Raw genomic sequence first — 113,247 nt, 5'->3', positions numbered from 1 at the left:
GGAGAACCCGGCGGAGCCCGACGCGGTGCTGCCTTTCCCCCTGCAGAACGCGCTGACCCGGCCGCTGCGCACCGCCGCCGGCAAGGCCGGGCGGGCGGAGTTCCTGTCGCTATGGGCAGGCCAGGGGCTGCGGCTTGCGCAACGCCGGAGGGCGGGGGAGCTGGTGGCGGAGCTGCTGCACGGGACCGAGGCGGTGCGGCGTCGGCTGGGCGGCTGAGTCCGGGGGGAACGCAGGGGCAGGCGGTCGGTTCAGGCGGTTGGTTCAGGCGGTTGGTTCAGGCGGTTTCTGCCATCACCCGGTTGCGTCCGCCGCGCTTGGCGGCATAGAGCGCCTGATCGGCGCGCCGGACCAGCGCCATCGCCGGCTCACCGGCGCGGAACTCGGCGACGCCGACCGACAGGGCGACGGTGCCGTAATTGGCGTTGCGCGCCTTGTTCACGATCTGCCGGGCGCCGACGAAGCTGCGCACCTGCTCCGCCAGCTTGGTGGCGTTCGCCAGGCTGGTGCGCGGCAGGATGATCGCGAACTCCTCCCCGCCATAGCGGACGGCGGTGTCACGGCCCTTGATGCATTCGGTCAGCATGCGGGCGACCAGCTTCAGCACATGATCGCCGACCAGATGGCCGTGGGTGTCGTTGAAGGCCTTGAAGTGATCGATGTCGACCATCAGCAGAGACAGCGGCTGCTCGTCGCGCACCGATGCGTCCATCGCCTCCTGCAGAATCAGGTCGAAGGCCTTGCGGTTGCCGATGCCGGTCAGCCCGTCGGTCAGCGCCTCGCGCCGCGCGCTGTCCAGGCTGACCCGCATTTCCGCCAGTTGCTGGCTCGATTCCTGAAGCTGGGACTGAAGGGCGGACTGACGGTCGGCAATCTCCTTGGTCTCCGCCGCGATGGCGGCGACCATCGCACGCAGCTCAAGCAGGCTGAGCGGCTGGTCCAGCTCGTCCCGGAAGCCGGTCAGGGCGTTGCCGTAGCGCTCCGTCTCCGACCCGACATTGCCCAGCTGCTCCAGGATGCGGCCCAGCGCATAGCGCGCCTTGTCGGAGGTTTCGCGGATGGCCTGCGCTTCGGCATCGAGTGTGAAAAATCGCTTGTACAGCTCGTCGCACAGAGTCTGCGAGGCGGTCAGACCGTCGCGGAGCGCCAGATCGATGGTGCGGGTCAGGTCCGGGTTGCGGCCGCTGAAATAGACGTACCAGAGCGTGAAGTTTTCCGGGGTGGGCGGCAGGCGGTCGGACTGCATCCGTTCCATGGCCTTTGCGGCCAGGCCGCTGGAACGCTCGAAATCCTCCGTGATCGCCACGACCGTCGTCCGTCAAAAATCATTCGGTTTCGAACGGTACGCGGCCCAAGCCCTTACGGCAAGAAGGTTCTAGGCGATGCGGCGAGTTGGGCCAATCGCTTTAGTTGCATTGACCGATCGAGCTTTCCGCACAGATGTGTGTGCCGTCGGTCCAACGGGCGCCCGACAGGTCGGCATTGCTGAGGTCGGTGCCGGACAGCCTGGCTCCGGTCAGATCGGCCCGCACCAGCGCCGCCCCGACCATCTTGGCATTGCGCAGGTCGGCGTTGCGGAAACTGGCACCGGTCAGGTTGGCCCTGGTGAAATCAGCCTCGATCAGCCGAGCCCCGTCGAAGTTCGCCCCCGGAGCCGTGCCGCTGACGAACCTGGCGCGATAGGCGTCGGCATCGGTCAGCCTGGCCTGCCCCAGATTGGCCCGCTGAAAGGTCGCATCGCGCAGCATCGCGCCGCTGAGATCGACCCCGGTCAGCGTCTGCCCCTCCATGGAACAGCGCCGCCAATTGACTTTCGGCTGCGCCGCCTCGGTGCAGGCGGCCAGTGCCGGCCCGGCGGAAAGGAAGGTGACGACCACAGCCGTGGCGAGAAGTGGGGCGGAGCGGAGCCGATCGACGAATGCAGTCTTCATTCTTCGATAGATGGGGAGATCGCCCGTGAACTCAACCTCGGCTCATTGACGGTCTGACAGGGTTCAGCCGCGCAACCGCCCGTCCCGCCTGAAGCGGCCAGGGGCCGTCCGCATGGGCTGCCGCCTGTTCGGCGAGAGCCGCCGCGACCTCCGGTGGAAAGGGAGAGGTCTTGCGGGTGGCGAGATCGACGTGAAGCAGCATGAACTCCGCAGTGGCCGCGAGCCACCCGTCCTCTGCATGCCGCATCTCGTGGAACAGGTGCAGCCGCTTGGCGTCGGCGCCGAGCAGCAACGAGTCGAACCGCAGCGGCGCCCCCTCCGTCACCTCACGGGCATAGGTCAGGTGTGCGTCGACCACGAAGACCGACCGGTTCTCCGCCGCCACATACGCCTTGCCGATCCCGAACCGGTCCAGCACGGCGTCCGTCGCATGGTCGAAGGCCAGCAGGTAATAGGCGACGTTCATGTGCCCGTTGTAGTCGATCCACTCCGGACGGACGGTCTCGCGGTGGAGGGTCAGGGGGGTGGGAGTATCGGCTGTCATGGCATTCCAAGGAAGCGGACGATGTCGGTTCGCAGCGTCTCGATCTCCGCGAGCCAGCCGGCGACCTCGGAAACCGGCAAGTCCGGTAGAGGGTCGTCGAAGATGCCGGCTCCCGGATAACGCGGCGCTCTGATGAATGTGGTGAGATGAGCCAGAGCGGCGATGCGCAGGGCCATCGGATGCCCGGTTGGAAGCCGGACGACCAGACTGTCGATGTCGTGGGACTTCGGCGGCATCGTGCCAGCCGCCACAAGCAGGGTCTTGGCGAGCTTCTCGACCGCCTGCTGGCAGTGATAGGCCGCCATATGGGGCTCCGGATCGGGACCATAGAGGTTGTTGCGGATCGCCTTCACGTCGCGCTCCACAACAACCAGCCATGCACAGACTTCCCTACGCTCCATAAACCCTGAGCCCCCGGCGCTTGACCTCGTAGCTCAAGGTGCCCACGACGTCCTTGGACGCTTCGTAATTGGCGCGCGTACAAGGAATGATGTCGGCGGGAATGCCGGTGCCGATCTTGGACGCATAGGCATGGCGGATCGACCGCCTCTCCTTCGGCGCATCGTCCGGGACAATCACCAGCAGGTCGTAATCGCTGTCCTCGTCGAAGTCGCCGCGCGCCCGGCTGCCGAACAGGTAGACGGCTTCCGGCTCCAGGGCCGGGACGATCCGGTCCAGCAGGATTTGCAGCTTCTCGTCGTTCCGCGTGTCGACCACAGCCATCGGAGTCCTCCGCCGCCCATCCTAACACGGAACGGGCGGCGGAGGATCATCGCTCGAACAGTGGACATCAGACCGAGAAGTATTTGGCCCGCGGGTGGTGCAGGACGATGGCGGAGGTGCTCTGCTCCGGATGGAGCTGGTCCTCGTCCGACATCTCGATGCCGATGCGGCCGGCGTCCAGCAGCTTCAGCAGCTGTTCCTGGTCCTTCAGGTTCGGGCAGGCCGGATAGCCGAAGCTGTAGCGGCTGCCGCGGTAGGACTGCTGCAACAGCTTCTCCTTGTCGCGGCTGTCCTCGGACCCATAGCCCAGCTCCGCACGGATGCGGGCATGGACATATTCCGCCATCGCCTCGGTCATCTCAACCGACAGGCCGTGCAGGTAGAGATAATCCTGGTAACGGTTCTCCGCGAACCACTCCCGCGCCACTTCGGCGCAATGCTGGCCCATGGTGACGACCTGGAGGCCGAGCACGTCACGCTCGGGATCGGTCACGTCGCGCAGGAAGTCGGCGATGCACTCGCCATCCTCCTTGGCCTGACGCGGCAGCGAGAAGCGGGCGGCCTCGGTGGTGCCGTCCTCTTCGAACAGGATGACGTCGTTGCCGTCGGCCGCCGCCTTCCAATAGCCATAGACGGCGGTCGGGCGCAGGATTTCCTCCTTCGCCGCGATCTGGAGGATGCGGTCGAGCACCGGCCGCAGCTCCTTCTTCGCCCACTCCTTGAACTCCTCGAAGGATTTGCCGTCCTTCCGGTAGCCCCATTGCAGCTGATAGAGCATCCGCTCGTTCAGGTAGGTGACCAGCGTCTTCAGCGGCACAAGGTCGATCAGCTTCGGCCCCCAGAAGGGCGGGGTCGGCACCGGAACGCCCTCGGCCAGCCGGTGGCGGCGGGCGCGCACGGCGTCCTTGTCGACCGGGCCGATGGCGGCGCTGGTCGCCTGCCCCAGCACGCGGCGGCGGTTGGTCGCCTTGCCGGCGCGCTTGGCCTGCTGGATGGCGAGCTGCTGGTCGAAGCTGCCCTCCACCACCTTGTCCATCAGGGTCAGCCCGTCGAAGGCGTCGCCGGCATAGGCGACGCGGCCGGAGCCGTAGGACGCCACGCAGTCACCCTCGACATAGGCGCGGGTCAGCGCGGCGCCGCCGAGCAGCACCGGCACCTCCAACCCCTCGCGGGTCATCTCCTCCAGGTTCTCGCGCATCACCACGGTGGATTTCACCAGCAGGCCGGACATGCCGACGGCGTCGGCCTTGTGCTCCTTCGCGGCCTGGATGATGGCGGTCACCGGCTGCTTGATGCCGAGATTGACGACCTTGTAGCCGTTGTTGGTCAGGATGATGTCGACAAGGTTCTTGCCGATGTCGTGGACGTCACCCTTCACGGTGGCGAGAACGAGCGTGCCCTTCTGCTGGCCCTCCACCTTCTCCATGTGCGGCTCCAGCCACGCCACGGCGGCCTTCATCGTCTCCGCCGACTGCAGCACGAAGGGAAGCTGCATCTTGCCGGCGCCGAACAGCTCGCCCACCACCTTCATGCCGTCGAGCAGATAGGTGTTGATGATCTCCAACGGCGGATGGGTCTTCATCGCCTCGGCCAGATCGTCCTCCAGCCCGGTGCGGTCGCCGTCGACGATGCGCTCCTTCAGCCGGTCCTCGACATTTTCCGCCCGCGCCTTCTTCTTGGCGTCGGCAGCCTTGCGGCCTTCGAACAGGGCGATGAAGGCCTGGAGCGGGTCGTACCCTTCCGCGCGGCGGTCGAAGATCAGATCCTCGGCGGTCTTGACCTCCTTTTCGGGGATCTGGTGCAGCGGCAGGATCTTGGAGACATGGACGATGGCGCCCGTCATCCCCTTCTTCACCGCATGGTCGAGGAAGACCGAGTTCAGCACATGGCGCGCCGCGGCGTTCAGACCGAAGGAGACGTTGGACAGGCCCAGGATGATCTGGCAGCCGGGCATCTCGCGGGCGATGGCCTCGATGCCTTCCAGCGTCCAGATGGCGAGCTTGCGGTCGTCCTCGTTGCCGGTGGCGATGGTGAAGGTCAGCGGGTCGAACAGCAGGTCGGACGGGGCGAGGCCGTATTCGTTGACCGCCAGATCGTAGAGCCGCTTGGCGATCTCCAGCTTGCGGTCGGGCGTCTTCGCCATGCCCTCTTCGTCGATGGTCAGGGCGATGACGGCGGCGCCGAACTTCTTGGCCAATTCCAGACGCTTGCGCGCCGGCTCCTCGCCGTCCTCGAAGTTGATGGAGTTGAGGATCGCCTTGCCGCCATAGAGCGCCAGCGCCTGTTCCAGCACCTTGTACTCGGTCGAATCGATCACCAGCGGGGCGGTGACGGAGCCGGCGAAGCGGGAGATCACCGCATTCATCTCCGCCACCTCGTCACGGCCGACGAAGGCGGTGCAGACGTCCAGCGAGTGGCTGCCTTCCTTCACCTGCTCGCGCGCCATCTCGACGCAGCCGTCCCAATCGTTCTTCTCCTGCAGCTCGCGCCACTTCTTGGAGCCGTTGGCGTTGCAGCGCTCGCCGATGGCGAAGAAGGCGTTCTCCTGACGCAGCGTGACCTGGGAGTAGAGCGAGGCCACCGCCGGCACCCAATGGACGGTGCGTCCCTTCGGCGCCGGGCGGTGCGAGCCGGCCGGGGCCAGCTTGCGCAGCATCTGGTTGGCCGCCGCGATGTGGGGCACGTTGGTGCCGCAGCAGCCGCCGACGAGATTCACCCCGTCCTCCGACACGAAACGCTCCAGCCAATGGGCGAAGTCGTTCGCCAGCAACGGATAGTGCGTCTTGCCGTCCACCAGTTCCGGCAGGCCCGCATTTGGCTGCACCGAGATCATGCCCGGCCAGTTCTGCGACAGCCAGCGCACATGCTCGCTCATCTCCAGCGGACCGGTGGCGCAGTTCAGGCCCATCAGCGGCACGTCCAGCGCCTGGATGACGGTGGCGGCGGCGGCGATGTCGGTGCCGACCAGCAGCGTGCCGGTGGTCTCCACCGTCACCTGGACGAAGACGGGGGTGTCGGACTTCGCCTCGGCCCGCGCGCGCTTGATGCCGTTGACGGCGGCCTTGATCTGCAAGGGATCCTGGCAGGTTTCCACCAGGATGGCGTCGGCCCCGCCGGCGATCAGGCCGGCGGCCTGGACATAGAAGCTATCCTCCGCCGGCTGATAGGCGATGTGGCCCAGGCTGGGCAGCTTGGTGCCCGGCCCGATGGAGCCGATGACGAAGCGCGGCTGGCCGTCCCTGAAGCCTTCCGCCGCCTCGCGCGCCAGCTCGACCGCGCGCTGGTTGATCTCGAAGGCCTTCTCGGAGATGCCGAACTCGCCCAGCGTCACCGGCGAGGCGCCGAATGTGTCGGTCTCCACCATGTCGGCGCCGGCTTCGAAGTAGCCGCGATGGATGTCGCGGACGATGTCGGGGCGCGACAGGGGGAGGATATCGGTGCAGTTCTCGTGCCCCCAGTAATCCTTCTCGACGTCGAGGTCGAGCGCCTGGATGCGGCTGCCGAACCCGCCGTCGCAAAGCAGAACACGGTCACGCAGGGTGTCGAGGATGTGGGCCATGGGAATGCGTCTTGTCCGTTATTTGGCGGGTTCGGGGCAGAAAAGGCAGGGTCAGGTCAGGCCGTGGCGGCTGGTGGGCCACCAGTCCTCATCGAGACGCTGTTCCAGCGAATCAGGGCAGCTGGATGGGATGTTTCCGCAGATGTGCGACGATTCTAACATGAAACCGCACCGGATGCGCCCTACCCCGCCACCGCCGCCGCGGCGGGCGCGGCCTTCGCCTTCACCCCCAGCATGCGGCAGATGGCGATGGTCAGGTCCGAGCGGTTCAGCGTGTAGAAGTGGAAGTCGTGCACCCCCCGCGCCTGCAGCTCCTGGCACTGCTCCGCCGCCACCGTCGCGGCGACGAGCTGGCGGGTCTCCGGATCGTCGTCCAGCCCCTCGAAGGTCTCGGCCAGCTTCGCCGGCATCGACGCGCCGCACCTGCCGGCGAACTCCACCGCACGGGCGAAGTTGGTGATCGGCAGGATGCCGGGCACGATCGGCACATGGATGCCGGCTGCGGCACAGCGGTCGAGGAAGCGGTAATAGACGTCGTTGTCGAAGAAGAACTGGGTGATGGCGCGGGTGGCGCCGGCATCGATCTTGCGCTTCAGGTTGTCCAGGTCGAACTGGGCGCTCGGCGCTTCCGGATGGGCTTCCGGATAGGCCGCGACCGAGATCTCGAAGTCGGCGATGCGCTTCATCCCCGCCACCAGATCGGCGGCATAGGCATAGCCGCCGGGGAACGGCTCGTACTTGCCGCCCACGCCGCCGGCGGTCTCGGGCGGGTCGCCGCGGAGCGCCACCAGATGGCGGATGCCGGCATCCCAATAGGTGCGGGCGATGGCATCGATCTCGTCGCGGGTGGCGCCGACACAGGTGAAGTGTGCAGCGGCCGGGATGCCGGTCTCCGCCTGGATGCGGCAGACGGTGGCGTGGGTGCGCTCGCGGGTCGATCCGCCGGCACCGTAGGTCACCGACACGAAGTCGGGCGACAGCGGAGCCAGCCGCCGGATCGACTGCCACAGGCTCTGCTCCATCTTCTCCGACTTGGGAGGGAAGAACTCGAAGCTGATGGAGGGCAGCGCAGAGGTGGGCGCGGTCATGACGGAACTCCGCTGAGCGAGTGGGCGGGCTTCGGGGATTGGGTTTGAATGCCGGCCGCGACGCGGGTGGCCGGCCAGATGGATACGGTGAGCGGATCGCCCGGCAGATGCACCACCGGACCGCAATCCAGGCCGGACTGGCGGCACCAGCCGGCAACCTCGGCGTCGGCAAAGCCCAGGCGGCGGTGCGCATGCTCCTCGCGCAGGGCTTCCAGATGATGGGGAGCGAAATCGACGACCAGCAGCAGACCGCCGGGGCGCAGCACCCGCGCCGCTTCGGCCAGGACGCCGGCCGGCGATTCGGTATAATGAAGCACCTGGTGGATCACCGCGACGTCGAAGGAGCCGGAGGGGAACGGCAGCTGGTACATGTCGGCCTGACGGACATGGCAGTGGCGCAAGCCCGCCTCCTCCAGCCGGTTGCGGGCGACGGCCAGCATTTCGCGCGACTGGTCTACCCCGATCGCGCGATGGACGCGCCCGGCAAGCACCTCCAGCATCCGTCCGGTGCCGGTGCCGATATCCAGCAGTTCCTCCACCCCGTCTTCCGGAACCAGGCGCAGCAGAGCGGCCTCGACCTCGCCTTCCGCAACGTGAAGGGAGCGGATCTCGTGCCAACGTGCAGCGTTCTCACGGAAATAGGCGGCTGCGGTCTCCGACCGCGAGCGCTTGATCGCCTCCAGCCGTTCCAGATCGAGCGTCAGGGTCGGATCCTCGTCGGGGATGGCGTCGACCAGCACACGCGCCAGCTCGGCAGATTTCCCCTTCTCCGCAAGGCGGTAGAAGGCGAAGGTCCCTTCGCGGAAGCGGTCGAGCAGCCCGGCGTCGCACAGAAGCTTAAGGTGGCGCGAGACGCGCGGCTGGCTCTGGCCCAGGATCTGGGTCAGTTCGGTCACCGTCAGCTCGCCATGCGCGCAGAGCGCCAGCAACCTCAACCGTGTGGTCTCGGCAGCCGCCTTCAGCGTTGCCAGCAGATCATCCATCGCCTCACGTCCGATTCGGGCCAGAGAGGGGTGCGGCCGGCCGGCGCACCATGCCCGGACGACCCGAATACAGATATAAAGATATCTTTATGCGTCGTAAACCGCTTTTCGCTGGCCGTCTCGCCGCGACGGACAAGGAGTGCAAGGCGCCCCCTTTCCACCCGCCCGGCCCAAGGTCGAATGCGATGGCGCGCAAGCTCTCGGACGGCACTGCGGCAAAGCCGTCACAATCGCCAAGCCGTGGGGCAACCCGACACCGCCCATGCTGGTCAAACCGCAAAGCCTGTGTTAGGTCATGAAACGGTGGAAATTCTGCGATATCTCGCCCAATCTTCCTCCAGACCGCGTTGCCACCTTGCCAGGGTTGAGGACATCCGCCATCGGAGTCTTCGGTTGTGGACAGGACATGCGGCGACCCGCACCGAGTCGAGCCAACAGATAAAGAGCCGTCGCACATGAAGCTGGCCAGCCTTTCCCGCTCCCTCCTCCGTACGGCCACCGTCGTGGCATTCGCCCTGACGGCAACGGCCTGCGCGACCAACCCAGGCGACTCGGGCGCAACGGATGCCGCCTATCAGGTCAACGATCCGCTGGAAATCCCCAACCGCTTCGTCTTCGCCGCAAACGAGGCGGCAGACGTCCTGGTGATCCGTCCGGCGGCAGAGGTTTACGTCGGCGTCGTGCCCGATCCGGTGCGCGATGCGATCCACAACTTCATCGACAACCTGATGTCGCCGCTCTACATCGCCAACAACCTGCTGCAGGGCAATGTGGAGGGGGCGTCCAACGCCACCGGGCGCTTCCTGACCAACACCATCCTGGGCGCGGGCGGTATCGCCGACGTCGCCACCCAGGCCGGCATCCCGCGTGCGCCGGAGGATTTCGGCCAGACGCTGGCGGTGTGGGGCGTGGGTGACGGCCCGTACATCGTGCTGCCGCTGCTGGGCCCGTCGAATCTGCGCGACACCGCCGGCTATGCCGTCGACACCGTCGGCGATCCGGTCCGCATCTGGGCCTACGGCACCGACCACAAGGGCATGCTGGTGGGCCGCGCCGTCGTCGGCGCCGTCGACCGCCGGTCGGAGATCCTGAAGGAGGTCGACGACCTGCGCCGCAACTCGCTGGACTTCTACGCCACCGCGCGCAGCCTGTACCAGCAGCAGCGCCGTGCGGCGATCGCCAACAACAAGGCGGCGGCGTCGCCGGAATTCCCGGACTATTCCACCCCGCCGAAGCCCTGACACGGAGCCGTCCGGCCGGTTCACCGGCCGGACGGCTATGGATTTCGTATCCCCGAGATCAGAGGACCCCCAAAGGCCACATGACCGTTGACAATGCCGCGGCAACAGCCACTTTTCGCCCTACCATGCTGACACGCCGCAAGTTCGTCGCGTGCGCTGCCCTGCTCGCGGTGAGCGGTTGGGCTGGGCACACACTCATCTCCCCCGCCGCCGCACAAGGCACGGACCAGGGAGCCAGCGCGTTCATCCAGAAGCTGGGGAACGACGCCATCGCAACCTTCTCGGACAAGAGCCTTTCGCGCGATCAGGCGATCCAGCGCTTCCGCACGCTGCTGTACGCCGGCTTCGACGTGCCCTACATCGGCCGCTGGGTGCTGGGCCGCTATTGGAACAGCGCGAACGAAGCCCAGCGGGCCGAATATCAGAAGCTGTTCGAGCAGCTGATCGTCAACACCTATGCCGAGCGTTTCGTCGAGTATTCGGGCGAGACCTTCAAGATCACCGGCACTTCCCCGGCCGGTGAGGCGGATAGCATGGTGACGACCCAGATCGTCCGCCCCAACGGCCCGCCGGTGAATGTCAGCTGGCGTGTCCGCAAGTCGGGTGCCGACTTCAAGATCATCGACGTGGTGGTGGAGAATGTCAGCATGGGCGTGACCCAGCGGCAGGAATTCGCCTCCGTCGTCGAGCAGAATGGCGGCCGTATCGACGGCCTGATCCAGGCCCTGCGCCAGAAGGTCGGCCGCGCCGGCTGAACCGCCCGGCGTCGAATCGACATCCCCACGAAGGCCGCCTTATCCCTGTGGAAGGCGGCCTTTTCCATGTCCAGCCTTTGGTTCCGGAACCGTAACGAAGACGCACCGTCGAGAAACCGTGACGCGACTGTCCGGACGGGCTATCGTTGCCCCGACGCTCCTGTCTTTCGTCATACGGTGGATCCGGGAACCGACGCCATGGCCGAACGCGATCCCAAAGAGATCGACGAGCTCCGGACGATCATCCAGGCGCATCAGGCATGGCTGAAGCGGCGGTCCAGCGGCCGCCGCGCCGACCTGAGCTTCCGCGACCTGTCCCGGTTGAACCTGGAGCGCGTGTCCTTGGCCGGAGCCAAGCTGGCCGGAGCGAATCTCAGCAACACCCGCATGGTGAAGGCCGACCTGTCGCAGGCCGACCTGTTCGGTGCCGACATGGAGGCGGTGAACCTGTCGGCCGCCATCCTGACCGGCGCCGATCTGCGCGGGGCGAACCTGCACCGTGCCCTGTTGACCGACGCCAACCTGCGGGGCGCCGATTTCCGCGCCGGTGAACTGGTCGACGGCAGCGGCCCGAATGGCAGCCAGACGGCGCGAGGCACCGGCACCACCCGGCTGACCGAAGCGAAGATGGAACGCTCGATCCTGGCCGGCGCCAATTTCAGCGGCTGCGACCTGACCGGCGCCGACCTGAACGATGCGGACCTGACGGGGGCGGAGTTGACCTCCGCCGTGCTGATGGGCACCGATTTCTGCGGCGCCAACCTGGACGGGGCGGTGTTCGGCAATACGGTGATGGACAATGCCACCCTCACCCGCACCTTCATCCCCTTCGCCCTGCCGCCCGACGCCATCGTTCAGCCCAACTACACGGCAATGCCGGTCGCCGAGTTTCTGGATCTGGTGGAGCGCCACGAACGATGGGTCGACAGCGGCGGCGCCGATGGGGCGCGACTCGACCTTGACCTCGTGTCGGTGGCCGGGGCGGACCTGCATGGGCGCACGCTGGCGGCAGCCCGGCTGCGCCGCTGCCGGCTGCCCGGCGCCCGCCTGACCAAGGCGAGCCTGGAAATGGCGGAGCTGTCCTACATCGATCTGGACGAGGCCGACCTGCGCGACGCCGTGCTGCGGGGGACCACACTGCGCCGTGCCTATCTGGCGCACACGCTGATGAATGGAGTGGATGCCCGGCCGGTGCCGCTGGCCGGCGGCCGCGACTGGCCGGCCAATTTCGAAGGCGCCGACTTCTCCGACGCCGACCTGCGCGACTCCACCATGGGGCCGGCGGTCGTCCGCGGGGCGAATTTCCACAATGCGCTCACAGACCGGTCGGGCATCGACATGCCCAGCGCCTCCAGCCCCTTTCCCCCGCCCCCGCCTGAAGAGCGGCGGCGCCAGAAGCGCTTCGTACGTCCGGGCATGGTGGTCCACACCGAACATGGCAGTTTCCCCGCCCGAAACTGGTCGGTGGGGGGCCTGTGCCTGCTGGCGGTCGACCAGCCCTACCAGCGCGGCCAGACCTTCCAGGCCCGCGTGGTGCTGGCCGACCGGCAGGAGGTGGCGGCCGTCGCCAACCTCGTGGTGCTGCACCGCGACGAGGAGCGCGGCCAGCTGTCCGTCCGCTTCCACCAGTATGGCGACGACCTGAAGGCGCTGCTGAAGACCGCCTTCCTGGAGCATCAGCGGATGGCCAGCTGAACCGGCGCTTTGACACATCTGCGCTTGATCGTTTGATTTGAAAGGGTCGTTGATTCCTCGGAACGATCATGGGGGCCTTCTGTTTGAATGGAGCACGCCGGATGGGAGCGCAACCCGCCGGTCCATCCCCGCAAGGAGGCTCCCATGGCAGACGAACAGAAGCCCAGGAAAGTTGGTGTGTATGACACCGTGACCGGAGCAGGAAGCGCCGGGATGAACTGGATGTGGATCATTCTCGGCCTGATCGTGGTCGCGATCGTCCTCTATCTCCTGTTCCGCTGACGCGCGGCGCCAGCCGCCATGACGTCCGCGCAAGAACCGTCCGAGAAAGAACCGCCCCCCGGCGGCGGCGATGCGGTCATTCGCCTGCATGACGAGTCGGTGACAATCGACAAGCAACTGGTCGAGCGAAGCCGTATCCGGGTGACCACCCGTGTGTCCGAACGCGAGGAACTGGTCCGCGAAGCGCTGGAACAGGAAGAGGCCACCGTCACCCGCATCCCGATCGACCGCGAGATCAATGCCCATCCCGGCATCCGCCAGGAGGGCGACGTCACCGTGATCCCGCTGGTCGAGGAGGTTCTGGTGGTGGAACGGCGGCTGGTGCTGCGCGAAGAGCTGCACATCCGCAAGACCCGGCGGACCGTCGAAGTCGAGCAGCCCGTCACGCTGCGGTCTGAAGAGGCGGTGGTGGAGCGTGTGCCAGCCCCGCCCTCCTCCGCCGATGCACCCTACCGGAAATCGTCCCCCAACCCGAGCTCGTCCCCCACGAATTCGTCCGAGGAGTAAAGCCGATGACCAAAACCATCGTCGCCCTTTACGACCACCGATCCGACGCCGAGACCGCCTCCCGCGACCTGCAGGCCGCCGGATTTGAAACCGGCGCCGTCGAAATCCTGTCCCACGCCGATCTGGCAAACGGCCGATGGAGCGGCAGCGACACCGCCGGGCTTGGCACCACCGCGGGCGATTCGTCGATGGGCGCCGCCGGCGGCATGGCCCGCACCGACCTGTCCACCGACTATGTCGCATCGCCCAATACCATGCCCGGCAGCAGCATGGGCACCGGATTGGAGGCCGGGGCCGGTGCCGGAATGGGCGCTGGAATGGGAGCAACCACCGGCACGACGACCGGCGGCATCCTCACCCGCCTGTCGGGTTGGGGCGTCCCCAATCAGGACGCACAGGTCTATGCCGAAGGCGTGCGCCGGGGCGGCTCGCTGTTGAAGCTGCAGTTGGACGAGGATGATGTCGACCGCGCCATGGAAGTTCTGGAACGCGGCAACGTGGTGGATGTCGAGGAACGCGGGACCGTCTATCGCAACTCCGGCTGGACCGGCTTCGACGAGAGCGCCGACTTCTACGACGACAGTTCGGCCGATGAGGAGCGCCTGCGCTATTCGCCCGGCCGGATCGACACGACGGGTGCAGGCACGGGCACCAGCGCCGGCCTGACCGGAGCCGCCGCCGCCATGCGCGACGTCAACGCCGACAGCACCCGCAGCGGCAGCTCCGAACGGGAAGAGCAGATCCCAATCGTCGAAGAGCAGGTCAAGGTTGGCAAGCGCAGCGTCGAGCGCGGCGGCGTCCGCGTCCGCAGCTATGTCGTCGAGACCCCGGTCGAGGAGCAGGTACGGCTGCGCGACGAGACCGTCACCGTCGAGCGCCGCCCCGGCGGCCTGGTCGAGGGCGGCACCGAGGTGCCTGCCGACGCCTTCCGCGAGCGCACCGTCGAGGTGACGGAGACCGATGAGGAAGCGGTGGTCAGCAAGACCGCCCATGTCCGCGAGACGGTCGTGGTCCGCAAGGATGTCGAGGAGCGCGCCGAGAGCGTGCGCGACACCGTCCGCCGCACCGAGGTGGAGATCGAGGACACGCGGGACAAGAGCACCCGCAACCCGCTGTCCGACCGGCCGCCCTCCGACCGGACGGATGACGACATCACCCGCTGACCGAAACAAGCGTTCGCGGGCACGAAAAAGGCCGCTCCCCCCAGTTGGAAGGAGCGGCCTTTCTCATTCAGGCAACAGGATCAGCCGCGCACCAGCGGCTTGTACTTGATGCGGTGCGGCTGGTCGGCGTCGGCGCCCAGGCGGCGCTTCTTGTCGGCCTCGTAATCCTGGAAGTTGCCTTCGAACCATTCGACGTGGCTGTCGCCCTCGAAGGCCAGGATGTGGGTGGCGATGCGGTCGAGGAACCAGCGGTCGTGGCTGATGACCACGGCGCAGCCGGCGAAGCTCTGCAGCGCGTCTTCCAGCGCCCGCAGCGTATCGACGTCCAGATCGTTGGTCGGTTCGTCGAGCAGCAGGACGTTGGCGCCGGATTTCAGCATCTTGGCGAGGTGGACGCGGTTGCGCTCACCGCCCGACAGCTGGCCGACCTTCTTCTGCTGGTCGGGACCGCGGAAGTTGAAGCTGGAGACATAGGCGCGGCTGGGCATGGTCTTCTTGCCCAGCTCGACCAGATCCAGCCCGTCGGAGATCTCCTCCCACACCGTCTTCTTGGCGTCGAGGCTGTCGCGGCTCTGGTCGACATAGCCGAGCTTCACCGTGTCGCCGACGCGGAAGGTGCCGGCATCCGGCCCGTCCTGCCCGGTGATCATGCGGAACAGCGTGGTCTTGCCGGCGCCGTTCGGGCCGATGACGCCGACGATGCCGCCCGGCGGCAGGCGGAAGGACAGGCCGTCGATCAGCAGCCGGTCGCCGAAGCCCTTGGCGATGTTCTCCGCCTCGATGACGACGTTGCCGAGCCGCGGCGGCACCGGAATGACGATCCGCGTCTCGCCGCCCTGCTCCTTGGCGCTTTCAGCCAGCAGCGTCTCGTATGCGGTGATGCGGGCCTTGCTCTTGGCCTGACGGGCGCGCGGGGATTGGCGAATCCATTCCAGTTCGGTCGCCAGCTGCTTCTGGCGGGCTTCCTCCTGGCGGCCTTCCTGTTCCAGGCGCTTCTGCTTCTGCTCCAGCCAGGACGAGTAGTTGCCTTCCCACGGAATGCCCGACCCACGGTCGAGTTCGAGGATCCAGCCGGTGACGCTGTCCAGGAAATAGCGGTCGTGGGTGACCAGCACGACGGTGCCCTTGTAGTCCTCCAGGTGCTTCTGCAGCCAGGCGACCGATTCGGCGTCGAGGTGGTTGGTCGGCTCGTCGAGCAGCAGCAGGTCGGGCTTTTCCAGCAGCAGCTTGCAGAGAGCGACGCGGCGACGCTCACCGCCCGACAGCTTGGTCACGTCGGCGTCGCCCGGCGGGCAGCGCAGGGCGTCCATGGCGATCTCGACCGTGCGGTCGATGTCCCAGGCGTCGGCCGCGTCGATCTTCTCCTGCAGCTCGCCCTGTTCGGCCAGCAGCGCGTCGAAATCGGCATCGGGATCGGCCATCAGGTTCGACACTTCGTTGAAGCGGTCGAGCAGCGCCTTCGTCTCCTTCAGCGCCTCCATGACGTTTTCCTGGACGGTCTTGGTCGGGTCCAGCTGCGGCTCCTGCGAGAGGTAGCCGACCTTGGCACCCTCGGCCGCCCAGGCCTCGCCGGAGTAGTCCTTGTCCAGACCGGCCATGATCTTCATCAGGGTCGACTTACCGGCGCCGTTGACGCCGAGCACGCCGATCTTCACACCCGGCAGGAATGAGAGCCAGACGTTGTCGAGAACCTTCTTGCCGCCAGGATAGACCTTGGTCAGGCCCTTCATGACATAGACATACTGGTAGGACGCCATGCGCCGCTCCGACCTTCCGAAAAGATGTGGGAAATGGCGCCGCCCCAGCCTTGCGGTTCTACGGCACCCTGTCGCTAGGGTCCGGTTTTAGCGCATAAGGGCCCTGCATGAAACCTTGTTGAACCGACCCACGGAGATCGGGCGGTATCGGCGGGAAATGGCAGGAGAAAAAGGATTGGTCAGCCCCAAGGTCGAAATCTACGTCGATGCCGACGCCTGTCCGGTCAAGGCCGAGGTCTACAAGGTCGCCGGTCGCACCGGCTGCAAGGTGTGGCTGGTCGCCAACGCGCCGCTCCGCCTGCCGACGGAGTGCATGGCCGAACTGGTGGTGGTCAGCGACGGCTTCGACGCCGCCGACAACTGGATCGCCGAACAGGCCGGCCCGACCGACATCGTGGTGACCGCCGACATCCAGCTGGCCGACCGCTGCGTGAAGCGGAACGCGGTGGTGATCGGCCCGACCGGACGCCCCTTCACGCCCGACAGCGTCGGCTCGGCGCTCGCCACCCGCGCGCTGATGCAGGATTTGCGCGACATGGGCGTGGTCAGCGGCGGCAACGCGCCGATGAGCCAGCGCGACAAGTCGCAGTTCCTGCAGACACTCGATCAGGCGGTGCAAGCACTGAAGGCGGGACGGCGGCCGAAATTCCGGTGAAGGCCGGGCACTGAAAAGGAAAGGCCCGGCTCCAAACGGAACCGGGCCTTTCCTGCAGGATCGGTGACTGCCAGTGGCCGGCGATCACTCCCAGCCGGCAACCTTCTCGCAAGCCTTGCGGGCTTCGGGATTGGCCTTCTCCCACTGCGTGATGGTCCGGGTCTCGTTGTTGTCCATCTTGTCGTTCATGCAGACGCAGTACTTGTTCACGACCGTTTCAGGCACCTTGGCGTCGGCGTTGTCCTTCATGCACTGGGCGACCCACTTGGCATTGTCGTCCGCCAGGGCGGGCGCACCGGCAGCGAGGATGCCGACCGACAGGACACCAAGGGAAAGAGCGACAGCGGAAAACTTCATGATCGGTCTCCAGTGTGGAAGGCACAGCGAAAGCTAGGTGCGGCACCGGAAGCGGTGCACAAGAACATTACGGTCGATAATCAAGTTCCGGAAATCGGACAATTCGCAAAATTGCCGAGCACTATTCCATTTACAAATCATTAATACACATTGAAATAATAACATAGAAATACAAATCAATATTACAAAGCTGCAGCCAACCGCTGTTCATCATCATGCTTGTGATAATAAGCCTTCCATCTCTTCCAGCATCGATTCCCCCCAATGAAACAGCCCGATATCGATCTGGCGGTACAAGTCACAGATCCTGTAGACACTGGATCGGCACCGAACGCAGGATGGCGACGCAGATTCCGACAGAAGAGCCAGGCCGGCGTCATCGCTCGGATCACCGAGAACAGAGCCTCGCCAAAACAGAGTCCGCGGAGAATTTTATTTGGATTTTCGCAACCAACATTTGTATGTTGCAATCTCCAGAGATTACATTCTCGCTTCCAGCTTCCCACGCCTCAGGGAAAGATGATTTTCCCTTCCAATGCTCTATTTCTTATCTTAGTGTCCTTTGGGGTGGTCGCCGCTCCATCGGGAGACACGCCTCATTCAGTGGCGTACCGCAAGACGCCATGCGGTCTCCGCCGGACGGTACGGCACCGGACCGAAGCCAGACTGAGAGAGCGAGCCCGATGTCACTTCCGACCGCATCTTTCCTCGATGAGATGAAGAGTAAGTGCGACCAAGCGGTCGAGAAGGCCGGGGGCAAGCGGCCGACACTCGAGATCGCCGACAAGGTCCTGAATTTCTGCAGCCGCAACGGCTCCGAGATCCTGAAAATGGGCGGTGAGATGGCGCTGCAATCCGGCGTGACCCATCTGGCCACCGCAAGCGGGGTGTCGAGCGGCGTCGCCATCCCGCACACCGCCATCCCGGTGGTCGCCTCCGGCGGTGTGGTGTTCATGCCGCTGGGCGCGGCTCTGGCCCCCTGGATTGCGGCGGCCAAGGTCGCGTCGATGGCCGAATCCGTCTACGACCTGCACGACCTGAACGACATGGCGAAGGGCAAGCGCAAGGGACTGGCATGCTCCTGCGGCAACTGCACCAAGCAGGTCGGATACGCGATCGACAAGAAGGAGGTCGTGGCGGCGCGCATCGGCGTCGGCGTCTTCACGGCGGGCGCCAGCGAAATCCTGTATCGCGGCCTCTACAGCTTCGGGAAATCGATCAAGTCAAAGATCCTCAAGGAAACGCGGCCGAAGGAAACCCACGCGAAGGCTCTGGTGGAGTCGGCCCGCCAGGGCTGCCACGTCGCCATGGCGACGATCCTGACCCTGGTCGGCGGGGATGGAAAGAAGGCGGTCCGCCAAGCGGTCACCATCATCGTTTGCGAAGACGGTTGGGAACGGCTGAAGAGCTATATGTGATCGGCGGCACGGGTCGGAAGCCGGCGGGCCGGGGCCGGAGGAGCGGTGTCCCCCGGTCCCTGCCGGTCAGACCCGCACCACCTTGCCCGGATTCAGCAGGTTGTCCGGGTCGAAGGCACGCTTCAGGTCGCCCATGACGGCGAATGCCTCGCCGGCCTCCTGCTCCAGGAACGCCATCTTGCCATAGCCGATGCCGTGTTCTCCGGTGCAGGTGCCGCCCATCGCCAGCGCACGGCCCACCATCTTGTCGGCAAGGCGCTGCGCCTCGGCCAGTTCCGCCGGGTTCTCCGGGTCGAGGACATAGACGAGGTGGAAGTTGCCATCGCCGACATGGCCGACCATCGGCGCCAGCATGTTGGACTCGGCCAGATCCTGCTTGGTTTCCAGGATGCAGTCGGCAAGCCGCGAGATCGGCACGCAGACGTCGGTCGGCCAGCCCTTCGACCCCGGACGCAGGGCGAGTGCGGCGTAATAAGCGTCGTGCCGGGCCTGCCACAGCTTGGACCGGTCCTCCGGCCGGGTGGCCCAGGCGAACTCCATCCCGCCATGCTCGGCGGCGATGGCGGCCACCATCTCCGCCTGCTCCTTCACGCCGGCCTCGGTGCCGTGGAACTCGAAGAACAGGGTCGGGGCGACGGCGTAGTCGAGCTTGGAGTATTTGTTGACCGCGTCGATCTGCACCTCGTCCAGCAGTTCGATGCGGGCGACGGGGACGCCAACCTGGATGGTCTGGATCACCGTATCGACCGCGCCCTTGATGGTCGGGAAGGCGCAGACGGCGGACGAGATCGCTTCCGGGATGCCGTAGAGCTTCAGCGTCACCTCGGTGATGATGCCGAGCGTACCCTCGGAGCCGACGAACAGACGGGTCAGGTCATAGCCGGCCGCCGACTTGCGCGCCCGGCCGCCGGTCTTGATGACGCGGCCGTCGGCCAGCACCACGGTCAGACCCAGGACATTCTCGCGCATGGTGCCATAGCGCACGGCATTGGTGCCGCTGGCCCGCGTTGCCGACATGCCGCCGAGAGAGGCGTTGGCGCCGGGATCGATGGGGAAGAACAGGCCAGTGTCGCGCAGATGCTCGTTCAGCTGCTTGCGGGTCACGCCGGCCTGGACGGTGACGTCCAGATCCTCCGCGCTGACGCGCAGGATCTGCTGCATGCCCGACAGGTCGATGGTGATGCCGCCGGCCAGCGCCGCGATGCCGCCCTCCAGCGAGGTGCCGGTGCCGAAGGGGATGATCGGCAGCTTGTGCTTCGCGCAGATCTTGACGATCGCGCTGACCTCTTCGGTCGAGTTGGCGAAGGCGACGCCGTCCGGCGGACAGGGCGTGTGATAGGACTCGTCCTTGCCGTGATGCTCGCGCACCGGCAGGGAGGTGGTGAACCGGTCGCCCAGCAAAGCCGACAGCTCGGCCCGAGCCTCCTCGGTCAGGGCCGCGCGCGGCTGGGTGGTGGCGATGACGGTCATGGGTGTTGTCCTCCCCGGTCGAAGGTTCATTGGTATGACCAAGCGAGGCTAAGGCGGCTGGCAAGTGCTTGGCAAGACGGGCGCTGTGCAGGGGTGGAATGCCGGGGTGCGGCTGGCGCATGAAAAGGTGGGCAGCCATTAACTCATGCGCGAGTGGGTTCCATCATCGCTCAATCGGATGGAGAGTGGCAGATGGCCGAACCGACGCTCACCGGCGTGCTGAACCTGATCCCCACCCGCATCGCCGCGGTTCCGCCAGCCGCGGAGTGACGCCACAGCTGTTGCATCGGCAACGCAACAGTCCATGCAACACCTGTTGCAACGCCCCACCCCGCCACACCACCCCGAACCGTTGATAATCAAGAAAATCCGCTGAACTGACCTTCTGGCACGGCGGTTGCTCTTACCTCTTCGAACCGCGCGTCGATCAACGGCGCGCATCAGCGAGGGGGAGGCGCAATCTTGGCTCCGGTCGTCGGCATCGTCGCCAATCCGGTTTCAGCCCGCGATATCCGCCGGGTCGTCGCCAACGCCACCAGCCTGCAGATCGCCGACCGGGCGAACATTCTGCTGCGGGTGCTGGCGGCGCTGCATGCCTGCGGCGTCCGCGACGTTCTGATGATGCCGGAGAATGGCGGCATCCGCGCCCATGTCGAGCGCGGCATGATGCGGGCGAAAGCGCGCGGCGAGGACATCTACCCCGCCCTCCACCCGGTCGCCATGCCAGTCACCGGCACCGTCGCCGACACCCACCGTGCCACCGCGGAGATGCGGCGGGCCGGCGTCTCGGCACTGGTGGTGCTCGGCGGCGACGGAACCCACCGGGCGGTGGCGGCGGAATGCGGAACGGTTCCCATCGCCGGCATCTCCACCGGCACCAACAACGCCTTCCCCGAACACCGCGAGCCGACCATCACCGGGCTCGCCACCGGGCTGGCTGTCACCGGCCGGGTGCCGCCGCACATTGCATTCTCCGCCAACAAGCGCATCGACGTGTCCCTCCGCAGCGGGGCGGACGGCGGAACCGTCACCGAGATGGCGCTGGTCGATGTCGCCCTGGTGACGGAGCGCTATATCGGCGCCCGCGCCCTGTGGCGGACCGAGAATTTCCGCGAACTCTACGTCACCTTCGCCGACCCCGAGGTGATCGGCATGTCGGCCATTGCCGGCCTGCTGGAACCCGTCGGCCGCGACGAGAGCGGCGGCCTGATGGTGCGGCTGTCGCCGGATGGCGATTGCCGCAAGAGCACCACCCTCCAAGCCCCCATCGCCCCGGGAATGATGGCTGAGGTCGGCATCACCGACTGGCGCCGCATGCCCGCCGACGTCGCCTTCGTGCCGGAGGTTGCCGCCGGATCCATCGCGCTGGATGGGGAGCGCGAACTCTCCTTCAGCGAACGCGACCGTCTGTCCCTGACGCTCAGGGACGACGCCTTCCGCACGGTCAACGTCGCCGCGGTCATGCGGCACGCCGGCCAGAACAGGCTGCTGACCGGCACACCCGTGCCCGTCGCCGCCGCCTTCTAACCATCAAACACACATCAGGGAGAAAACACCTCATGGCCCAGAATCCCTTCCCCCTCGGCAAGGACGAGCTGCTGAAGGCCTACCGCACCATGCGGACGATCCGCGAGTTCGAGGAGCGGCTGCACGTCGATTTCGCCAAGGGCGACATCCCCGGCTTCGTCCACCTCTATGCCGGCGAGGAGGCCTGCGCCACCGGCATCATGATGCACCTGAACGACAACGACCGCATCGCCTCCACCCACCGCGGCCACGGCCACTGCATCGCCAAGGGCGTCGACGTCCACGCGATGATGGCGGAGATCTACGGCCGCTCCACCGGCGCCTGCCGGGGCAAGGGCGGGTCGATGCACATCGCCGACCTGTCCAAGGGCATGATGGGCGCCAACGGCATTCTGGGGGCCGGGGCGCCGCTGATCTGCGGTGCTGCACTGGCGGCCAAGGTGCGCGGCGACCGCGGCGTCGGCATCACCTTCGTCGGCGACGGCGCGTCCAACCAGGGCACCTTCCTGGAAAGCCTGAACCTCGCCGCGGTGTGGAACCTGCCGGTGGTCTTCGTGGTGGAGAACAACGGCTATGCCGAATCCACCGCGATGGAATGGGCGGTGTCCTGCGACAGCTACGTCGACCGCGCCACCGGCTTCGGCATGCCGGGCGTCACGGTGGACGGCACCGACTTCTTCGCGGTGTACGAGGCGGCCGGCGAGATCATCCGCCGCGCCCGCGACGGCGGCGGCCCGGCCCTGCTGGAATGCAACATGGTCCGCTTCTACGGCCATTTCGAAGGCGACGCCCAGACCTACCGCGCCAAGGGCGAGCTGGAGGCGATCCGCGCGTCGCGCGACTGCCTGACCATCCTGTCGGAACGGGTGATCGAGGCCGGGGTGATCAGCCGCGACGAGTTGCAGGCCATCGACCGCGAGGTCAACGCGCTGATCGAGGACGCCACGCGCGCCGCCAAGGCTGCCCCGCTGCCAGTGCCGGAAGACCTGCTGCGCGACGTCTACGTCGCCTACTGAGCCAATCCCGATCCCAATTGCAAGAAACGCCAAACGCGCGGAGGAAACACATGTCCCGCAAGATCAGCATGAAGCAGGCGATCAACGAAGCACTGGATCTGGAGATGCGCCACGACCCCACCGTCATCGTCATGGGCGAGGACATCGTCGGCGGCACCGGCGCGAAGGGCGAGGACGATGCATGGGGCGGCGTGCTGGGCGTCACCAAGGGTCTGTACGCCAAGCATGGCGACCGGCTGATGGACACGCCGCTGTCGGAATCCGCCTATATCGGTGCGGCCGTCGGTGCCGCCGCCTGCGGCCTGCGCCCGGTGGCCGAGTTGATGTTCCTGGACTTCATGGGCGTCTGTTTCGACCAGATCTTCAACCAGGCCGCCAAGTTCCGCTACATGTTCGGCGGCAAGGCCGAAACCCCCGTGGTGATCCGCGGCATGGTCGGCGCAGGCTTCCGCGCCGCCGCCCAGCATTCGCAGATGCTCACCCCGCTGTTCACCCACATCCCCGGGCTGAAGGTGGTCTGCCCCAGCAACGCCTATGACGCCAAGGGCCTGCTGATCCAGTCGATCCGCGACAACGACCCGGTCATCTTCTGCGAGCACAAGAACCTCTACGGCCTGGAATGCGAGGTTCCGGCCGAGAGCTACGCCATTCCCTTCGGCGAGGCGAACGTGCTGCGCGACGGCGACGACGTGACCATCGTCAGCTACGGCCTGACCGTCCACCGCGCGATGGAGGCGGCCACCGCGCTGGCGAAGGACGGCACAGAGGCCGAGGTGATCGACCTGCGCACCCTGTCGCCCATCGACTGGGACACCATCGTCGAGAGTGTGGAGCGCACCGGCCGGCTGGTGGTGGTGGACGAGGCGCACCCGCGCTGCAACCTCGCCACCGACATCGCCGCCTTCGTCGGCCAGAACGCCTTCGGCGCGCTGAAGGCTGGCATCCAGATGGTGACGGCACCGCACACCCCGGTGCCCTTCGCGCCGTCGCTGGAGGATCTGTACGTCCCCAGCGCCGACAGCATCGCCAGCGCCGTACGCCGCACCCTGTCGCCCAAGGGGGCGTCGCCGCGGATCGCGGCGTGACGCGTCACCGAACAGCCCGCAAGAAGCGCACCTCTCCGTCATTCCCGCGAAGGCGGGAATCCAGACCGTTTCGGATCGCGGCAATGGCCGACACCTGGATCCCCGCCTCCGCGGGGATGACGGAAAAGCGTGAGCCAAGCAAAAAACATTTTCAGGAGCCTGCACCACATGTTGAACGAGCGCATCAAGCCCATCGTCATGCCGAAATGGGGCCTGTCCATGTCGGAGGGCAAGGTCACCGGCTGGCTGAAGCGGCCGGGGGCCACCATCTCCATCGGCGATGAGCTGCTGGAGGTCGAGACCGACAAGATCACCAATGTGGTCGAGGCGGGCGAGACCGGCGTGCTGCGCCGCGTGCTGGGCGAACCCGGCACCGTCTATCCGGTCAAGGCGCTGATCGCCGTGCTGGCCGAACCCGACGTGCCGGACGACGACATCGACGCCTTCATCAACGCCTATGCCGTCCCGGCCAGCGAGGAGGGCGACGAGGCCGAGGCTGGCCCGCAGTACCACACCGCCGAGACGCCGGCCGGCACCATCCGCTATGCCAAGCGGGGCGAAAGCGGGCCGACCGTCCTGCTCGTCCACGGCTTCGGCGGCGATCTCGACAACTGGCTGTTCACCATCGACGCGCTGGCGGAGAAGGCCACCGTCTATGCGCTCGACCTGCCCGGCCACGGCCAGTCGACCAAGCAGATCGCCGACCCCAGCCTGTCCGGCCTGTCGCAGGCGGTGCTGGGCTTCCTCGATACGGTCGGGGTGGAGCGCGCCCATTTCGTCGGCCATTCGATGGGCGGGGCGGTGTCGATGCGCACCGCGCTCGACGCGCCGGGGCGGGTGGCGTCGCTGTCGCTGATCGCGTCGGCCGGGCTCGGCGAGCAGATCGACCACGGCTACATCCAGGGTTTCGTCGGTGCGACATCCCGCCGCGACCTGAAACCGGTGCTTGAGACGCTGTTCGCGGACCGCGGCCTTGTCAGCCGCCAGATGGTTGACGACCTGTTGAAGTACAAGCGGCTGGACGGCGTTGACGAGGCGCTGCGGGCGCTGTCGGCCTCGCTGTTCGCCGAGGGCCGGCAGGCCAGCGTGCTCGCCGCCGGGATCGCGGACGCCAGGACGCCGACGCTGGTGGTGTGGGGCGAGGAGGATCGCGTCATCCCCGCCGACCACGCCCAGGCGCTGGCGAACACGGCACAGGTCGCCGTCATCCCCGGCGCCGGCCACATGGTGCAGATGGAGGCGGCCGGCAAGGTGAACGCGCTGCTGAAGGACCACATCGCCAAGGCGGACTGAGGAGGCCAGCCCCCTTCCCGCCCCTTTTCCCCGGTTCCCGAACCCCTCGCCACCGGCGCGCGGGCTGTCCGCCAGCGCGCCGACAGGAGACCGTTCATGCCCGATCTCAAGGACAAGAGCATCATCGTCACCGGCGCCGGCCGCGGCATCGGCGCCACCATTGCCAAGGCGCTGGCCGCCGACGGTGCCAAGCTCACCATCGCCGACCGTACCGAGGCCGACGCCCGGCAGGTGGCGGACGCCATCCGCGCTGCCGGCGGCGCGGCAATCGCCGTCACCGTCGATGTCCGCGACCGTGCCGCCGTCCGCCGCATGATCGACGAGACGGTGACGGCCCATGGCCGGCTCGACGTGATCTTCAACAATGCCGGCATCGCCCAGACCAAGCCCTTCCTCGACATCACCGAGGACGACTGGCACACCGTCAACGACGTCAACGCGCTGGGCGTGCTGATCGGCATGCAGGAAGCCATCAAGACGTTCAGGAAACAGGGCGGCGGCGGCAAGATCGTCAACACCGCCTCCATCGCCGGCAAGCAGGGCTACGAGCCGCTGGCCCACTACTCCGCCAGCAAATTCGCCGTTGTGGCATTGACCCAGGCCGCCGCCCGCGGCTTCGGCAAGGACGGCATCACCGCCAACGCCATCTGCCCCGGCGTGGTGGCGACAGAGATGTGGAAGATCATCGACCAGGGCTTCCGCGACACCGGCATCACCAAGTCGGAGAACGAAGCCTTCGACATGTTCGCCGCCGGCGCCGTGCTGGGCCGGCCGTCGCGCCCCGACGATCTGGTCGGTGTCGCCCGCTTCCTCGCCTCGTCCGACAGCGACTTCATGACCGGCCAGTCCCTGCTGGTCGATGGCGGGATGGTCTTCGCCTGACCGTTCCGACCGCTCGCCGACAACGAAAAATCCGGAGGACAACGCCATGAATGCGATGACCACGATGAAGGCCGCCGTCTGGCATGGCCGCAAGGACATCCGGGTCGAGGACGTGCCGCTGCCGGGCGCCCCGCCCGCCGGCTGGGTGCAGATCAAGGTGCATTGGTGCGGCATCTGCGGGTCCGACCTGCATGAATATGTCGCCGGCCCGGTCTTCATCCCGGTCGACACCCCCCACCCGCTGACCGGCCTGAAGGGCCAGTGCATCCTCGGCCACGAGTTCAGCGGCGAGATCGCGACGCTGGGCGAGGGCGTCAGCGGCTTCGCCGTCGGCGACCGGGTGGCGGCCGACGCCTGCCAGCATTGCGGCGAGTGCTATTACTGCAAGCACGGCATGTACAACATCTGCGAGAAGCTGGCCTTCACCGGCCTGATGAACAACGGCGCCTTCGCCAGCCTCGTCAACGTCCCGGCCGAGCTGCTCTACAAGCTGCCCGACGGCTTCCCGACCGAGGCGGGCGCCCTGATCGAGCCGCTGGCGGTCGGCATGCATGCGGTGAAGAAGGCCGGCAGCATCGTCGGCGAGACGGTGGTGGTGGTCGGCGCCGGCACCATCGGCCTCTGCACCATCATGTGCGCGAAGGCGGCCGGGGCCGGGCGGATCATCGTCCTGGAGATGTCGGCGGCCCGCAAGGCCAAGGCGCTGGAGGTCGGCGCGTCCATCGTGCTCGATCCCAAGGAGTGCGACGCGGTGGCGGAGGTCAAGGCGCTGACCGGCGGCTATGGCGCCGACGTGTCGTTCGAATGCATCGGCCACCGCGACACCGCCAAGCTCGCCATCGACGTGATCCGCAAGGCCGGCAAGACGGTGCTGGTCGGCATCTTCGAGGAACCCAGCTCCTTCAACTTCTTCGAGATCGTCGCCACCGAAAAGCAGCTCATCGGATCGCTGGCCTACAATGGCGAGTTCGCCGACGTGATCCGCTTCATCGCCGACGGCCGGATCGATGTGCAGCCGCTGATCACCGGCCGCATCACCCTGACCGACATCGTCAGCGGCGGCTTCGAGGAGCTGGTCGCCCACAAGGACCGCAACGTGAAGATCATCGTGCAGCCGCAGGCGGTCCCTGCCGCCGCCGAACAGCCGGAGCTCGTCCACTGATGGCCCTGCCCGCGATGCACGCTCCCCGCCCGGAACACCGGGCCGAAAAGCCGGCCTGGCTCCGCGCCCGCGCCCCCGCCGGTGCGGCGTTCGAGGACACGCGGTCGCTCGTCCGCCGCCACGGCCTGAACACGGTCTGCGAGGAGGCCGCCTGCCCCAACATCGGCGAATGCTGGAGCAAGCGGCACGCCACGGTGATGATCCTGGGCAGCGTGTGCACGCGGGCCTGCGCCTTCTGCAACGTCGCCACCGGTCGGCCGGATGCGCTCGATCCCCACGAGCCGGACCGGCTGGCCGAGGCGGTCGGAGAACTGGGCCTCGCCCATGTCGTCATCACCTCGGTCGACCGCGACGACCTGCCCGACGGCGGTGCGGCGCATTTCGCCCGCTGCATCCGCCGCCTGCGCGACACCTCCCCCACCACGACGGTGGAGGTGCTGACCCCCGATTTCCGCAACAAGCCGGGCGCGGTGGAGACCGTGGTGGACGCCCGCCCCGATGTCTACAACCACAATCTGGAAACCGTTCCGCGGCTCTATGCCGACGTGCGGCCCGGTGCGCGCTATTACGGATCGCTCCGCCTGCTGGAACGGGTGAAGGAGCGCGATCCGTCGATCTTCACAAAGTCCGGCATCATGGTCGGGCTGGGCGAGGAGCCGGCGGAGGTGGTACAGGTGATGGACGATCTGCGGGCGGCGGGCGTCGATTTCCTGACCGTCGGCCAGTATCTCCGCCCCACCCCCAACCACCACCCGGTCGCCCGACATGTCACGCCGGAGGAGTTCGAGCGCTACGGTACGGTGGCGCGGGCTAAGGGCTTCCTGATGGTGTCGGCGACGCCCCTGACCCGCTCCTCCCACCACGCCGGCCGCGATTTCGAAGAGCTGCGGCGGCGGGCGGGTCAATGATGGTTGGCCGGGGGAATGCCGTCAGGCCGCGCGGACGGTGGCGATGAAGTTGGCGACCTCGCCCTTCAACCGGTCGGCCTCCGTCGCCAGGACTTTCGCGGTGCTCAGCACCTGATCGGCGGCCGCGCCGGTTTCGGTGGCGGCCCTGGTCACGCCGACGATGTTGGTGGACACCTGTTCACTGCCGCGGGCCGCCTGGGCGACGTTGCTGGAGATTTCGGACGTCGCGGCATTCTGTTCTTCGATGGCGGCGGCGATGGCCGACGAGATCTCGCTCATCCGCCCTATGATCCCGGCAATACCGGCAACCGCCTCCTTCGCGCCGCTGGTGGCGGTCTGGATTTCCTTCACCTTCGCCTGGATCTCGTCGGTCGCGCGGGCGGTCTGGCTGGCCAGCGCCTTCACCTCGCTGGCCACCACGGCAAAGCCCTTGCCGGCCTCTCCGGCCCGCGCCGCCTCGATGGTGGCGTTCAGGGCCAGCAGATTGGTCTGTCCGGCGATGGAGTTGATCAGGTCGACCACCGCGCCGATCTGGTTGGCGGTATCGACCAGCAGCTGCATGCTGGCATTGGTGCGGTCGGCCTCCTGCACTGCGGTCGCCGAAATGGCGCTCTGGTTCGACACCTGCCGACCGATTTCCAGGATAGAGGCGGCCAATTCCTCCGTTGCCGACGCCACGGTCTGAACATTGGCGCTCGACTGCTCGGACGCCACCGCCACGGCAGTCGCCTGGGCGGTGGACTGGGTAGCCGACGAGGACAGGGTTCCGGCCGCGCCCTGCATCTGCGTGGCGGACGAGGCCACATTCTGGACGATGGCGCTGACACTGCCCTCGAACCGGTCGGCGAGCCGTCGCATCTCCGCCTTGCGCTCCGCCTCCGCCTGGGCCTTCTGCGCCTCCTGCTCGGCAGTCAAGCGCCGGACCTCGAGCGCATTGGCCTTGAAGACGTCCAGCGTGCGGGCGAGCAGCCCGACCTCGTCGCGACGCTCCGTGCCGTCGATGGCGAAATCCAGCTCGCCCTGCGAGACGCGGGTCATCGAGCCGGTGATGCGGTTCAGCGGACGGACGATCAGATAGATCACGATGGACAGCGACAGCCCCAGTCCGAGCAGGATGCCGACGACCGAAAGGGTCAAGACCACAGTTCTGGTCTGTTCCGCAACGGAGCGGGAGTCCCGGATCGCCTTTTCGACGCCCTGGCGGTTGATCTCGACACGCTCGTCGATCAGGGCCGAGGCGGCACGGCGGGTTTTCGCCCCGTCTCCGGAACTGAGGGCGAACGCCTCGTCATCCCTGCCCTGAAGCGTCAGGTCGATGACCTTCAAGGCGTTCTGGCGGTAGGCATCGACCAGGGCCTTGATCTTCACGCCGGTTTCGCGCCGGATGTCGCTGTCCGCGGTCAGGGCGAGGTCGGCGATGGCCTTGTCGGTCAACACCATCGCTTCGTTGAACATCGCGGCGAACCGCTTCATCTCGTCGTGGTTCTTTTCGATGATCGCGTTCTTTTCGGCAACGGTGGCCGCGTTGAGATGACGGCCCAGGTCAAGAATGGTTGCGCGCCGCGAAGCCTCGACGGTCAGGGCATATTCGGATACCTGCTGAACCAATCCCAGCCTCTGCAGCGCCGTCGCCGCAATCGCCCCCATGAAGATCAGCAGCAGGAGCACAGGCGTAAGGATCTTCACGATCATTTTCTGATTGCTGAACCAGCTCAACATCGATCACCCCCCGGCAGGACTTTAACAGGATTCAACAGCCATCAGGATGACCAAGCTATAACCTTCTCTTCTATCATCAATCAGGGGAAACCCCAGAATTGATGCCAACACAAAAACTTATGTTTCAAAACTTTTATATTCGTTCGTGTGTTTTTGTTTCATTTTTTTGGAATCAGTTGAATGGTGGACTCAGACCACGCCAATGACCATTGCCATCCGCACCTGCAGAGATTTCTCCACACCGCCGCAATCTTCGATCCATACCTGGAGCGAAAAGCCCAAGCGACCATTCCACCAATTCCCGGAACGGGGTGCCATCGGGGCTGCACTAAATCGGGATGGTCAGGAGGCCGCCGGTCGCCGACGATCATCGGGAATGGGACCTGCGCGGCGGCCTTACGCTGACCGCCTTGACAGCCATTCTATCGAGCGGAGAGCCCGAGCCGCAGGTCCTTCGCTCGGCCCCGGACACCGGGGCGGTCAGCGCGTGGTCGGTATGGACCTGCTCAGGCAGCCGAACCTTTTCAGGTCAAATGCTGCCTTTGCAGGTAGTCCTCGCTCTGCATCTCCATCAGCCGGCTCACCGTGCGCTCGAACTCGAAGGCGTGGGTGCCTTCCGGGTAAAGCCGCTCGGGCGGGCCTTCGGCGGCGATGACGACGTTGACCTTGTGCTCGTACAGCGCATCGATCAGCGTCATGAAACGCTTGGCCTCGTTGCGCAATTCGTCCTTCATGGTCGGCACATGGCCGATGAGGACCGTATGGAAATGGGTGGCGATCGCCAGATAATCGGCCGCTCCCAAGGGCTTCCCGCACAGAGTCCAGAAATCGACCCAGGCCACGCTCTTGGCGGCACGGTCGATCTCTACCCGGCGGCCCTGCACCGTCAGGCTGCAGGGCTCGCCCGCCGCACCGCCGGTCAGGTCGGAGAAGGCCTTGGCAAGGGCGGCGTCGGACTCCGGTCCCAGCGGATGATGATAGATCGGCACGCCCTTCAACCGGTCCAGCCGGTAATCGGTGGGGCCGTCCAGCGACAGGATATCCAGCTTTTCCTTCAACAGAGCGATGAAGGGCAGGAACAGCTCGCGCTGGAGCCCATCCTTGTACAGCATGTCCGGCGGCCAGTTGGAGGTTGCCACCACCACCACGCCCAGATCGAACAGGTTGGTGAACAGCCGGCCGAGAATCATGGCGTCGACGATGTTGGTGACGTGGAACTCGTCGAAGCAGAGCAGCCACGCCTCGTCCGCCAGGGCTCGGGCCAGTTCGGGCAGCGCCTCGTCCGGGCCATCGCCTTTTCCCTTGCCGGACCGGCGGTGGTCGTGGATGCGCTGGTGGATCTCAAGCATGAATTCATGGAAATGGACGCGCCGCTTCTTGTCGACGGGGGCCGTCTCGAAGAACAGGTCCATCAGCATCGACTTGCCGCGCCCGACGCTGCCATAGATGTACAGCCCCTGCGGTGCGGTGGAGGCAATGTCCGGCGGCGGCGGCGTGGCACGGCGGCGGCCCAGGCCAAAACGTTCCAGCCATCCTCCCCCCGCAGGTTTGTCGTCGCCTACGGGTTGCGGCTGATAGCCCTTCAGCGCCTGATACAGGCTTTGGAACTTCTCCGCCGCCAGTTCCTGATCGGGATCGGGGCGAAGAGTGCCGCTGCCGCGGCGGGCGCGGTAGAGCGAAAGCGGTCCGTCGGTCATGGGGATAAGCGCGATCCGGCTGCCAAGATGCCCCTTACCTAACGGATGGAACCGCTCCGGGCAACCGCCGACCGGCACCGGCGGGACCAGCGGCGGGAATGGCAGGGTGGCGTGCGCAGCGGTTGCGCCACGCGCCTCGATGAACGATGGCGGCGCGGCATCTGGGCGCAGTTGGGAGGCACCTGTTTGCGTCCGGTTACCCTTTCTTTAGGATGTTCATCCAATCAATGTTCCGGCGCAGTCCAGCCGCCCGCCAGACAGGAAACCGCCGCAACGATGCCCGCCTCCGGGTCCGTTTCCCCGACCAACCGTTCCAACGCCGGTCTGGCGCGGGTGCTGCGTGGCCGTCTGGGCTCGGTGCGCTTCCTGATGACCGCGTCCGGCCTCTCCTTCATCCTGGTGGTGAATGCGCTGATCGGGTACGGCATCCTCCAGGGCCGGCGGGAGGCGCTGGACGCCGGCGCGCGCGCCACCCGCGACCTCGCCCGGATGCTGGAAGCCCAAACACTGCGCACCGCCTTCTCGGTGGACCGGATGTTGCGCGATCTGGCATTCGCGCTCGACACCCATCCAGATGGCGGACGGCGCGGCAGCGCCGCCATTCACGACCATCTGCGTCGGAGCCGCGACTCTTTCGGTGAACTTGCCGACCTGGTGGTGGTCGGCGACGACGGCTTCGCCCTGCACCATTCCGCCGACGCACCGCTGCCCCCCTTCCCGCTGTCCGACCGCGGCTATTTCACCAGCGCGCGCGACCGCGCCAGCCCCGGCCTGCTGGTGGGGGCACCCATCGTCAGCCGGGTGATGCCCGGCACCCGCGTCATCCCGCTGAGCCGGCGCTGGACCGATGCGGACGGCCGCTTCCGCGGGGTGCTGGTGGCGCTGGTCGACCCGACACGGCTGGCGGCGACGCTGGAATCGCAGCGCATCGACCGCAAGGGCGGCGTGATCCTGGCGCTGGAGGACGGAACCGTTCTGCTGCAGCGGCCGCAGGACCGCATCGGGCTGACCCGGCTGGCGGACTGGCCGGCGGTGCAGCACGCCCTGGCGAACCGGGACGAGGCCACCATCCGCGACGACGTCCCCACACTCGTTCCCCCGGCTGCCGCTTCGCCTGGGACCGTCCCCGGCGGCAATGCGGTCGACAGCCTGATCAGCGTGCGGCGGGTGCAGGACTATCCGTTCGTCATCGTGGCGACACTGCCGGTGCGGGCGGTTCTGACCGATTGGCGACGCGACACCGCAGCCTGGACCGCCATCGGCACGGTGATGACGCTCGCCATCGCCCTGCTGACCGCCTTCGTCGTCCGTCAGCACGCCCGCCGGGAAGAGGATCAGGCCCGGTTGGCCCGCGCCTCCCGCCGGATCCGCGGCATCCTCGACTCCATGCTGGACGCGGTGGTGACCTTTGACGCGGCGGGGCGCATCGTCACCTTCAACCGGTCGGCCGAAGTCATGTTCGGCGTGCCGGAGAGTGAAATGACCGGTCAGCCGATCGAAGCGCTGATCCCGGATGCGCGCGGCGGCGCCAACGACCGCGACCTGACCGCGCTACGCCGCGACGGCCATGCCTTTCCGGTGGGCTTCACCGTCAGCGACCTGCGGCTGGGCCGCACTCCCTGCGCGGCGGCGCCCCACCCTGCCGGCCCCGACGAGCCGCGCATCTATGTCGGCGTCATCCGCGACATGACCCGCCGCAAGCAGCAGGAGGCGGAACTGGTCGCCTCCAAGACACAGGCGGAACTGGCGAACCGGGCCAAGAGCGAGTTTCTGGCCAACATGAGCCACGAGCTGCGCACGCCGCTCAACGCCATCATCGGCTTCGCCGAGGTGCTGGACAGCCAGTTCTTCGGCACCGTCAACGAGCGCCAGAAATCCTGCATCGCCGACATCCACGACAGCGGCCGGCATCTGCTGGACATCGTCAATGCCGTGCTCGACATGTCGAAGCTGGAGTCGGGCCGGTTCGACCTGTATGAGGAGCCGGTCGAGGTGCACGAGGCCGTGGCCCATTGCATGATGATGGTGCGCGACCGGGCGGCGGCGGGCGGCGTTGCCCTGAACAATCTCGTGTCGGGCTCCATCGCCACGCTCTGGGCCGATCAGCGCGCCTTCAAGCAGGTGATCCTGAACCTGCTGTCGAATGCCGTGAAGTTCACGCCGGAGGGCGGCAGCGTCACCATCGCCGCCGACGTGGACGAGGATGGCGGATTCCGGCTGTCGGTGGCCGACACCGGCATCGGCATTCCGCCCGATTTCTTGCCCGAGCTGTTCCAACCCTTTCGCCAGGCCGAGAATGCTGCCAACCGCAGTTATGAAGGAACCGGTCTGGGGCTGTCGATTTCGAAGAACTTCATCGACCTGCATGGTGGCACGCTGACCTGCGACAGCACGCTCGGCACCGGCACCACCATGACGATCCGGCTGCCCGCTTCACGGGTGGCCGATCATCCGTCCAAAGTGGGCGGCCGGTCCGTCGGAAGCGCCTGACAGCGGGAGTTTTCGACGGACGTCAGCGCAGGCGGTTGGCGGTGAAGCGGCGGGGCGGGTCGACGAAATCATCCTGGGCAGCGATCAGCTGAAGCTCCCGCGTGCCCAGGCGCTTGGTCGTCTCGAAGATGGCGAAGATTGCCGCCGCCGCCTTCTCCAGCGCGTCGGCGGGATCGAAGGCGGCCAGGTAATGGGCGAGGAACAGCGCCGCCACCGCGTCGCCCGACCCGTTGGGCGGCGGATCGAAGGTCAGGCGCGGCGTCGACACCAGCCAGGCGCCGTCGGTGCCATCCACCAGCATCTCGATGCTGTCGGGATCGGCCTCGCTGCGGGTCAGGCTGGTGACCAGCACCAGCCGCGGCCCGCGGGCGCGCAACGCCGCGGTCGCCGCCAGCGCGTCGTCCAGCGTCTCCACCTTGCGGTCGGTCAGATATTCCAGCTCGAACTGGTTGGGCGTCATCAGGTCGGCAGCGGGGACGGCATGGTCACGGATGAATTCCGGCAGGCCGGGCCGCACGAAGAAGCCGCGGCCGACGTCGCCCATCACGGGGTCGCAACAGTAGACCGCCTTGGGATTGGCCGCCTTCACCCGCGCGGCGGTCTCCACGATCACCTGGCCCAGTTCGACGGCGCCCATATAGCCGGACAACACCGCGTCCTGCGCCGGCAGCACGCCGCGGGCGGCGATGCCGTCGACGATGTCGGCGATATGTTCGGCCGTGAAGACCTGCCCGGTCCAGGCGCCGTAGCCGGTGTGGTTGGAGAACTGGACGGTGTTCACCGCCGTGGCGTCGATCCCCAGCCGCTGCAGCGGAAAAACCGCGGCCCGGTTGCCGACATAGCCATAGGCGACGTGCGATTGGATGGTGAGGACGGTCTTCATGGGAGTGAAGACTATGCGACGCTCCGCCGGCCGTAAAGCGGCCGACTCCATGGCGATGCCGGAGGCCCGCGGCATGGCAGCCATGCAGGCCTCCCTTCGGCGGACCGCTGTGACGGCCTGGCCCATGGACAGGAAGGGGGCGTGCGGCTAAAGCTGCCCATTCCAACCATCCGCAGTTCCGGGAAATCGCCATGGCCACGACCGTCCGCCCCCGCCGCAGCGTGCTCTACATGCCGGGCTCGAACGCCCGTGCCTTGGAGAAGGGGCGCGGCCTGCCCGCCGATGGGCTGATCCTCGACCTGGAGGATGCGGTCGCCCCCGACGCCAAGGCCGTGGCGCGCGACACCATCGCCCAGGCGCTTGCCGCCGGCGGCTATGGCGGGCGGGAACTGATCATTCGGGTCAATGGCCTGAACACGCCATGGGGCTATGACGACCTCCGCATGGCGGCGACCAGCGGTGCCGACGCCGTGCTGCTGCCGAAGGTGGAGAGCGCCGACGCGGTGCGGCTGGCCGACTCTGTGCTGCGCGCCGCCGGAGCGCCGGCCGGCCAGACGATCTGGTGCATGATGGAAACGCCGCTCGGCATCCTGAACGCCAAGGAGATCGCGGGGGCCTCCCCTGCCGTCGGCGGGTTGGTGCTCGGCACCTCCGATCTCGCCAAGGATCTGCACGCCGCCCATACGGCTCAGCGGCTGCCGATGATCACCAGCCTGGGGCTGTGTCTGCTGGCGGCGCGGGCCTATGGGCTGGCGGTGCTGGACGGCGTGCATCTCGACCTGAATGACGACGAGGGCTTCGCCGCCTCCTGCCGGCAGGGGCGCGAGCTCGGCTTCGACGGCAAGACGCTGATCCATCCGAAGACGATCACCGCCTGCAACGCCGCCTTCGCACCCGATGCCGACGAGATCGCCCACGCCCATCGCATCATCGCCGCCCATGCCGAAGCCGCGTCATCCGGCAAGGGGGTGGTGCTGGTGGACGGCAAGCTGGTTGAGAACCTGCATGTCGAGAACGCCCGCCGGCTGGTGGCGCTGGCCGAGGCCATCGCGGCGCTGTGACGTCCGGCCTCCCCTGATGCCTGAACCCGGCGTCACTCCTCCTCCCCGTCGCGGTACAGGTCGGGCCAGTCGAAGCGGATCATCGACCGCGGCCGGTCCTGCGGCGGGCCGATGCGGTTGCCGGCGACCAGCCTGACCCCCGACGCCCGCGCCGCCACCACCATGCTGGTGGTCGACAGCCCGGCGACACAGATCATCAGGCCGGCGCGCTCGGCCGCGGTGACGATGCCGTTCATCTCCTCCATCAACCGGACCTCGGCCGAGCGGTCGGCCGGCATCGCCACGGTGATGCCATTCAGGCCGGTGCCGGCGAAGCCAGAGAAACTCTGCGACTTGAACTCCACCCGCATGAAGGTCCAGCGGCAATAGGGCCGGATCTCGTGCAGCAGTTCACTGAGCCGGCCGGTCGGCACCCCCGGCGGAAAGCGCAGAAGCTCGAATATCAGGAAGCGGCGCAGATAGTCGGGGATCGACTGGCAGATCTCCAGGAAGGGCAGCCGGGTGCGGCGGGCCGCCAGGGTTTCGAAACAGATCGGCACAGACATCAACAGCCGGGATTTGTTGCGGAACAGCCCGTTCAGGATTTCCACCGATTCGACCAGCGCGTCGGCGTCGAGCTGCAGGATCTCCATGGCGTCGCTGAGCGAATTCAACGCCGCCGTTCCCTCGATGAAGGACTCGTCGGGAAAGATGCGCACCGGCGTGCCCATATAGGTGGAGATCACCTGTTGGGTAATGTCCCAGACCGGCCGGTAACGGATGCCGAACCTGGCGGCATCGTCGGGCGGCAAGCGCAACTGGCGCAGGACCGGGCGGGCCTTGCCGCCGGCATCCTCGGCGTAGAAGATCGGGCCGGTCATCACCGGCGAGCCATCGGCGAACGCGCCGCCCGCCGAACCGCCCGCCGAACCGCCCGCCAATTCCGTCCGCGCTCGCGCCTCGGCCAGCAGGCTGGTGGCGAAGGCGTGCTCGAACCGGATCTGCCCATCCGCCACGCCGACGGCGGTCGAGACGCGGAGGTCGGCCGAGCGGTCGTCGCCTAGAAACAGCTGCAGCAGCTCCTGTGCGATCCTGGCGCAGACCAGGGACGCCGCATGGCGTTCGAGCGACGCGAACACCAGGATATAGTCGTCGCCAGCGGTCCTGAAGCGGATGTCGTTCCGGGTCAGATGACGGTCGATGATGCCGTCGGCAGCGGTCAGGATCCGCGGGCGCAGCGCCGTCCACCCGGTCCCCAGGCGATCCCGCATCATTCCGAGGTCGAGCAGATGGACCCGCCCGGTCGAGGCAACCGCCGGCTGCATCAGCAGGCGCCACAGCCGCTGCTCCAGGACGCGCAGTTCCTGCCCCGCTTCCACCGACGGCCTGACGGTCCTGGCGGGTTGCCCGACGGACGATGGCGGCGACGCCTCGCCGGCCAGCTCCCCGGCCGCCCAGCCCTGACTGAACCATTGGCGCAGCAGACGCCGCATCAAGGCGAGCGACCGCTTCACGACACCGCTACTCCCGCCGTCTCAGACGCCGCGCGGCTGCGGCGGGACACCGCGATCGCGACCACAGAAATCGACGATGAGGGAGATCTGGCTGCGTTCGATCGGTTTCGCCAGCGCATGGTCGGCCCCCATCTGCCGCGCGACCGCCAGCAGATCCATCGCCTTGCTGCGACCGCCGCCGGAGATGGCGATGATCTTGGCCGTGGGGGCCAAGCGCCGCATCCGCATGATCGTCTGCAGGCCATCGGCGAACGGCATCACCAGATCGCAGATCACCAGATCCGGCCGGCTCGCCCGGAACAGCCGCATGGCCTCATCGCCATCCTGCGCCTCGACGACGTCGACTCCCGCGCTTTCGAGAAGACGGCGCAGCGTCAGGCGAAGTGTGGAATCATCGTCAACCACAAGCACGGTCGGCATCTTACCCCCCTGCCCCAGGGCCCCGGTCCGGCATTGGATCCGCCGCCTTAACAATCAAACTCCGGAACACCTTGCCAATCTCTTAAAGATATCCCTTGGAAATCCAGAAAAATCATTTAAATTTCCAATGTTTCAAAGAATTATTTCTTAAAAACATGGAGTGGCTTCTGAAACTATACGTTTGTTTCCCCAAGTTTTCGGCAGACCTTCTCTAGAACACCCCTAAATTATTTGGATATATTTCCAATATCAATTGAGAAATTATTCAGAAACAAACCTTAGCGTCCACGTCGGTTATGCCTGCATCATTTTGCGGCCCCCGCTGGACACGGGCCCGTTTCCGCGCGTCCTATCGGAAGGATGCGCAATTCGTCGAAACGCACAACCTTCAGAAAATATACAAATCAACCTTAAGTGAACATTGACCCCATCCCTGCGAGAGGGACCGGCGATTTAATGCGACAAAGCGGGAACCAGCCTGCGGCCGATTGGTTGTCGTCTCAGCAAGGCACAGTCGGAGGTTGGTTATGGCCTCGAAAGAGAGCAATCGTACGTCGGGCCGCGGCTTCGCGTCGATGGACCCTGATCGGCAACGCCAGATTGCCAGCAAGGGTGGAGAAAGCGTTCCAGCCGACAAGCGCAGCTTTTCGAAGAACCCGGAACTCGCCGCGGAAGCTGGACGCAAGGGAGGGCGTAGCGTGCCCGCTTCCTCGCGCAGCTTCTCCAAGAACCCCTCGCTGGCGGCGGAAGCCGGCCGCAAGGGTGGACAGGCGAGCCATGGTGGACGGTCGGGCGACCGCCCCGCCGGGGGCGATTGAAAGGCTGAGATCCGTCACGACAAAAAAGCCCCCGTCCTTGCGGACGGGGGCTTTTTCTTGAAGCGCTACCGGCCGATCGATCAGGAGGCCAGCTTGTCCAGCTCGCGCAGGATCGAGTCGCCCATGACGGTGGTGGAGCAGCGCGCCATGCCCGGTGCCATGATGTCGGCCGTGCGCATGCCGCCGCCCAGCACGTTCTGGATGGCCCGCTCGATCAGCTTGGCGTCCTCGTCCAGGTTGAACGAGTAGCGCAGGCACATCGCGAAGGACAGCAGCGTGGCGCAGGGGTTGGCCAGATCACGGCCGGCGATGTCCGGGGCGGAACCGTGCACCGGCTCGTACAGCGCCTTGCGGTTGCCGTCGGCATCCGGGGCGCCGAGCGAGGCCGAGGGCAGCATGCCGAGCGAGCCGGTCATCATCGCCGCCTCGTCCGACAGGATGTCGCCGAACAGGTTGTCGGTGACGATCACGTCGAACTGCTTCGGGTTCTTCAGCAGCTGCATGGCGCCATTGTCGGCGTACATGTGGCTCAGCTCGACGTCCTGGAACTCTTCCTGGTGCAGCTTGGTCACTTCCTGGCGCCACAGCAGGCCGGATTCCATGACGTTCGCCTTTTCCATCGAGCAGAGCTTGTTGCCGCGCTTGCGGGCCAGCTCGAACGCGACGCGGGCGACGCGGCGGATCTCGGGCGTGGTGTAGACCTGGGTGTTGACGCCGCGGCGCTCGCCGTTGCCGATGTCGGTGATGCCGCGCGGCTCACCGAAATAGACACCGCCGGTCAGCTCGCGGACGATCAGGATGTCCAGCCCGCGGATGACATCGGCCTTCAGGGTCGAGGCGTCGACCAGCGCGTCGAACACCACGGCAGGGCGCAGGTTGGCGAACAGGCCCAGTTCCTTGCGCAGGGCCAGCAGGCCGGCTTCCGGACGCTTGGTGTAGTCGGTCGGGTTGTCCCATTTCGGGCCGCCGACGGCGCCCAGCATCACCGCGTCCACTGCCAGCGCATCGGCGAGCGTGGCGTCGGACAGCGGAACGCCATGGGCGTCGATGGCCGCGCCGCCGACCAGCCCTTCGGACACGTCGAAGGTGATCTTGCGCTTGCGGTCCATCCAGTCGATGACCCGGCGGACCTGACGCATCACCTCGGGGCCGATGCCGTCACCGGGGAGGAACAGAAGCTTCTTATTGGCGGCCATGGCGGGCGCACTCCCAATATCAGACGTCAAGAAGACAGATGGTGGAATCGGGGGAGGACGGGGGCAGTCAGCCCCACATCCACGGCTGGCCGGTGCGCTGCTTGCCCTCGTACCCGTCGATATGGGCCGACTGCTGCAGCGTCAGGCCGATGTCGTCCAGGCCGTTCAGCAGGCAATGCTTGCGGAAGGGATCCAGCTCGAAGGAGATGGTGCCGCCGTCCGGGCCGGTGATGGTCTGCTTCTCAAGGTCGACCGTGATGACGGCGTTCGACCCGCGCGATGCGTCGTCGAGCAGCAGGTCGACCTGCTCCTTCGGCAACTTGATCGGCAGGATGCCGTTCTTGAAACAGTTATTGTAGAAGATGTCGGCGAAGCTGGGGGCGATGATGCAGCGGATGCCGAAGTCGGCCAGAGCCCACGGCGCATGCTCGCGCGAGGAGCCGCAGCCGAAATTGTCGCCCGCCACCATGATGCTGGCCTTGCGGTAGGCCGGCTTGTTCAGGACGAAGTCCGGGATCTCCTGCCCGTCCGGGGTGTAACGCATCTCGTCGAACAGATGCTTGCCCAGCCCCGTCCGCTTGATGGTCTTCAGGAACTGCTTCGGAATGATCATGTCGGTATCGACATTGATCATCGGCAGCGGCGCCGCAACGCCGGTGAGAACCGTGAACTTTTCCATCGCCAGAAATCCTGTCGCGCAAGAAGGCGCAAGCGTGCGCATGCAGAGCGTGGTGAATAGCAGACCGAACAAGCCATTGCCAGAGGAAGCTGGCACTTTTCACGGCACGCATTGAGCGAACAGGCATGCACCAATGCAGCACCACGCATCTTTGTTGCGCGAGAGTGCCGCAGATCGTCCCACCCAGGCCCGATTCCGCAAGCCGAAACGCCGCGCCGCCACCGGCCTCCCCCTTGCGGACGGCGTGGCGTCCCCCTACCACAGTATCGCTCAACTGCCAGGCTGCCCTGATCCGATGCCGACCCCTGACGACGACCGCCGAGCCCGCCTGACCGGCCGTGCCTTCCTGCTGCTGGCGCCGGTCGCCTACGGGCTGCTGACTCTGGCCTTCGGCATGGATGCCAACTGGGACCTGCGGAACTACCACTGGTACAACGCGCATGCGCTGCTGACCGGGCGGATCGGACGCGACCTGCTGCCGGCGCAGATGCCGACCTTCTACAGCCCCTTCCTGGACGTGCCATTCTATTGGCTGGCGACGCACCTGCCGGCGCGGGCGGCCGGCTTCCTGTGGGGGACGATGCAGGGCGTCAACCTGTCGCTGCTGTATCTGCTGGCATCGTTCTGTCTGCGGAACGTTCCCGACATGCAACGAACCCTGATTGCCATGGTCCTGGCGGCGATGGGTGGGCTGGGCGGCGGAACGCTGGGGCTGATCGGCACCACCTTCCAGGACAATGTGGTCAGCCTGGGCGTGCTGGGCGCTGCGGCGGTCGTCGCCGGCAGCCTGCCCGGCATCCTCGACGGCCGGCCGCTGCCGAGCTTCGCACGGGTGGCGGCGGCCGGGCTGCTGGCCGGGGTGGCGATGGGGCTGAAGAACCCGACGGTCATCTATGCGATCGGGCTGTGCCTGAGTTTTCTGGCCTTGCCCGCCCGTCCCTGGCGGCGGCTCTGGCTGGCCTTCTTCTTCGGCATCGGGGTGCTTGTCGGACTGGCGCTGGGCGGCGGCGTATGGATGGCGCATCTGTGGCACGATTACGGGAACCCCGTCTTCCCGCACATGAACCACGTCTTCAAGTCGCCCTTCGCCGCCATCTCCGACTACGTCAATGTCAGCTTCTTCCCGCCCGGCCTGTGGCAGCGGCTGTTCTTCCCCTTCGTCTTCACCTTTTCCCCCCTGACGGTGGGCGAGGTGCCGTTCTTCGACCTGCGGGTGCTGGCGCTGTTCGTCCTGGTGCCGGTCGGAGCTGCGGCCGTGCTGATCGGCCGGTCGATGGGGAAGCGGCACGACTGGCTGACCGAAAGGCCGGCGACAGGTTTCCTGCTGACGGCGCTGACCGTCACCTACACGCTGTGGGTGGCGATGTTCTGCATCTACCGCTATCTGGTGCCGTTGGAGATGCTGGCGCCGCTGGCGCTGGTGATGGCGGTCGGGCTGCTGCCGGTGGCGCACCGGCTGCGCATCGGGCTGGCAGTAGCTCTGCTGGCGCTGGTGCAGTTGACGGTGCAGCCGGCCGATTGGGGGCGCGTCGCCTGGCCAAAGGACGCAAACGGCAAGTGGGTGACGGCGGAGGTGCCGCCCATCGCGGAACCGGACGACACCATGGTGCTGATGGCGGGGTACTGGGCCATCTCGCACGTCATCCCGTCCTTTCCGCAGCGCGTCACCTTCGTGCGCATCCAGTCCAACTTCCTGCAGCCGGATTCGGTCGGCAACGGCCATCTGGCCATCCTGAAGGACAAGGTGTCGTCGCATCGCGGCCGTTTCCTGATGCTGAGCACGATCCCCGATACGCCGGGTGCCGCGAAGGCCGCGGAATTGCTCGGCCTGAGATTGGATCCGCAGCGCTGCCGACCGATTCCCAACAATCTGGGCGAGACCCTGAACCTCTGTGCCGTCGACAGGATGCCTCGGAATCGGGAGACATTGGAATAATCGGCGGATTTGTGCTGTTTATCGCCCGTAACAGCCCCGTCCGCCCTATTCGAGCCATAAAGCCAGCGCCATGACCGTATCGACCATCGACCGCGCCGCTTCCACCGCCGGCACCACCGGCACCGACACCTCGGGAACGCCGCGGGCCGACGCGGACGCCGTCCCGGCGCCGACCATCGCGGTGCTGATTCCCTGCTACAATGAGGAGGCGGCGATCGGCAAGGTGGTGCAGGACTTCCGCGCCGCTCTGCCGGAGGCGACGGTCTACGTCTACGACAACAACTCCAGGGACCGGACGGTCGAGGTCGCGCGCGCGGCGGGGGCGGTGGTCCGGCACGAGCCGCTGCAGGGCAAGGGCAACGTCATGCGCCGCATGTTCGCCGACATCGAGGCGGACGTCTATGTGCTGGTCGACGGCGACGACACCTATCACGCGCCGAGCGCGCCGCAGCTGGTCAAGCGGCTGTGGGACGAGCAGCTCGACATGGTCAACGGCGCGCGGGTGACGGAGATCGTCGCCGCCTACCGCCCCGGCCACCGGTTCGGCAACCTCGTGCTGACCGGCATGGTCGCCCGGATCTTCGGCAGCCGCATCGGCGACATGCTGTCGGGCTACCGGGTGTTCTCCCGCCGCTTCGTGAAATCCTTTCCGGCGCTGGCCAGCGGTTTCGAAACCGAAACGGAGCTGACCGTCCATGCGCTGGAGCTGCGCATGCCGATCGCCGAGGTGAAGACCCCCTACAAGGACCGTCCGCCCGGATCGCACAGCAAGCTGAACACCATCCGCGACGGCATCCGCATCCTGCGCGCCATCCTCATGCTGGTGAAGGAGGAGCGGCCCCTGCCCTTCTTCTCCGGCCTGTTCGGCGTGCTGGCCCTGCTGTCGGTCATCCTGGGCGTGCCGGTGATCATGACCTATTTCGAAACCGGTCTGGTTCCTCGCTTCCCCACCGCCGTGCTGGCCACCGGGCTGATGTTGATGGCCTTCCTCAGTCTGACCTGCGGGCTGATCCTGGATACAGTCACCCATGGCCGCCGCGAGGCCAAGCGCATGCATTACCTGTCGCTGCGCGCGCCGGGCAACCATCCGCCGTTGGGCGGCGCGCGCGGGGACGGCCGCCGGTGACCGGGCCGGTCGCCACCCTGCTGGACAGCCGGCTCGGCCGGCTGGGGGTGCAGTTCGCCAAGTTCGGCGTGGTCGGTGTCATCGGGCTGCTGGTGGACACCGCCGTGCTCTATGCCGGTCTGGCGATGGGTCTTGAGTTCTTCGCCGCCCGCATACCGTCCTTCTTCGCCGCGGCGACCGCCACCTGGGCGCTGAACCGCGCCTTCACCTTCCGCGGTGCGGCGAACGAACCTCTTCACCGCCAATGGGCCAAGTTCATCGCCGCCAACGCCATCGGCGGCGTGGTGAATTACGGCGTGTCGGTCGGTTTGGAGTCGGGTGTGCAGATGGTCGCCGAGCATCCCTTCCTGGCCGTTGCCGCCGGTTCGATCGCCGGCATGTTCTTCAACTTCGCCGCGTCGAAGCATCTGGTGTTCAAGGGAGCGTAACCGCCGCGAATCTGCCTTGCGCGGCGCCTTATGGACTTATCCCCGCCGCTCGCCATATAACGGCGGTCATGACCCGCGAATTCCTGAAGATGCACGGCCTCGGCAACGACTTCGTCGTGATCGACGCCCGTACCGAGCCCTACCGCCCGTCGGACGCGGAGGTGCGCGCCATCGCCGACCGCCGGACCGGCGTCGGATGCGACCAGTTCATCGTGCTTGAGAAGACCGACGCGCCGGGTGTCGACGCCTTCATGCGCATCCGCAATGCCGACGGCAGCGAGGCCGCGGCCTGCGGCAATGCGTCGCGCTGCGTCGGCTGGCTGCTGATGGAGCAGAGCGGGCGGGACGGCGCGAGCTTCCGGACCGCCGCGGGTCTGCTGCACGCCACCCGCGCCGAAAACGGCCGCATCACCGTCGACATGGGCGCTCCCCGCCTCGACTGGGCGGCGATTCCGCTGGCCTCCCCCACCGACACGCTGCGGGTGGAGACGGTCGAGCATGGCGGTTTCGCCGCCCCGGTGGCGGTGAACATGGGCAACCCCCACGCCGTCTTCTTCGTCGACGATGCCGAGGCGGTGCCGCTGGACGAGGTCGGTCCGGTGTTCGAGAACCACCCGGCCTTCCCCGAGCGCGCCAACATCGAATTCGCCCAGGTGCTGTCGCCCACCGCCATCCGCATGCGGGTGTGGGAGCGCGGAGCCGGCGTCACCCAGGCCTGCGGGTCGGGGTCCTGCGCCACGCTGGTCGCCGCGGTGCGCCGCGGCCTGACCGACCGCAAGGCCGACATCATCCTGGACGGCGGCACCCTGACCATCGAGTGGACCGAGGACGACCGCGTCCTGATGACCGGCCCGGTGGCGCTCGCCTTCAGTGGCCGGCTGTCGGCTGAACTGGTTTCCGCCGAACTGGTTTCGGAATGAGCGACAGCGCTGACAGCAGAACGCAGACCGGCCCCGAGATCGTCACCTTCGGCTGCCGCCTGAACACCTACGAGTCCGAGGTGATGCGCAACCATGTGCGCAGCGCCGGGCTGGACGACGTGGTGATCGTCAACACCTGCGCCGTGACCTCGGAAGCCGAACGGCAGGCGCGGCAGACCATCCGCAAGCTGCGGCGCGAGCGGCCGGATGCCCGCATCGTCGTCACCGGCTGCGCCGCCCAGATCGACCCGCAGCGCTTCGCCGCGATGCCGGAGGTCGATCAGGTCCTGGGCAACCAGGAAAAGCTGCAGCCGGAAAGCTGGGGCCTGCCGCCGGCCGAGAAGGTTCTGGTCAACGACATCATGTCGGTGAAGGAGACCGCCGGGCACCTGATCGGCGGGTTCGAGGACCGCGCCCGCGCCTTCGTCCAGGTCCAGCAGGGCTGCGACCACCGCTGCACCTTCTGCATCATCCCCTATGGCCGCGGTCCCTCGCGCTCCGTCCCCATCGGCGGCATCGTCGAACAGGTCCAGGCGCTGGTGAAGGCCGGCTACAACGAGGTGGTGCTGTCCGGCGTCGACATCACCAGCTACGGTCCCGACCTGCCGGGCTCGCCCTCGCTGGGGCAGATGGTGCGCCGGCTGCTTGCGCTGGTGCCGGAGCTGCCGCGGCTGCGCCTGTCCTCCATCGATTGCATCGAGATGGACGACGATCTCTGGCGCCTGATCGAAAACGAACCGCGCCTGATGCCGCACCTTCACCTGTCGCTGCAGGCCGGTGACGACATGGTGCTGAAGCGGATGAAGCGCCGCCATGGCCGCGCCGATTCCATCGCTTTCTGCGAACGGGTGCGCTCGATCCGTCCCGACGTGGTGTTCGGCGCCGATTTCATCGCCGGTTTCCCGACGGAGACCGAGGAGATGTTCCAGAATACCATGCGGCTGGTGGAGGAATGCGGCCTGACCTGGCTGCATGTGTTCCCCTACAGCCCGCGCCCCGGCACGCCCGCCGCCCGCATGCCGCAGGTGGACGGTGCCATCCGCAAGGAGCGGGCCGCCCGCCTCCGCGCCGTCGGCGAGGCGGCGGAGGCCCGCACCCTGGCGAGCCTCGTCGGACGCAGCGCGACCGTGCTGGTGGAAAAAGACGATCTGGGCCGCACCGAGCATTTCGCCGCGGTCCGCCTGGGCCGGGCTTTCGCGCCCGGTTCGCTGGTGCCCACCGCCATCACCGGCATCAAGGACGGCGTGCTCACCGGCACCCCGCTCTGACCCCTTTCATAGTGGACATTCCATGATTTTCCGCTGGTTCGGCCGCAAGAAGCCCGAAGAGACCGCTCACAAGGACGAGGCGGCGAAGGACCAACCGGTCACCCAGGAGTCCGCCAACCCCGCGCCGGAACCGGAGAAAGCGCCGGAGCCCCCGGCCGCTCCGCCCGCCCCCAAGCCGGAAATCGAGCCGGAGCCGGAGCTGCCGCCCGCGCCGCCGAGCGTCGAGCCGCCGCCGGTGGCCGTCGCGCCCGCCCCCATTGCTCCGGCCCCGGCCCTGCCGCCCACCGCTCCGGTCGAGCCGCAGCCCGCCCCGGCCCCGGTGATCCCTGCCCCGGCACCGGCGCCTGCCCCCCTTCCGGAACTGCCGCCGGCGCCTGCCCCCGTCGCCGCGGTCGCCGAGGAGGCGCCGCCGACCAAGAAGGGCTGGTTCGCCAAGCTGAAGGAAGGGTTGTCGAAATCCTCCTCCAAGCTGACCGACGGCATCACCAGCATCTTCACCAAGCGCAAGCTGGACGACGCCGCGCTCGAAGAGCTGGAGGAGCTGCTGATCACCGCCGACCTCGGCCCGGCCACCGCGGCGAAGGTTACGGCGGAGCTGGCGCGCACCCGCTTCGGCAAGGAGGTCTCGCCGGAGGAGGTCAAGGCAACGCTTGCCGCCGAGGTGTCGAAGATCGTCACGCCGGTCGCCAAGCCGCTGGTGCTGGACCCGGCGCTGAAGCCGCATGTCATTCTGGTCGTCGGCGTCAACGGCACCGGCAAGACCACGACCATCGGCAAGCTCGCCCGCCAGTTCAAGGCGGAGGGCAAGAGCGTGATGCTCGCCGCCGGCGACACTTTCCGCGCCGCCGCGGTCAGCCAGCTGAAGATCTGGGGCGAGCGCACCGGCTGCCCGGTCGTGGCGCGCGACACCGGGGCCGATGCCGCTGGCCTCGCCTATGACGCGCTGGAACGGGCGAGGGCCGAAGGGGTCGACGTGCTGCTGATCGACACCGCCGGCCGACTGCAGAACAAGACAGGCCTGATGGAGGAACTGCGCAAGATCGTCCGCGTCATCAAGAAGCTGGACGAGACGGCGCCGCACACCACCCTTCTGACGCTGGACGCCACCACCGGCCAGAACGCGCACAGCCAGGTCGAGATCTTCCGCGACATGGTCAACGTCAACGGCCTGATCCTGACCAAGCTGGACGGCTCCGCCCGCGGCGGCGTGCTGGTTTCGCTGGCGGAGAAGTTCAAGATTCCGGTCCACGCCGTCGGCGTCGGCGAGGGCGTCTACGACCTGCGCCCGTTCGATGCCGATGCCTTCGCCAAGTCGCTGATGGGGTTGGGCGCCGATTGACCGGCGATGGCATTCGTAACCTCCGAAGGGATACGCGCCGGGGGCAGGCCGAATTTCGGCCTTCCCAGCCAGTCGTTCGTACTCCATCTTTGACGACATGACTGATAAAGCCCCGTTCCAGCCCGGGTCGGCCGGGCGCTTCACCGATGCCAAAGCTGCACTGGCCTGCGTGCGCGACATTTACGAGCGCAATACCGCCTACCTGCGCGACCGCTTCGCCGCCTATACCCAGGGCGAAGAGGAAGGCGGACGGAACCGGGCCTACTACCCCTATGTAAGGCTGACCGCCGTTTCGGGGGCGGCAGTCGATACACGGCTGTCCTATGGCTTCGTCGAGGGGGTCGGCGTCCATTCCACCACGGTGACGCGGCCCGATCTGTTCGAGCGCTATCTGCTGGAACAGTTCACGCTCCTGCTGCGCAACCACGGCGTCCCGCTGGAGGTCGGCGTCAGCGAAGAGGCGATCCCGATCCATTTCGCCTTCCCCAACGGCATGTATGTCGAAGGCGATCTGCCGCCGGACCGGCTGACCAAGCTGCCGGATCTGTTCGACCTGCCCGATCTGGCGCGGATGGACGACACCATCGTCAACGGCACTTTCGACGGTGGCCCCGACGCGGTGAAGCCGCTGGCACTGTTCACCGCCCCCCGAGTGGATTTCTCGCTGCACCGGCTGCGCCACTACACCGCGACGGCGCCGGAGCATTTCCAGAATTTCGTCCTGTTCACCAACTATCAGTTCTATGTGGACGAGTTCATCCGCCTGTCGCGCGAGATCATGGAGCCAACGGGCGACGCCGATCTGGCGGCCTACCGTGCTCAGTATGACAGCTTCGTCGAGCCGGGCGACATCATCACCACCAACCGGAATTTGGGCGGTTTCACCGATGCTCCTGCGGGCAAGCTGACCCGCATGCCGCAGATGCCGGCCTATCACCTGAAACGGCCGGACGGCAACGGCATCACGCTGGTGAACATCGGCGTCGGCCCGTCGAACGCCAAGACCATCACCGACCACATCGCGGTGCTGCGCCCGCACGCTTGGCTGATGCTGGGTCACTGCGCCGGGCTGCGCCACACCCAGCGGCTGGGCGATTACGTGCTGGCGCACGGCTATGTCCGCGAGGACCATGTGCTGGATGCCGACCTGCCCTTGTGGGTGCCGGTGCCGGCCCTGGCGGAGGTTCAGCGCGCGCTGGAAACGGCTGTGGAGCGGGTGACCGGGCTGTCGGGTTTCGACCTGAAGAGCATCATGCGCACCGGTACGGTGGCGACCATCGACAACCGGAACTGGGAGCTGCGCGATCACCGCGAACCGCTGATGCGGTTCAGCCAGAGCCGGGCCATCGCGCTGGACATGGAAAGCGCCACAATCGCCGCCAACGGCTTCCGCTTCCGCGTGCCGTATGGGACGTTGCTGTGCGTGTCGGACAAGCCGATGCATGGGCAGTTGAAGCTGCCGGGCATGGCCGACCGCTTCTATCGGGAGCGGGTCGACCAGCATCTGAAGATCGGCGTGCTGGCAATGGAACTGCTGCGCGAGCACGGGATGGAAACGCTGCACTCCCGCAAGCTGCGCAGCCTGGCGGAAGTGGCGTTCCAGTAACGAATGGGGGCGGGTACAAGACCCGCCCCATCCCAGTCCTAGACTCAGGCCTCAGGCAGCGGCCATCAGGCTCTCGATTTCCTTGGTCGCGGCGGCCAGCGCCTTATCCTTGGCTTCCGGACCCATGCTGACGCCCTCGGCGCGGATGAAGGTCACGTCGGTGATGCCAAAGAAGCCGAACACCGAGCGCAGATAGGCCTCCTGGTGGTCCAGACCGGCCAGCGCCGGGTTGGTCGAATAGACGCCGCCACGGCCCGAGGCCACGATCACGCGCTTGCCGCCGGCCAGACCCTCGGGCCCCTTCTCGGTGTAGCGGAAGGTACGGCCGGCCTGGGCGAGGCGGTCGATCCAGGCCTTCAGCTGGGTCGGGACGGAGAAGTTGTACATCGGCGCACCGACCACGACGACGTCGGCGGCCAGGAACTCGTCGAGCAGGACATTGGTCAGGGCCAGCTCTTCGCGCTGACGCTCGCTCAGCCCATCCACAACGCCGAGCTTGAGGACCGGCAGCAGCTCGCCGTCGAGGTGGGCCGGCGGGTTGGCCGCAACGTCACGGGTGACGACGGTGGCAGCCGGGTCGGCCTTCACCAGAGCCTCGACGATGGAGGCAGTCAGCTGGCGGGTGACGGAGGCGGTGCCGAGCGGGCTGGAGTCGACATGCAGGATCTTGGTCATGACGGAAGGAGCCTTCTGGTTGTTGCGACCGTTATGTCCGGCCGGGTTCTGGCGCCCAAGATGCCTCTTTGCTTTCCAAAGGTTAAGCCGGGATGTGCGCGAAAGATCGTCTCCGGCGAAGCAACAATCGCGCGGGGTTCGCCGGTTCAGCGCGTCACCAGCCCACCGCCGCGGAAGACAGCCATCTGGCCCGGCTGCATCACCGTCCAGGCCTCGTCCCTGGTCAGCGGCCGGGTGGCGATGACGGTGACGACGTCGTTGGGCGTCGTCTCCTTGGAAAAATCGACGCTCATGTCGGCATCGACCAGGGTGGCGGCGCCGAACGGGGCCTTGCGGGTCAGCCAGGCGAGGTTGGTGGCGCAATGGCACCAGAGATAGCGGCCGTCGCTGAGCAGCATGTTGAACACGCCGAGCGAACCGAGATCGGCGGCCAGATGGCGGATCAGCTTCATCAGCCCGGTGGTGGTCTTCGGCGGCTCCGGATACTGCATGCGGATCTGATCGAGCAGCCAGCAGAAGGCGTGCTCGCTGTCGGTGCTGCCGACCGGCTCGTAGAAGGTCAGGACGCGGTCCTTGATGCCCTTCAGCTGGCCATTGTGGGCGAAGGTCCACACCCGGCCCCACAGCTCGCGGGTGAAGGGGTGCGTGTTCTCCAGCGAGACCCGGCCACGGTTGGCGCGGCGGATGTGCGAGATCACCGTGCAGGACTTGATCGAATACTGGCTGACCAGCCGGGCGATCTCCGATTCGCTGCTCGGCGCCGGATCATGGAAGGTGCGGCAGCCCTTGCCTTCGTAAAAGGCGATGCCCCAGCCGTCGCGGTGCGGCCCGGTCTGTCCGCCGCGGCGCATCAGGCCGGCGAAGCTGAAGCAGATGTCCGTGGGCACGTTGGCGCTCATGCCCAGGAGTTCGCACATGGTGTCCTCGTCTGCCGCTTGTCGTCGCCTCGGGGGCGACAAGCTACGACAGGTGGTCCGCGAGGTCACGCGTTCATGGCTTCGGGCCTGATGGCTTCGGGCAGGGCGACATATCCGGCCTGAGGCACCCCTCCATCCTGCCGGGCGCCGGGGAGCCGCCCAGTCCGATCCAGGCATCCACCCGCCCGGTCTCGAAGCCGCAGTCGCGGCGGTCGCCAACCTGCATCAGCGGGCGGCGGATCAGCAGCGGGCGCTCGACCATCGCAGCCAGCGCCGCCGTCTCGTCCATCGCCTCCGGCACCACCTCGCCACTCTTCACCGCCGGCGCGGCGCGGTTGAACCAGTCGGCCACCGGGCGGTCGCCGAAGAAGGGGCGGAGAGTCGCGGGCGTCCAGGATTCGGCGAGCAGGTCGCGGGCGATCACCCTGTGACCGGCCAGCTCAAGCAGGGCTTTCTGCCGCGCATTGCCGCCGCAGCCGGGCTTCTCGAAAAAGATCACGTCTGCCATCGGTCATCTCCCCCGGAACAGCGGCGCGCGTGCCAGCAGCGCGTCGGTTTGCCGACAAATCTCGTCATGAACCTCGCGGTCCAGCTTGCGCAGCCAGCGCGACGGGATCGACTCCACGCCATAGGTGGCCCCGGCCAGCATGCCGGCGATGGCGCCGGTGGTGTCGGCGTCGCCGCCCTGGTTCACCGTTTCCACCACGCAGGATTCGACCGAATCGGTCTGGAAGTAATAATGGAAGACGGTCTGCACCGTATCGACGACGAAGGCCGTGGACAGGCCGCGGTAGGGTTCGAACTTGAACTGGCGGTGCTTGGCGATCAGGGCGTTCGCCTCCTCCCGCGCCGCGACGATGCCGCCGCCCGACACCAGCCGCCGCACCATCCGGCCCAGCGCGATCACCGCGGCGTCGGACAGCTGGTTGCAGTGCGTGATGTGCGACTGCTCGAGCGACCAGCGTTCGAAGGCCGCGTCGTCGCCCAGCGTCGCCAGCGCCACCGGCAGGTTGCGCATCGCGGCGCCGTTGCCGCCATGGTATTCCGACTCCGGCTCCTCCAGAGTGCCGTGCATGATGAAGCGACGGATGCCGCGGCGCGTCGTGTCGCCGACATCGACCGGCACCGATTTCAGCCAGACCGCGAATTCCTCCGCGGCGCGGCGGGCCTCCCATTCCGGACCCGACAGGATGGCGCGGCCGAGATGCAGCGACATCTCGGTGTCGTCGGTCACCTGCCCGGCGGTCAGCTTCAGCCAACCGCCGCCCTTGATGTGCTTGTGAACTCCATATTGATGGGCGATCTCGCCCTTGGTCAGGAACTCCACCGTCGCCCCCAGCGCGTCGCCGCAGGCGAGGCCGAGATAGGCGCCGAGCGCCCTGGAACGGATTTCTGGAGTCGGAATCGTCGGATCGGTCATGCCATCGGGCACAGAGGCCGCCCTTTCCTGGTGCGCCCGGCGAAACGGCCGGAAGGCCGCCGCCAGGCGTGAGGTTGTCAGAGAAGCGACACACCCACCCGGTAATCCCCGCCAATCACCAGATACTCCCCTTCGCCCTGGAAAGGATAGCGCGGCAGAATGTCGCGGAAGAAGACGACCTTGGGCAGCGGCACCCAGGCGTCGAGGATGTGGTCGCCGAACTGGCCGGCGATGTCGCGGTCGATGGAAAAGGAACACAGGTTGTTCAGCCGCAGCACCGCCGTGCGCTTGTCAGGCCGGGCGACGACAGGGTGTTCCGCGAAATCGTTGACGCCACGGTAGAGCCGGATGTGCGAGGCCCAGTTGGGCATCGGTGCGTCGGGCCAGCCGCGGCGGATCGTCCACTGGCAGAACTCGTACAGAAGGTCGAGCTGCAGGTGGATGTTGTTGTTGTGGAAGCGGGTCGATTGCTTCTGCTCGCCATAAGCGGCCCAGGCGTCGGAGGCGAAGCGGCGGATCGGTTCGCCATGGAAGGTCGGCAGCAGGCCGAACCGGCTTTCCACCCACCCCTTCAGCACCGCTCCTTCCGCCCGGTTGCTGTCGAACATCCAGCCCTTCAGCAGCCGCAGGTAGCTGGCGCGGAAACGCCGCCGGCCGTCCGGCCCGTCGGCCCCGGAGAAGTCGGGATTCACCCCGAACACCGCGGCCATATGGCGCTGGAAGATGTCGGAGGCCGTCAGCGCATCGCGGCACTCGTCCAGCGCTTCGAACAATGCGGCGTGTTCGCTGCGGGTGGCGCCGATGCGCAGGCGCCGCGGCTCGTCGTTGTAGGCCTCGCTGCACAGCGTGGCGGCCGGGATATTGACGAGGTTGGTGCGGTGGGCACGAAGGGCCAGCGGCGAATCAGGATGAGACTCGGGGTCCTTCGTCCGACCAGCCGAATCGCGTATCGCCCATCCATCCGCCACGCTTGCCCATCCCGGATTGCCATTATTTTATTATGGATATTATATATGTGGGCGCGTGCCAAGCCCGGACCGCGGGACCGGGCCGGGTTCCTTCGCCGCATGTCGCAACATTGTCCATTTGAAGCCGGACAGCCCGTCCCCATACTCAGTACAGCAACGCTTACGATCCGGCGGCACCCGCATGGCCTTCTGGCCGACCAAGTACGACGACAGCCGGGGCCGGCGCACTCCGCCGGTGCCAGCACAGACTCTTGCCCGAACGCAGCCCCCCTCTTCCCAGTCCGCACCGGACGCCCCGGCAGCGCCCAACGCCCGCCCGCCCCGTGGCATCGACGAGGCGCGGACGGCGCTGCGCCTCGCCCAGCTTCTGCGCGGCACCATCACCCCCCTGCGTGGCGACACGGTGCTGGAACTGCTGGAGCCGCACCGGCCAAAGCTGGTGCCCAGGCCGATCAACCCGCTTCCGGGACTGGTCGGGCAGTCGCCGGGCCGGATGCTGGAGGCGCTGCTGCGGCCGATCGGGCAGATCGTCACCGACGTGTTGTTGCCGGGGGTGCGCGACCATCTGATCGACCGGCTGGTGACAGGCCGCACCGCCCATGAGGAAAGCCTGCCCAGCGCCATCGACCTTGCCGAGGCGATGCAGGCCCTGGTCAGCCGGATGCGCGGCGGCGGCAAAAGCCACCTCAAGGCTGTGATCGCCGCCATCGAATTGGACGCCCGCGCCACTGCCGACGCCCTGACCAGGGATCGCCGCCCCATCGACGTCGGCGGCATCGACCGGTTGGCCCGCGCCCTGCTGCGCTTCGAGGTGCGGCGGATGATGCTGGAGGCGTTGGGCGGCGGCACTGCGTTGCAGGACGTCGTCTATCAGTCGCGCCGGCTGGCCCGCTATTCCCTGCATCGCGCCACCGAGGCGATCGAGGGATTCGTCGCCGACCGTGGGCTGAAGGCGCTGCATGCCAGCCTCGCCACGCTGGCCCAGGCCGACGGGCTGATCGTCATCGCGCTGCGCAACCTCGACGACCAGGAGGAGACCAAGGAGGAATCCGGCCCCTTCGTCGAACCGGCCGACCGCAAGGCGATGAACGACTGGCTGTCGGCGGCATGGCGGCTTTCCGACACCTTGTTCGATCTCGTCGAAAAGGCCGCCGCCGGCGGCGAACTGGACGACCTGCTGTTCGCCGCCCTGCTGCGCCAACTGCGCAGCCTTCATCATTTCTGCGCCGACCTGACCCACGCCGGCCGCCCGGCCGCCGTCGATACACTGAAACAACGGTTGGTCGAGCGCACGGACGCCTTGGCGAAGCTGACCGGAGAGCGGCTGATCGAAACGATGCTCCGCCGCCCGACGGATGCGGCCTCGGCACGGCGCCTGCTGGGGCGGGGGCAGTCGCTGGCCCAACTTCTCCACGACATGGGCCTCGACGGGGATCTGGAGGAGTTGGCCATGCATCTGGTCATGGCCCGCGAGGCCCTGGCGCACAACGGCTGACACACCCGGTATCGGCTGCCCGGACCGGCGCCCGCCGCGCATGTCGCCCGTTCGCGAAAGGCAAGGCGGGGAACGGAGCCCCCGCGCCTATCGGCGCTCGCGAGCGAGCGCGGGCGATAGCGGCTTCGGAAAGTCGGGATTTTCCGAAGCTGGCATGATTCCCAGTTCCCCGGCCACCCTTCGCATGGCTTCCACCGCGTCCCGTCGCCTCATGCACCGCCACCCTGCTTCCTCCAGGGCTTCCCGCCGCGCGTCATCCGCGATCAGCCCGCAGGCAGCCTCGACCAGCCCTTCGTAAGGGGCTCAGGCCAAGCCGCCCAGCAGATCGGGGTCGATCTCGGTGCCGGGATGGCGTTCGGTCAGCACCGCCTTGCGGTTCGACAGCATGTGGGAGACGCGCACGATCTCGAAAATGCCCGCCTCGTAGTAATGCAGGTTCAAGATCAGCTTCGCGTCGGCGACGAATTGGTCGCGGCGCGCCCCGTAATAATGTTCAAGGCTGACCACGGTCAGGCCACGCCTGCCCATAGCGTCGAGGATCGCGCTGCGGCGCGGGTTCACGGCGCCATAGAACAGCACATCGATGCCGGGGGATGGGCTGTTCGGGATCCGGGTCATCTCGTCCACATGCCCGATGGGAACATGCCGCGCATGGATGCCCATTCCGGCCAGATCGGCAATGTTGCGGTGGCTGTAATCCCAAACCGTGCAGCGGCGCAGGAGATCCGGGTAATGGGCGTTGCGCGGGTGCAGCGTGCGGATCTGTTCCAGATTGTAAATGATGGACGTGCTTGGCAGGCGGCCGCCTTCCTCCGGCGTCAGGTCGATGGCGCCCAGAATGATGGCGCGTCTCTGGCGGTTGAGCTTGTTGATGACGATCTCCGCATCTGCCCCCAGACGGCGCAACGCGAAGCGCATCGTTTCCGCAACCTCCGCAAAAGCACTGGCGCCAACGTCGGCCGTGCCGTTCTTCTTGATGATGACAATGTCGATGCCGATTCCGTTCACCATAACCGCCCCTTTTACCCAGACGCGCCCATTCTAGTGCGCGGGCGGATCGCCGCCAAAGAAGGTTCTTTCACGTTTCGCGTGCACGGTCATATGGAGACTCGGTTGTGGGGATCGGCCTTCTCCGCAGCCCGGATACCGGCGCGCCGATAAGGTCACGTCGCACCTGACAAGGTACCGCCGCCGTCACGGCCAATGCCCCATCCGCCGCAAAGCCCCAAAAATCCGCGATTGGCGGCCTCTTCGGCCAACAGGCATCCGACCTTCGCGAGAGACCCGACAAAATGTCGGGCTTTGTCGTGTGTGTCGGGACCCCGACAAAGGGAAGAGAAACACAATTCTGAAAAATATATAAACTATATCAATATGTTACGGACATTTCCTGCTCTGGCACGGGTCGTGCAACCCATGGAATTCGAAGCGACCACGAACCGGCCGCACCGGATCGAAACACACACCCACGACCCAAGCACAGGAGCGACCCACATGGCCAAAGCGCCTCTGCGTCAGATCGCCTTTTACGGCAAGGGCGGTATCGGCAAGTCCACCACCTCTCAGAACACGCTGGCCGCGCTGGTCGAGCTGGATCAGAGGATCCTGATCGTCGGCTGCGATCCGAAGGCCGACTCCACCCGCCTGATCCTGCATGCCAAGGCCCAGGATACCGTGCTGCATCTGGCCGCCGAAGCCGGTTCCGTCGAGGATCTGGAGCTCGAGGACGTCCTCAAGATCGGCTACAAGAACATCAAGTGCGTCGAGTCCGGCGGTCCGGAGCCGGGGGTCGGCTGCGCCGGACGCGGCGTCATCACCTCGATCAACTTCCTGGAAGAGAACGGCGCCTACGACGACGTGGACTATGTGTCCTACGACGTGCTGGGCGACGTGGTCTGCGGCGGCTTCGCCATGCCGATCCGCGAGAACAAGGCCCAGGAAATCTACATCGTCATGTCCGGCGAGATGATGGCGCTCTACGCCGCCAACAACATCGCCAAGGGCATCCTGAAATACGCGCACAGCGGCGGCGTCCGTCTCGGCGGCCTGATCTGCAACGAGCGCCAGACCGACAAGGAATGGGATCTGGCCGACGCGCTGGCCAAGCGCCTGGGCTCCAAGCTGATCCACTTCGTGCCGCGCGACAACATCGTCCAGCACGCCGAGCTGCGCCGCATGACGGTCATCGAGTACGCCCCGGACAGCAAGCAGGCCGGCGAATACCGCGCGCTCGCCAACAAGATCCATGCGAATTCCGGCCAGGGCTGCATCCCGACCCCGATCACCATGGAAGAGCTGGAAGAGATGCTGATGGACTTCGGCATCATGAAGACCGAGGAGCAGCAGCTCGCCGAGCTGGCCGCCAAGGAAGCGGCGAAGGCCGGCGCCTGACCCCAGGCGTAGCGACGGTTGCCTACCGGCCCCCCTGCCGCCCATGCAGGGGGGACCGCCTGAACACTGGCCCCATCCCCAGCCCCGCACAACGCCGACCCAACCACCATAGGGGCGACGGCGTGGGAGGGAGGGGCTCGGTCACGCGCTGCAGTGGCGCGGAATATTCAAGCAGGAGGCCGGCTATGAGCCTGTCCGAGAACACCACGGTCGACGTCAAGAACCTCGTCAACGAAGTCCTCGAAGCCTATCCCGAAAAATCCCGCAAGCGCCGCGCCAAGCACCTGAACGTGCTGGAGGCCGAGGCCAAGGACTGCGGCGTCAAGTCGAACGTCAAGTCCATCCCCGGCGTCATGACCATCCGCGGCTGCGCCTATGCCGGCTCCAAGGGCGTGGTGTGGGGTCCGATCAAGGACATGATCCACATCTCCCACGGGCCCGTGGGCTGCGGCTACTACTCCTGGTCCGGCCGCCGCAACTACTACATCGGCGACACCGGTGTGGACAGCTGGGGCACGATGCACTTCACCTCCGACTTCCAGGAGAAGGACATCGTCTTCGGCGGCGACAAGAAGCTGCACAAGGTCATCGAGGAAATCAACGAGCTGTTCCCGCTGGTGAACGGCATCTCGATCCAGTCGGAATGCCCGATCGGCCTGATCGGCGACGACATCGAGGCTGTCGCCCGCGCCAAGTCGGCGGAAATCGGCAAGCCGGTCATCCCCGTGCGCTGCGAAGGCTTCCGCGGCGTGTCCCAGTCGCTGGGCCACCACATCGCCAACGATGCCATCCGCGACTGGGTGTTCGAGAAGACGGAACCCAAGGCCGGCTTCGTCTCCACCCCCTATGACGTCACCATCATCGGCGACTACAACATCGGCGGCGACGCCTGGTCGAGCCGCATCCTGCTGGAGGAGATCGGCCTGCGCGTGATCGCCCAGTGGTCGGGCGACGGCACGCTCGCCGAGCTGGAGAACACGCCGAAGGCCAAGGTCAACCTGATCCACTGCTACCGCTCGATGAACTACATCGCGCGCCACATGGAAGAGAAGTTCAACATTCCTTGGATGGAATACAACTTCTTCGGCCCGAGCCAGATCGCCGAATCCCTGCGCAAGATCGCCGCCCTCTTCGACGACAAGATCAAGGAGAACGCCGAGAAGGTCATCGCCCGCTACCAGCCGATGGTCGATGCGGTCATCGCCAAGTACAAGCCGCGGCTGAACGGCAAGAAGGTCATGATCTATGTCGGCGGCCTGCGTCCGCGCCACGTCGTCGATGCCTATCACGACCTGGGCATGGAGATCATCGGGACCGGTTACGAGTTCGCCCACAACGACGACTATCAGCGCACGCCGCACTATGTGAAGGAAGGCACGCTGATCTACGACGATGTCACCGCGTTCGAGCTGGAGAAGTTCGTCGAGGCGATGCGTCCCGACCTCGTCGCGTCGGGCATCAAGGAAAAGTACGTGTTCCAGAAGATGGGTCTGCCGTTCCGCCAGATGCACAGCTGGGATTATTCCGGCCCGTACCACGGCTATGACGGCTTCGCGATCTTCGCCCGCGACATGGACCTGGCCATCAACAACCCCGTCTGGGGCGTGATGAAGGCCCCGTTCTGACCATCGGCCTCTGGAACAGGAGAATTTGAGAATGACCGACAAGCTTTCGCAGAGCGCCGACAAGGTCCTCGACCACTACACCCTCTTCCGGCAGCCCGAATATGCGGCGATGTTCGAGAAGAAGAAGACCGAGTTCGAGTACGGCCATTCGGACGAGGAAGTCGCCCGCGTGTCTGAATGGACCAAGTCCGAGGACTACAAGGCGAAGAACTTCGCCCGTGAAGCGGTCGTCATCAACCCGACCAAGGCCTGCCAACCGATCGGTGCGATGTTCGCCGCCCAGGGCTTCGAGGGCACCCTGCCCTTCGTCCATGGCTCGCAGGGCTGCGTCGCCTATTACCGCACCCACCTGACCCGCCACTTCAAGGAGCCGAACAGCGCGGTCTCCTCGTCGATGACGGAAGACGCGGCGGTGTTCGGCGGCCTGAACAACATGATCGACGGCCTGGCGAACGCCTATGCGCTCTACAAGCCGAAGATGATCGCGGTGATGACCACCTGCATGGCCGAAGTCATCGGCGACGACCTGCAGGGCTTCATCGCCAACGCGAAGAACAAGGACAGCGTCCCGGCCGACTTCCCGGTCCCCTACGCCCACACCCCGGCCTTCGTCGGCAGCCACATCGTCGGCTACGACAACATGATCAAGGGGATCCTGACCAACTTCTGGGGCACGTCGGAGAATTTCGACACGCCCAAGACCGAGCAGATCAACCTGATCCCCGGTTTCGACGGCTTCGCCGTCGGCAACAACCGCGAACTGAAGCGCATCGCCGGCGAATTCGGCGTGAAGCTGCAGATCCTGTCCGACGTGTCCGACAATTTCGACACGCCGATGGATGGCGAGTACCGCATGTATGACGGCGGCACCACCATCGAGGAGACCAAGGAGGCCCTGCACGCCAAGGCCACCATCTCCATGCAGGAGTACAACACCACCCAGACCCTGCAGTTCTGCAAGGAGAAGGGCCAGGACGTCGCCAAGTTCAACTACCCGATGGGCGTCACCGGCACCGACGAGCTGCTGCTGAAGCTCGCCGAACTGTCGGGCAAGCCGGTCCCGGCCAGCCTGAAGCTGGAGCGCGGCCGTCTGGTCGACGCCATCGCCGACAGCCACACCCACATGCACGGCAAGCGCTTCGCCGTCTATGGCGACCCGGACTTCTGCCTCGGCATGACCCGCTTCCTGCTGGAGCTGGGGGCGGAGCCGGTGCACATCCTGTCCACCTCGGGTTCCAAGAAGTGGGAGAAACAGGTCAAGAAGCTGCTGGACGGCTCGCCCTTCGGCGCCTCGGGTGCGGCCCATGGCGGCAAGGATCTGTGGCACCTGCGCTCGCTGATCTTCACCGACAAGGTCGACTACATCATCGGCAACAGCTACGGCAAGTATCTGGAGCGCGACACCAAGGTTCCGTTGATCCGCCTGACCTACCCGATCTTCGACCGCCACCACCACCACCGCTATCCGACCTGGGGCTACCAGGGCGCGCTGAACGTGCTGGTGCGGATCCTGGACCGGATCTTCGAGGACATCGACGCCAACACCAACATCGTCGGCCAGACCGACTACTCGTTCGACCTGATCCGCTGACCGGCCCGCCGGCCGAAAGGCCGGCAGCAATAACGGCATAGGTTCCACAGGCATCGGTTCCAGCCCACACGACGGGCCGGGGTTTCCATCCCCCCCCGGCCCGGCGGCAACCTCCAAAGCCCGGAGAGTGTCGGCAACGGCGCGCTCCGGGTATTTTTGTTTCGCAGGAATGCCGGCAACCACGGAGACCCAACGACCGCGGAAGAGGCGAGAGCGGAGTATTATCCACCGGGGACAATAAGTTATCCGATCATCGGTCGCAAGATCACCATGTTGGAAGCGGCTGAAATATTATTGTCAGCAAAATGTATGGACACACAAATACCAAGCCCGGCAAGGGCGTTGATCAACACTCTCCGTATCGGTTCAGACTCCACACCAGACCCTATACCTTAGGACCAGCACGGATTGACCGGTGCCGGTCTTCTGCGTTTCGATGATGCTCGATCGGAAACCGATCCGGCGCATCACGAGAAAAAGGGGGGGGCGGAAATGTTCGGCTTCATTCAGACCATCTATGGCAAAGGTTCCAACAGTCATGCGCTGCTGTCCGCCCTGGACCGCTCCCTTGCCATCATCGAGTTTTCCCTCGACGGAACGATCCTGAACGCCAACACCAACTTCCTGGCGGTGATGGGCTATTCATTGCCCGAAGTGGTCGGCCGTCATCACAGGATGTTCGTCGACCCGGCCGAACATGCCAGTCCCGCCTATCAGGAGTTTTGGGATCGGCTGAGACGCGGCGAGTTCCAGCGGGCGCTGTACCGGCGCATTGCCAAGAACGGCCGCGAGCTCTGGATCGAGGCCACCTACAACCCCATTCTCGACGCCACCGGCCGCGCCTGCAAGATCATCAAATTCGCCACCGACGTCACCGAACGGCAGGTGACGAACGCCGATATGCGCGGCAAGATCGATGCGATATCGCGGTCGCAGGCGGTGATCGAGTTCAATCCGGACGGTACAGTCATCACCGCCAACGAGAATTTCCTCAGCGTTCTCGGCTACAGTCTGGATGAGGTCCGCGGGCGCCATCACAGCATGTTCGTCGATCCACAGGAACGCGAGACTGCCGCCTATCGCGATTTCTGGAAAAGGCTCAACAGCGGACGGTTCGAAACCGCCCAATACAGGCGCATCGGCAAGGGTGGACGGGTTGTCTGGATCCAGGCATCCTACAACCCGGTGTTCGACGATATGGGCCGACTGCGCAAGGTCGTGAAGTTCGCAACCGACATCACCGAGCAGATCAGCATGCTGGGCCGCCTGAAGTCCCTGATCGACACCAATTTTTCAGAGATCGAACAGGCGATGACCACTGCCCACCGGCAGGCCGATACCGCCGCCGCCGCATCGTCGGAAACGCGGGTGACGGTGCAGACCATCGCGGCCGGGGCGGAGGAACTGACGGCTTCCGCCCACGAGATCGCCGACGGCATGTCCCGGTCGCAGCAGGCGGCCGACGTCGCGGTGAGCGAGGCGGACAACGCCGACAGGGCCGCCACCCGTCTGTCGGAAGTCGCAAAGGCGATGGGCGGCATCGTCGAACTGATCCGATCCATCGCCGGACAGATCAACATGCTGGCCCTGAACGCGACCATCGAAGCGGCGCGGGCGGGCGAGGCAGGCCGCGGCTTCGCCGTCGTCGCCAACGAGGTGAAGAATCTGGCCAACCAGTCGGCGAACGCGACTTCCCAGATCTCGCGTGAGATCGACGGAATGCAAGCCGTTTCGCGCGACGTCGTGTCGTCGCTGACGGCCATCCGCAAGTCCATGAGCAATCTTCGCCAATTCGTCGTGATGTCCGCCGGCGCAGTGGAGGAACAGACCACGGTCACCGCCAACATCTCGGTCAACATGCAGGGTGCATCGACCTCCGTGGCTGTCGTGGACCAGAGCATCGGCGCGATCTCCACTGCTTTTGTCCAGGTCGGGAACGCCATTGCGGAAACCAAGGAAGCTGCGCGGATGCTGGCCCGTTGATCGAAGACGGTCGGCGGAAATGCATGGAACGGCATTTCTCCAAAGACTTGCCAAAGATTTCATCTGCCAGGTCCTGCAATCGCAAAAGCGTCATCTTTCGAATGCTAGGGATATCCCTTGTTCGGCGGCATCGAGCCGGCTCTAATGTTCCGGTCGGCTTGTGCCATCGCCCGACTGGCGGGAAGGCCGCCGTCAATCCATGGGGAGTTCCATGTCCGCCACTGTCCAGCCGGCTGGCTCAACCCGGCGATCCGGAAGATTCATCCATCGCATCCTGATCGCCGCCACGCTTCTCATCACGCTGTCGGTCGGGGCACTCGGCCTGCTGGTCTACCGCCTGTCGTCGCAGGCCTTGCAGGCGGAGGTCGACGCCAGGATCGAGACCGCCGGCATCGCTGCCGTGGACGGCATCCAGAAATGGCTTGCCGGGCGCATGATGCTGATCCGTTTGGTCGCGGAGGACATCACCTCCGCCAGCCCGGATGGGATCATGCCGATCATCGCGCGCAAGACCCTGCGCGACACCTTCTCCGAGGTCTATTTCGGATCGGAGGCGGATGGCCGCTTCACCACCTTCAACCCGTCCGAACTGCCGCCCGGCTACGACCCGCGCAAACGCCCCTGGTACAAATCCGCGATCACGACGCGCGACCTGACCCTGTCGGAGCCCTATCAGGACGCCACCACCAAGAAGCTGGTGATCAGCGCGGTGATGCCCGTCACCAGCGGGGGGACGCTGCGCGGAGTCGCCGGGGCCGATCTGCCGCTGGACGTGCTGCAGGAGTTCCTGCGCTCCTTCGCGATGGACGGCCAAGGCTTCGTCTTCCTTGCCGACGGCGAGGGCAAGATACTGGTCCACCCGGACGAGGCGATGGTCATGAAGCCCTTCGGCCGCAAGCCGGTCGGGGGAAGCGAGATCGCGACCGACGACGGCCGGCTGGTGCGGTTCTACAGCATCAAGGGGCTGCCCGGCCTGGATTGGCATGTCGCGGTGTCGATGGATCGCGCGAAGGTGCAGGCTCCGATGGAGCTTCTGGCCAAACTGCTGGCCGCGACCGTGCTGGGCGCCATCGTCTTCGTCGTGCCGTTGCTGGGGCTGCTGATCGTCCGCATCGTCGCCCGCCCGATCACCCGGATGACCGACGCGATGTCGCGCCTGAGCGCCGGCGACCTGTCGGTCTCCATCCCGGCACTCGACCGCAAGGACGAGATCGGGGCGATGGCGCAGTCGCTGGAGGTGTTCAAGGAGACTCTCGCCCGCAACCGCGCCATGGAAGAGGAGATGCGCCAGACCCGTGAGCAGGCGGAACGGGACAAGCGCAACGCGCTGGCCCGGATGGCCGACAGTTTCGAGAACACGGTCAAGGCCATCGTCGGGCAGGTCATCGGCTCCGCCAGCCGGATGAAGGGAAGTTCGCAGGAGCTGTCAACCATGGCCGAGGACAGCCGCAAGCGCGCCGCGGCCGTCGCCGCCGCATCGGAGGAGGCCTCGACCAACGTGCAGACCGTCGCCGCCTCCGCGGAAGAGATGACCGCCTCCATCGGCGAGATCTCGCGTCAAGTGACGCAGTCGAGTGCGGTGGCCCGTCAGGCGGTGGAACGGGCGGATGAGGCGTCGCAGAATGTCCAGCTCATGGCCGATCAGGCCCGCAGCATCGGCACCGTGGTTCAGCTGATCCAGGAGATCGCCAGCCAGACCAACCTGCTGGCGTTGAACGCCACCATCGAAGCGGCCCGCGCCGGCGAGGCGGGAAAGGGGTTCGCCGTCGTCGCCAGCGAGGTGAAGGGCCTCGCCACCCAGACTGCCAGGGCAACGGAGGAGATCTCCAGCCAGATCGCAGCAATGCAGGCGGCGACCGACGACACGGTGGGCGCCATCCAGAAGATCACCACCATCATCGCCCAGGTGAACGAGGTGTCGACCACCATCGCCGCCGCGGTCGAGGAGCAGAATGCCGCAACCCGCGAAATCGCCCGCAGCGTGCAGCAAGCCGCCTCCGGCACGCAGGAAATCTCCCGCAACATCGGCGGCGTCCAGCAGATCGCCGACGGAACCGGCAACGCCGCCCAGCAGGTGCTGGACGCCGCCGGAGCCCTGTTCGGCGATGCCGAGAAGCTGTCGACGGAAGTCGACCGTTTCATCCACGAGGTGCGCGCCGGCTGAGCAGAACCGCTTCAGCCATCCCGAAGGGCGAAGCCGACCACCCGCTCCAGCTCACGGTCGGCTGCCGCCCGCCAGCCCTCCCCGCCCAGTTCGACCGGGACCGGCGGAAGTCCGACCGACGGGGCGGCGACGCCGTCGCGGACCGGTCGGGCGCGCAGCAGCAGGCGGGGGTGCGCGGTTCCGCTCCAGTCCCGGCGGCCCTCCAGGACCAGCAGCAGAATCGGACCATCGACCGTCGGCGGCATTTCTTCGGTCGGTTCGGCGTCGGGCGTCACCGTGCGCAGGCCGAGGTGCACCACGGATCTGCCCCGGTCGGATGCCATCCGCGTGACGAGTTCGACTGCGGCATCGCACAGCATTGTCGCTTCCGGCGGAGCCGCGTGCTGATCGAGGTCGAGGTATCGGCAGGCGACGCCGATCTCACGACCGGGCTCCCGCGCCATCCGGATCACCGCACCATCCTGTGCCGCAGCCCCCGGCCCGGCCGCCAGCGCCACCAGTATCCCGGCCATCGTCGCCTGTCGGCGGAGGCTCCATCCGATCCGGTCCATCGCAACTCCCCTTTCCCACAAGCGTCCTGATACGGGCGGCCCCGCCCTGCCCCTGCGCGGGATGTGCGACACCCGACAAGCCCGCACCCGGCCCCCCGATTGTCAGCTATCGGACAGGGCCGATAAACCCGACAATTGTTATTTGTCAGTGACTTATCATCTGGCACGCCCCCTGCATCACTGCAGTGCAGAGCCATTTCCGGCGCCAGGATGGGAGAGCGGGCATGCTCCAGGACAAGATCCAGGACGTCTTCAACGAACCGGGCTGCGCGACCAACCAGGCCAAATCGGCCAAGGAGAAGAAGAAGGGCTGCACCAAGTCGCTGAAACCGGGGGCCGCGGCCGGCGGCTGCGCCTATGACGGGGCGATGATCGTGCTTCAGCCGATCGCCGACGCCGCCCATCTGGTCCATGGCCCCATCGCCTGTCTGGGCAACTCGTGGGACAATCGCGGCTCGCAATCCTCCGGCCCGCAGCTCTACCGCACCGGCTTCACCACCGACCTGTCGGAGCTGGACGTCATCGGCGGCGGCGAAAAGAAGCTCTACCGCGCCATCAAGGAGATCGTGCAGCAATACGACCCGCCGGCCGTCTTCGTCTATCAGACCTGCGTGCCCGCCATGACCGGCGACGACATCGCCGCGGTGTGCAGGTTCGCGTCGGAGAAGCTGGGCAAGCCGGTGATCCCGGTGGATGCGCCGGGCTTCGTCGGATCGAAGAATCTCGGCAACAAGTTGGCCGGCGAGGCCCTGCTGGAGCATGTCATCGGCACGGTGGAGCCGGAATACACCACCCCCACCGACGTCTGCATCATCGGCGAGTACAACCTCGCCGGCGAGCTGTGGCTGGTCAAGCCGCTGCTGGACGAGATCGGCATCCGCCTGCTGTCCTGCATTTCCGGCGACGGCCGCTACAAGGAGGTGGCCCAGGCCCACCGCGCCCGCGTCACCATGATGGTGTGCAGCCAGGCATTGGTGAATGTCGGCCGCAAGATGCAGGAACGCTACGGCATCCCCTATTTCGAGGGCTCCTTCTACGGCGTCTCCGACATGTCGGACACGCTGCGCACCATGGCCCGCATGCTGGTGGAGCGCGGCGCCGACAAGAGCCTGATCGACCGGGCCGAAGGCGTGATCGCGCGGGAGGAAAGCAGGGTCTGGCGCCGTCTGGAACCCTACAAGCCGCGCTTCGACGGCAAGCGCGTCCTGCTGTTCACCGGCGGGGTCAAGAGCTGGTCGATGGTCAGCGCGCTGGAGGGCGCCGGACTGACCATCCTCGGCACCTCGACCAAGAAATCGACCAAGGAGGACAAAGAGCGCATCAAGAAGATGAAGGGCGAGGAGTTCCACCAGTGGGACGACCTGAAGCCGCGCGACATCTACAGGATGCTGGCCGACCATCAGGCCGACATCATGATGTCGGGCGGCCGGTCGCAGTTCATCTCCTTGAAGGCCAAGGTTCCCTGGCTCGACATCAACCAGGAGCGCCACCACGCCTATGCCGGCTATGACGGCATCGTCAATCTCTGCGAGGAGATCGACAAGACGCTGTCGAATCCGATCTGGCGTCAGGTGCGCCAGCCGGCACCGTGGGAGTCCGGTCCGTCCTCCACCCTTCTGGCGGCGGAGTAAGGCCGATGTCCCACATCCAGCGCTTCCCCTCCGCCGCCAAGGCCGCCACGACCAATCCGCTGAAGATGAGCCAGCCGCTGGGTGCTGCGCTGGCCTATCTCGGAATCGACCGTTGCCTGCCGCTGTTCCACGGCTCGCAGGGCTGCACCGCCTTCGGGCTGGTCCTGCTGGTGCGCCATTTCCGCGAGGCGATCCCGCTGCAAACCACTGCGATGGATCAGGTCTCCACCATCCTCGGCGGCTACGACAATCTGGAACAGGCGATCCGCACCATCGTCGAGCGCAACAAGCCCGCCATGATCGGCGTCGCCACCACCGGCGTCACCGAGACCAAGGGCGAGGACATGGGCGGACAGTACACGCTGTTCCGCCAGCGCAACCCCGACATGGCCGACACCGCCCTGGTCTTCGCCAACACCCCCGACTTCGCCGGCGGCTTCGAGGACGGCTTCGCCGCCGCCGTCACCGCGATGGTCGAGCGGCTGGTCGAACCGTCGCCGGTGCGCATCCCGACCCAGGTCAATGTGCTGGCCGGCAGCCACCTGTCGCCCGGCGATGTCGAGGAACTGCGCGACATCATCGAAGGCTTCGGCCTGTCGCCGATCATGTTGCCCGACCTGTCGCTGTCGATGGCGGGCCGTCAGCCGACCGACTTCACCGCCACTTCGCTGGGTGGCGTGACGGTGGAGCAGATCCGCGCCATGGGCGCCTCGGCCGCCACCATCGTGGTCGGCGAGCATATGCGGGTGGCCGGCAATGCGCTGGAGCTGAAGACCGACGTTCCCAGCCACTTCTTCAGCCGCCTGACCGGGTTGGAGGCATCGGACAAGCTGGTCCGGCTGCTGATGGAACTGTCCGGCAAGCCGGCGCCGGCCCGGCTGCGGCGCCAGCGCGAAGCCCTGGTCGACGCCATGCTGGACGGGCATTTCTTCTTCAGCCGCAAGCGCATCGCCGTCGCGCTGGAACCCGACCTGCTCTATGCCGTCACCGGCTTCCTGGCCGACATGGGGGCCGAGGTGATCGCCGCGGTGTCGCCAACGCAGAGCCCGGTGCTGGAGCGGCTGAAGGCAGCCACCATCATGGTCGGCGATCATTCCGACCTGGAGACGCTGGCCCGCGACGCCGACCTGATCGTCTCCAATTCGCACGGGCGGCAGGGGGCTGCGCGGATCGGCGTGGCCCTGCACCGCATGGGCCTGCCGATGTTCGACCGGCTGGGGGCGGGGCTGCGCGTGCAGGTCGGCTACCGCGGCACGCGCGAGCTGCTGTGCGACATCGGCAACCTGTTCCTCGCCCGCGAGATGGATCACGAGGGCCGCGGTCACGGGGACGCTCACGGCTGCGGAGGCGGATCATGCGGATGCAACGCCGTCTGAGCGTGGTGCAGGACCCACGCCCGACCAAAGGAGGATCGATGAAGGTCGCTTTCTGCACCCAGGACATGCAGCACGTCGATGCGCATTTCGGCTGGGCCAAGAACATCGCCGTCTATCGGGTCGACCGCCAGGGCCATGCCTTTCTGGAGACCTTCCAGTTCGGCGGCTCGATGTTCGAGGACGGCAACGAGGACAAGCTGGTGCCCAAGCTGGAGGCGCTGGCCGATGTCGCCATCGTCTATCTGTCGGCCATCGGCGCCTCGGCCGCCGCCCGCGTGGTGGCGAAGAAGATCCATCCGGTGAAGGTCGAGGCCACCGAGACCATTCCGGCCCTGCTCGAAAAGCTGGTCCAGACGCTGAACGGCAATCCGCCGCCCTGGCTGCGCAAGGCGATGGGCGAGACGCCGCAATTCCATTTCGACGAGGAGGAGGTCTGAGCATGGTTGATGTGGCCGAGATATCCGTCGCCGACCAGTTCGTGAAGACGCTGGTCCTGCTGTTCCGTGCCGAGGACAGCTATGGCGCCTGGGAAGGCAAGCCGGACGAGGCCCTGCTCGCTCCCTTCGTGCTGGACAAGGAGGCGCGGGCCGCCATCCCGATCATCGGCGATCCCGATCCGGACACGCTGTGGCGGCTGGAGCTGTTCTACAAGGCGGTCGGCGTCACCGTCGAAAAACGGACCGGCATGATGGCCTCGCCGATGATGAAGATGAGCCATGAGGGCTTCGGCCGCATGGTGCTGACCACCGGCCGGCTGGTGGTGGTGTCGAAGACCCTGCGCGACGTCCACCGCTTCGGCTTCCCCAGCATCGAGAAGATGGCCGCCGACGGCGCCAAGCTGGTCGAGGATGCGGTGGCGTTGATCAAGAAATACCCCGAGGTCGCCGACCTCTGATCCCTGGGATTGCAACCATGAGCGACATCGACTCCCTGAAGGACGAGATCAAGAAGCTGAACGCCCGCGCCACCCAGAAGAAGATGGATTTGCATGATCTGTCGGAAGAGCTTCCGCAGAACTGGCAAAGCATCCTTACGGTGGCGCAGGAAACCTATGACGCCTTCAAGACCCTGACCGAGAAGCGGGCGGCGCTGAAGGCGCTGGAGACGGCGTAACCCCTCCATCTTCCGAGAATGGCTTAGGCGCACCCTTTCCCGAGAGGAGCATTCCCATGGCTGAGTTCCTGACCGGCACCACACGGGGGGGTCAGAGCTGGACCCCGAAATTCGTCGAGACCATCGATCAGAAGCAGTGCATCGGCTGCGGCCGTTGCTTCAAGGTCTGCGGACGCGGCGTGCTGAACATGATCGGCCTGACCGAGGACGGCGACATCGTCGACGCCTTCGACGACGAGGCCGAGAAGAAGGTGATGACGGTCGAGACCGCGGCCAACTGCATCGGCTGCGAAAGCTGCTCCAAGGTGTGTTCGAAGAGCTGCATCACGCATGTGGCGGTGGCGGCTTAGGGTTTTCGCCCGGGTGCCCCCACCCTTCCCATGCTACGCATGGGCCCCTTCCCTCCCCCGCCCTCGGCCGGCCAAAGGCCGGTCCGATCGCGGTAGAGGGAGTTGGTGGTAGAGCGGCGGCAGTCCCCTCTCCCTCGAAGAGGGGGAGGGTTAGGGAGGGGGCCTCACCCTGGCAAAGCCCCCACTCCCCTCAGTACGCATACTCCTTGAACACCGGATCGACGCTGCCGCCCCAGGGGCCGTTGAACTTCTCCAGAAGTTCGTCGGCGGGGCTGCGGCCGGACTCGGCGATGACCTGAAGCGTGTCGAGGAAGTGGGTCTCGTCGTCGCCCCAATTGTCGTTGCGTGCACGCCGCGCCAGACCGTCGCGGGCGATCGCAACCACCTCCAGCGCCACGTCGCGCACCGTCCCATTGCGGAACGTCGTGCGCAGGCCCGACCGCGGCACCTCGGCGCGCAGATGCGCGCGCTCCTCCGTGGTCCAGTCCTTCACCAGGTCCCAGGCCGCATCCAGCGCCACCTGATCGTAGAGCAGCCCAACCCACAGAGCCGGCAAAGCGCACAGGCTGCGCCACGGGCCGCCGTCGGCGCCGCGCATCTCCAGATACTTCTTCAGCCGCACTTCCGGGAAGGCGGTGGTGGTGTGGTCGGCCCAGTCGGTGATCAGCGGCAGTTCGCCCGCCAGCGCCGGCAGCCTGCCGTCGAGGAAATCGCGGAAGGACTGGCCGGCCGCGTCGATGTAGGTGCCGTCGCGGTAGACGAAGTACATCGGCGTGTCGAGCAGATAGTCGACATAGCGCTCGAAGCCGAAGCCGTCCTCGAACACGAAGGGAATGTCGCCGGTGCGGTCGGCGTCGGTGTCGGTCCAGATGTGGCTGCGGAAGCTCTGGAAGCCGTTGGGCTTACCCTCGGTGAAGGGGGACATGGCGAACAGCGCCGTCGCAATCGGCTGGAGGGCCAGCGAGACGCGGAACTTCTTCACCATGTCGGCTTCGGAGGCGAAGTCGAGGTTGACCTGCACGGTGCAGGTCCGCGTCATCATGTCGAGGCCGAGCGAGCCGACCTTCGGCATGTAGTCGCGCATGATCTTGTAGCGGCCCTTCGGCATCCAGGGGATGTCGTCACGCGTCCATTTCGGCTGGAAGCCCAGCCCCATCATGGCGATGCCCAGTTCGCCCCCGACCTCCTTCACCTGACGCAGATGGCGGTGCACCTCGGCGCAGGTCTGGTGCAGGGTCTCCAGCGGTGCGCCCGACAGCTCGACCTGCCCGCCCGGCTCAAGCGTGATGTTGGCCATGTCCTGGACCAGGGCGATGATGTTGCCCTTCTCCTCCACCGGCTGCCAGCCGAAGCGGGTCATGCGGGTCAGCAGTTCGCGGATGCCGTCCGGCCCGTCATAGGTCAACGGCCGCAGGTCGGAGGTGCGGTAGGCGAACTTCTCGTGCTCGGTCCCGATGCGCCAATCCGGCGCCGGCTTGCTGCCGGATTCGAGATAGGCCACCAGTTGGCGGCGGTCGGTGATGGGTTCGCCGCGCGTGGTCGGGGGTGCGGACATGAAGTCTCTCGCGGGAAGTGGACGGAGGATCGGCCGGGTGACGGCCGGTTACGGGATCGGCGCGCGGAAAGGCGGACGCCGGTCGCTTCCCCCGGCAGTCCAATCCCCGGTCAAGGACTGCCAGCAAGCCAGCGCCGCCACCACAGCCGTATCGGCCCGCAGGATGCGCGGACCCAATCCCACGGGAACAACAAAGGGGAGTTTGACGAGTTCGTCAAGTTCCGACTGGTCGAAGCCCCCCTCCGGCCCGACCAGCAGCGCGGCAGGCCCCGCGGGGGCGTCGCGCAGCACCTCCGCGATCGGACGGGCGGAGCCGGCCTCGGCGCACAGATAGAGCCGGCGGTCCGCCGGCCAGCCGGCCAGCGCGCGGTCCAGCGGCAGAGCCTCGCCCATCTCCGGCACGCTGAGCCGCTCGCACTGCTCGGCCGCCTCCACCGCATTGGCGCGCAGCCGGTCGATGTTGACGCGGTTGGGATCGGTGCGGCGGGTGAAGACCGGCCAAAGCCGGGAAACCCCCATCTCGGTCGCCTTTTCGGCGACGAAGTCGATGCGGCCCTTCTTCAGCGGGGCGAACAGCAGCCACAGGTCCGGAGCCGAATCCTGTTCCCGCCGCCGGCCCGCCACGGTCAGCGAGCACCAGCCCTTGCCGAAGCCGTCGATTGTCGCCCGCCATTCGCCGTCGCGGCCGTTGAACACTGCGACCGGATCGCCGCGGTCCAGCCGCAGGACATGGCGCAGAAAATGGGCGCGCTCATGATCCAGCCCAACCGATTGGCCTTCGGCCAGCGGGCTGTCCACATACAGGCGGGTCTTGATCGGGTCGGCCATGGTTGTCATCTCCGCAGGGCGCGCGCCGACTATAGCCGGCTGCGGGCGTGCAAGTCAGCACATCAGAGACAACGGAAACGCGCGGGAGCGGTGCGCGGAAAACGGATGGCGGACCCGAGTGCCGGAGATCGGGCGCGGCGAATCAGGCTGGGGCGATCAGGGACTCGATCTGCCGGCGCAGGTCGTTGGGCTGAACGGGCTTGTGCAGGATGCGCACCTGTTCCGTCTTGGCGGCGGCCATCAACTCGGGGCCGGTGTCGCCGGTCAGGATGATGGCGGGAACGGCGGCGCCACAGGCCTCACGCACCGCACGAACGGCCGTGATGCCCGACCAGCCGTCGCGCAGCCGGTAATCGGACAGGATCACGTCGGGAACCGGATGGCCCGGGAGCTTCGCCAGGATGGTCTCCACATCCTCGGCGGCCAACACCTGATAGCCCCAGGTGTCCAGCATGATCTCCATCCCGGCCAAAATGATCGACTCGTCATCGATCACGACGGCGAAACGGTCCGGTGTTGCGTTCATATCCATTTAAGATAGCAGACTGCTGAGGTTGCAACGAAGAAACAGTATTGGTGCGATTTTGGCGCGTGCAAGTCCCCGACCTGCTATTTTCCATAGCGACAGCCCCGGCCTAACGCCGCACCCACCTCGCAGGCAGCAGCGGCAGCGTGCTTGCCGCCTGGACGACTGCCCGATACCTTCGCGCTGATCGCCTGTTCAGCCATCTCCATAGCACAGCGGAAACGCCGCCGTCATGCCCACCGCATCCACCGGTCCCACTCTTCCAGAGTCCGGCTTCACCGACATCCGTCAGGACGGGTGGCTCGCCCGCCATCTGCCCGCCGGTTTGCGTCCCTACGTCACGCTGGCGCGGCTCGACCGTCCGATCGGGACCTGGCTGCTGCTGTTCCCCTGCTGGTGGAGCGTGGCGCTGGCGATGCCGCAGCCCTTCCGCGACTGGCCATCGCTGCTCTGGATGATGGCTCTGTTCGGAATCGGCGCGGTGCTGATGCGTGGTGCCGGCTGCACGGTCAACGATATCCTGGACCGCAAGTTCGATGCGATGGTGGAGCGCACCCGCTCCCGCCCGATTCCGTCGGGACAGGTGTCGGTGCGCCAGGCGCTGGTCTTCCTGGCGCTGCAGCTGTTGGTGTCGCTTCTGGTCCTGCTGCAGCTGGGGCCGACGGCCATCGGGCTGGGCGTGCTGTCGCTGGCGCTCGTCTTCACCTATCCGCTGATGAAGCGCATCACCTGGTGGCCGCAGGCCTTCCTTGGGCTGACCTTCAACTGGGGCGCCCTGATGGGCTGGGCCGCGGTGCAGAACGGTGTCGGCTGGCCGGCGGTGGCGCTCTATGTGACGGGCATCGCCTGGACGCTGGGCTACGACACGATCTACGCCCACCAGGACAAGGAGGACGATGCGCGGATCGGCGTGAAGTCCACCGCGCTGCGTTTGGGTGACCAGAGCAAGATCTGGATCTATGGCTTCTACACCCTGACCTATGTCGGCATCGGTATCGCCGGCCGTCTGGCCGGGCTGGGCGGCCTGTTCCTGCCGGTGCTGTCGCTGGCGGCGCTGCAACTGGCCTGGCAGGTCGCCACATGGCGCCCGGACGATCAGGGTGACTGCCTGGACAAGTTCAAGTCCAACCGCTGGTTCGGTTGGCTGGTGCTGGCCGCGATCCTGGCGGGGAAGTTCTAGGGTGCTTTGGTGGGGGCAATCGAAGCCGACGCTCCCACCCCCAAAAACAAAAAGAGCGGAGCAAAGCCCCGCCCTTCCAGAAAACTTGAAACCCTTCCCCGCTCAGCGTTCGCTGGTATCGGCCAGCTGGGCGACGGAGTTGCCGGAACCGGGCTTGCGGCCGGGGGCGACGGTGTGGCGGCTGCCGGGTGCCGAAACTTCGGCAACGATGACCTGAGCCGGAGCGGCATGCGCAGCACCCGGCTTGCGGACCGGAAGCACCGCAACATCGGTCCGCTGCGGCTTGGCGTGGGAGGCGACAGCGGTGGCCGGCAGGTTCTGCGGCTTGCGGCCGGGGACCGATACGCTGTGTCCCTTCTGCGGGTGCAGCGACGCCTCCATCATGCGCGGGCCGTTCGCCTTGGCACGGCCGCGCGGGCTGCTGCTGAAGCCTTGGTCCATGCCGCGGTCGCCGGCATCCAGCATCCGGCCGCCGCGCGGGGCCTCGTCGCCTTCCGGCATGATGAAGCCGTAGGCGGCGTAGACGCGCAGGCCCATCTGGTCGGTCGGCTCGTGCCAGACGCGGACGGCCGACCAGTCGTTGTTGCGGGAAACGTCGACCACCCGCATGCCGCGGCGCAGCCCGTCGCCATCCAGCCAGCTGTGGTCGACCTCGATGGTGCGGCGGTCGATCACAGCGCTGACCAGCGAGACATGACCACGGCGCATGTGGCCGGTGCGCTTGAAGACGAGGACGGAGCCGACGGCAGGACGGTGGTCGCGGTCATACTGGCCGGCGGCATGGTCCCACCAGGTCCAGGCGTCGCCGCGGATCGTGAAATCGGAGATGGAGCGGACGGTGCGGACGCAATCACCGTCTTGTGCGGCAGCCGTCGACACGGTAAGGGGGCTCAGCGCGATCAAAGCCGCAAACGAAAGGCCGATGGCGGTTCCCCTCTGCCGCATGACTCCCCCAATCCCTCTGTTTTCCCCTGGAGGAAACGGGTAACACGGGTTCGCAGCTGTGTCTACACCGTTTGAATTGTGTAACATTCATAAGCCACGGTCCTTCATCCCGCCAACAGCGGAGTCCCTTGGGAAACCTCGTATGAACAACGCATCTCCGCAAGATTTCGTCCGCGACAACACGGCGCTGACGACCACACCGCTGTTGCCGGAAATCCAGCTTCATCTTGCCACCGAGGTGACGCCCCTCTGGCAGGCGACGGAGGAGACCTTGGCCGCCACGAATTTGCCACCGCCATACTGGGCTTTCGCTTGGCCGGGCGGACAGGCCGTGGCGCGGCTGTTGCTCGACCGGCCGGAGTTGGCGGCGGGCAGGTCGGTGCTCGATTTTGCCGCAGGCACCGGGCTGGTCGGCATCGCCGCGATGAAGGCCGGGGCGGCGCGCGTCCAGTGCTGCGACATCGACCGCTTCTCGCTGGCCGCCATCGCGTTGAACGCCATGGCCAACGGGGTCGAGATCAAGGCGGTCAGCGCCGATCTGGTCGGGCGGCCCCTGCCGGGTATCGACGTCGTGCTGGCTGGCGACGTCTGTTACGAGAAGCCGATGGCCGAGCGGGTGACGGCATGGCTGCGCGGGATCGCGGCGACCGGAACGCTGGTCCTGCTGGGCGATCCCGGCCGCGCCTATTTCCCCGCCGCCGGCGTCGAGAAGGTGGCGAGCTACACCGTCCCGACCTCGCTGGAGCTGGAGGACCGCGAGGCGCGCGAGACGACGATCTGGAAGCTGTTGCCTAACGGGTGAGGCGCGACACGGCCAGCCTCAGGTCGGCCAGGAAGGTCGGCTGTTCGACCAGCTGGCCGCGCAGCAGATAGCTCGGGTGGAAGGTCGGCACGACCTCCACCCCCTCCAGCAGCCGGCAAGGCAGCAGCTTGCCGCGCAGCTGCAGGATGCCATTCTCCCCGGTCAGCGCCCAGGTCGGCGTCCGGCCCAGCGCCACGATCACCGACGGGCGAAACTCGGTCAACGTGGCGCGCAGATGTTCGATCTCGCCGGCGAACTCGGCGAGCAGGCGGTCCGACGTGCCGAAGGCGCCCCAGCTCTCGTCGATCTCCCGCCCCTCTCTGCGGGCGCGGGCGCGCGAGGCGAAGAAATGCCCCACCTTGTTGCCGGGCGGCTGATAACGGAAGACGTTGGCGACGAGGCACTCCGCCCGCTCGATCCCCACGGCGGCGAGCGATTCGTCCAGCAGCCTGCCGCTGCGCCCGACGAAGGGTGTGCCTTGCCGGGCCTCCTCCGCCCCCGGCGCCTCGCCGACGATGGCAAGCCGCGGCCCGTCCACCGGCTTGGTCGGGTACTGGTAATCGGCGAAGGGCATATCGGTGCGCAGGTCGGTCATCGGGTCGCTTCCAAAAATCTTGTCAAAAGGGCGCAGTGGGGGCGCCGGGCTTGCCGAAGCGCCCGCCCGAACCCAAGCTTGTAGGCGGTGAGGTTCCAGCCCAGACCGCCCACCCTACAAACAGGACCAACCCACAAACAAGGGAGAGACCGGGATGACACCGCAAGCACCGGCGACACAGGAACTGGCCGGCAAGACCTGCGAGCCCTGCCGCGGCGGGATACCGCCGATGGACCGCGCGACGGCCGCCTCCTATCTGGTGCAGGTGCCGGGCTGGGTCCTGAAGGAGGACCCCGACCGCATCGAGCGCGACTTCACGTTCCCCGACTTCGCCCAGGCCCAGGCCTTCGCCAATCAGGTGGGAAACCTGTGCGAGGCCGAAGGCCATCATGCCGAAATCCGTTTCGGCTGGGGCCACTGCTCCGTCGGCTTCTGGACCCACAAGATCAGGGGCCTGCACGAGAACGACTTCATCATGGCCGCCAAGGTCAACGGCATCGCCGAAACGCCCTCTGTGCCGGCGTCGGTGGGGACACCGCCGCCGCCTTATGTCCAGGGGGCGTGAGGGGGAGCCCCCTCCCTTCCCACGGCTGCGCCGCGGGCCCCTTCCCTCCCCCGCTTCACGGGAGAGGGTGGATTGGCAGAGCGGCGGCAGTCCCCTCTCCCTCGAAGAGGGGGAGGGTTAGGGAGGGGGCAATCGCAGCCGACGCCTCCCCGCCCCCTACCCCCACAACTCCGCCGCCGGCGGCTGCACCACCGCGCCGTCATAGACCAGCCCCGGCTCGCGGTCGCGGGCCAGCAGCAGCGGGCCGTCCAGGTCGACATAGCGTGCGCCCTGCCCCACCAGGATCGCCGGCGCCATGGCGAGCGACGTCGCGACCATGCAGCCGACCATCACCTCGAACCCCATGGCATGGGCGGCGCGGGTCATCGCCAGCGCCTCCGTCAGGCCCCCGGTCTTGTCCAGCTTCACGTTCACCACCCGATAGAGGCCGCGCAGTCGGTCCAGCGACTCCAACCCGTGGCAGGATTCGTCGGCGCCCAGGGGAACCGGACAGGCGATTCCGCGCAGAGCCTCGTCCTGGCCGGCCGGCAGCGGCTGTTCGATCATCTCGACGCCGAGGCCGGCCAACACCGGGGCGAAGCGGTGCAGCTGATCCAGCGTCCAACCTTCGTTGGCGTCCACCACCAGCCGGGCGGCGGGGGCGGCGGCGCGGACGGCGCGGACACGGTCGAGGTCGCCCTCCCCCGTCAGCTTCATCTTCAGCAGCGGATGTCGCGGCGCCCGCTCCTGCGCCGCGGCGGCCATCGCCTCGGGCTCGTCGACGCTCAGCGTGTAGCAGGTGACCAGCCGTCCCGGCGGTTCGGCCAGCCCGGCGAGCTTCCAGGCCGGCACGCCGCTGCGCTTGGCCTCCAGATCCCAGAGGGCACAGTCCAGCGCGTTGCGGGCGGCACCGGGCGGCATCAGCCGGGACAGCGAGTCGCGGTCGAGGCCGGCAGCCACCGCGCCGGCCATCGCCTCCAGCGCGGCGGCGACCCCGTCCACGCTCTCGCCGTAGCGGGCGTATGGCACGCATTCGCCGCGGCCGCGGTGCGGTCCGTCGGTCACCTCCGCCACCACCACCGCGGCTTCGGTCTTGGCCCCGCGCGAGATGCGGAAGGACCCGCGGATCGGGAAGCTCTCCCGGTGGACGGTCAGCTGCTGGGCGGACATGATCGCGAACCCCGAAACGGAACAGGGCCGGGAGTGTATCCCGGCCCCATCCGCAAAGGCGACAGGCTTGAGACGGCGGAATCACCGCTCCTGCACGATGACTCCGTACCAGCCAAGCCCCTTGTATGTCTCATAACCAGGGGTCAGCGCATAGCCGACGATGCGGTTCCTGTCGTCGATGTAGTGGCCCATGGAGCCGGCATTGCGGCGCAGCGGCACCGTCTCGGTCAGCAGCCCCCGGCCGTCGGAGGACGCGATCACCCGTTGGCGGGCGTCGAGCAGCAGACAGCGCGACTTCTCGCGCTCTCCGGCTTCCAGCCGCACGCCCTCGACCACCGCAGCGGCCTGGGGCTCCCAGTCGAAGAAGATGCCGAGCACGCCGATGGCGTCGCCGTCCGCCTCGCCGTCGCGGCGGATGGCGGTGGCATAGGTGGCGACGACGCGGTCGTCCAGGCTGCGGTTGCGGGCAACGTCGCCGACCGTGAACTCGCTGCCATTGCGGGTGGCCAGCGCCTGCCTGAACCAGGGTTCGTCCGACACGTTGGCGCCGCGGGCGCCGGGATAGCGGTCGGGCCGGCCATTGGCGATGACGGTGCCGTTGCGGTCGGCGATCCAGAGGTCGAGATAGACGGTGTAGGATTCCAGGATCACGCCGAGCCGGCGCGAAGCGTGGCGGCGGGCGTCCTCGCTCGGATCGGCGGCGCAATCGACCACCGCGCTGTCGGTCGCCCACCAACGCACGTCGCAGGAGCGCTCGTAGAGGTTGCGGTCGATGATCTCGATCATGTTCAGCGACAGATCGGCCAGCCGCTTGCCGTGCATCTCCTGCACCATGGCGCTGCCGGTGGTGGTCAGGTGATCGACGCGGGCGACGATCTCCGACCGCAGTTCCTTGGTGATGCTGTTGACCTGCGTCGAGATCTCCGACACCTCGTTGGCGACGACGGCGAAGCCGCGCCCGGCGTCGCCGGCCCGCGCCGCCTCGATCAGGGCGTTCATCGCCAGCATCTTGGTGCGCCGGGTGATGTCCTCGATCAAGGACACCTTCTTCGACGCAACATCCAGCACGCCCCGCGACAGCTCGAACAGATCGGTGCCCGCCATGCTCATCGTCTTGTCCCCCGTCATGACCGTCCCTGTTTCCCCCTCATCAAAAGCCGTGCCAACGGTCACTGGAACTCCACGGTCCATCTGCCCTTCCCGATTTCCGCGGCACTCGGCCGCAGATGACATGCAAGGTCCGGATGTTTCCGGAGTGTCGTTCGGTTAAGGTGCTGAAACAAATGGCAGGCTGGCGGGAGGTTGCTCAACGGGTCGCGGCGCCGGCGGTCATACGTCCGTCATATTGCCGACTGGTAACATGATTTCTCGCCAAATGCGTAATAAAAAGTCCGTAGCGAGAGGGAAGACGCCAGATCAATTCCGCACTGCGAGATCCCATACACAAGCTGTGCACATTCGCCGGGCAGTTGACGCGACGCACATCACCCCACCGGCAAAATCGCCGTCAGGCGACGCGATGCATCTCGTCGAGAAAACGCTGGACCTCGCGGGTCAGCCGATCGGCTTCGGCCGCCATGCGTTCGGAGGCGGCGAACACCTCGTGCGCAGTGCCGCTGGTGCGGCCGGCGGCATCGGTGACCTCACGGATGTCGGAGGACACGGCACGGGTGCCGGCGGCCGCCTGTTCCATGTTGACGACGATCTCCCGCACGGCGGAGCCCTGCTGCTCGATCCCGGCGCTGATGCCGGCGGCGATCCGGTTGATCGAGGTGATGGTGCGGCCAATACCGACGATGGCCTCCACCGCCTCGTCGGTGGAGGACTGGATTCCGGCGATCTGCGCCGCAATGTCTCCGGTGGCTTTGGCGGTCTGGTCGGCCAGCCGCTTCACCTCCTGCGCCACGACGGCAAAGCCCTTTCCGGCCTCCCCCGCCCGTGCCGCCTCGATCGTGGCGTTGAGCGCCAGGAGGTTGGTCTGGCTGGCGATGTCGTTGATCAGCGTGATGACGTCGCCGACCGTGCGCGCAGCCTCCGACAGCGTGGCGACCAGCGCGTTCGACCGCTCCGCCTCCCCGGCCGCGGTTTCGGCGACATGCGCGACCTCGCCTATCTGGCGGGCGATCTCGGCGATGGAGGCAGACAGTTCCTCGGTTGCGGCGGCGACGCTGCCGACGTTGCTGCCGGTCTGCGCTGCGGAGGCCGCGACCGACGAGGCCTTGCCGGTCGCCTGGGTCGCGTCCGTCTCCATGGTTCGGGCGGAGACCTCCAACTGATGGGCGGTGTCGGCCACCTCGCTGCACACGCTCTGGATCTGGCCTTCGAAGCGTTGGGTGACGCCGGCGAAGCCTGCGACCTTCTGCGAGATGCTCTCCGTCGCCGCATTGATGGTCCGGCTGGCGTGCAGGAAGCCGCCCTGCATGCCGCGCAGCACGATCCGGCGGAAATACTTGTGCTCCGACACCGTATGCATCGAGGCCGTCGCCTCGCGCACGAAGGCGTCGGTGCGGTCGATGGCGTCGTTGGTTGCGTGCATCAATTCGCCAAGCGACCCGCCTTCGCGGATGCCGATCACCCGCGCCTCGAAGTCGCCGGCGGCGACGGCACGGTTGACCGCGGCCAACTGCCGCACGACCGCGCCGGCCCGGCGCAGGTACAGACCGGCACCGCCAAGCGCCGCAAGCCCGGCCAGGGCCAGTCCGGCGCGCAGAGCGACGCCGCCGGCATCCAGCAGTTCGACCACCAGCAGGGCTGATAGCGCTGCGACACACAGCGCGACAAGCCAACCGGTCCGGGTCAGGGACGACGCTTTAGAGGGAGAAGACGAATTCGTCATATCCGATTCCCTTCTCGGCCAGCAGGGCGAGGACGGCGGCGAATCCGGCCTCCATCCCCTGTTTGCGGTCGGCATGGCTGTTCTCGATATCGAGGAGCTGGCGATAGAGCGGGATGACCTTGTCCAACGCCGACCGCTCCGGCACCCGGCGGGAGGAATGGTAGCCGATCACCCGCCCGTCAGCGTCGAAACTGGGTGTGACATGGGCGAAGACCCAGTAATGGTCACCGTTGCGGGCGCGGTTGACCACGTAGGCGAAGATCTCCTGCCCCGCCTCCAGCGTGTCCCACAACAGCTTGAAGACGCAGCGCGGCATGTCGGGATGGCGCACGATGGAATGGGGAGCGCCCATCAACTCCGATTCGCTGTAGCCAGCGACCTGCTGGAACACCCGGTTCGCATAGGTGATCCGCCCCTTCAGGTCCGTCTTTGAAACGATGACTTCATCCGGGTCGAAGAAGCGTTCCACCCCCGTCAGGGGAACGTCGCGTCGTGCCATGTGCCTACCGGTCTCCCGCTTCCCTGACCCGCACCGGACCACGCCGGACCCGGCATGCCCCTCGTCGTGGCGAAGACCGGCGGCAGGGACGGATTATGTCCGGATTGTCATGCCGCACGATGCCCCGCACCGCGGGCGCCGCAACCATTTGCACTGTAATGTGACAGAAGCTTGCGGGAAAGACCCTACCCATTGCGGTGCTGAAATATTTGGGTGCGGACGGTATGCCCGCCAAGCCGCCTTACTCCGGCGGATAGGGAATGGTCAGCAGTCGGTCGGCGGGCGGGTTGTCCACCGTCACCACGGTGCCATCGGGCCAGCGCACCTCCACCTGCTCCACCGCATGGAGCGGCCCCAAGCCGAAATGGGCGACCGGTTCGCCCTGGCAGAGATAGCCGGAGCCGGCGCACACCGCCCGTCGCTGGCGGCGCCCGCCGGCAATCAGGCTGACCACCGCACCGCGGGCCGGCGCGCCGAAGGGGGTCAGCGGCTGCACGCGCAGCCAGCCATTGTTGGTCGCCTGCGGACGGAAGACCGACAACGGCTGTGCGCTGCCCTCTGCGCCATGGCCGCCGCCATGGGAGCCCCCATGGGAACTGCCATGCGCCAGAATCAGCTCCAGACGCCCGTCGCCATCGATGTCGGCCGCGACGGCGCCGGTGCCGAACCCTTTCGGCTCGGCAGCGTCGCCAAGGTCCAGTTCCTGCCACTGGTCATTGCGCCAGCCGAACAGGCGGTTCGCCTCGCCATGGGCATGGAAGAACAGTTCCTCATAGCCGTCATTGTCGAAATCGGCGGCGACGACGGTGAAGATGCGGCCGGGCATCGAGAAGTCGGCACCAGCCGTTTCGACGAAGCCGCCGCCCATGCGCTGCTGGAAATAGCGCTGCGCGCCGTCCCAGGTGCCGACCACGAGATCGAAGAGCCCATCGCCGTCAGCGTCCAGCGCCACCACCGCGCGGCCGGAGGGGCGCGAATCGGCGATACCGCGCTCTTCCGCGATTTCCTCGAAGTTGCCGTCGCCCAGGTTGCGGAACAGCTCGTTGGGACCGCCGTCGTTGACCGTCACCACGTCCATATGGTCCGACACGATGGACAGGGCGGTGACGCCGCGTGCCGCGCCGATCGAGTCCAGCCCGGCCTCCTCCGCCCCATCCTCCAGCCGGCCGCGGCGGGTCAGCTCGTACAGGCGCAAGGGCCCGCCATCCGTCGCCACCAGGAAGCCGTAGCGGCCATGCCCCCAACGGTCCATCGCCGCGACCGCGCCGGCCGCGGTGTGGTTGGCGGCACCGGCATTCTCCGCCTGGGCGAACAGGTCGAGCCAATGCTTGCCGAAGCAGGCGAACAGCCGGTCGGCCATGTCCTTGACACCGGTGGTGCGGTCGCAGTTGACCACATACAATTCTTCCCGCCCGTCACCGTCGATATCGGCGGCGGCAAGCCCCAGGGCGGGACCGGCGGCATCGGCGAGCAGCGGTCCGGCGATGTCGACCAGCCGGCCGTCCACCCATTTCAGGACGAGGTTGGCGGTGCGGTAGCCGGCCACGACCAGTTCGAAGGCTCCGTCGCCGTCGATGTCCGTGACCGCAATTCCGTTCGATGGCCGCGGCGGGTTCTCGGCGATCAGCGACGAGCAATCGAGGAACATCGGCACCCTCTTGTCCCGTGGTCGGTCCGCCGCCGCCAACCCCGATCGCTCGACCGGTCATAGGCAGGCCTTTGGAGCCAATGGCCTTTCGTGCGGCGTATCTCTGTTGATACCCCGTCGCCGCGCGCCCGTAAACCCGGACGGATGATCAGGGGCGGCCTATGTCCGATGCCGAAGCCGTTTGCGGACCGCGCGGATGGCGCCCAAAACGCAAAATCCCCCCGGCGCGGCCGCACCGGAGGGAGGCTGGCAGTTCGGATGACCGCGACAGCAGCCGCGCGCCCGCTCAAATGCGCTTCTTCGCTCCGGCATTGCCGCTGATCGGGCGCTTGGCCGCCGCATCGTCGTTGCCGGCCGGCTTCTCCGCCGCCTTGGCCGCAGCGGCCTTGGCCTGTTCGCGGGCCGGCAGCTCGATGTTGACCTCCAGCGTCGAACAGTCGCCGCCGCGGTCGAGCTTCACCTCGACCTTGTTCTCGTCGATGTTCACGTATTTGGCGATGACCGCCAGCAGCTCCTGCTGGAGCATCGGCAGATAGTCGGGGCCGCTGCGCCCGGCGCGCTCGTGCGCCATGACGATCTGCAACCGCTCCTTGGCCTGGACCGCCGACGCGCGCGGCGCCGCGCGGAAGAAGTTGAAGATGCTCATGCGCTCCTCCGCAGGAGCCGGCTGAACAGGCCCTTCTTCTGGGGGGTGACGAAACGATGCTCGATGTCCTCACCCAGGAAGCGGCCGACCGCGTCCGAATAGGCCAGGCCGGCGTTCGAGACCTCGTCCAGGATCACCGGCATGCCGACGTTGGAGGCGCGCAGCACCGCCTGGCTTTCCGGAATGACGCCGAGCAGCGGAATCGCCAGGATCTCCAGAACGTCATCGACCTTCAGCATCTCGCCCTTCTCGACGCGCTCGGGGTCGTAGCGGGTCAGCAGCAGCTGCTGGGTCACCGGCTCCAGCCCCTGCTCCGCCCGGCGGGAGCGCGAGTTCAGCACGCCCAGGATGCGGTCGCTGTCGCGCACCGACGAGACTTCGGGGTTGGTGACGATGATCGCGTGATCGGCGAAATAGAGCGACATCAGGGCGCCGCGCTCGATACCCGCCGGGCTGTCGCACAGGATGTAGTCGAAGTCCTTCGACAGCTCGTTCAGGACCTTTTCCACCCCTTCGCGGGTCAGCGCGTCCTTGTCGCGCGTCTGCGAGGTCGGGAGGATGTAGAGATTCTCGATCCGCTTGTCCTTGATCAGCGCCTGGTTGAGCTTCGCCTCGCCATTGATGACGTTGATGAAGTCGAAGACCACCCGGCGTTCGCAACCCATCACCAGATCCAGGTTGCGCAGGCCAACGTCGAAGTCGATGACGACCGTCTTGAAGCCGCGAAGCGCCAGTCCGGTCGCGAAGGCCGCGGACGAGGTCGTCTTGCCGACACCGCCCTTGCCGGAGGTCATGACGATGATCTTGCTCAACGGAGCCTCTCCCATAATCCCAAAGTTGCCGTCACCGATACCATAGACGATCCGAAGATTTCACCCTTCGGAAAAGAACCTGTCCTCCAGCGTCTCAGCCGCTCTTCAGAAGGTCCATGCTCAGAACGCCGTCGCGCAGGAAAACCTGCACGGCTTTCTTATAAAAGTCACTGCCGATATCTTCGCTGACGCGATAATTGCCTGCGACCGATAGCACCTCCGCCTCCAGGCTGTGGCAGAAGATGCGGGCGTTGGTGTCGCCGGAGAAACCGGCCAGCGCCCGGCCGCGCAGCGCGCCATAGACATGGATGTTGCCGTCGGCCAGCAGCTCCGCCCCCGGCGAGACGGAACTGGTGACGATCAGGTCGGTCTTCTCGGCATACACCCGCATGCCGGAGCGCACCGGTTCGGTCACCACCACGGTGGGGCGGTGGACGACCTCGATCAGCACCTGCGGCGCGGCGACCGGCGCCTGCTGGTCATGCTGGCGGGGATCGGGCGCCTTCACCACCTCTTCCAGCTTGGCGGCGCGGCCGGCCGGCATCGGCGTCAGGCCGACATTCATCGCCGCCTCGCGCACCGGCTGCGGCCCACCCTGGAAGCCGACCGGCAGCAGGTTCAGCGCCTGGACCTGCGCCACGAAGGCGGCCAGGTCGAAGACGATGGACTCCGGCAGGTCGTCGAAATCCAGCACGACCGGCGCGTTATGGAAGAAGTTCGGCGCCTGGCGCACCTTCACGTTCAGCTGGGTGAAGAAATTCGGCGATGTCGGAGCAAAGACCTTCAGCACCATCATGGTGAAGGAGTTGCCACGCAACTGGAACGGCACATCCCGTTCGGCGACCTGACTGGCGCTGCTCACCGTAGCCTTCCCGTTCGTTCCTGCCGTCCCGTGCCGTGCATCCGGTCCGCCATGCGTCTGGTTCCGCCCTGCGTCCGGTCCGGAGCCGACCGCCATCGCGCACGGCACCGGCATCGAGCCAGCCAATCCGCGCCTTCTAGCCGTCCGCAGCGGTCGGATTCAAGAGTTTCCCCGCCCCCACGGGTGACAATCGACTGCCGCACCCGAACGCCGCGCCATCGCCCGGCGACGGGCAGATCCCCACGCACCCGGCGGCCGCCGAACGCGACGACCTGGGGTCGCGGCCATCCACCTGCGCGGACAGGCCAGGGTTGCGGAATATCGTTCGATTTCCCCCGTGGCCGCACAGTCTAATGAAACCGTCCGGCTGCGGCAAAGCCTTTCGGCCGCATCGGCCGGAAGGCCATCCGGCGGCCGATGCAGCTCTGCGGAAAGAGTTACCAATCCCGTCCCGTCCGGCTTTCCTGCGGCACCCACACCACATCTAGTATGAATATTTCGCGTCAGCCGCAATTTTGCCTGACGCGGTGCGTTAAGACCGGTACAGTCAGGTTGCGTGGCTTCCAACGACGACGAGGTTCTCTTGCACCTTGTTTCGCTTACAGAGCACCTCCGCCGTCGGCCCGCGCCGGCATGTCCGGCTCGGGCACGATGCCCGGCAGCAGCACAGGGCGAAGCACTCTTCATCGCGCATTCCTGCATCCGGTCGAGCCTCCCCCCTGCGGGAGGTTTTTTTGTGCCCGGAGTCCCGATCGACGAACCCATCGTGACCTGACCCGGCGCCACCCCCACCATTCGAGGAGATGCGACATGGCCAAGCGTTCCAGCAAAGGCATCGCCGCGGCGGACGACTCCACCGTCCACCCGCTTTTCCCCGGCATGAGCAGCCCCGCCGGCACCGGCTGGGATCCGCTCGGTGGGAGCGACGACCGCCGTGACCAGAGCTATCTCCGCAAGATCAAACCACAGAACCCCAACCAGAAGCTGCTGATGGACGCCATCAAGACGCACAATCTGGTGGTGGCGCTGGGGCCGGCCGGAACCGGCAAGACCTACATCGCCATCTCCTCGGCGGTGGAGGCGCTTGAATCCGGCAGCGTCGACCGCATCGTGCTGTCCCGTCCGGCAATCGAGGCCGGCGAGAGCATCGGCTATCTGCCGGGCGACATGCATGAGAAGATGGCGCCTTTCCTGCGCCCACTCTACGACGCGCTGACCGACCGGCTCGGCTCCAAACGGTTGCGGATGATGATGGCCGACGGCACGATCGAGATCGCGCCGGTGGGCTTCATGCGTGGCCGCACCCTGAACAACGCCTTCGTGGTGATCGACGAGGCGCAGAACTGCACCTATGCCCAGATCAAGATGCTGCTGACCCGGCTGGGCTGGCATTCCACCATGGTGCTGACCGGGGACCCCGACCAGACCGACCTGCTGGACAACCTGTCCGGGCTGGCCGACATCGCCCGCCGGCTGGAGGCGGTGGAGGGAATCGCGGTCGCCCGCCTGACCGAGAAGGACATCGTCCGCCACCCGCTGGTCGCCAGCATGCTGACGGTGCTCTGACCATAGCCATTCTCCGTAAGGTTGCGATGGAGGCGCCGATACGGCGCCTCCCGGCCCCGCTCACCCACGGCTTCGCCCCTCACACCCTGTTATGGTTGCATTTATGACATTTCGTTGAACAAAGCGTAGGCTATACGAACAATTCAGCTTGACGACGACCTCCGCTCCGGCAAATGTCCCCAGAATTTTAAGGGCATAGCCGAAGGGGACCCCTGCCGTGACCGTTGCCGTGTTCGAACGCTTCAGCATCCGGGGCAAGATCGCATTGATCCTGGCGGCGGCCGGTGTCGGGCTCGTCCTGATCGCGGCGGTCAGCCTGTTGGGACTGCGTGCCGAGATGATGGCCGACCGCCGCGACAAGACCCGCAATGTGGTGGAGATCGCCCACAGCCTGATCACCCATTTCGAGGCACGCGAACGGGCAGGCGCCCTCTCCCGTGCCGAGGCGCAGGCCGGCGCGAAGGCGGCGCTGAAGGACCTGCGCCATGACGGAGACGAGTATTTCTTCGTCACCGACCTCAGCCCGCGCATGGTCATGCACCCGATCAAGCCGGAGCTGGACGGCACCGACGTGTCGCGCAACGCCGACCCCAACGGCAAGCTGCTGTTCCAGGAATTCGTGCGCGTGGTGAAGGCGGACGGCGCCGGATTCGTCGATTACCTCTGGCCGAAGCCCGGATCGGCGGAGCCGGTGGCGAAGCTGTCCTACGTGAAGGGCTTCGCTCCGTGGGGCTGGCTGGTCGGGTCGGGCATCTACATCGACGACGTCGACGAGGCCTTCCGTCTGGCCGCGTGGCGGTTGGCCGGCACCGGCCTGCTGATCACGCTGGCCGCCGGGCTGCTGGCCCTGCTGGTCAGCCGGGCCATCGTCCGGCCGCTCGCCGGCTTGGGCCGGGTGATGCAGGATTTGGCCGGCGGCAACAGTGCGGTCGCCGTGCCGGGCCTCGGACGCGGCGACGAGATCGGCGCCATGGCCCGCACCGTCGAGGTCTTCCGTGTCCAGCAGATCGACCTCGCCCGCCATTGGGACCGGCAGAAGATCGAACATCGCGTCAGCGGCCAGCGCACCCAGGCGTTGAAACGGCTGACCGACCGTTTCGACGCCACCATCGCGGAAACCATCCGCAGCGTCGGCACCGCCGTCGGCACGTTGGAGACCACCGCCCGCGCCCTGTCGGCCACCGCCGACCGCAACCGACGCGAGGCGACCTCCGTCGCCGGTGCCTCGCAACAGGCGTCGAGCAGCGTGCAGACGGTTGCTTCGGCGGCGGAGCAGCTGACCGGGTCCATCGCCGCGATCGGTCAGCAGGTGGTGACCTCGTCGGCCATCTCGACCCAGGCTGTGGAGGCCTCGCACAAGGCCGGCGAGCGGATCGACGGGCTGGGCCATGCCGCCCAGAAGATCGGCGAGGTGGCCGACCTGATCGCCGGAATCGCCGGCCAGACCAATCTGCTGGCGCTGAACGCCACCATCGAGGCGGCACGCGCCGGCGAGATGGGCAAGGGATTCGCCGTGGTGGCCGGAGAGGTGAAGACGCTCGCCAACCAGACCGCCAAGGCCACCGAAGAGATCGCCCGTCACATCGCCGAGGTGCAGGACGCAACACGGGCCGCCGTCGCCGCGATCCGTGAGATCGGCACCATCGTCGCCCGCAGCGACGAGATCGGCACCACCATCGCCGCCGCCGTGCAGCAGCAGGGGGCGGCGACCGGCGAGATCGCCCGCAGCGCCGGAGAGGCGGCGGAGGGCACCCGGCAGGTATCCACCAGCATCGACGCCGTGTCGGACGCGGCGCTGGATACAGAACGCTCGGCCGGCGCGCTGCTGGACGCCGCCGGCGGATTGTCGCGGCAGGCGGAGGGACTGCGCGGGATGGTCGACGCCTTCCTGGTCAATGTCGAGGCGATCAACGCGGCGCCGCTCGCCGCTCTGCATGACACTCCGGCGGAGGGGTCGGAGACCTTCATGCCCTGGACGGACAGCCTGACGGTCGGGGAGGAGGGTATCGACACCGACCACATGATCCTGATCGCATTGATGAACGAGGCGGCCACCCTGGCCCGGCGCGCAAAGGACTCCCCCGGCGGCCGGCGCCCCCTGGGCGAGGCGGTCGGCAGGCTGCTGGCCTACACCGACCTGCATTTCGAGCAGGAGGAGCGGCTGATGGACCAGTGCGGCTTTCCCGACGCCAAGGCCCACAAGGCCCAGCACGAGGCGCTGCGCACCCGCGCCGGCGATCTGCGCCGCCGCCTGGATGCCGGCGACTCCGTGGCCGACGAGCTGCTGGCGCTGACCCGCGAATGGCTGTTCGAACACATCCAGCAAGCCGACAAGCGCATCGGAGAGCATCTGGCCGCAACCCGCCGAATGGCCGGCGGCACAGCGGAGCCGTCCGCGACCAGACGGGCGGCGTGAGGGGCATATGGCCTACGGACTGGCGCCACCCTGCCTCTTGACCTGGGTGGCCGGCGGCCCCATTCCTTTCGCATCATGAAGGCACGACTCATCCGCATCGCCGCCGCGTCCGTCCTCGCCATTGCCGTGTCCGCCGGCATCGCCTGGTGGCAGGTGCGCAACGCCGCAACCACCGTGGAAAGCGGAGCGAAGACCGCCGTGCCGATCGGCGGGCCCTTCACGCTGACCGACAATCGCGGCCGCAGCGTCACGGACGCCGATTTCCGCGGCAAATACATGCTGATCTATTTCGGCTACACCTACTGTCCGGACGTCTGCCCGACCGAACTGGGGGTGATGACCCAGGCGCTGGACCAGTTGGGACCGAAGGCCGAGCGGGTTCAGCCGGTCTTCATCACGGTCGATCCCGACCGCGACACTGTGGCGCACATGAATGACTATGTGGGGCTGTTCCACCCCCGGCTGGTCGGGCTGACCGGCACGGCGGAGCAGGTGCGCGAGGCCGCCCGCGCCTACCGCGTTTATTACGCCAAGGCGCCGCAGAAGGATGGCAAGCCCGAGGATTACCTGATGGACCATTCCAGCTTCATCTATCTGATGGGGCCGGACGGAAAGTTCGTCGGCGTGTATCCCGGCGGCACCGCGGCCGACAAGATCGTGCAGGACCTGTCCGGGCGGATCGCCGGGTAACCTGCGCATAGGGGGTGAAAAGCCCCCGAAAACCCCGGAAAAGCGGTCATACCACCGGGTTTTTTCGCATGCTGGAGCGGGACAACGCGCCGCAGCGCGGCAAATTCCGCGACATTTCCTGTCTTTCTCAATCTTTTCAATGGTTTACACCGCAGGTTTTGCGACTTGACAGGGTAACGCCCCACCCGTATGGTCTCGCCGCTTTCGCATGGCTGCGAGCCAACGAGTGCCAAGGGCGATTGAGAGGCGGAATGGACAACAGAACGCCCCCCGATCCTTTGGACGACCTCGAAGCCCGGTTGCGGAAGGCGCGTGAGGGACAACGCGGCTGGTCGGGCGGACCCGGTAGCAAATACCACCGTCCGCCCCAGGGGCCCCTCGCCACCGCCTGGCGCATCGGGACAGAGCTTGTCGCAGCCATGATCGTCGGCGTCGGCGGCGGGCTTCTGCTCGATCGCTGGCTCGGCACCGCGCCCTGGGGACTGATCGTCATGTTCTTCCTGGGGGCCGCGGCGGGAGTCCTGAACGTCTACCGGGCCGTCACCGGCTTCGGCATCGCCGCCGGCTACCGCCGGCCCACTGGGGACGACAACGAGCGCCAAGACGGCGACGCACACTGAGCGAGGACGACCTTGGATCCGCTGCACCAGTTCCAAATCAACCCGTTGTTCCAGATCGTGCTCGGCGGCTACGACGTCTCCTTCACGAACTCGGCCTTCTTCATGGTCGTGGCCGTGGCGGCGATCTACGCCCTGCTGGTCATGGGCATGGCGAACAAGTCGATGGTTCCCGGCCGCCTGCAGTCGCTGGCCGAGATGTTCTACGAGTTCGTCGCGAACCTGGTGCGCGACAACGCCGGCCACGACGCCAAGCCCTACTTCCCGTTCGTGTTCTCGATCTTCATGTTCGTGCTGTTCGCCAACATGATCGGCATGATCCCCTACACCTTCACCTTCACCAGCCACATCATCGTGACCTTCGCCCTGGCGGCCACGGTGTTCGTGTTCGTGACGGTTCTGGCCCTGCTGAAGCACGGCCTGCACTTCTTCTCTTTCTTCATGCCGCACGGCGCTCCGATCGCGCTCGCCCCGATCCTCATCCCGATCGAGGTGATCTCCTACGTGATGCGCCCCGTCAGCCTCTCGATCCGACTGTTCGCCAACATGATGGCCGGTCACACGATGCTGAAGGTCTTCGCCGGCTTCACGGTCATGATGATCAGCGGTCTCGGCGCGCTGGGCTTCGTCACCGGCCTCGTCCCGCTGGCGATCAACGTCGCCCTGACCGGCTTCGAGTTCCTGGTGGCTTTCCTGCAAGCCTACGTCTTCTCGATCCTGACCTGCCTGTACATCCGCGACGCTCTGGAGCTGCACTGAGCGGCTCCCGGCGAAAGGCCGGACCTCCTGTCCACCTCAAGTTCCAACAAGTTCACCCTTACCTAGAGGAAGAGAGTACAATGGATCCTCAAGCCGCCAAGTTCATCGGTGCCGGTCTGGCTGTCATCGCCCTCGCCGGTGTCGGCCTGGGTATCGGCAACATCTTCTCGACCCTGATCGGCTCGATCGCCCGTAACCCGGCCGTCCAGCCGAAGGTCTTCCCGATCGGCATTCTGGGCTTCGCGCTGACGGAAGCCGTCGCGCTGTTCGCGCTGCTGATCGCCTTCCTGATCCTGTTCGCCTAAGGCCAGAGCGGCTTTTAAAAAAACAGCTCTGACGCGGCGCCGGGCTTCTTCGGGAAGTTTCGGCGCCGCTCCTTTGCCTAGGGGGACCGATCATGCCGAACCTGTTGGCCAAAGGCCGGCTGGCCCGCTGGTCGGGAGTGGCGGGCGCCTCGCTCGCCACCCTCACCACGATGGCCGGCACCGTCCTGGCGGCCGCGGCGGAGCACGCTCCGGACGCGGCGCACGGCGGCGAGCACGCTTCCGGCGGCCTGCCGCAGCTCAATCCCGCCAATTTCCCGACCCAGATCTTCTGGCTGGCTCTGACCTTCGGCGTTCTCTACTACCTCATGTCCAAGAAGGCGCTTCCGCGCGTGGCCGAGGTTCTGGAAGCGCGGCAGGAACGCATCTCGCGCGATCTCGCCAAGGCCGCCCAGCTGAAGGAAGAGGCCGAAGCCATCCTGGCCCAGGTCGAGAAGTCCCTCGCCGGCGCCCGCGCCGAGGCCCAGGGCGTCATCGCCCAGGCCAGCGCCGACATCGAGGCGAACAACCAGGCCCGTCAGGCCCAGTTGAACGCCGACATCGCGGAGCGTCTGCGCAACGCCGAGGCGTCCATCGCCGAGGCCAAGGATCAGGCTCTGGCCAACATCCGCGCCGAATCGACCGGGATCGTCCGCGACATCGCCGGCCGTCTGGCCGGTGTCGAGGTCGATCAGGCCCAGGCGGACGCCGCCGTCGCGGCTGTGCTTGAGGAGCGCCGGGGATGAACTCACCTGAATTTTGGGTCTTCGTCGCCTTCGTCATCTTCGTGGCCCTGGTCTGGAAGAAGGCGTCGGCTGCAATCGGCACCATGCTCGATGGCCGTGCCGAGCGCATCCGTTCCGAACTGGACGAAGCCGAGCGTCTGCACAAGGACGCCCAGGCCCTGCTGAACGGCTATCAACGCCGTCTGGCCGACGCCCAGAAGGATGCGGAGGCTTTCCTGGCCCACGCCCGCGAGGAAGCCACCCGCCTCCGGGCCCAGGCCGGAGCCGACCTGGAAGCGTCGCTGAAGCGCCGCGAGGCCCAGGCCATGGACCGCATCGCCCAGGCGGAAGCCGCGGCGCTGGCCGAGGTCCGCAACCTGACCGTCGACGTCGCGATCGGCGCCAGCAAGCGCGTCCTGTCCGGCGGCCTGCCGCCGGTCCAGGCCGACAAGCTGATCGAGCAGTCGATCGGCGAGCTGCCGAAGCACCTGCACTGATCTGTCCTCACCGGTTGGAGTTCACCGGGTTCCTCCGCAGACAGTTCCCGATCATTGTTGCGGTACGAACAACGGACTTTGGATAAACCCCGGCCTAGGCGCCGGGGTTTTTCTTTGGTCGAATGGAAGCGTCCCCGCCCTTCCCCACCGCCCGGCCGGAGTTCGGTTCGTCCATGTCGTCCAATGTGCAGTTCCCCTCGGTCTTCGTCTCCCACGGCGCCCCCACGCTGATCCTGGAGACCAGCGCAGGCCGCGACTTCCTGGCCGGGCTCGGCCGCAGGCTCGGCCGGCCGAGCGCCATCCTGGCGGTGTCCGCCCATTGGACGACCCGCGTTCCGGCGGTCAGCGGTGCCGCGGCGCCGGAGACCGTCCACGACTTCTACGGCTTTCCCGACGCGCTCTACCGCATGCGCTATCCCGCCCCCGGCGCGCCGGCTCTGGCGGAACGGGTCGCGGAACTGACCGGCGCCGTGGTCGATCCGGCGCAGGGGCTGGACCATGGAGCCTGGGTGCCACTGATGTTGATGTATCCGGAGGCCGACATCCCGGTGGCGCAACTGTCGGTGATGCCCCACCGCAGCGCCGCCGACCACATCGCGCTGGGGCGGCACTTGGAGTCGCTGCGGCGGGAGGGCGTGCTGATCCTCGCCAGCGGCGGCGCCGTCCACAATCTGCGGGAGTTCCGTTTCGGCGGCACCGGCACCGCCGCCTGGGCGACCGGCTTTGCCGGCTGGTTGGACCGGACGCTGGAGGCCGGCGACACCCAGTCCCTCGGCGACTGGCTGACCGCCAGCCCGGACGCCCGCCGCGCCCATCCCAGCGACGAGCATTTCCTGCCGCTGCCGGTGGCGTTCGGCGCCGCCGGGCCCCAGCCGAGGACCGAGCGGCTGCATGCGGGGTTCGAACATGGCAGCCTGGGCATGCACGCCTACGCCTTCACCTCCGGAGAGGCCGCCTGACCTTTGGCGGTACTCCGTCGCACACTTGCCTGTTTGCCTGAGGGGATCACCAAGCTACAATCCGCGCCGCGCGGAACCGGCCACAGGTTGTGGCCGCCCATGCAACTCGTCAGGCACAGCGCAAGCGGGAGTCGGTGTGAAGCGGAACGGCATTCTGTCCCGGAGCGGCCGCCGGACCCGATTCCGCGACATGACCGTGTCGGCCCGGATCAGCACGGGCTTCGGCATCGCGCTCGGGCTGGTGGTCCTGCTGGCGCTGGTCGGGCTCGGCTGGTTCTACGCAGTGTCGCGCGACATCGGCGCCTTCTCCGGCCGCGCCGACCTGTCCCAGGCGGCGGCGGACGCCGATGTCAGCCTGCGCGACCTGGAGGTCGCCGTGCGCGACCATCTGACCTACGGCGACGACCAGAGCCTGCTCGACGCCTCCTGGCGGCACGACACGCTGCGCGAACGGCTCGACACCCTGTCCAAAGGCGCGCTCGAAACCGCGGACCGCCAGGGCGTCGACAAGGCCAAGTCAGCGCTCGATGAGTATTGGACCGCGGTTCAGACTGTCATCGCCCTGCGCAGCGACCGCAGCGGCCAGATCACCGGGGTGCTGGAGCCGATGGTCGCCCAGACCCGTCAGAGGCTGGATCATCTCAAGAGCGCCGGCGGCGTCGATTCGACCGCATTGGCCAGCGACGCGACCATCGCCGTGCTGCTGATGCAGGACCATCTGACCCGCTACATCGACCGCCGCGACCCGCAGGATGCCGAGGCGATGCGCGCCCAGCTGGCCGTCGCCCGCGACCGGCTGGCGGAAATGAACCGTTACCTATGGGTTCCAGGCACGAAGCAGGCGATCGACGAGGTGGCGGCGCTGCTGTCCAAGGCCGGGGGCGTGCTGACCGCCATCGAATCGGCCGTCGCCGAAGAGGATACCCTGCGCGCCGAGGCGATGGCCGCCAACGCCGCCGGCATCGCCGCGAATCTGGGAGAAATCCGCCGACGGGCGGAGGCCGGAACCCAGGCGCTGCGCGGCACGCTCGCCGACGGGCTGTCGGCCTACACCAAGGTCGCCCTGTGGATCGGCGGTGCGGTGCTGCTGGCCGGGCTGCTGGCGCTCTGGCTGGTCCAGCGCAGCGTGGCCGCGCCGATGAAGACCATGGCGACCGCCGTGACGGCTCTGGCCGCCGGCCGCACCGAAGTCACGCTGCCGGCGCTGACGGGTCAGGATGAGATCGCCGCCATGGCCCGCGCGGTCGAGACCCTGCGCAGCGTCGCCGAAGACACCGAACGCGAGCGCCGCGAGGCGGAGGTGGAGCACACCCGACTGCTGCGCGAAAAGGCCCTGGCCGAGGCCTCAAGCCGGGCCAAGAGCGATTTCCTGGTCAATATGGGTCAGGAACTGCACGGCCCCCTGACCGAGATCGTCAACGCCAGCCAATCGCTGATGACCGATCTGCACCGGTTGGGCGTGAACGAACTCGCTTCCGACGTCGAGCATATCCAATGGACCGGGGAACAGTTGACCACCCTGGTCGACGCCCTGATGGACTATGCGAAGATCGAAGCGGGGGCGATGGACGTCTGCCTGCAGGACTTCGACATCAACAGACTGTTGACCGAGGCACGCGAGCGAGCGATGCCCGCCGCAGATCTGTACGGCAACGCGCTGGAGCTGTCAGTTCCCGCCGGGCTCGGCCAGATGCATTCCGACTTCACCAAGGTGCGGCAGACCCTGCTGAACCTGCTCGACAATGCCTGCAAGTTCACGCAGGAGGGCACCGTCACCCTGTCGGCGGAGCGCGTGGAGCGGAACGGTGCCCGCTGGTACCGCTTCACCGTCGCCGATACCGGCCGCGGCTTCCCCAGCGCACAGACCGGGCGGCTGTTTCAGCCTTTCGTCCAAGGGACCGGCAGCGGTGCCGTTGCAACGCGTCGGCAGGGCAAGCCGCGGGGCGCCGGACTGGGCCTGACTTTGGTCGGCCATTACACCGCCATGCTGGGCGGCGACATCGAGGTGGCGAGCGAGCCCGGCCAGGGCACCCGCATCACCGTCGCCTTGCCCGCCGTCTACGAAGCACCGGCGGAAGAGCGTCCGTTGCAGGTGGAGGCGGTCGGGAATGCCAAGCCGCTGCTGCGGGTCGCCTCGCTGAAGCCGGCCGGCCATCTCGCCGGCAACGCCTCAATGACCCAAATCGGACCGTAATCAGGAGCGGGGACGCGCGGTGTCTTCCAGCGCGTCGCTATCGTCGACCGGCTGGCCGTACTTCATCCGCCGCATCTTCTCCGCCACCCGCGCGATCTCATCGGGTGGCAGGATCACCGGCTCGCCGAACTGCTGGGCATAGAGGTATTGGCGGGCCAGCGTCTCGATCTCCACCGCAAGGGACAGGGCGCTGGCCACGCTCGTCCCCAGCACGATCACGCCGTGGTTGGCGAGCAGGCAGGCCAGCCGCCCGTCCAGCGCCGTCAGGGCATGGTCCGACAGTTCCTGTGTGCCGAAAGTGGCGTAGGGAGCGCAGCGGATCGAATCGCCGCCGGCCAGCGCCACCATGTAATGGAAGGACGGGATGCCGCGGCCATGCACTGCCAGCGCGGTGGCGAAGGTCGGATGGGCATGGAGGACGACCGTCACGTCCGGCCGCGCCCGCAGGATGTCGCGATGGATCCGCCATTCCGACGAGGGCCGGCGATTGCCCAGATAGGTTCCGTCGAAGCCCATCTCGACGATGTCGTCCGGCGTCATGGCGTCATAGGGCATGCTGGTCGGCGTGACCAGGAAGCCGCCCTCGACCCGGTGCGACAGGTTCCCCGACATGCCCTGGTTGATGCCCAGCCGGTTCATGGCGAGGCAGCCGTCGATCACGGCTTGGCGTTCGGCGAGATGGGTGGTCATGGCGGGCGCATCCGGGATGGAGGAGCGCCAAGGGGGGCATGAAGTGTGGAGAGGGTCAAGGGGAGTTCGCCATTGATGGCGCTCCCCCCGCCCCAACTCCCTATTCCGCCGGCGTCCCGTGATGATGGCCGTGGCTCACCTTCTCACCGGTGACATCCTCGACCCACAGCGAATGGTGCTCGCGCGCCCATTGCAGCTCGACCTGACCGTCGCCCATGGCGGCGAAGGCGCCCTCCATGCCGACGGAGCCGATGTAGATGTGCGCCAGGATGATGGCGATCATGATGATCGCGATGGCGGCATGGAGCAGTTGGTAGAGCTGCAGCTCCTCCAGCGTCGCAAAGCTGAAGGGGAAGATCAGCTGCACGCCGGTGAAGCCCAGCGCGGCGCCGCCGACCACGGTGGACCAGAAGATGACCTTCTGGCCGCCGTTGAACTTGTGCGCCGGCGGATGGACGCCCTTGGAGAACAGGCCGCCCGCCTTCAGGAACCAGGTCAGGTCATGACGGGACGGTATGTTGTGCCGGGCCCACATGACGAAGATCAGCGCCACGCCGACGATGAAGGTGAAGCCCAGGAAGTTGTGCGCCAGCTTGCCGTAATGGGTGAAGGCGGCGAAGGGCTCCGGGCCGATCAGCGGCAGCAGGGTGTAGCGGCCGTACAGAACGTTCAGGCCCGAGATGGCCAGCACGACGAAGCTGCTGGCGGTCAGCCAGTGCACGCCGCGCTCGAAGGCATTGAAACGCTCGATCGTCCTGCCCGTCTTCTCGCCGTCGATGCGGATGCGGCCGCGGACCAGGAAGAACAGCACCAGCAACGCCATGATGCCGGCAAGCACCCACGAGCCGTACTGGCTGAGCGGTCCGTTGCGCACCGCGCGCCAGGCCTCACCTTCCGACTGGATCAGGACGCCGGCCTGCTTGTTGGGGATGGAGACGGTTCCCCGTTCGCCCAGCCGGATGCCGTGCCAGCTCTCTGCCACGCTTTTCCCCGGAACCTGGGTCGGCACCGGCGGCGCGTCACGGTCGATCTGCTGCGTGTTGGCCTGCTGATCGGCCGGACCGCCGAGGCGGACGCTGGACTGGGCGCCGGCCGGCGATGCCGCGCCGGCGGCAAGGCCGATCCCGAGCAGCAGAGCGGCGATAGCCGCCTTCATGCGATGACCTTCCATCGGACGCTCCCTATCGCACACCCTGATAGGCGGTGCGCCGTTCCAGCGCACGCACCTCGTCCGCGGTGCGCGGCGTGTCGGCCGCGCCCCGGTAGACGCCCTTGTCCAGATGGATCGGGCGCGGGGTCGCATCCTCCTGGCACCCGGCCAGGAGGAGCGAAGCGCCAAACACCAGCAGGACAATGCGCGTCCCCACCATCGTCACCGTCACAGCCCCTGCTTCTGCACGGGCAGACCACCGGCGCCGCCGCCGGTGCCCTGGAACAGCGAGCCGCCGGGCTGGCCGCGCTCCTGACCCGACTTGGTCTGGTAGGCGGTGCCCCAGCCCCAGGCGCCGGAGCCGAAACCGCGGGCGGTCACGCGCTCGCGGTAGATGTCCGACACCTTGTCGGCGTCACCGGCCAGCAGCGCCTTGGTCGAGCACATCTCGGCGCAGAGCGGCAGCTTGCCTTCGGCCAGACGGTTGCGGCCGTATTTCTTGAACTCGGCTTCCGAATTGTCGGGTTCGGGGCCACCGGAGCAGAAGGTGCACTTGTCCATCTTGCCGCGGGTGCCGAAGTTGCCGGCCTGCGGGTACTGCGGCGCGCCGAACGGGCAGGCGTAGAAGCAATAGCCGCAGCCGATGCACAGGTCCTTGTTGTGCAGGACCACGCCTTCGGCGGTCTGGTAGAAACAGTCGACCGGGCAGACCGCCATGCAGGGCGCGTCGGAGCAATGCATGCAGGCGACCGAGATCGTCCGCTCGCCCGGCTTGCCGTCGTTGATGGTCACGACGCGGCGGCGGTTGATGCCCCAGGGCACCTCATTCTCGTTCTTGCAGGCGGTGACGCAGGCGTTGCACTCGATGCAGCGCTCGGCGTCGCACAGGAACTTCATCCGGGCCATGGTTCAAACTCCTGTGCGTCAGGCCGCCTGGATGCGGCAAAGGGTGGTCTTGGTTTCCTGCATCTGGGTCACCGAATCGTAGCCGTAGGTGGTCGCCGTGTTGGCGGCCTCGCCCAGCACGATCGGGTCGGCCCCGGCCGGGTATTTGGAGCGCAGATCCTGCCCCTGATACACGCCGCCGAAATGGAAGGGCATGAAGGCGACGCCGCGGCCGACACGCTCGGTCACCATGGCCTTGACCTTCACCTTGCCCTTTTCCGGGCCTTCAACCCAAACCAGCTGGCCGTCCTTGATGCCGGCATTGTTGGCGTCGAACGGGTTGATCTCGACGAACATGTCCTGCTGCAGCTCGGCCAGCCAGGGGTTGGACCGCGTCTCGTCGCCGCCGCCCTCATACTCGACCAGACGGCCGGAGGTGAGGATGATCGGGTATTCCTTCGACACGTCGCGGTCCTGGATGGACTTGTACAGCGTCGGCACGCGCCAGGACTTGGTGTCCTTGTAGGTCGGATAGCTGGCGACCAGATCGCGGCGCGGGGTGTAGAGCGGCTCGCGGTGGATCGGAACCGGGTCCGGGAAGTTCCAGGCGACGCAACGCGCCTTGGCGTTGCCCGGCGGGTTCAGGCCGTGCTTGATCGCCACGCGCTGGATGCCGCCCGACAGGTCGGTGGTCCAGGACACCGTGCCGATCTTGTCGCCGCCGATCTTCTGGATGACCGCCAGTTCCTCCGGCGTCAGGTCCGCGTCGAAGCCCAGCTTCTGGAGCATCGCCATGGTGACTTCCGGATAGCCGTCCTTGATCTCCGACCCTTCCGGATAGGAGCCCTCGGCCAGCAGCGTCACGCCGTTGCGCTCCACGCCGAAGCGGGCGCGGAAGGCGCCGCCGCCCTGGGCGACCGGCAGCGAGGTGTCGTACAGGTTGGCGGAGCCCGGATGCTTCATCTCCGGCGTGCCCCAGCAGGGCCAGGGCAGGCCGAAATACTCGCCGTCGCACGGGCCGCCGACGGCGCGCAGCGTGGTCTTGTCGAAGGTGGCCTGATGCTGCATGTGCAGCTTCAGACGTTCAGGCGACTGGCCGGTGTAGCCGACGGACCACATGCCGCGGTTCCATTCGCGGGTGATGTCCTCGATCACCGGGACTGTGCCCTCGACCTTGATGTTCTTGAACAGCGGTCCGGCAAAACCGAACTTCTTCGCGAACAGATACATGATCTCATGGTCCACCTTCGATTCGAAGAGCGGCTCCATGATCTTGTCCGACCATTGGACAGAGCGGTTGGACGCGGTGCGTGAGCCGACCGTCTCGAACTGGGTGGCGGCCGGCAGCAGGTAGAAGTTGTCCTTGCGGTCGGGTAGAACGGCGGTCATCGTCGGGAATGGATCGACGACGACCAGCAGCTCCAGCGTCTCCATCGCCTTCTTCATGTCGGGCAGACGGACCTGGCTGTTTGGCGCGTGGCCCCAGAAGACCATGCCCTTGACCGGGTTCGGCTGGTCCAGGTTCTCCTTGGCTTCCAGGACGCCGTCGAACCAACGGGACACCGGAATGCCGGTGGCCTCCATCAGCTTCTTGTCCTTGAAGCGGGCCAGAACCTCGTCATACGGCACGTCCCAGACGCGCGCCCAATGGCGCCACGCCCCCTCGGCCAGACCGTAATAGCCGGGCAGGCTGTCGGAGGTGACGCCGAAGTCGGTCGCACCCTGCACGTTGTCGTGGCCGCGGAAGATGTTGGTGCCGCCGCCGGCCACGCCGACATTGCCCAGCGCCAGCTGCAGCACGCAATAGGCGCGGGTGTTGTTGTTGCCGATGTGGTGCTGGGTACCGCCCATGCACCAGACCAGTGTGCCCGGACGGTTGGAAGCCAGAGTGCGGGCGACGCGCTGCAGTTGCGAGCCCGGAACGCCGGTGACGCGCTCGACCTCTTCCGGCGTCCACTTGGCAACCTCGGCGCGGATGTCGTCGAAGCCGTAGACACGCTTGGCAATGTAGTCCTTGTCCTCCCAACCGTTCTGCAGAACGTGCCAGAGGATGCCCCAGACCAGCGCCACGTCGGTGCCCGGACGGAAGCGGATGTATTCGTCGGCCTTGGCGGCGGTGCGGGTGAAGCGCGGATCGGCGACGATCAGCGGGGCGTTGTTCTGCTCCTTCGCCTTCAGCACATGCATCATGGCGACGGGATGCGCCTCGGCGGCGTTGGAGCCGATGAAGAACAGCGCGCGCGACTTCTGGATGTCGTTGTAGCTGTTCGTCATGGCGCCGTAGCCCCAGACGTTCGCCACGCCGGCCACGGTGGTGGAGTGGCAGATGCGCGCCTGATGGTCGACGTTGTTGGTGCCCCAGAAGGCCGCGAACTTGCGGAACAGATAGGCCTGTTCGTTGCTGTGCTTGGCGGAGCCGAGCCAGAACACCGAATCCGGGCCGGACTGCTCGCGGATCGACAGCAGCTTGGAGCCGACCTCCTCGATCGCCTGGTCCCAGCTGATCCGGGTCCATTTGCCGTCGACCATCTTCATCGGATAGCGCAGGCGGCGGTCGCCGTGGGCGTGCTCGCGTACCGAGGCGCCCTTGGCGCAGTGCGCGCCCAGGTTGATCGGGCTGTCGAAGCCGGGCTCCTGCCCGATCCAGACGCCGTTCTGCACCTCGGCCACCACCGTGCAGCCGACGGAGCAGTGGGTGCAGATCGACTTGACCTGCTTGACGGGCGCGCCGGCGATGGCCGCCGCGGTGGCGGCGTCGGCCTTCTTCACCATGCCGAACGGCATCGCGGAGGCGAGCGCGGCACCGCCGGCGGCGATGCCGGAGGTGCGCAGGAAGGCGCGGCGGTCGACCGTCACGCCGGTGGCGGAGGCCAGCGTCTGGGTCAGCGTGCGGGCAAGGTGACGGCCGCCCGAGGTGGCCGAGCTTTTCTTGATGAGCATCGGGGCGTTCCTCTTAGAAGCGGCTCAGTTCGTAGACCCGACGGACATGGTCGGTCTCGCGATAGCCGGTGGAGGTGGTCGTCTCCGCCGGGGCGGCCTCCGCGGTCCCGCCGGTGGCGGTCACCCCGGCGGCGACGGCGCCCAGCGCACCGACGCCCAGGCCGGCGACGCGAAACAGGTCGCGCCGGGCGAGCGCCTTGTCGATGTTCTGGGGGTCCGTGTTCTGCTTGGCTGCTTCTGCTTTGGCTTTGACCGCATTCCGCGTCATGGCTTCGCTCCTCACCTTTACGCCGCAAGGTCGAAGGCGCGCGCCTCGACCGCCAGAAAACTTCGTCCGACCGCGCCGACCGCCCGGTAGAAGCGGGCCGACGGCGAGGTTTCCAAATCCGCGAAGAACCGCCCGGCCCAGGAGCCGACATGGCGGTCGAAGAATGCCCGCTGCGCCTGGAGATCGACCGTTCCGCCGTCCTCCGGCGCGAATTCGCCGCCGATCAGGCCGGCCATCATCTCGCACAGCGCTGCGATGTGATCCTCCGGCTCCGTCACGCCGTCGGCGCGGGCGATGCCCAGCCGCGCCATGTGGACGCGCAGCTCCGCCAGCGGCTTCTCGTTCAGGAATCCAGTCAGATAGTACGAGCCGTAGGGAGTGCGCTCGCTGCCGCCGACGCCGATGAAGAGAGTGGTGAACTCCTCCTCCACCGCGGCGGGGTCGCTGCCGCGCGCCGCTTCGGCCAACTGGTTCAGCGCCGCGCCGAACTCGCCGCCCTCCCCCGCCACGCCGGCCAGCGCGGCCAGGAAGTCCGCGTCGGGCGCGCGCGACAGCAGGCGGGCCAGCAGGCCGTACACCTGCGCACGCAGCAGTTCCTCCTCCGCGACCGCGGGGGAACCGGTATGACCGACGGCCCTGGACACGCCGCAAACTCCTCCCGGACACACAGACGGGGATGCCGGCGTCCGCGATCACACCGCGCGCCGTCCGTTGGCCCCGTCCTAAACCAATTTTGATGCACCTGCGAAAAGCCTTTGCCTTACAGTGGCTTAGCATTGCACAGACAGATAATAGAAGGACTGAACCTATCCTTTTGTCAACCAAGGACACGTCCAGAAGTGGAGACAAATGAAACTTTGTCTCCGCGCTATGCTCGCGCTAACAGAGCGCCCCTTGGCTTTAAAGGGGTTTGATCCGGCGTGACGATCAGCCGCAATTCGAGAGGAAATTTGCGAGGGGGAAGGATCCTCCCTCTCCCGCCCCGGGAGAGGGAAGGGGCCCGCCGCATAGCGGTGGGAAGGGTGAGGGGTGGCGCAAGGATCAGGTAAGTTCGGGACTCTTGGATTGCCCCTCACCCTCCCCACTTCGTGGGTCCCCTCCCTCTCCCGGGACGGGAGAGGGCTCTGCGGTCTTCGCCCCTTCCGCAGCCTCGTCCAACATGTTCAGGAAGCCCTCGCCGACGCGGTAGAGGGTCTTCACCGGGACGTTGCCGGTGAACAGGCTGGCATAGTCGTCGGCGTAGTCCTTCAGCCCGTCGTCGTTGGCGTAGATCGGGTCGGAGGTCCACAGCTTGCGCAGAGCCTGACGGTGCAGATCCTCCGGCACCTCGGCGCGCAGGAACGGAGTGAAATCGGACTCCCCGGTCAGTTCCTCGACCGGCGGCAGATCCTTCAGCGGGTCGTCAGCCTCGTCATCCGCGTCCTGCGGAGCGTCCGGCTGCGCCGCCTCGGCCGGCGCCTCGTCGGCGATCGCGACCGGAAGGGCCGCCGCGTCCTCGACGGGCGGCGGAACGTCGACGGCGTCCGGCTCCGGCTTGACGGCGGTGCGCTTCAGGCGTGACCAGCGCGACAGGAAGGCTTCGCCGCTCATTGCCGCCGGTCATCCTTCTCGAAGTGGCGCTTGCGTTCACGCTTGTGGAAGGGGACGTCGACATGGTGCTGCTCGACGAAATCGCGCACCAGCGCGATCACCTCCGCCGGCATCGGCACGGTGTCCACGACGTCGGCGCCGACCTGATAGCCCTCCCCTTCATGGGCCGACGCGGTGACGGTGAAGGGCACCAGCTCCTCTCCGTCGGGACCTGGGCGCATCACCACCCACAGGCGCGGCGGGTCCTGCGACAGGTTCAGGCGATACCCCTCGGTGTCGGTGCGGAACAGCTCCAGCGTCAGGGTGACGGCATGGCTGTGGGTCCAGCCCTCGCCCTCCATCAGGACGCGACCGGGAGGATCGACCGGGCCGGCGCCGGGGATGACCGACACCGGGCGCCAGCTCCACTCGGCCCAGGCGGTGACGCCGCGGCGCCGCTCCACCACGATGCCCAGCGGCATGGTTTCGATGCGCTCGAGCGATTGGGTGCCGAGAGGTTCCGTCATCATGCGCGTCCCGACGCCAGCAGGCGTTCCGCCTCGGCCAGATCCTCCGGCCGGTTGGTGTTGAAGAAGGGATCCACAGAATTGGCCGGCTCGACGTCGAAATCGGCGACGGCCAGCCGGTAGCGGGCGGTCCAGGCATCGACCTTGCGGATGCCCTCCTCCACCATCGCCCGGCGCAGATCGCCGGCCAGCCGGATCGGCCAGAGCCCGAAGACCGGATGCTCCTGCCCGCCGGACCGGGCACAGGCGAGGTCGGCACCCTCCCGCTCCAACGCCGCGGCCATGCGGGTGACGAGATCGCGCGGGATGAAGGGCGCATCGGTGGCGAAGCTGGCGACCCATCCGATGCCGGGGGCGGTTCCGCGCATCCACTCCATGCCGGTCAGCACGCCGGCGAGCGGGCCGGCATAGCCCTCGACCACATCCGCCGCCACCGGCAGATGGAGATGGGCAAAGCGGGCCGGGTCGCCGTTGGCGTTCAGCACCAGCGGGCCGACCTGCGGCCGGACGGTGGCGACGATCCGTTCCAGGATGGTCTGGCCGCCCAGCGGGCGCAGGCACTTGTCGCCGCCGCCCATCCGCCGCGACAGGCCGCCGGCCAGCAGGACGCCGCCAATATCGGGGTGCGCTGTGTCAGTCGTCATCGCGGCTTCCCTTGCGTCCATGCCGGCGGTCCTCGTCCGCGGTCGCGGCCGTATCGGCGTCGAAGACCAGCCGGTCGGTGCCGGCCAGCGCGATGAAGCGCTTGCCCTTGGCCCGGCCGACCAGAGTCAGGTTGGCCTGCCGCGCCAGCTGCACGCCCCAGGCGGTGAAGCCGGAGCGCGATACCAGGATCGGAATACCCATCTGCACCGTCTTGATGACCATTTCCGAAGTCAGGCGCCCGGTGGTGTAGAAAATCTTGTCCCCGGCCGGAATGCGGTTCAGATGCATGTAGCCGGCGACCTTGTCCACCGCATTGTGGCGGCCGACATCCTCCATGTAGACCAGCGGCCGGTCCTCCTGGCACAGAACGCAGCCATGGATGGCCCCGGCCTCCAGATACAGGCTGGGCTGCAGGTTGATCTGCTTCGACAGCGCATAGATCCACGAGGTGCGGAGCCGGACGTCGGCGGGCAGATGGATTGACTCGAAGGTCTCCATCACGTCGCCGAAGGCAGTGCCCTGGGCGCAGCCCGAGGTCAGCGTCTTCTTCTTCAGCTTGGATTCATAATCGGTCGCGCGTTCGGTGCGGACGACGACGGTGTCGGTTTCCTCGTCCACGTCGATGCCGGTGATGCGGTCGTCGCGCCGCAGCATGTTCTGGTTCAGCAGATAGCCGACGGCCAGACAGTCGGGATAGTCGCCGATCGTCATCATCGTGACGATCTCCTGCCCGTTCAGGTACAGGGTCAGCGGCCGTTCCACCGTGACGGCGGTTTCGATCCCGCGGCCGTCCTGGTCCAGGCCGCGGACACGCTCCGTCAGCTTGGGGTTCGCCGGGTCCGGCGCTATGGTGAAGGTCTTAAGACTCATGGTAGGGCTCATGCGCGCGAGTGTGGGCGAGCGCCGTCCTTCGGACAAGCCCCGTCCCGAGCTATTCCATTTTTGATCTGGAGCCGATGCACGACTTTTCCCAGGCCATGGCGCTGGCCCTCACCATGATCGCGACGCTCGACGCGGGGCTGATCAAGATCGTCGGCCTGTCGCTGCGGGTCAGCCTGACCGCCGTCGCCGCCGCAACGCTGATCGGTCTGCCGCTGGGGGCCGCCGTTGCCGCGCTGAGCTTTCCCGGCCGGCGGGCCGTCGCCATCCTGCTGAACACGATGATGGGGCTGCCGCCGGTGGTGGTCGGGCTGGTGGTCTATCTGCTGCTGTCGCGCTCCGGTCCCTTCGGCGTTCTCGGGCTGCTGTTCACGCCCACCGCGATGATCGTCGCCCAGACGGTGATGATCGTGCCGATCGTCGCCTCGCTGTCCCGCCAGACGGTCGAGGATCTGCTGATCGAGTATGACGATTTGCTGCGCGTCACCGGCACCGGGCCGTTCCGGACGTTGGCCACCCTGCTGGCGGAGGCACGCTGGAGCCTCGTCACCACCGTGCTCGCCGGCTTCGGCCGCGCATCGGCGGAGGTCGGGGCGGTGATGATCGTCGGCGGCAACATCGAGCATGTCACCCGCGTCATGACCACCGCCATCGCGCTGGAGACCAGCAAGGGCGACCTGCCGATGGCGCTGGCGCTCGGCCTCGTCCTGATGACCCTGTCGCTGGCCGTCAACCTCACCGCATCCCTGCTGAAGGAGACGGGCGGGCGCGCATGACCGGAGCCGATTGCTCCGGTATGCGGCAAAATCGACGGAAGCTTGGCAAGTCTTTGCAAGGACGGCCGGTCCGCGCTATGCCTTTCAGGAAACAACGCCTGTTGGAGGAGTGACGCGATGCTGCGCCGTTCATTCGTGCTGGGGGTCGCTGCTGCCGCGGCCCTGACCGGTTTGATCCAGGCCGCCGCCCCGTCGGCCGCATCCGCTGCCGATCGTTTCATCACGGTGGCCTCCACCACCTCGACCGAGGATTCCGGCCTGTTCGGCTCCATCCTTCCGAAATTCACCGCCAAGACGGGGATCGAAGTGCGCGTCGTCGCCAAGGGCACCGGCCAGGCCATCGACCTCGCCAAGCGCGGCGACGCCGACGTGCTGTTCGTCCACCACAAGCCGTCGGAGGAGAAGTTCGTCGCCGAAGGCTTCTCCACCCTGCGCAAGCCGGTGATGTACAACGACTTCGTCATCGTCGGCCCGGCCGCCGACCCGGCCGGCATCAAGGGCGGCAAGGATGTCGCCGCCGCCCTCTCGAAGATCGCCGCCTCCAAGGCTCCCTTCGTGTCGCGCGGCGACGACAGCGGCACCCACAAGGCCGAACTCGCGCTGTGGAAGACCGCCAGCCTCGAGCCGGCCAAGGCCGACGGCGGCTGGTACCGCTCCATCGGCCAGGGCATGGGACCGACGCTGAACACCGCCGCGGCGATGAACGGCTACACCCTGACCGACCGCGGCACCTGGCTGAACTTCAAGAACCGCGGCCCGCTGACAGTGCTGGTGGAGGGTGACAAGCGCCTGTTCAACCAGTATGGCGTGATGCTGGTCAACCCGGCGAAGTTCGCCCACGTCAAGGCGGCGGACGGGCAGGCCTTCGTCGACTGGCTGGTTTCGGCCGAGGGTCAGAAGGCCATCGCCGATTACACCATCAACGGCGAACAGCTGTTCTTCCCCAACGCCAACGAGCCGGGGGCGTAAGGCGGGGGCTTTCTTGCGACCCTGACGATCCGCAAGGGTCGCAAGAACGGTCCAAACAGCGTTTGTCCGGATCGATCCCGATAAGATTCCCGTTCCCATCGCGCCGCATTCCCCCATATGAGTGTCGCAGGCCAGGGGCGTCAGCCCCAAGCGACAGGAGTTTTTGGGACGATGAAGATCGGCGATCGGACGGTTCTCGTCTGCGACTGCGCGCACAGCATCGCACTGGACGGGGCAGCGCTGGGCAAGGCTTGCGGCGACGGCAGCGCCGTCACCGTGCACACCCAGCTGTGCCGGGCGCAGCTCGACCGCTTCGAGAAGGCGGTCGCCAACGGCCAGCCGCTGCTGGTCGCCTGCACGCAGGAGGCACCGCTGTTCAGCGAGGTCGCGGCGGAGGTGGCGCCGGACACCGCGCTGACCTTCACCAACATCCGCGAGCGCGCCGGCTGGTCGGACGAGGGCGCCCAGGCGCTGCCGAAGATCGCCGCGCTGCTGGCCGAGGCCGCCTTGCCGATCCCGCCGACCGGCGCCCTGACCCTGACCTCCCAGGGCACCTGCCTGGTCTACGGCACCGACGAGCGCGCCATCGAGGCCGGGCGGCAACTGGCGAAGCACCTGGACGTCACAATCCTGCTGTCCAACCCCAAGGACATCGCCCCGCCGCAGGTGATGGATGTCGCGATCTTCCGCGGCCGCATCCGCAGCGGGCGCGGCTGGGTCGGCGCCTTCGAGATCGTGGTGGACGACTATGCACCGGCATTGCCCTCCTCGCGCGGAACGCTGGGGTTCGAGCCGGTGCGGCAGGGGGCGTCGGCCCGCTGCGACCTGATCCTCGACCTGACCGGCGGCACGCCGCTGTTCCCCGACCACAAGCGCCGCGACGGCTACATCCGCCCCGATCCAGACAACGCGGTCCAGGTGGCCAACGCGCTGCTGGAGATCGCCGATCTGGTCGGCGAATTCGAGAAGCCGCGCTTCGTCGACTTCAAGGCCGACCTCTGCGCCCATTCGCGCAGCCGCAAAACCGGCTGCACCCGCTGCCTCGACGTCTGTCCGACCGGTGCGGTCACGCCCAACGGCGACCATGTGGCCATCGACCCGCATGTCTGCGCCGGCTGCGGGTCCTGCGCCGCAGTCTGCCCGACCGGGGCCGCCACCTATGCCCTGCCACCTGCAATCACCGTCTATGAGCGGCTGCGCACGCTGCTATCCACCTACCGGAAGGCCGGCGGCACCGCTCCGGCACTGCTGATCCACGACACGCGCCACGGCGACGAGCTGGTCGGAATGATGTCGCGCTATGGCCGCGGCCTGCCGGCCCGACTGCTGCCCTTCGCCCTGCACGAGGTGACGCAGGTCGGCATCGACCTGTTCGCGCTGGCGCTCGCCTATGGCTGCACCCATGTCCGCGTGCTGACCGGTCCGGGGAATGAGGGGGAGACCGCAGGGCTGGCCTCGCAGGTCGGGCTGGCGGAGGCCGCCTTCAGCGGGCTCGGCTACGGCTCCGGCCGGGTGGCGGTGATCGACGCCGCCGATCCGGACGCAGTGGCGGACGAACTGTGGGCCCTGCCGGCGGACCCGGTTGAGGCCGGGATGTTCCTGCCGATGGGACCGAAGCGCACGGTGACGATGCTGGCGCTGCGCCACCTGCACAAGGTCGCCCCCGCCCCGGTGGAGGTGCTGCCGCTGCCGCCGGGCGCCCCCTTCGGCCGGGTTTCGGTCGATGTGGAGGGCTGCACGCTCTGCCTGTCCTGCGTCGGCGCCTGTCCGACCGGTGCGCTGCTCGACAATGCCGACAAGCCGATGCTGTCCTTCGCCCAGGATGCCTGCGTGCAGTGCGGCCTGTGCAAGACCACCTGCCCGGAGAAGGTCATCTCGCTGGTGCCGGAGATCGACTTCCGCGACCGTGCGCGCGGTGCGGCGGTGATCAAGGAGGAGGAACCCTTCTGCTGCGTCTCCTGCGGCAAGCCCTTCGCCGCCAGGTCGGCGATCGAGAAGATCGTGACGGCGCTGGCGGGCAAGCATTCGATGTTCGCGACGCCGGAGGCCGCCAACCGCATCCGCATGTGCGAGGACTGCCGCGTCCGGGACCAGTTCGAGCGCGGCAACGAGCCTTTCGCCCTGGGCCGCCCGCCGGTGCCCCGCACCACCGACGACGACCTGCGCGAACGCGAGGAAGCCCAGCAGCACGCACAACTGGCGGCAGTGCGACAAAAGCTGATGTGACGCCAGGAACCCTTGATCGCCGTCAAAGTCGGCATACCGTGATGTGGAATACGCTCCTGCGATCGTTGCGCATCGTATGTGTAGCGAACATATACTGTGGCGGCCCGCCAGCGGCCGCCCGTGGAGTCCACCGATGATCGATCCTGTGTCCGAAGCCCAATCGCCAGCAGCCATCGCTCCGCTGATCGACCCGTTCGGCCGGAAGGTGGAGTATCTGCGCGTGTCGGTGACCGACCGTTGCGACCTTCGCTGCGTCTACTGCATGGCGGAGGACATGAGCTTCCTGCCCAAGGCGGAGGTTCTGACGCTGGAGGAGCTGGACCGGCTGTGCAGCGCCTTCGTCAAGCTCGGCACGCGCAAGCTGCGGCTGACCGGCGGCGAGCCGCTGGTGCGGCGCGACGTGATGCGGCTGATCCGCTCGCTCGGCCGCCACATCGAGTCGGGCGACCTGGACGAGCTGACGCTGACCACCAACGGCACCATGCTGTTCAAGCATGCCGACGGGCTCTACGAGGCGGGGGTGCGGCGCATCAACGTCTCGCTCGACACGCTGGACCCGCACAAGTTCCAGGCCATCACCCGCTGGGGCAAGCTCGACAAGATCCTGGGCGGCATCCAGGCGGCCAAGGACGCCGGGCTGAAGATCAAGATCAACACGGTGGCGCTGAAGGGCGTCAACGACGACGAGGTCCACCGGCTGGTGGCCTGGTGCGGCGAGCAGGGCTTCGACCTGACCTTCATCGAGGTGATGCCGATGGGCGACATCGGCGAAGGTGCCCGCATGGACCAGTATTGGCCGCTGACCATGCTGAAGGCCGAGCTGCAGAAGCGCTGGACGCTGACCGAGAGCGATCACCGCACCGGCGGCCCCGCCCGCTATGTGCGGGTGGAGGAGACCGGCCAGCGTGTCGGCTTCATCACGCCGCTGACCCACAATTTCTGCGAAAGCTGCAACCGCGTTCGGCTGACCTGCACCGGCACGCTCTACATGTGCCTTGGCCAGGAAGATGCCGCCGACCTGCGCACGCCGCTGCGCGTCAGCGACGAGGACGGTCCGCTGATCGACGCGGTGCGCGAGGCGATCACCCGCAAGCCCAAGGGTCACGACTTCATCATCGACCGCCGCCACCAGGGTCCGGCGGTGGGGCGGCATATGAGTGTGACAGGGGGCTGAGGCCGCCATGCCCCTGCCCTTCCTGACCGGCCTGCGCGTCATCGACCTCGGGCAGTATCTGCCGGGGCCGCATGCGGCCCAGCTTCTCGGCGACCTGGGCGCCACGGTGGTGAAGGTGGAGCCGCCGGCGGGCGATCCGCTGCGCCGGCTCGGTCCCACCGACAGCGACGGCACCACCGCCGCCTACAAGCTGCTGAACGCCGGCAAGACCGTCATCCGCCTCGACCTGAAATCGGCGGACGGGCGCAAGGCGCTGGAAGGGCTGCTGGAGAAGGCCGACGCGCTGATCGAGAGCTATCGGCCGGGCGTGATGGACAAGCTGGGGCTGGGGCGCGAACGGTTGCGGCGGCTCAATCCGCGTCTGGTCCATGCCAGCCTGTCGGGCTGGGGCTATGACGGCCCCTATGCCACGCGGGCCGGGCACGACTTGAACTACATGGCGGTCGGCGGCGGGCTCGATGCCTCCGGGCTGCCGGACCGGCCGGTCATCAGCTACCTGCCGGTCGCCGACTTCGCCTCGGCCCAGCAGACGGCGCTGGCGGTGGCCGGTGCTCTGTTCGGGCGGGAACGCTCGGGCCACGGCTGTTTCCTCGACCTGTCGATCATGGAAACGGTGCTGGGCTGGCAGGGGCTGAACCTGACCGCGGCGGCGCGCGGGACCATGCCGAAACGCGCCGAGGCGCTGCTGTCGGGCGGTGCCGCCTGCTACCGCATCTATCGCACCGCCGATGGCCGCTTCGCCACCCTGTCGGCGCTGGAACCCAAATTCTGGCATGGCTTCTGCGAGGCCGTCCGCCGCCCCGACTGGATCGCCCGCCAGGACGACCCGCTACCCCAGGCCGCCCTGACGGCGGAGCTGGAGGCGCTGTTCGCGACGCGGACCCTGGCGGAGTGGAAAGCCCTGCTCGACCCGGTCGATTGCTGTTTCGAGGCGTTGCCCGAGCTGGCGGAAATTCACGCCCACCCTCACGTCGCCGCGCGCGGGCAAGTCCGGGTCACGGACGGACCGGAACCGCTGGTGGAAACGCTGATGGGCCTGCGCGTCGACGGCGCCCCGCCGCCGGAGCGCGCGCCGTTGCGGGAAAGCGACGTCGCTGCGGTGCTGGCCGGCTGGAAGTAGCGCTCAGCCCTCCCGCCGGTAGGGCGACAACTCCTCGCCCAGCGCTTCGATCTCCGCCTCCACCGCAGGCCGCTCCTGAGCCAGATAGCGGTCCACCGCGCGGCGGAAACCGGGATCGGCGATCCAGTGGGCGCTGTAGGTCGGCACCGGCAGATAGCCGCGCTGGATCTTGTGTTCGCCCTGTGCCCCGGCCTCGACCCGCGCCAGTCCGCGGTCGATGGCGAAATCCAGCGCGCGGTAATAGCACGCCTCGAAATGCAGGAAGCGGTAGCGCCCGTCCGAACCCCAATTGCGGCCGTACAGCGCATCGTCGCCCAGCAGGTTCAGCGCCCCCGCCACCCACTCCCCGCCATCCTCGCACATCACCAGAACCACCCGGTCGGCCATCGTCTCGCCCAGCAGCTGGAAGAAGCGGCGGTTGAGATAGCCTCCGCCCCATTTGCGGTCGGTGGTGTCCAGATAGAAGCGGTGGAAAGCGTCCCAATGCTCCGGCTTCAGGTCGCCGCCGGTCAGGGTGTGCAGGCGGACACTGCTGTCCGCGACCTCGCGCCGCTCCTTGCGGATGGCCTTGCGCTTGCGGGAATTCAACGCATCGAGGAACTCCTCGAAGCTGCCATAGCCGCGGTTGTGCCAATGATACTGCACGCCGGTCCGCTGCAGCCAGCCGGCCCTGCCCAGCCGGTCCCAATCCGCGCGCTCCGGGAAGGTGACATGGGTGGAAGATACTCCGTAGCGCTCCGCCACCTGCTCCAGAGCCGCGATCAGCGCGTCGGCGACCGCATCGGCCTGCGGCCCCGGCGCCACCAGCAGCCGGGGACCCGGCACCGGCGTGAAGGGAACCGCCACCTGCAGCTTGGGGTAATAGCTGCCGCCCGCCCGCTCATAGGCATTGGCCCAGGCGTGGTCGAACACATATTCGCCGTAGGAATGGCTTTTCAGGTAGGCAGGCACCGCGCCCACCATCCGCCCGGACCCGTCATAGGCGGCAAGATGGCTGGGCTGCCAGCCGGATTTGCCGGCCGCCGACCCCGAATCCTCCAGCGCCAGGAGAAAGGCGTGGGACAGGAACGGGTTGCCGGGACCGGCGCAGGCGTCCCAGCCCTGCTGGTCCGCCTCGCCGATCCCGGTCAGAACCTTGACGGTGATCGCGTCGTTGCCGTCGGGCATGCATGCATCTCCCTGAACCGATGGCAAGGAGGTAAGCCTCATGTCGCGTTGCGGCAAGGCGCCGCCGTCAGGGCTGCCGTGAAGCGGATCAGGCCACTTCCAGGATCGCATCGACCTCGACCGCGACGTTGCCCGGCAGCGACGGAGCGCCGACCGCGGCACGGGCATGCTGGCCGGCCTCGCCGAAGATGTCGCGCATCAGTTCGGACGCGCCGTTGATCACCAGCGGGTGGTCGTGGAAGTCCGCTCCGGCGTTGACGAAGCCGCCCAGCCGCAGAACGCGGGTGACGCGGTCCAGGTCGCCGCCAAGCGCCGCCCTGGCCTGGGCCAGGATGTTCAACGCGCACAGGCGGGCGGCTTCCTTGCCCTGCTCCACCGTGAAGTCCTGGCCGACCTTGCCGACGAACTTGCGCTCGCCGTTCCAGACGGTCACCTGACCCGAGATGTAAAGGGTGTTGCCCGAACGGGTGTAGGGCACATAGGCCGCCACCGGGGCGGCGGCCTGCGGCAACTCGATGCCCAGTTCCGCCAGGCGCGCGTCGATCCGACCGGTCATGATGCTTCTCCCTTCCCTGCTTTGGCCAACAGCGGGCCATGCGTTCGATGTTTGGGACGTGGTTTGGAGCCCGACCATAGCCGTGCCGGCCGGGTGGTGGGAAGATTCTTGCCGCCCCCCGCATCGGCAGAACCGTCCGTCATCGGCAAAAGATTCCCGGAATCTTTTTCGGCCCCCCTTCCAGCCGGAGCCGGCCGAGCCCTGC

General features: G+C 66.9%; 107 protein-coding genes and 1 pseudogene (1 of these 108 running past the window's edge). 57 read left to right on the top strand and 51 right to left on the bottom strand.

The window, feature by feature from the left end; all coding sequences use genetic code 11:
* Nucleotides 1-217, top strand: the 3' end of a protein-coding gene (locus tag A6A40_RS03170; protein ID WP_063634077.1) for an NAD(P)H-dependent flavin oxidoreductase. 863 nt of this gene lie to the left of the window's left edge; only the last 217 of its 1,080 coding nucleotides appear in the window; the start codon falls outside the window, past its left edge; it ends in the stop codon at nt 215-217.
* A gap of 58 nt (nt 218-275) precedes the next feature.
* Here the strand turns inward: A6A40_RS03170 and A6A40_RS03165 are convergent, their stop codons facing one another.
* The 8 genes from A6A40_RS03165 to A6A40_RS03130 all read right to left on the bottom strand — a co-directional run bounded on the left by A6A40_RS03165 (nt 276) and on the right by A6A40_RS03130 (nt 8,826).
* Nucleotides 276-1,304: a GGDEF domain-containing protein gene (locus A6A40_RS03165; RefSeq protein WP_063634076.1), complete on the bottom strand. Its 1,029-nt coding sequence runs from the start codon at nt 1,302-1,304 to the stop codon at nt 276-278.
* A 100-nt stretch (nt 1,305-1,404) separates the two neighbouring features.
* On the bottom strand, nt 1,405-1,929 hold the full coding sequence (locus tag A6A40_RS03160; protein WP_063634075.1) for a pentapeptide repeat-containing protein: 525 nt from the start codon (nt 1,927-1,929) through the stop codon (nt 1,405-1,407).
* A gap of 31 nt (nt 1,930-1,960) precedes the next feature.
* Nucleotides 1,961-2,473 (bottom strand): thioesterase family protein, encoded by a 513-nt coding sequence (locus A6A40_RS03155; RefSeq protein WP_063634074.1) that lies wholly within the window; start codon nt 2,471-2,473, stop codon nt 1,961-1,963.
* A complete protein-coding gene (locus A6A40_RS03150) occupies nt 2,470-2,826 on the bottom strand; it encodes a HEPN domain-containing protein (protein WP_236783718.1) in 357 nt (118 codons plus the stop codon). The genes A6A40_RS03155 and A6A40_RS03150 overlap by 4 nt, the downstream gene beginning before the upstream one ends.
* Nucleotides 2,827-2,863: 37 nt before the next feature.
* Nucleotides 2,864-3,196, bottom strand: a complete 333-nt coding sequence (locus A6A40_RS03145; RefSeq protein WP_063634072.1) for a nucleotidyltransferase domain-containing protein — start codon at nt 3,194-3,196, stop codon at nt 2,864-2,866.
* Between the two features lie 67 nt (nt 3,197-3,263).
* The gene (metH, locus tag A6A40_RS03140) at nt 3,264-6,755 is read right to left on the bottom strand and encodes a methionine synthase (protein ID WP_063634071.1); all 3,492 of its coding nucleotides are present in this window, start codon (nt 6,753-6,755) and stop codon (nt 3,264-3,266) included.
* Between the two features lie 182 nt (nt 6,756-6,937).
* A complete protein-coding gene (gene metF / locus A6A40_RS03135) occupies nt 6,938-7,843 on the bottom strand; it encodes a methylenetetrahydrofolate reductase [NAD(P)H] (protein WP_063634070.1) in 906 nt (301 codons plus the stop codon).
* The gene (locus tag A6A40_RS03130) at nt 7,840-8,826 is read right to left on the bottom strand and encodes an ArsR/SmtB family transcription factor (RefSeq protein ID WP_063634069.1); all 987 of its coding nucleotides are present in this window, start codon (nt 8,824-8,826) and stop codon (nt 7,840-7,842) included. Before A6A40_RS03130 ends, metF begins: the two co-directional genes overlap by 4 nt.
* A gap of 455 nt (nt 8,827-9,281) precedes the next feature.
* Here A6A40_RS03130 and A6A40_RS03125 point away from each other — a divergent pair, with 455 nt between their 5' ends.
* From A6A40_RS03125 to A6A40_RS03100, 6 genes are all read left to right on the top strand, one after another.
* Entirely contained in the window at nt 9,282-10,067 is a 786-nt protein-coding gene (locus A6A40_RS03125) for an MlaA family lipoprotein (RefSeq protein WP_063634068.1), read from the top strand.
* Between the two features lie 80 nt (nt 10,068-10,147).
* The gene (locus A6A40_RS03120; RefSeq protein ID WP_236783717.1) at nt 10,148-10,822 is read left to right on the top strand and encodes an MlaC/ttg2D family ABC transporter substrate-binding protein; all 675 of its coding nucleotides are present in this window, start codon (nt 10,148-10,150) and stop codon (nt 10,820-10,822) included.
* Nucleotides 10,823-11,020: 198 nt separating this feature from the next.
* Complete coding sequence (locus A6A40_RS03115) at nt 11,021-12,517, top strand: pentapeptide repeat-containing protein (protein ID WP_063634066.1); 1,497 nt, start codon at nt 11,021-11,023, stop codon at nt 12,515-12,517.
* Nucleotides 12,518-12,661: 144 nt separating this feature from the next.
* Nucleotides 12,662-12,799 carry a hypothetical protein gene (locus tag A6A40_RS30655; protein WP_158279272.1) on the top strand — a complete coding sequence of 46 codons (138 nt, stop codon included), beginning with the start codon at nt 12,662-12,664 and terminating at the stop codon, nt 12,797-12,799.
* 18 nt (nt 12,800-12,817) lie between these two features.
* Entirely contained in the window at nt 12,818-13,306 is a 489-nt protein-coding gene (locus tag A6A40_RS03105; protein WP_063634064.1) for a YsnF/AvaK domain-containing protein, read from the top strand.
* 5 nt (nt 13,307-13,311) lie between these two features.
* Nucleotides 13,312-14,469, top strand: coding sequence for a YsnF/AvaK domain-containing protein (locus A6A40_RS03100; protein WP_063634063.1), 1,158 nt, complete (start codon nt 13,312-13,314; stop codon nt 14,467-14,469).
* An 80-nt stretch (nt 14,470-14,549) separates the two neighbouring features.
* Here A6A40_RS03100 and ettA read toward each other — a convergent pair whose 3' ends face one another.
* A complete protein-coding gene (gene ettA / locus A6A40_RS03095) occupies nt 14,550-16,226 on the bottom strand; it encodes an energy-dependent translational throttle protein EttA (protein ID WP_063634062.1) in 1,677 nt (558 codons plus the stop codon).
* A gap of 157 nt (nt 16,227-16,383) precedes the next feature.
* Here ettA and A6A40_RS03090 point away from each other — a divergent pair, with 157 nt between their 5' ends.
* Nucleotides 16,384-16,881, top strand: coding sequence for a YaiI/YqxD family protein (locus A6A40_RS03090; protein WP_063634061.1), 498 nt, complete (start codon nt 16,384-16,386; stop codon nt 16,879-16,881).
* 84 nt (nt 16,882-16,965) lie between these two features.
* Here A6A40_RS03090 and A6A40_RS03085 read toward each other — a convergent pair whose 3' ends face one another.
* Entirely contained in the window at nt 16,966-17,238 is a 273-nt protein-coding gene (locus A6A40_RS03085; RefSeq protein WP_063634060.1) for a hypothetical protein, read from the bottom strand.
* A gap of 683 nt (nt 17,239-17,921) precedes the next feature.
* Here A6A40_RS03085 and A6A40_RS03080 point away from each other — a divergent pair.
* Nucleotides 17,922-18,656 (top strand): hypothetical protein, encoded by a 735-nt coding sequence (locus tag A6A40_RS03080; RefSeq protein WP_063634059.1) that lies wholly within the window; start codon nt 17,922-17,924, stop codon nt 18,654-18,656.
* 66 nt (nt 18,657-18,722) lie between these two features.
* On the opposite strand, the gene A6A40_RS03075 is transcribed toward A6A40_RS03080, so the two are convergent.
* The gene (locus A6A40_RS03075) at nt 18,723-20,126 is read right to left on the bottom strand and encodes an FAD-linked oxidase C-terminal domain-containing protein (protein ID WP_063634058.1); all 1,404 of its coding nucleotides are present in this window, start codon (nt 20,124-20,126) and stop codon (nt 18,723-18,725) included.
* Nucleotides 20,127-20,588: 462 nt separating this feature from the next.
* Between A6A40_RS03075 and A6A40_RS03070 the strand changes: the two genes are divergently transcribed.
* The 7 genes from A6A40_RS03070 to lipA all read left to right on the top strand — a co-directional run bounded on the left by A6A40_RS03070 (nt 20,589) and on the right by lipA (nt 27,999).
* Nucleotides 20,589-21,653, top strand: a complete 1,065-nt coding sequence (locus A6A40_RS03070) for an ATP-NAD kinase family protein (protein WP_063634057.1) — start codon at nt 20,589-20,591, stop codon at nt 21,651-21,653.
* 32 nt (nt 21,654-21,685) lie between these two features.
* Entirely contained in the window at nt 21,686-22,669 is a 984-nt protein-coding gene (locus A6A40_RS03065; RefSeq protein ID WP_063634056.1) for a thiamine pyrophosphate-dependent dehydrogenase E1 component subunit alpha, read from the top strand.
* 50 nt (nt 22,670-22,719) lie between these two features.
* Nucleotides 22,720-23,754: an alpha-ketoacid dehydrogenase subunit beta gene (locus tag A6A40_RS03060; RefSeq protein ID WP_063634055.1), complete on the top strand. Its 1,035-nt coding sequence runs from the start codon at nt 22,720-22,722 to the stop codon at nt 23,752-23,754.
* 168 nt (nt 23,755-23,922) lie between these two features.
* The gene (locus A6A40_RS03055) at nt 23,923-25,047 is read left to right on the top strand and encodes an acetoin dehydrogenase dihydrolipoyllysine-residue acetyltransferase subunit (protein ID WP_174718506.1); all 1,125 of its coding nucleotides are present in this window, start codon (nt 23,923-23,925) and stop codon (nt 25,045-25,047) included.
* A gap of 96 nt (nt 25,048-25,143) precedes the next feature.
* On the top strand, nt 25,144-25,929 hold the full coding sequence (locus A6A40_RS03050) for a glucose 1-dehydrogenase (protein ID WP_063634054.1): 786 nt from the start codon (nt 25,144-25,146) through the stop codon (nt 25,927-25,929).
* 46 nt (nt 25,930-25,975) lie between these two features.
* The gene (locus tag A6A40_RS03045; RefSeq protein ID WP_236783716.1) at nt 25,976-27,091 is read left to right on the top strand and encodes a 2,3-butanediol dehydrogenase; all 1,116 of its coding nucleotides are present in this window, start codon (nt 25,976-25,978) and stop codon (nt 27,089-27,091) included.
* Nucleotides 27,091-27,999, top strand: a complete 909-nt coding sequence (gene lipA / locus A6A40_RS03040; protein ID WP_063634053.1) for a lipoyl synthase — start codon at nt 27,091-27,093, stop codon at nt 27,997-27,999. The genes A6A40_RS03045 and lipA overlap by 1 nt, the downstream gene beginning before the upstream one ends.
* Nucleotides 28,000-28,020: 21 nt before the next feature.
* Here lipA and A6A40_RS03035 read toward each other — a convergent pair whose 3' ends face one another.
* A complete protein-coding gene (locus tag A6A40_RS03035; RefSeq protein WP_236783715.1) occupies nt 28,021-29,691 on the bottom strand; it encodes a methyl-accepting chemotaxis protein in 1,671 nt (556 codons plus the stop codon).
* Nucleotides 29,692-30,242: 551 nt separating this feature from the next.
* The gene (zapE, locus tag A6A40_RS03030; protein WP_063634051.1) at nt 30,243-31,415 is read right to left on the bottom strand and encodes a cell division protein ZapE; all 1,173 of its coding nucleotides are present in this window, start codon (nt 31,413-31,415) and stop codon (nt 30,243-30,245) included.
* A 276-nt stretch (nt 31,416-31,691) separates the two neighbouring features.
* On the opposite strand from zapE, the gene A6A40_RS03025 reads away from it, so the two are divergent.
* Nucleotides 31,692-33,905 (top strand): ATP-binding protein, encoded by a 2,214-nt coding sequence (locus tag A6A40_RS03025; protein WP_063634050.1) that lies wholly within the window; start codon nt 31,692-31,694, stop codon nt 33,903-33,905.
* Nucleotides 33,906-33,927: 22 nt separating this feature from the next.
* Here the strand turns inward: A6A40_RS03025 and pdxY are convergent, their stop codons facing one another.
* Nucleotides 33,928-34,872, bottom strand: coding sequence for a pyridoxal kinase PdxY (gene pdxY, locus A6A40_RS03020; RefSeq protein ID WP_418208604.1), 945 nt, complete (start codon nt 34,870-34,872; stop codon nt 33,928-33,930).
* A 107-nt stretch (nt 34,873-34,979) separates the two neighbouring features.
* Here pdxY and A6A40_RS03015 point away from each other — a divergent pair, with 107 nt between their 5' ends.
* On the top strand, nt 34,980-35,849 hold the full coding sequence (locus A6A40_RS03015; protein WP_063634048.1) for an HpcH/HpaI aldolase/citrate lyase family protein: 870 nt from the start codon (nt 34,980-34,982) through the stop codon (nt 35,847-35,849).
* 32 nt (nt 35,850-35,881) lie between these two features.
* Here the strand turns inward: A6A40_RS03015 and A6A40_RS03010 are convergent, their stop codons facing one another.
* On the bottom strand, nt 35,882-37,342 hold the full coding sequence (locus A6A40_RS03010) for a hypothetical protein (RefSeq protein WP_063634047.1): 1,461 nt from the start codon (nt 37,340-37,342) through the stop codon (nt 35,882-35,884).
* 21 nt (nt 37,343-37,363) lie between these two features.
* Nucleotides 37,364-37,762, bottom strand: coding sequence for a response regulator (locus tag A6A40_RS03005; protein WP_063634046.1), 399 nt, complete (start codon nt 37,760-37,762; stop codon nt 37,364-37,366).
* A 527-nt stretch (nt 37,763-38,289) separates the two neighbouring features.
* Between A6A40_RS03005 and A6A40_RS31195 the strand changes: the two are divergent.
* Nucleotides 38,290-38,436 (top strand): annotated as a pseudogene (locus A6A40_RS31195) (KGG domain-containing protein); the annotation flags it as partial.
* Between the two features lie 24 nt (nt 38,437-38,460).
* On the top strand, nt 38,461-38,580 hold the full coding sequence (locus tag A6A40_RS31190) for a con-10 family general stress protein (RefSeq protein WP_236783773.1): 120 nt from the start codon (nt 38,461-38,463) through the stop codon (nt 38,578-38,580).
* A gap of 80 nt (nt 38,581-38,660) precedes the next feature.
* On the opposite strand, the gene leuB is transcribed toward A6A40_RS31190, so the two are convergent.
* On the bottom strand, nt 38,661-39,776 hold the full coding sequence (gene leuB, locus A6A40_RS02995; RefSeq protein ID WP_063634045.1) for a 3-isopropylmalate dehydrogenase: 1,116 nt from the start codon (nt 39,774-39,776) through the stop codon (nt 38,661-38,663).
* Nucleotides 39,777-39,843: 67 nt separating this feature from the next.
* Nucleotides 39,844-40,455 carry a 3-isopropylmalate dehydratase small subunit gene (gene leuD / locus A6A40_RS02990; RefSeq protein WP_063634044.1) on the bottom strand — a complete coding sequence of 204 codons (612 nt, stop codon included), beginning with the start codon at nt 40,453-40,455 and terminating at the stop codon, nt 39,844-39,846.
* Nucleotides 40,456-40,750: 295 nt separating this feature from the next.
* On the opposite strand from leuD, the gene A6A40_RS02985 reads away from it, so the two are divergent.
* The 7 genes from A6A40_RS02985 to A6A40_RS02955 all read left to right on the top strand — a co-directional run bounded on the left by A6A40_RS02985 (nt 40,751) and on the right by A6A40_RS02955 (nt 49,078).
* Nucleotides 40,751-42,391: a hypothetical protein gene (locus A6A40_RS02985; protein WP_063634043.1), complete on the top strand. Its 1,641-nt coding sequence runs from the start codon at nt 40,751-40,753 to the stop codon at nt 42,389-42,391.
* Nucleotides 42,392-42,461: 70 nt separating this feature from the next.
* Entirely contained in the window at nt 42,462-43,517 is a 1,056-nt protein-coding gene (locus tag A6A40_RS02980) for a glycosyltransferase family 2 protein (protein ID WP_063634042.1), read from the top strand.
* Nucleotides 43,514-43,945 (top strand): GtrA family protein, encoded by a 432-nt coding sequence (locus A6A40_RS02975; RefSeq protein ID WP_082860704.1) that lies wholly within the window; start codon nt 43,514-43,516, stop codon nt 43,943-43,945. Before A6A40_RS02980 ends, A6A40_RS02975 begins: the two co-directional genes overlap by 4 nt.
* A 68-nt stretch (nt 43,946-44,013) precedes the next feature.
* A complete protein-coding gene (gene dapF / locus A6A40_RS02970) occupies nt 44,014-44,865 on the top strand; it encodes a diaminopimelate epimerase (RefSeq protein ID WP_063634041.1) in 852 nt (283 codons plus the stop codon).
* A complete protein-coding gene (mtaB, locus tag A6A40_RS02965) occupies nt 44,862-46,133 on the top strand; it encodes a tRNA (N(6)-L-threonylcarbamoyladenosine(37)-C(2))-methylthiotransferase MtaB (RefSeq protein WP_063634040.1) in 1,272 nt (423 codons plus the stop codon). The genes dapF and mtaB overlap by 4 nt, the downstream gene beginning before the upstream one ends.
* Before the next feature lie 22 nt (nt 46,134-46,155).
* Nucleotides 46,156-47,472, top strand: a complete 1,317-nt coding sequence (gene ftsY, locus A6A40_RS02960) for a signal recognition particle-docking protein FtsY (protein WP_082860703.1) — start codon at nt 46,156-46,158, stop codon at nt 47,470-47,472.
* Between the two features lie 97 nt (nt 47,473-47,569).
* Complete coding sequence (locus tag A6A40_RS02955; RefSeq protein WP_063634039.1) at nt 47,570-49,078, top strand: AMP nucleosidase; 1,509 nt, start codon at nt 47,570-47,572, stop codon at nt 49,076-49,078.
* Between the two features lie 51 nt (nt 49,079-49,129).
* Here A6A40_RS02955 and A6A40_RS02950 read toward each other — a convergent pair whose 3' ends face one another.
* The 5 genes from A6A40_RS02950 to A6A40_RS02930 form a co-directional block, all read right to left on the bottom strand.
* A complete protein-coding gene (locus A6A40_RS02950; protein ID WP_063634038.1) occupies nt 49,130-49,753 on the bottom strand; it encodes an FMN-dependent NADH-azoreductase in 624 nt (207 codons plus the stop codon).
* A gap of 146 nt (nt 49,754-49,899) precedes the next feature.
* On the bottom strand, nt 49,900-50,670 hold the full coding sequence (locus A6A40_RS02945) for a class II glutamine amidotransferase (RefSeq protein ID WP_063634037.1): 771 nt from the start codon (nt 50,668-50,670) through the stop codon (nt 49,900-49,902).
* A gap of 73 nt (nt 50,671-50,743) precedes the next feature.
* On the bottom strand, nt 50,744-51,178 hold the full coding sequence (locus tag A6A40_RS02940) for an ArsC/Spx/MgsR family protein (protein WP_063634036.1): 435 nt from the start codon (nt 51,176-51,178) through the stop codon (nt 50,744-50,746).
* 3 nt (nt 51,179-51,181) lie between these two features.
* The gene (gene draG, locus A6A40_RS02935; protein WP_063634035.1) at nt 51,182-52,090 is read right to left on the bottom strand and encodes an ADP-ribosyl-[dinitrogen reductase] hydrolase; all 909 of its coding nucleotides are present in this window, start codon (nt 52,088-52,090) and stop codon (nt 51,182-51,184) included.
* A 77-nt stretch (nt 52,091-52,167) separates the two neighbouring features.
* Nucleotides 52,168-53,058 carry an NAD(+)--dinitrogen-reductase ADP-D-ribosyltransferase gene (locus A6A40_RS02930; protein WP_063634034.1) on the bottom strand — a complete coding sequence of 297 codons (891 nt, stop codon included), beginning with the start codon at nt 53,056-53,058 and terminating at the stop codon, nt 52,168-52,170.
* A 181-nt stretch (nt 53,059-53,239) separates the two neighbouring features.
* Here A6A40_RS02930 and A6A40_RS02925 point away from each other — a divergent pair, with 181 nt between their 5' ends.
* Complete coding sequence (locus tag A6A40_RS02925; RefSeq protein WP_063634033.1) at nt 53,240-54,553, top strand: hypothetical protein; 1,314 nt, start codon at nt 53,240-53,242, stop codon at nt 54,551-54,553.
* A gap of 303 nt (nt 54,554-54,856) precedes the next feature.
* Here A6A40_RS02925 and A6A40_RS02920 read toward each other — a convergent pair whose 3' ends face one another.
* Complete coding sequence (locus A6A40_RS02920) at nt 54,857-55,564, bottom strand: hypothetical protein (RefSeq protein WP_063634032.1); 708 nt, start codon at nt 55,562-55,564, stop codon at nt 54,857-54,859.
* 483 nt (nt 55,565-56,047) lie between these two features.
* On the opposite strand from A6A40_RS02920, the gene nifH reads away from it, so the two are divergent.
* From nifH to A6A40_RS02895, 5 genes are all read left to right on the top strand, one after another.
* Nucleotides 56,048-56,944: a nitrogenase iron protein gene (gene nifH, locus A6A40_RS02915; RefSeq protein ID WP_063634031.1), complete on the top strand. Its 897-nt coding sequence runs from the start codon at nt 56,048-56,050 to the stop codon at nt 56,942-56,944.
* 185 nt (nt 56,945-57,129) lie between these two features.
* On the top strand, nt 57,130-58,569 hold the full coding sequence (gene nifD / locus A6A40_RS02910) for a nitrogenase molybdenum-iron protein alpha chain (protein WP_063634030.1): 1,440 nt from the start codon (nt 57,130-57,132) through the stop codon (nt 58,567-58,569).
* A gap of 31 nt (nt 58,570-58,600) precedes the next feature.
* A complete protein-coding gene (gene nifK, locus A6A40_RS02905; RefSeq protein WP_063634029.1) occupies nt 58,601-60,160 on the top strand; it encodes a nitrogenase molybdenum-iron protein subunit beta in 1,560 nt (519 codons plus the stop codon).
* A gap of 492 nt (nt 60,161-60,652) precedes the next feature.
* On the top strand, nt 60,653-62,143 hold the full coding sequence (locus A6A40_RS02900; protein ID WP_063636091.1) for a methyl-accepting chemotaxis protein: 1,491 nt from the start codon (nt 60,653-60,655) through the stop codon (nt 62,141-62,143).
* Nucleotides 62,144-62,354: 211 nt separating this feature from the next.
* Complete coding sequence (locus tag A6A40_RS02895; RefSeq protein WP_063634028.1) at nt 62,355-64,307, top strand: methyl-accepting chemotaxis protein; 1,953 nt, start codon at nt 62,355-62,357, stop codon at nt 64,305-64,307.
* 11 nt (nt 64,308-64,318) lie between these two features.
* Here A6A40_RS02895 and A6A40_RS02890 read toward each other — a convergent pair whose 3' ends face one another.
* Nucleotides 64,319-64,858 (bottom strand): hypothetical protein, encoded by a 540-nt coding sequence (locus tag A6A40_RS02890; protein WP_063634027.1) that lies wholly within the window; start codon nt 64,856-64,858, stop codon nt 64,319-64,321.
* A gap of 224 nt (nt 64,859-65,082) precedes the next feature.
* On the opposite strand from A6A40_RS02890, the gene nifE reads away from it, so the two are divergent.
* Genes nifE through fdxB form a run of 6 tightly spaced genes read left to right on the top strand, consistent with a single transcriptional unit; the run spans nt 65,083 to nt 69,328 of the window.
* Nucleotides 65,083-66,489 (top strand): nitrogenase iron-molybdenum cofactor biosynthesis protein NifE, encoded by a 1,407-nt coding sequence (gene nifE / locus A6A40_RS02885; RefSeq protein ID WP_063634026.1) that lies wholly within the window; start codon nt 65,083-65,085, stop codon nt 66,487-66,489.
* 5 nt (nt 66,490-66,494) lie between these two features.
* Entirely contained in the window at nt 66,495-67,865 is a 1,371-nt protein-coding gene (gene nifN, locus A6A40_RS02880) for a nitrogenase iron-molybdenum cofactor biosynthesis protein NifN (RefSeq protein ID WP_063634025.1), read from the top strand.
* A 38-nt stretch (nt 67,866-67,903) separates the two neighbouring features.
* Nucleotides 67,904-68,302 (top strand): nitrogen fixation protein NifX, encoded by a 399-nt coding sequence (nifX, locus tag A6A40_RS02875; RefSeq protein ID WP_063634024.1) that lies wholly within the window; start codon nt 67,904-67,906, stop codon nt 68,300-68,302.
* Between the two features lie 2 nt (nt 68,303-68,304).
* Nucleotides 68,305-68,760: a NifX-associated nitrogen fixation protein gene (locus tag A6A40_RS02870; protein ID WP_063634023.1), complete on the top strand. Its 456-nt coding sequence runs from the start codon at nt 68,305-68,307 to the stop codon at nt 68,758-68,760.
* Between the two features lie 17 nt (nt 68,761-68,777).
* Nucleotides 68,778-68,978: a CCE_0567 family metalloprotein gene (locus A6A40_RS02865; RefSeq protein ID WP_063634022.1), complete on the top strand. Its 201-nt coding sequence runs from the start codon at nt 68,778-68,780 to the stop codon at nt 68,976-68,978.
* A 56-nt stretch (nt 68,979-69,034) separates the two neighbouring features.
* Complete coding sequence (fdxB, locus tag A6A40_RS02860) at nt 69,035-69,328, top strand: ferredoxin III, nif-specific (protein ID WP_063634021.1); 294 nt, start codon at nt 69,035-69,037, stop codon at nt 69,326-69,328.
* Between the two features lie 190 nt (nt 69,329-69,518).
* On the opposite strand, the gene A6A40_RS02855 is transcribed toward fdxB, so the two are convergent.
* From A6A40_RS02855 to A6A40_RS02845, 3 genes are all read right to left on the bottom strand, one after another.
* A complete protein-coding gene (locus A6A40_RS02855; RefSeq protein ID WP_063634020.1) occupies nt 69,519-70,883 on the bottom strand; it encodes a glutamate--cysteine ligase in 1,365 nt (454 codons plus the stop codon).
* Nucleotides 70,884-70,931: 48 nt separating this feature from the next.
* The gene (locus A6A40_RS02850) at nt 70,932-71,711 is read right to left on the bottom strand and encodes a 16S rRNA (uracil(1498)-N(3))-methyltransferase (protein ID WP_063634019.1); all 780 of its coding nucleotides are present in this window, start codon (nt 71,709-71,711) and stop codon (nt 70,932-70,934) included.
* A 142-nt stretch (nt 71,712-71,853) separates the two neighbouring features.
* A complete protein-coding gene (locus A6A40_RS02845; protein ID WP_063634018.1) occupies nt 71,854-72,243 on the bottom strand; it encodes a response regulator in 390 nt (129 codons plus the stop codon).
* 226 nt (nt 72,244-72,469) lie between these two features.
* Between A6A40_RS02845 and ubiA the strand changes: the two genes are divergently transcribed.
* On the top strand, nt 72,470-73,417 hold the full coding sequence (ubiA, locus tag A6A40_RS02840; RefSeq protein WP_063634017.1) for a 4-hydroxybenzoate octaprenyltransferase: 948 nt from the start codon (nt 72,470-72,472) through the stop codon (nt 73,415-73,417).
* 102 nt (nt 73,418-73,519) lie between these two features.
* Here ubiA and A6A40_RS02835 read toward each other — a convergent pair whose 3' ends face one another.
* Nucleotides 73,520-74,296: a CHAP domain-containing protein gene (locus tag A6A40_RS02835; RefSeq protein WP_236783714.1), complete on the bottom strand. Its 777-nt coding sequence runs from the start codon at nt 74,294-74,296 to the stop codon at nt 73,520-73,522.
* Between the two features lie 208 nt (nt 74,297-74,504).
* Between A6A40_RS02835 and A6A40_RS02830 the strand changes: the two genes are divergently transcribed.
* A complete protein-coding gene (locus tag A6A40_RS02830) occupies nt 74,505-75,164 on the top strand; it encodes a class I SAM-dependent methyltransferase (RefSeq protein WP_063634015.1) in 660 nt (219 codons plus the stop codon).
* On the opposite strand, the gene A6A40_RS02825 is transcribed toward A6A40_RS02830, so the two are convergent.
* Nucleotides 75,154-75,759: a uracil-DNA glycosylase gene (locus A6A40_RS02825; protein ID WP_063634014.1), complete on the bottom strand. Its 606-nt coding sequence runs from the start codon at nt 75,757-75,759 to the stop codon at nt 75,154-75,156. The genes A6A40_RS02830 and A6A40_RS02825 overlap by 11 nt on opposite strands.
* A 154-nt stretch (nt 75,760-75,913) precedes the next feature.
* On the opposite strand from A6A40_RS02825, the gene A6A40_RS02820 reads away from it, so the two are divergent.
* Complete coding sequence (locus A6A40_RS02820) at nt 75,914-76,324, top strand: 4a-hydroxytetrahydrobiopterin dehydratase (protein ID WP_063634013.1); 411 nt, start codon at nt 75,914-75,916, stop codon at nt 76,322-76,324.
* Between the two features lie 156 nt (nt 76,325-76,480).
* Here the strand turns inward: A6A40_RS02820 and dgcA are convergent, their stop codons facing one another.
* The 8 genes from dgcA to minC all read right to left on the bottom strand — a co-directional run bounded on the left by dgcA (nt 76,481) and on the right by minC (nt 84,776).
* On the bottom strand, nt 76,481-77,473 hold the full coding sequence (gene dgcA, locus A6A40_RS02815) for an N-acetyl-D-Glu racemase DgcA (protein WP_063634012.1): 993 nt from the start codon (nt 77,471-77,473) through the stop codon (nt 76,481-76,483).
* A gap of 81 nt (nt 77,474-77,554) precedes the next feature.
* Complete coding sequence (locus tag A6A40_RS02810) at nt 77,555-78,601, bottom strand: methyl-accepting chemotaxis protein (protein ID WP_236783713.1); 1,047 nt, start codon at nt 78,599-78,601, stop codon at nt 77,555-77,557.
* 379 nt (nt 78,602-78,980) lie between these two features.
* Nucleotides 78,981-80,309, bottom strand: a complete 1,329-nt coding sequence (locus A6A40_RS02805; protein WP_063634011.1) for a methyl-accepting chemotaxis protein — start codon at nt 80,307-80,309, stop codon at nt 78,981-78,983.
* The gene (locus A6A40_RS02800; protein WP_063634010.1) at nt 80,284-80,808 is read right to left on the bottom strand and encodes a PAS domain-containing protein; all 525 of its coding nucleotides are present in this window, start codon (nt 80,806-80,808) and stop codon (nt 80,284-80,286) included. Before A6A40_RS02800 ends, A6A40_RS02805 begins: the two co-directional genes overlap by 26 nt.
* A 241-nt stretch (nt 80,809-81,049) precedes the next feature.
* Nucleotides 81,050-82,456, bottom strand: coding sequence for a CRTAC1 family protein (locus tag A6A40_RS02795; protein WP_063634009.1), 1,407 nt, complete (start codon nt 82,454-82,456; stop codon nt 81,050-81,052).
* A gap of 286 nt (nt 82,457-82,742) precedes the next feature.
* Nucleotides 82,743-83,102, bottom strand: coding sequence for a cell division topological specificity factor MinE (minE, locus tag A6A40_RS02790; RefSeq protein WP_063634008.1), 360 nt, complete (start codon nt 83,100-83,102; stop codon nt 82,743-82,745).
* Nucleotides 83,099-83,914, bottom strand: a complete 816-nt coding sequence (gene minD, locus A6A40_RS02785; protein ID WP_014247062.1) for a septum site-determining protein MinD — start codon at nt 83,912-83,914, stop codon at nt 83,099-83,101. Before minD ends, minE begins: the two co-directional genes overlap by 4 nt.
* A 94-nt stretch (nt 83,915-84,008) precedes the next feature.
* On the bottom strand, nt 84,009-84,776 hold the full coding sequence (minC, locus tag A6A40_RS02780) for a septum site-determining protein MinC (RefSeq protein ID WP_063634007.1): 768 nt from the start codon (nt 84,774-84,776) through the stop codon (nt 84,009-84,011).
* Nucleotides 84,777-85,586: 810 nt separating this feature from the next.
* Here minC and A6A40_RS02775 point away from each other — a divergent pair.
* The 10 genes from A6A40_RS02775 (at nt 85,587) to A6A40_RS02730 (ending at nt 95,501) form a co-directional block, all read left to right on the top strand.
* Nucleotides 85,587-86,342, top strand: a complete 756-nt coding sequence (locus tag A6A40_RS02775) for a PhoH family protein (RefSeq protein ID WP_063634006.1) — start codon at nt 85,587-85,589, stop codon at nt 86,340-86,342.
* A 217-nt stretch (nt 86,343-86,559) separates the two neighbouring features.
* The gene (locus A6A40_RS02770) at nt 86,560-88,758 is read left to right on the top strand and encodes a bacteriohemerythrin (protein WP_063634005.1); all 2,199 of its coding nucleotides are present in this window, start codon (nt 86,560-86,562) and stop codon (nt 88,756-88,758) included.
* A 75-nt stretch (nt 88,759-88,833) separates the two neighbouring features.
* Complete coding sequence (locus A6A40_RS02765) at nt 88,834-89,448, top strand: SCO family protein (RefSeq protein ID WP_063634004.1); 615 nt, start codon at nt 88,834-88,836, stop codon at nt 89,446-89,448.
* A 251-nt stretch (nt 89,449-89,699) separates the two neighbouring features.
* Nucleotides 89,700-90,068 (top strand): AtpZ/AtpI family protein, encoded by a 369-nt coding sequence (locus A6A40_RS02760; protein WP_063634003.1) that lies wholly within the window; start codon nt 89,700-89,702, stop codon nt 90,066-90,068.
* A 12-nt stretch (nt 90,069-90,080) separates the two neighbouring features.
* A complete protein-coding gene (locus tag A6A40_RS02755; protein ID WP_014247056.1) occupies nt 90,081-90,824 on the top strand; it encodes a F0F1 ATP synthase subunit A in 744 nt (247 codons plus the stop codon).
* 80 nt (nt 90,825-90,904) lie between these two features.
* Nucleotides 90,905-91,129, top strand: coding sequence for an ATP synthase subunit C family protein (locus tag A6A40_RS02750; RefSeq protein WP_012973363.1), 225 nt, complete (start codon nt 90,905-90,907; stop codon nt 91,127-91,129).
* Between the two features lie 92 nt (nt 91,130-91,221).
* Nucleotides 91,222-91,872, top strand: a complete 651-nt coding sequence (locus tag A6A40_RS02745) for a F0F1 ATP synthase subunit B family protein (protein WP_082860701.1) — start codon at nt 91,222-91,224, stop codon at nt 91,870-91,872.
* The gene (locus A6A40_RS02740) at nt 91,869-92,348 is read left to right on the top strand and encodes a F0F1 ATP synthase subunit B family protein (RefSeq protein ID WP_063634002.1); all 480 of its coding nucleotides are present in this window, start codon (nt 91,869-91,871) and stop codon (nt 92,346-92,348) included. The genes A6A40_RS02745 and A6A40_RS02740 overlap by 4 nt, the downstream gene beginning before the upstream one ends.
* Nucleotides 92,349-92,521: 173 nt before the next feature.
* Nucleotides 92,522-93,307 carry a DODA-type extradiol aromatic ring-opening family dioxygenase gene (locus tag A6A40_RS02735; RefSeq protein WP_063634001.1) on the top strand — a complete coding sequence of 262 codons (786 nt, stop codon included), beginning with the start codon at nt 92,522-92,524 and terminating at the stop codon, nt 93,305-93,307.
* Between the two features lie 190 nt (nt 93,308-93,497).
* A complete protein-coding gene (locus A6A40_RS02730) occupies nt 93,498-95,501 on the top strand; it encodes a sensor histidine kinase (protein WP_236783712.1) in 2,004 nt (667 codons plus the stop codon).
* Here the strand turns inward: A6A40_RS02730 and A6A40_RS02725 are convergent, their stop codons facing one another.
* From A6A40_RS02725 to fdhD, 11 genes are all read right to left on the bottom strand, one after another.
* Nucleotides 95,502-96,191 carry a class II aldolase/adducin family protein gene (locus A6A40_RS02725; protein ID WP_063633999.1) on the bottom strand — a complete coding sequence of 230 codons (690 nt, stop codon included), beginning with the start codon at nt 96,189-96,191 and terminating at the stop codon, nt 95,502-95,504.
* Nucleotides 96,192-96,291: 100 nt separating this feature from the next.
* Nucleotides 96,292-97,347 carry a formate dehydrogenase subunit gamma gene (locus A6A40_RS02720; protein ID WP_082860846.1) on the bottom strand — a complete coding sequence of 352 codons (1,056 nt, stop codon included), beginning with the start codon at nt 97,345-97,347 and terminating at the stop codon, nt 96,292-96,294.
* Nucleotides 97,348-97,372: 25 nt separating this feature from the next.
* Nucleotides 97,373-97,573 carry a hypothetical protein gene (locus A6A40_RS02715; protein WP_063633997.1) on the bottom strand — a complete coding sequence of 67 codons (201 nt, stop codon included), beginning with the start codon at nt 97,571-97,573 and terminating at the stop codon, nt 97,373-97,375.
* On the bottom strand, nt 97,570-98,247 hold the full coding sequence (fdh3B, locus tag A6A40_RS02710; RefSeq protein WP_063633996.1) for a formate dehydrogenase FDH3 subunit beta: 678 nt from the start codon (nt 98,245-98,247) through the stop codon (nt 97,570-97,572). The genes A6A40_RS02715 and fdh3B overlap by 4 nt, the downstream gene beginning before the upstream one ends.
* 18 nt (nt 98,248-98,265) lie before the next feature.
* The gene (locus A6A40_RS02705; protein ID WP_063633995.1) at nt 98,266-101,166 is read right to left on the bottom strand and encodes a formate dehydrogenase subunit alpha; all 2,901 of its coding nucleotides are present in this window, start codon (nt 101,164-101,166) and stop codon (nt 98,266-98,268) included.
* A 13-nt stretch (nt 101,167-101,179) separates the two neighbouring features.
* Complete coding sequence (locus tag A6A40_RS02700) at nt 101,180-101,434, bottom strand: formate dehydrogenase (RefSeq protein WP_236783711.1); 255 nt, start codon at nt 101,432-101,434, stop codon at nt 101,180-101,182.
* A 17-nt stretch (nt 101,435-101,451) separates the two neighbouring features.
* Nucleotides 101,452-102,078, bottom strand: a complete 627-nt coding sequence (locus tag A6A40_RS02695) for a TorD/DmsD family molecular chaperone (RefSeq protein WP_063633994.1) — start codon at nt 102,076-102,078, stop codon at nt 101,452-101,454.
* Nucleotides 102,079-102,475: 397 nt separating this feature from the next.
* Nucleotides 102,476-103,024: a DUF3306 domain-containing protein gene (locus A6A40_RS02690; RefSeq protein ID WP_063633993.1), complete on the bottom strand. Its 549-nt coding sequence runs from the start codon at nt 103,022-103,024 to the stop codon at nt 102,476-102,478.
* On the bottom strand, nt 103,021-103,533 hold the full coding sequence (locus tag A6A40_RS02685; protein WP_236783710.1) for a DUF3305 domain-containing protein: 513 nt from the start codon (nt 103,531-103,533) through the stop codon (nt 103,021-103,023). The genes A6A40_RS02690 and A6A40_RS02685 overlap by 4 nt, the downstream gene beginning before the upstream one ends.
* On the bottom strand, nt 103,530-104,174 hold the full coding sequence (mobA, locus tag A6A40_RS02680) for a molybdenum cofactor guanylyltransferase MobA (RefSeq protein WP_063633991.1): 645 nt from the start codon (nt 104,172-104,174) through the stop codon (nt 103,530-103,532). Before mobA ends, A6A40_RS02685 begins: the two co-directional genes overlap by 4 nt.
* On the bottom strand, nt 104,164-105,045 hold the full coding sequence (fdhD, locus tag A6A40_RS02675) for a formate dehydrogenase accessory sulfurtransferase FdhD (RefSeq protein ID WP_063633990.1): 882 nt from the start codon (nt 105,043-105,045) through the stop codon (nt 104,164-104,166). Before fdhD ends, mobA begins: the two co-directional genes overlap by 11 nt.
* Nucleotides 105,046-105,131: 86 nt before the next feature.
* Between fdhD and A6A40_RS02670 the strand changes: the two genes are divergently transcribed.
* From A6A40_RS02670 to A6A40_RS02650, 5 genes are all read left to right on the top strand, one after another.
* Nucleotides 105,132-105,830, top strand: coding sequence for an ABC transporter permease (locus tag A6A40_RS02670; protein ID WP_063633989.1), 699 nt, complete (start codon nt 105,132-105,134; stop codon nt 105,828-105,830).
* Nucleotides 105,831-105,947: 117 nt separating this feature from the next.
* The gene (locus A6A40_RS02665) at nt 105,948-106,799 is read left to right on the top strand and encodes an ABC transporter substrate-binding protein (protein WP_082860700.1); all 852 of its coding nucleotides are present in this window, start codon (nt 105,948-105,950) and stop codon (nt 106,797-106,799) included.
* Nucleotides 106,800-106,970: 171 nt separating this feature from the next.
* On the top strand, nt 106,971-109,025 hold the full coding sequence (locus A6A40_RS02660; protein WP_063633988.1) for a 4Fe-4S dicluster domain-containing protein: 2,055 nt from the start codon (nt 106,971-106,973) through the stop codon (nt 109,023-109,025).
* A 133-nt stretch (nt 109,026-109,158) separates the two neighbouring features.
* Complete coding sequence (moaA, locus tag A6A40_RS02655) at nt 109,159-110,199, top strand: GTP 3',8-cyclase MoaA (protein ID WP_063633987.1); 1,041 nt, start codon at nt 109,159-109,161, stop codon at nt 110,197-110,199.
* Between the two features lie 7 nt (nt 110,200-110,206).
* Nucleotides 110,207-111,319, top strand: a complete 1,113-nt coding sequence (locus A6A40_RS02650) for a CaiB/BaiF CoA transferase family protein (protein ID WP_063633986.1) — start codon at nt 110,207-110,209, stop codon at nt 111,317-111,319.
* A gap of 3 nt (nt 111,320-111,322) precedes the next feature.
* On the opposite strand, the gene A6A40_RS02645 is transcribed toward A6A40_RS02650, so the two are convergent.
* Together A6A40_RS02645 and A6A40_RS02640 are read right to left on the bottom strand one after the other, a co-directional pair.
* Entirely contained in the window at nt 111,323-112,486 is a 1,164-nt protein-coding gene (locus tag A6A40_RS02645) for a GNAT family N-acetyltransferase (protein ID WP_063633985.1), read from the bottom strand.
* A gap of 88 nt (nt 112,487-112,574) precedes the next feature.
* Entirely contained in the window at nt 112,575-113,042 is a 468-nt protein-coding gene (locus A6A40_RS02640) for a RidA family protein (protein WP_063633984.1), read from the bottom strand.
* Nucleotides 113,043-113,247 lie beyond the last annotated feature (205 nt).

The sequence above is a fragment of the Azospirillum humicireducens genome (assembly GCF_001639105.2).
GTDB lineage: Bacteria > Pseudomonadota > Alphaproteobacteria > Azospirillales > Azospirillaceae > Azospirillum > Azospirillum humicireducens.
Note: the sequence above shows the minus strand (reverse complement) of the source record. Positions and strands in the feature narration are given on the sequence as shown.

Excerpts from the sequence above, each read along its gene's own strand:
- fdxB (WP_063634021.1), top strand. The coding sequence starts at position 69,035 with ATGGCTGAGTTCCTGACCGGCACCACACGGGGGGGTCAGAGCTGGACC.
- A6A40_RS03005 (WP_063634046.1), bottom strand. The coding sequence starts at position 37,762 with ATGCCGACCGTGCTTGTGGTTGACGATGATTCCACACTTCGCCTGACG.
- A6A40_RS02665 (WP_082860700.1), top strand. The coding sequence starts at position 105,948 with ATGCTGCGCCGTTCATTCGTGCTGGGGGTCGCTGCTGCCGCGGCCCTG.
- ubiA (WP_063634017.1), top strand. The coding sequence starts at position 72,470 with ATGCCCACCGCATCCACCGGTCCCACTCTTCCAGAGTCCGGCTTCACC.
- A6A40_RS02855 (WP_063634020.1), bottom strand. The coding sequence starts at position 70,883 with ATGTCCGCACCCCCGACCACGCGCGGCGAACCCATCACCGACCGCCGC.
- A6A40_RS02900 (WP_063636091.1), top strand. The coding sequence starts at position 60,653 with ATGTTCGGCTTCATTCAGACCATCTATGGCAAAGGTTCCAACAGTCAT.
- A6A40_RS02740 (WP_063634002.1), top strand. The coding sequence starts at position 91,869 with ATGAACTCACCTGAATTTTGGGTCTTCGTCGCCTTCGTCATCTTCGTG.
- A6A40_RS02955 (WP_063634039.1), top strand. The coding sequence starts at position 47,570 with ATGACTGATAAAGCCCCGTTCCAGCCCGGGTCGGCCGGGCGCTTCACC.
- A6A40_RS02660 (WP_063633988.1), top strand. The coding sequence starts at position 106,971 with ATGAAGATCGGCGATCGGACGGTTCTCGTCTGCGACTGCGCGCACAGC.
- draG (WP_063634035.1), bottom strand. The coding sequence starts at position 52,090 with ATGACCGATCCGACGATTCCGACTCCAGAAATCCGTTCCAGGGCGCTC.
- A6A40_RS02685 (WP_236783710.1), bottom strand. The coding sequence starts at position 103,533 with ATGATGACGGAACCTCTCGGCACCCAATCGCTCGAGCGCATCGAAACC.
- A6A40_RS02985 (WP_063634043.1), top strand. The coding sequence starts at position 40,751 with ATGCCGACCCCTGACGACGACCGCCGAGCCCGCCTGACCGGCCGTGCC.
- A6A40_RS02730 (WP_236783712.1), top strand. The coding sequence starts at position 93,498 with ATGACCGTGTCGGCCCGGATCAGCACGGGCTTCGGCATCGCGCTCGGG.
- A6A40_RS03015 (WP_063634048.1), top strand. The coding sequence starts at position 34,980 with ATGGCCACGACCGTCCGCCCCCGCCGCAGCGTGCTCTACATGCCGGGC.
- A6A40_RS03085 (WP_063634060.1), bottom strand. The coding sequence starts at position 17,238 with ATGAAGTTTTCCGCTGTCGCTCTTTCCCTTGGTGTCCTGTCGGTCGGC.
- nifE (WP_063634026.1), top strand. The coding sequence starts at position 65,083 with ATGCTCCAGGACAAGATCCAGGACGTCTTCAACGAACCGGGCTGCGCG.
- nifD (WP_063634030.1), top strand. The coding sequence starts at position 57,130 with ATGAGCCTGTCCGAGAACACCACGGTCGACGTCAAGAACCTCGTCAAC.
- A6A40_RS02850 (WP_063634019.1), bottom strand. The coding sequence starts at position 71,711 with ATGGCCGACCCGATCAAGACCCGCCTGTATGTGGACAGCCCGCTGGCC.
- A6A40_RS03145 (WP_063634072.1), bottom strand. The coding sequence starts at position 3,196 with ATGGCTGTGGTCGACACGCGGAACGACGAGAAGCTGCAAATCCTGCTG.
- fdhD (WP_063633990.1), bottom strand. The coding sequence starts at position 105,045 with ATGAGTCTTAAGACCTTCACCATAGCGCCGGACCCGGCGAACCCCAAG.
- A6A40_RS03125 (WP_063634068.1), top strand. The coding sequence starts at position 9,282 with ATGAAGCTGGCCAGCCTTTCCCGCTCCCTCCTCCGTACGGCCACCGTC.
- minE (WP_063634008.1), bottom strand. The coding sequence starts at position 83,102 with ATGAGCATCTTCAACTTCTTCCGCGCGGCGCCGCGCGCGTCGGCGGTC.
- A6A40_RS03080 (WP_063634059.1), top strand. The coding sequence starts at position 17,922 with ATGTCACTTCCGACCGCATCTTTCCTCGATGAGATGAAGAGTAAGTGC.
- A6A40_RS02700 (WP_236783711.1), bottom strand. The coding sequence starts at position 101,434 with ATGACGCGGAATGCGGTCAAAGCCAAAGCAGAAGCAGCCAAGCAGAAC.
- A6A40_RS02760 (WP_063634003.1), top strand. The coding sequence starts at position 89,700 with ATGGACAACAGAACGCCCCCCGATCCTTTGGACGACCTCGAAGCCCGG.
- A6A40_RS02670 (WP_063633989.1), top strand. The coding sequence starts at position 105,132 with ATGCACGACTTTTCCCAGGCCATGGCGCTGGCCCTCACCATGATCGCG.
- A6A40_RS02705 (WP_063633995.1), bottom strand. The coding sequence starts at position 101,166 with ATGCTCATCAAGAAAAGCTCGGCCACCTCGGGCGGCCGTCACCTTGCC.
- A6A40_RS03050 (WP_063634054.1), top strand. The coding sequence starts at position 25,144 with ATGCCCGATCTCAAGGACAAGAGCATCATCGTCACCGGCGCCGGCCGC.
- lipA (WP_063634053.1), top strand. The coding sequence starts at position 27,091 with ATGGCCCTGCCCGCGATGCACGCTCCCCGCCCGGAACACCGGGCCGAA.
- ftsY (WP_082860703.1), top strand. The coding sequence starts at position 46,156 with ATGATTTTCCGCTGGTTCGGCCGCAAGAAGCCCGAAGAGACCGCTCAC.
- moaA (WP_063633987.1), top strand. The coding sequence starts at position 109,159 with ATGATCGATCCTGTGTCCGAAGCCCAATCGCCAGCAGCCATCGCTCCG.
- A6A40_RS02920 (WP_063634032.1), bottom strand. The coding sequence starts at position 55,564 with ATGGTGAACGGAATCGGCATCGACATTGTCATCATCAAGAAGAACGGC.
- A6A40_RS03045 (WP_236783716.1), top strand. The coding sequence starts at position 25,976 with ATGAATGCGATGACCACGATGAAGGCCGCCGTCTGGCATGGCCGCAAG.
- leuD (WP_063634044.1), bottom strand. The coding sequence starts at position 40,455 with ATGGAAAAGTTCACGGTTCTCACCGGCGTTGCGGCGCCGCTGCCGATG.
- A6A40_RS03100 (WP_063634063.1), top strand. The coding sequence starts at position 13,312 with ATGACCAAAACCATCGTCGCCCTTTACGACCACCGATCCGACGCCGAG.
- A6A40_RS02830 (WP_063634015.1), top strand. The coding sequence starts at position 74,505 with ATGAACAACGCATCTCCGCAAGATTTCGTCCGCGACAACACGGCGCTG.
- A6A40_RS02925 (WP_063634033.1), top strand. The coding sequence starts at position 53,240 with ATGGCCTTCTGGCCGACCAAGTACGACGACAGCCGGGGCCGGCGCACT.
- nifH (WP_063634031.1), top strand. The coding sequence starts at position 56,048 with ATGGCCAAAGCGCCTCTGCGTCAGATCGCCTTTTACGGCAAGGGCGGT.
- A6A40_RS03060 (WP_063634055.1), top strand. The coding sequence starts at position 22,720 with ATGTCCCGCAAGATCAGCATGAAGCAGGCGATCAACGAAGCACTGGAT.
- A6A40_RS02950 (WP_063634038.1), bottom strand. The coding sequence starts at position 49,753 with ATGACCAAGATCCTGCATGTCGACTCCAGCCCGCTCGGCACCGCCTCC.
- leuB (WP_063634045.1), bottom strand. The coding sequence starts at position 39,776 with ATGGCCGCCAATAAGAAGCTTCTGTTCCTCCCCGGTGACGGCATCGGC.
- A6A40_RS02735 (WP_063634001.1), top strand. The coding sequence starts at position 92,522 with ATGTCGTCCAATGTGCAGTTCCCCTCGGTCTTCGTCTCCCACGGCGCC.
- A6A40_RS02890 (WP_063634027.1), bottom strand. The coding sequence starts at position 64,858 with ATGGACCGGATCGGATGGAGCCTCCGCCGACAGGCGACGATGGCCGGG.
- A6A40_RS03090 (WP_063634061.1), top strand. The coding sequence starts at position 16,384 with ATGGCAGGAGAAAAAGGATTGGTCAGCCCCAAGGTCGAAATCTACGTC.
- A6A40_RS30655 (WP_158279272.1), top strand. The coding sequence starts at position 12,662 with ATGGCAGACGAACAGAAGCCCAGGAAAGTTGGTGTGTATGACACCGTG.
- A6A40_RS02810 (WP_236783713.1), bottom strand. The coding sequence starts at position 78,601 with ATGACGGGGGACAAGACGATGAGCATGGCGGGCACCGATCTGTTCGAG.
- mobA (WP_063633991.1), bottom strand. The coding sequence starts at position 104,174 with ATGACGACTGACACAGCGCACCCCGATATTGGCGGCGTCCTGCTGGCC.
- A6A40_RS02980 (WP_063634042.1), top strand. The coding sequence starts at position 42,462 with ATGACCGTATCGACCATCGACCGCGCCGCTTCCACCGCCGGCACCACC.
- A6A40_RS02725 (WP_063633999.1), bottom strand. The coding sequence starts at position 96,191 with ATGACCACCCATCTCGCCGAACGCCAAGCCGTGATCGACGGCTGCCTC.
- metH (WP_063634071.1), bottom strand. The coding sequence starts at position 6,755 with ATGGCCCACATCCTCGACACCCTGCGTGACCGTGTTCTGCTTTGCGAC.
- A6A40_RS03035 (WP_236783715.1), bottom strand. The coding sequence starts at position 29,691 with ATGATCGTGAAGATCCTTACGCCTGTGCTCCTGCTGCTGATCTTCATG.
- nifK (WP_063634029.1), top strand. The coding sequence starts at position 58,601 with ATGACCGACAAGCTTTCGCAGAGCGCCGACAAGGTCCTCGACCACTAC.
- nifX (WP_063634024.1), top strand. The coding sequence starts at position 67,904 with ATGAAGGTCGCTTTCTGCACCCAGGACATGCAGCACGTCGATGCGCAT.
- A6A40_RS02820 (WP_063634013.1), top strand. The coding sequence starts at position 75,914 with ATGACACCGCAAGCACCGGCGACACAGGAACTGGCCGGCAAGACCTGC.
- A6A40_RS02865 (WP_063634022.1), top strand. The coding sequence starts at position 68,778 with ATGAGCGACATCGACTCCCTGAAGGACGAGATCAAGAAGCTGAACGCC.
- A6A40_RS02765 (WP_063634004.1), top strand. The coding sequence starts at position 88,834 with ATGAAGGCACGACTCATCCGCATCGCCGCCGCGTCCGTCCTCGCCATT.
- A6A40_RS03075 (WP_063634058.1), bottom strand. The coding sequence starts at position 20,126 with ATGACCGTCATCGCCACCACCCAGCCGCGCGCGGCCCTGACCGAGGAG.
- fdh3B (WP_063633996.1), bottom strand. The coding sequence starts at position 98,247 with ATGGCCCGGATGAAGTTCCTGTGCGACGCCGAGCGCTGCATCGAGTGC.
- dgcA (WP_063634012.1), bottom strand. The coding sequence starts at position 77,473 with ATGTCCGCCCAGCAGCTGACCGTCCACCGGGAGAGCTTCCCGATCCGC.
- A6A40_RS02640 (WP_063633984.1), bottom strand. The coding sequence starts at position 113,042 with ATGACCGGTCGGATCGACGCGCGCCTGGCGGAACTGGGCATCGAGTTG.
- A6A40_RS02870 (WP_063634023.1), top strand. The coding sequence starts at position 68,305 with ATGGTTGATGTGGCCGAGATATCCGTCGCCGACCAGTTCGTGAAGACG.
- dapF (WP_063634041.1), top strand. The coding sequence starts at position 44,014 with ATGACCCGCGAATTCCTGAAGATGCACGGCCTCGGCAACGACTTCGTC.
- A6A40_RS03105 (WP_063634064.1), top strand. The coding sequence starts at position 12,818 with ATGACGTCCGCGCAAGAACCGTCCGAGAAAGAACCGCCCCCCGGCGGC.
- A6A40_RS03130 (WP_063634069.1), bottom strand. The coding sequence starts at position 8,826 with ATGGATGATCTGCTGGCAACGCTGAAGGCGGCTGCCGAGACCACACGG.
- A6A40_RS02825 (WP_063634014.1), bottom strand. The coding sequence starts at position 75,759 with ATGACCGACCTGCGCACCGATATGCCCTTCGCCGATTACCAGTACCCG.
- A6A40_RS02650 (WP_063633986.1), top strand. The coding sequence starts at position 110,207 with ATGCCCCTGCCCTTCCTGACCGGCCTGCGCGTCATCGACCTCGGGCAG.
- A6A40_RS02945 (WP_063634037.1), bottom strand. The coding sequence starts at position 50,670 with ATGTGCGAACTCCTGGGCATGAGCGCCAACGTGCCCACGGACATCTGC.
- nifN (WP_063634025.1), top strand. The coding sequence starts at position 66,495 with ATGTCCCACATCCAGCGCTTCCCCTCCGCCGCCAAGGCCGCCACGACC.
- A6A40_RS02750 (WP_012973363.1), top strand. The coding sequence starts at position 90,905 with ATGGATCCTCAAGCCGCCAAGTTCATCGGTGCCGGTCTGGCTGTCATC.
- mtaB (WP_063634040.1), top strand. The coding sequence starts at position 44,862 with ATGAGCGACAGCGCTGACAGCAGAACGCAGACCGGCCCCGAGATCGTC.
- A6A40_RS02720 (WP_082860846.1), bottom strand. The coding sequence starts at position 97,347 with ATGAAGGCGGCTATCGCCGCTCTGCTGCTCGGGATCGGCCTTGCCGCC.
- pdxY (WP_418208604.1), bottom strand. The coding sequence starts at position 34,872 with ATGGCTGCCATGCCGCGGGCCTCCGGCATCGCCATGGAGTCGGCCGCT.
- A6A40_RS02645 (WP_063633985.1), bottom strand. The coding sequence starts at position 112,486 with ATGCCCGACGGCAACGACGCGATCACCGTCAAGGTTCTGACCGGGATC.
- A6A40_RS02845 (WP_063634018.1), bottom strand. The coding sequence starts at position 72,243 with ATGGATATGAACGCAACACCGGACCGTTTCGCCGTCGTGATCGATGAC.
- metF (WP_063634070.1), bottom strand. The coding sequence starts at position 7,843 with ATGACCGCGCCCACCTCTGCGCTGCCCTCCATCAGCTTCGAGTTCTTC.
- ettA (WP_063634062.1), bottom strand. The coding sequence starts at position 16,226 with ATGGCGTCCTACCAGTATGTCTATGTCATGAAGGGCCTGACCAAGGTC.
- A6A40_RS02795 (WP_063634009.1), bottom strand. The coding sequence starts at position 82,456 with ATGTTCCTCGATTGCTCGTCGCTGATCGCCGAGAACCCGCCGCGGCCA.
- A6A40_RS02745 (WP_082860701.1), top strand. The coding sequence starts at position 91,222 with ATGCCGAACCTGTTGGCCAAAGGCCGGCTGGCCCGCTGGTCGGGAGTG.
- A6A40_RS03120 (WP_236783717.1), top strand. The coding sequence starts at position 10,148 with ATGACCGTTGACAATGCCGCGGCAACAGCCACTTTTCGCCCTACCATG.
- A6A40_RS02775 (WP_063634006.1), top strand. The coding sequence starts at position 85,587 with ATGGCCAAGCGTTCCAGCAAAGGCATCGCCGCGGCGGACGACTCCACC.
- A6A40_RS02800 (WP_063634010.1), bottom strand. The coding sequence starts at position 80,808 with ATGGCACGACGCGACGTTCCCCTGACGGGGGTGGAACGCTTCTTCGAC.
- A6A40_RS03160 (WP_063634075.1), bottom strand. The coding sequence starts at position 1,929 with ATGAAGACTGCATTCGTCGATCGGCTCCGCTCCGCCCCACTTCTCGCC.
- A6A40_RS03055 (WP_174718506.1), top strand. The coding sequence starts at position 23,923 with ATGTTGAACGAGCGCATCAAGCCCATCGTCATGCCGAAATGGGGCCTG.
- A6A40_RS03065 (WP_063634056.1), top strand. The coding sequence starts at position 21,686 with ATGGCCCAGAATCCCTTCCCCCTCGGCAAGGACGAGCTGCTGAAGGCC.
- A6A40_RS03025 (WP_063634050.1), top strand. The coding sequence starts at position 31,692 with ATGCCCGCCTCCGGGTCCGTTTCCCCGACCAACCGTTCCAACGCCGGT.
- A6A40_RS02895 (WP_063634028.1), top strand. The coding sequence starts at position 62,355 with ATGTCCGCCACTGTCCAGCCGGCTGGCTCAACCCGGCGATCCGGAAGA.
- A6A40_RS02805 (WP_063634011.1), bottom strand. The coding sequence starts at position 80,309 with ATGACGAATTCGTCTTCTCCCTCTAAAGCGTCGTCCCTGACCCGGACC.
- A6A40_RS03155 (WP_063634074.1), bottom strand. The coding sequence starts at position 2,473 with ATGACAGCCGATACTCCCACCCCCCTGACCCTCCACCGCGAGACCGTC.
- zapE (WP_063634051.1), bottom strand. The coding sequence starts at position 31,415 with ATGACCGACGGACCGCTTTCGCTCTACCGCGCCCGCCGCGGCAGCGGC.
- A6A40_RS02690 (WP_063633993.1), bottom strand. The coding sequence starts at position 103,024 with ATGAGCGGCGAAGCCTTCCTGTCGCGCTGGTCACGCCTGAAGCGCACC.
- A6A40_RS02940 (WP_063634036.1), bottom strand. The coding sequence starts at position 51,178 with ATGGCAGACGTGATCTTTTTCGAGAAGCCCGGCTGCGGCGGCAATGCG.
- A6A40_RS03115 (WP_063634066.1), top strand. The coding sequence starts at position 11,021 with ATGGCCGAACGCGATCCCAAAGAGATCGACGAGCTCCGGACGATCATC.